92 protein-coding genes, 1 tRNA gene and 1 pseudogene (1 of these 94 only partly in view) are annotated in these 114,030 nt (G+C 71.8%); 37 read left to right on the top strand and 57 right to left on the bottom strand.

Annotated elements, in window-relative coordinates:
* Together ACFQZY_RS13980 and ACFQZY_RS13985 are read right to left on the bottom strand one after the other, a co-directional pair.
* Positions 1-498 (bottom strand): annotated as a pseudogene (locus ACFQZY_RS13980) (hypothetical protein); the annotation flags it as partial.
* Between the two features lie 132 nt (positions 499-630).
* Positions 631-1,872: a Zn-dependent hydrolase gene (locus tag ACFQZY_RS13985; RefSeq protein WP_377416790.1), complete on the bottom strand. Its 1,242-nt coding sequence runs from the start codon at positions 1,870-1,872 to the stop codon at positions 631-633.
* A gap of 65 nt (positions 1,873-1,937) precedes the next feature.
* On the opposite strand from ACFQZY_RS13985, the gene ACFQZY_RS13990 reads away from it, so the two are divergent.
* A complete protein-coding gene (locus tag ACFQZY_RS13990; RefSeq protein WP_377416792.1) occupies positions 1,938-2,426 on the top strand; it encodes an ureidoglycolate lyase in 489 nt (162 codons plus the stop codon).
* A 12-nt stretch (positions 2,427-2,438) separates the two neighbouring features.
* Here the strand turns inward: ACFQZY_RS13990 and ACFQZY_RS13995 are convergent, their stop codons facing one another.
* From ACFQZY_RS13995 to ACFQZY_RS14050, 12 genes are all read right to left on the bottom strand, one after another.
* Positions 2,439-3,635 (bottom strand): amidase, encoded by a 1,197-nt coding sequence (locus tag ACFQZY_RS13995; RefSeq protein ID WP_377416794.1) that lies wholly within the window; start codon positions 3,633-3,635, stop codon positions 2,439-2,441.
* A gap of 29 nt (positions 3,636-3,664) precedes the next feature.
* Positions 3,665-4,684: an ABC transporter ATP-binding protein gene (locus ACFQZY_RS14000; protein WP_377416796.1), complete on the bottom strand. Its 1,020-nt coding sequence runs from the start codon at positions 4,682-4,684 to the stop codon at positions 3,665-3,667.
* Entirely contained in the window at positions 4,681-5,730 is a 1,050-nt protein-coding gene (locus ACFQZY_RS14005; RefSeq protein WP_377416798.1) for an ABC transporter ATP-binding protein, read from the bottom strand. The genes ACFQZY_RS14000 and ACFQZY_RS14005 overlap by 4 nt, the downstream gene beginning before the upstream one ends.
* A gap of 7 nt (positions 5,731-5,737) precedes the next feature.
* A complete protein-coding gene (locus ACFQZY_RS14010; protein ID WP_377416800.1) occupies positions 5,738-6,613 on the bottom strand; it encodes an ABC transporter permease in 876 nt (291 codons plus the stop codon).
* Positions 6,614-6,623: 10 nt separating this feature from the next.
* A complete protein-coding gene (locus tag ACFQZY_RS14015; RefSeq protein ID WP_377416802.1) occupies positions 6,624-7,577 on the bottom strand; it encodes an ABC transporter permease in 954 nt (317 codons plus the stop codon).
* Positions 7,578-7,684: 107 nt separating this feature from the next.
* Complete coding sequence (locus ACFQZY_RS14020) at positions 7,685-9,358, bottom strand: ABC transporter substrate-binding protein (protein ID WP_377416804.1); 1,674 nt, start codon at positions 9,356-9,358, stop codon at positions 7,685-7,687.
* Between the two features lie 192 nt (positions 9,359-9,550).
* On the bottom strand, positions 9,551-9,793 hold the full coding sequence (locus tag ACFQZY_RS14025; RefSeq protein WP_377416806.1) for a DUF1653 domain-containing protein: 243 nt from the start codon (positions 9,791-9,793) through the stop codon (positions 9,551-9,553).
* A gap of 9 nt (positions 9,794-9,802) precedes the next feature.
* A complete protein-coding gene (locus ACFQZY_RS14030) occupies positions 9,803-10,168 on the bottom strand; it encodes a P-II family nitrogen regulator (RefSeq protein ID WP_377416808.1) in 366 nt (121 codons plus the stop codon).
* Positions 10,169-10,181: 13 nt separating this feature from the next.
* Complete coding sequence (locus ACFQZY_RS14035; protein WP_377416810.1) at positions 10,182-13,271, bottom strand: efflux RND transporter permease subunit; 3,090 nt, start codon at positions 13,269-13,271, stop codon at positions 10,182-10,184.
* 9 nt (positions 13,272-13,280) lie between these two features.
* A complete protein-coding gene (locus ACFQZY_RS14040; RefSeq protein WP_377416812.1) occupies positions 13,281-14,459 on the bottom strand; it encodes an efflux RND transporter periplasmic adaptor subunit in 1,179 nt (392 codons plus the stop codon).
* 13 nt (positions 14,460-14,472) lie between these two features.
* Complete coding sequence (locus ACFQZY_RS14045) at positions 14,473-15,807, bottom strand: TolC family protein (RefSeq protein WP_377416814.1); 1,335 nt, start codon at positions 15,805-15,807, stop codon at positions 14,473-14,475.
* 79 nt (positions 15,808-15,886) lie between these two features.
* A complete protein-coding gene (locus ACFQZY_RS14050) occupies positions 15,887-16,267 on the bottom strand; it encodes a hypothetical protein (protein ID WP_377416816.1) in 381 nt (126 codons plus the stop codon).
* 153 nt (positions 16,268-16,420) lie between these two features.
* Here ACFQZY_RS14050 and ACFQZY_RS14055 point away from each other — a divergent pair, with 153 nt between their 5' ends.
* Positions 16,421-17,467 carry a S1C family serine protease gene (locus ACFQZY_RS14055; protein WP_377416818.1) on the top strand — a complete coding sequence of 349 codons (1,047 nt, stop codon included), beginning with the start codon at positions 16,421-16,423 and terminating at the stop codon, positions 17,465-17,467.
* Between the two features lie 73 nt (positions 17,468-17,540).
* Here ACFQZY_RS14055 and ACFQZY_RS14060 read toward each other — a convergent pair whose 3' ends face one another.
* Together ACFQZY_RS14060 and ACFQZY_RS14065 are read right to left on the bottom strand one after the other, a co-directional pair.
* On the bottom strand, positions 17,541-18,623 hold the full coding sequence (locus ACFQZY_RS14060) for a porin (protein WP_377416820.1): 1,083 nt from the start codon (positions 18,621-18,623) through the stop codon (positions 17,541-17,543).
* A gap of 211 nt (positions 18,624-18,834) precedes the next feature.
* Positions 18,835-18,975: a hypothetical protein gene (locus tag ACFQZY_RS14065; RefSeq protein WP_377416822.1), complete on the bottom strand. Its 141-nt coding sequence runs from the start codon at positions 18,973-18,975 to the stop codon at positions 18,835-18,837.
* 114 nt (positions 18,976-19,089) lie between these two features.
* Here ACFQZY_RS14065 and ACFQZY_RS14070 point away from each other — a divergent pair, with 114 nt between their 5' ends.
* The 4 genes from ACFQZY_RS14070 to ACFQZY_RS14085 all read left to right on the top strand — a co-directional run bounded on the left by ACFQZY_RS14070 (position 19,090) and on the right by ACFQZY_RS14085 (position 25,918).
* The gene (locus tag ACFQZY_RS14070; protein ID WP_377416824.1) at positions 19,090-21,873 is read left to right on the top strand and encodes a PAS domain S-box protein; all 2,784 of its coding nucleotides are present in this window, start codon (positions 19,090-19,092) and stop codon (positions 21,871-21,873) included.
* Positions 21,874-21,978: 105 nt separating this feature from the next.
* On the top strand, positions 21,979-23,205 hold the full coding sequence (locus ACFQZY_RS14075; RefSeq protein WP_377416826.1) for a PQQ-dependent sugar dehydrogenase: 1,227 nt from the start codon (positions 21,979-21,981) through the stop codon (positions 23,203-23,205).
* A gap of 6 nt (positions 23,206-23,211) precedes the next feature.
* Positions 23,212-23,796, top strand: coding sequence for a c-type cytochrome (locus ACFQZY_RS14080; RefSeq protein ID WP_377416828.1), 585 nt, complete (start codon positions 23,212-23,214; stop codon positions 23,794-23,796).
* Between the two features lie 40 nt (positions 23,797-23,836).
* Positions 23,837-25,918, top strand: coding sequence for a TonB-dependent receptor family protein (locus tag ACFQZY_RS14085; protein WP_377417257.1), 2,082 nt, complete (start codon positions 23,837-23,839; stop codon positions 25,916-25,918).
* 46 nt (positions 25,919-25,964) lie between these two features.
* On the opposite strand, the gene ACFQZY_RS14090 is transcribed toward ACFQZY_RS14085, so the two are convergent.
* Both ACFQZY_RS14090 and ACFQZY_RS14095 read right to left on the bottom strand, forming a co-directional pair.
* Positions 25,965-27,158, bottom strand: a complete 1,194-nt coding sequence (locus tag ACFQZY_RS14090) for an MFS transporter (protein ID WP_377416830.1) — start codon at positions 27,156-27,158, stop codon at positions 25,965-25,967.
* A gap of 76 nt (positions 27,159-27,234) precedes the next feature.
* Positions 27,235-27,322 (bottom strand) — tRNA-Ser (locus ACFQZY_RS14095).
* Between the two features lie 111 nt (positions 27,323-27,433).
* On the opposite strand from ACFQZY_RS14095, the gene ACFQZY_RS14100 reads away from it, so the two are divergent.
* On the top strand, positions 27,434-28,294 hold the full coding sequence (locus tag ACFQZY_RS14100; RefSeq protein ID WP_377416832.1) for a phosphate/phosphite/phosphonate ABC transporter substrate-binding protein: 861 nt from the start codon (positions 27,434-27,436) through the stop codon (positions 28,292-28,294).
* Positions 28,295-28,302: 8 nt separating this feature from the next.
* Positions 28,303-31,191: an EAL domain-containing protein gene (locus ACFQZY_RS14105; protein ID WP_377416834.1), complete on the top strand. Its 2,889-nt coding sequence runs from the start codon at positions 28,303-28,305 to the stop codon at positions 31,189-31,191.
* Between the two features lie 7 nt (positions 31,192-31,198).
* On the opposite strand, the gene ureG is transcribed toward ACFQZY_RS14105, so the two are convergent.
* From ureG to ACFQZY_RS14140, 7 genes are all read right to left on the bottom strand, one after another.
* Entirely contained in the window at positions 31,199-31,843 is a 645-nt protein-coding gene (ureG, locus tag ACFQZY_RS14110; RefSeq protein ID WP_377416836.1) for an urease accessory protein UreG, read from the bottom strand.
* Entirely contained in the window at positions 31,840-32,571 is a 732-nt protein-coding gene (locus ACFQZY_RS14115) for an urease accessory protein UreF (RefSeq protein ID WP_377416838.1), read from the bottom strand. The genes ureG and ACFQZY_RS14115 overlap by 4 nt, the downstream gene beginning before the upstream one ends.
* Positions 32,531-33,181, bottom strand: a complete 651-nt coding sequence (gene ureE / locus ACFQZY_RS14120) for an urease accessory protein UreE (RefSeq protein ID WP_377417259.1) — start codon at positions 33,179-33,181, stop codon at positions 32,531-32,533. The genes ACFQZY_RS14115 and ureE overlap by 41 nt, the downstream gene beginning before the upstream one ends.
* A gap of 92 nt (positions 33,182-33,273) precedes the next feature.
* Positions 33,274-34,992, bottom strand: a complete 1,719-nt coding sequence (ureC, locus tag ACFQZY_RS14125) for an urease subunit alpha (RefSeq protein WP_377416840.1) — start codon at positions 34,990-34,992, stop codon at positions 33,274-33,276.
* A complete protein-coding gene (locus ACFQZY_RS14130) occupies positions 34,989-35,294 on the bottom strand; it encodes an urease subunit beta (RefSeq protein ID WP_377416842.1) in 306 nt (101 codons plus the stop codon). The genes ureC and ACFQZY_RS14130 overlap by 4 nt, the downstream gene beginning before the upstream one ends.
* Positions 35,294-35,470, bottom strand: coding sequence for a hypothetical protein (locus tag ACFQZY_RS14135; RefSeq protein ID WP_377416844.1), 177 nt, complete (start codon positions 35,468-35,470; stop codon positions 35,294-35,296). The genes ACFQZY_RS14130 and ACFQZY_RS14135 overlap by 1 nt, the downstream gene beginning before the upstream one ends.
* A gap of 16 nt (positions 35,471-35,486) precedes the next feature.
* Positions 35,487-35,789 (bottom strand): urease subunit gamma, encoded by a 303-nt coding sequence (locus ACFQZY_RS14140; protein WP_377416846.1) that lies wholly within the window; start codon positions 35,787-35,789, stop codon positions 35,487-35,489.
* Positions 35,790-35,988: 199 nt separating this feature from the next.
* On the opposite strand from ACFQZY_RS14140, the gene ACFQZY_RS14145 reads away from it, so the two are divergent.
* The 3 genes from ACFQZY_RS14145 (at position 35,989) to ACFQZY_RS14155 (ending at position 41,362) form a co-directional block, all read left to right on the top strand.
* On the top strand, positions 35,989-39,369 hold the full coding sequence (locus ACFQZY_RS14145; protein ID WP_377417260.1) for an ATP-binding protein: 3,381 nt from the start codon (positions 35,989-35,991) through the stop codon (positions 39,367-39,369).
* On the top strand, positions 39,366-40,361 hold the full coding sequence (locus tag ACFQZY_RS14150; protein WP_377416848.1) for a response regulator: 996 nt from the start codon (positions 39,366-39,368) through the stop codon (positions 40,359-40,361). The genes ACFQZY_RS14145 and ACFQZY_RS14150 overlap by 4 nt, the downstream gene beginning before the upstream one ends.
* Positions 40,362-40,444: 83 nt before the next feature.
* The gene (locus ACFQZY_RS14155) at positions 40,445-41,362 is read left to right on the top strand and encodes a hypothetical protein (RefSeq protein WP_377416850.1); all 918 of its coding nucleotides are present in this window, start codon (positions 40,445-40,447) and stop codon (positions 41,360-41,362) included.
* 7 nt (positions 41,363-41,369) lie between these two features.
* Here the strand turns inward: ACFQZY_RS14155 and ACFQZY_RS14160 are convergent, their stop codons facing one another.
* Positions 41,370-42,527, bottom strand: coding sequence for a glycosyltransferase (locus tag ACFQZY_RS14160; RefSeq protein WP_377416852.1), 1,158 nt, complete (start codon positions 42,525-42,527; stop codon positions 41,370-41,372).
* Positions 42,528-42,767: 240 nt separating this feature from the next.
* Between ACFQZY_RS14160 and urtA the strand changes: the two genes are divergently transcribed.
* The 5 genes from urtA (at position 42,768) to urtE (ending at position 48,432) form a co-directional block, all read left to right on the top strand.
* Entirely contained in the window at positions 42,768-44,045 is a 1,278-nt protein-coding gene (gene urtA, locus ACFQZY_RS14165) for an urea ABC transporter substrate-binding protein (RefSeq protein ID WP_377416854.1), read from the top strand.
* A gap of 106 nt (positions 44,046-44,151) precedes the next feature.
* Positions 44,152-45,720 carry an urea ABC transporter permease subunit UrtB gene (urtB, locus tag ACFQZY_RS14170; protein WP_377416856.1) on the top strand — a complete coding sequence of 523 codons (1,569 nt, stop codon included), beginning with the start codon at positions 44,152-44,154 and terminating at the stop codon, positions 45,718-45,720.
* A complete protein-coding gene (urtC, locus tag ACFQZY_RS14175; protein ID WP_377416858.1) occupies positions 45,720-46,847 on the top strand; it encodes an urea ABC transporter permease subunit UrtC in 1,128 nt (375 codons plus the stop codon). Before urtB ends, urtC begins: the two co-directional genes overlap by 1 nt.
* Positions 46,844-47,713, top strand: coding sequence for an urea ABC transporter ATP-binding protein UrtD (urtD, locus tag ACFQZY_RS14180; RefSeq protein WP_377416860.1), 870 nt, complete (start codon positions 46,844-46,846; stop codon positions 47,711-47,713). The genes urtC and urtD overlap by 4 nt, the downstream gene beginning before the upstream one ends.
* Before the next feature lie 14 nt (positions 47,714-47,727).
* Complete coding sequence (urtE, locus tag ACFQZY_RS14185) at positions 47,728-48,432, top strand: urea ABC transporter ATP-binding subunit UrtE (RefSeq protein WP_377416862.1); 705 nt, start codon at positions 47,728-47,730, stop codon at positions 48,430-48,432.
* A gap of 29 nt (positions 48,433-48,461) precedes the next feature.
* On the opposite strand, the gene ACFQZY_RS14190 is transcribed toward urtE, so the two are convergent.
* The 5 genes from ACFQZY_RS14190 to ACFQZY_RS14210 form a co-directional block, all read right to left on the bottom strand.
* On the bottom strand, positions 48,462-48,692 hold the full coding sequence (locus tag ACFQZY_RS14190) for a hypothetical protein (RefSeq protein ID WP_377416864.1): 231 nt from the start codon (positions 48,690-48,692) through the stop codon (positions 48,462-48,464).
* Positions 48,693-48,696: 4 nt separating this feature from the next.
* On the bottom strand, positions 48,697-49,311 hold the full coding sequence (locus tag ACFQZY_RS14195) for a hypothetical protein (RefSeq protein WP_377416866.1): 615 nt from the start codon (positions 49,309-49,311) through the stop codon (positions 48,697-48,699).
* Positions 49,312-49,477: 166 nt separating this feature from the next.
* Entirely contained in the window at positions 49,478-50,308 is an 831-nt protein-coding gene (locus ACFQZY_RS14200; protein WP_377416868.1) for an urease accessory protein UreD, read from the bottom strand.
* A 31-nt stretch (positions 50,309-50,339) separates the two neighbouring features.
* On the bottom strand, positions 50,340-50,828 hold the full coding sequence (locus ACFQZY_RS14205) for a nucleoside deaminase (RefSeq protein ID WP_377416870.1): 489 nt from the start codon (positions 50,826-50,828) through the stop codon (positions 50,340-50,342).
* A complete protein-coding gene (locus tag ACFQZY_RS14210; RefSeq protein ID WP_377416872.1) occupies positions 50,825-51,847 on the bottom strand; it encodes an ABC transporter substrate-binding protein in 1,023 nt (340 codons plus the stop codon). The genes ACFQZY_RS14205 and ACFQZY_RS14210 overlap by 4 nt, the downstream gene beginning before the upstream one ends.
* 275 nt (positions 51,848-52,122) lie before the next feature.
* Between ACFQZY_RS14210 and ACFQZY_RS14215 the strand changes: the two genes are divergently transcribed.
* Positions 52,123-53,181, top strand: coding sequence for a Rieske 2Fe-2S domain-containing protein (locus ACFQZY_RS14215; RefSeq protein ID WP_377416874.1), 1,059 nt, complete (start codon positions 52,123-52,125; stop codon positions 53,179-53,181).
* A 113-nt stretch (positions 53,182-53,294) separates the two neighbouring features.
* Here the strand turns inward: ACFQZY_RS14215 and ACFQZY_RS14220 are convergent, their stop codons facing one another.
* From ACFQZY_RS14220 to ACFQZY_RS14230, 3 genes are read right to left on the bottom strand one after another with little or no spacing between them, the layout of a single operon-like run.
* A complete protein-coding gene (locus ACFQZY_RS14220; protein ID WP_377416876.1) occupies positions 53,295-54,068 on the bottom strand; it encodes an ABC transporter permease in 774 nt (257 codons plus the stop codon).
* Complete coding sequence (locus tag ACFQZY_RS14225) at positions 54,065-54,883, bottom strand: ABC transporter ATP-binding protein (protein ID WP_377416878.1); 819 nt, start codon at positions 54,881-54,883, stop codon at positions 54,065-54,067. Before ACFQZY_RS14225 ends, ACFQZY_RS14220 begins: the two co-directional genes overlap by 4 nt.
* On the bottom strand, positions 54,883-55,947 hold the full coding sequence (locus ACFQZY_RS14230; RefSeq protein WP_377416880.1) for an ABC transporter substrate-binding protein: 1,065 nt from the start codon (positions 55,945-55,947) through the stop codon (positions 54,883-54,885). The genes ACFQZY_RS14225 and ACFQZY_RS14230 overlap by 1 nt, the downstream gene beginning before the upstream one ends.
* A gap of 245 nt (positions 55,948-56,192) precedes the next feature.
* Here ACFQZY_RS14230 and ACFQZY_RS14235 point away from each other — a divergent pair, with 245 nt between their 5' ends.
* On the top strand, positions 56,193-56,459 hold the full coding sequence (locus tag ACFQZY_RS14235) for a GlsB/YeaQ/YmgE family stress response membrane protein (RefSeq protein WP_377416882.1): 267 nt from the start codon (positions 56,193-56,195) through the stop codon (positions 56,457-56,459).
* A 2-nt stretch (positions 56,460-56,461) separates the two neighbouring features.
* Here the strand turns inward: ACFQZY_RS14235 and ACFQZY_RS14240 are convergent, their stop codons facing one another.
* Positions 56,462-57,196 carry a GntR family transcriptional regulator gene (locus ACFQZY_RS14240; protein WP_377416884.1) on the bottom strand — a complete coding sequence of 245 codons (735 nt, stop codon included), beginning with the start codon at positions 57,194-57,196 and terminating at the stop codon, positions 56,462-56,464.
* A gap of 172 nt (positions 57,197-57,368) precedes the next feature.
* On the opposite strand from ACFQZY_RS14240, the gene ACFQZY_RS14245 reads away from it, so the two are divergent.
* A complete protein-coding gene (locus ACFQZY_RS14245) occupies positions 57,369-58,865 on the top strand; it encodes a nucleobase:cation symporter-2 family protein (RefSeq protein WP_377416886.1) in 1,497 nt (498 codons plus the stop codon).
* A gap of 69 nt (positions 58,866-58,934) precedes the next feature.
* Here ACFQZY_RS14245 and ACFQZY_RS14250 read toward each other — a convergent pair whose 3' ends face one another.
* Genes ACFQZY_RS14250 through puuE form a run of 3 tightly spaced genes read right to left on the bottom strand, consistent with a single transcriptional unit; the run spans position 58,935 to position 62,913 of the window.
* On the bottom strand, positions 58,935-60,188 hold the full coding sequence (locus ACFQZY_RS14250) for a M20 family metallopeptidase (protein ID WP_377416888.1): 1,254 nt from the start codon (positions 60,186-60,188) through the stop codon (positions 58,935-58,937).
* Entirely contained in the window at positions 60,185-61,963 is a 1,779-nt protein-coding gene (gene uraD, locus ACFQZY_RS14255; RefSeq protein WP_377416890.1) for a 2-oxo-4-hydroxy-4-carboxy-5-ureidoimidazoline decarboxylase, read from the bottom strand. The genes ACFQZY_RS14250 and uraD overlap by 4 nt, the downstream gene beginning before the upstream one ends.
* A gap of 5 nt (positions 61,964-61,968) precedes the next feature.
* Entirely contained in the window at positions 61,969-62,913 is a 945-nt protein-coding gene (gene puuE, locus ACFQZY_RS14260; RefSeq protein ID WP_377416892.1) for an allantoinase PuuE, read from the bottom strand.
* A gap of 78 nt (positions 62,914-62,991) precedes the next feature.
* On the opposite strand from puuE, the gene uraH reads away from it, so the two are divergent.
* Entirely contained in the window at positions 62,992-63,345 is a 354-nt protein-coding gene (gene uraH, locus ACFQZY_RS14265; protein WP_377416894.1) for a hydroxyisourate hydrolase, read from the top strand.
* A gap of 31 nt (positions 63,346-63,376) precedes the next feature.
* Here the strand turns inward: uraH and ACFQZY_RS14270 are convergent, their stop codons facing one another.
* Positions 63,377-63,904, bottom strand: a complete 528-nt coding sequence (locus tag ACFQZY_RS14270) for a hypothetical protein (protein ID WP_377416896.1) — start codon at positions 63,902-63,904, stop codon at positions 63,377-63,379.
* Positions 63,905-63,957: 53 nt separating this feature from the next.
* On the opposite strand from ACFQZY_RS14270, the gene xdhC reads away from it, so the two are divergent.
* Positions 63,958-64,770, top strand: a complete 813-nt coding sequence (gene xdhC / locus ACFQZY_RS14275; RefSeq protein ID WP_377416898.1) for a xanthine dehydrogenase accessory protein XdhC — start codon at positions 63,958-63,960, stop codon at positions 64,768-64,770.
* 151 nt (positions 64,771-64,921) lie between these two features.
* Entirely contained in the window at positions 64,922-66,130 is a 1,209-nt protein-coding gene (locus ACFQZY_RS14280) for a urate hydroxylase PuuD (RefSeq protein ID WP_377416900.1), read from the top strand.
* 43 nt (positions 66,131-66,173) lie between these two features.
* Here the strand turns inward: ACFQZY_RS14280 and ACFQZY_RS14285 are convergent, their stop codons facing one another.
* Genes ACFQZY_RS14285 through ACFQZY_RS14300 form a run of 4 tightly spaced genes read right to left on the bottom strand, consistent with a single transcriptional unit; the run spans position 66,174 to position 71,397 of the window.
* The gene (locus ACFQZY_RS14285) at positions 66,174-66,587 is read right to left on the bottom strand and encodes an acyl-CoA thioesterase (RefSeq protein WP_377416902.1); all 414 of its coding nucleotides are present in this window, start codon (positions 66,585-66,587) and stop codon (positions 66,174-66,176) included.
* Positions 66,587-67,570 carry a Bug family tripartite tricarboxylate transporter substrate binding protein gene (locus tag ACFQZY_RS14290; protein WP_377416904.1) on the bottom strand — a complete coding sequence of 328 codons (984 nt, stop codon included), beginning with the start codon at positions 67,568-67,570 and terminating at the stop codon, positions 66,587-66,589. The genes ACFQZY_RS14285 and ACFQZY_RS14290 overlap by 1 nt, the downstream gene beginning before the upstream one ends.
* Positions 67,571-67,629: 59 nt before the next feature.
* Complete coding sequence (locus ACFQZY_RS14295; protein ID WP_377416906.1) at positions 67,630-69,225, bottom strand: indolepyruvate oxidoreductase subunit beta family protein; 1,596 nt, start codon at positions 69,223-69,225, stop codon at positions 67,630-67,632.
* Positions 69,226-69,243: 18 nt separating this feature from the next.
* Positions 69,244-71,397, bottom strand: a complete 2,154-nt coding sequence (locus ACFQZY_RS14300; RefSeq protein ID WP_377416908.1) for a thiamine pyrophosphate-dependent enzyme — start codon at positions 71,395-71,397, stop codon at positions 69,244-69,246.
* A 96-nt stretch (positions 71,398-71,493) separates the two neighbouring features.
* Between ACFQZY_RS14300 and ACFQZY_RS14305 the strand changes: the two genes are divergently transcribed.
* Together ACFQZY_RS14305 and ACFQZY_RS14310 are read left to right on the top strand one after the other, a co-directional pair.
* Positions 71,494-72,387, top strand: a complete 894-nt coding sequence (locus ACFQZY_RS14305; RefSeq protein ID WP_377416910.1) for a LysR family transcriptional regulator — start codon at positions 71,494-71,496, stop codon at positions 72,385-72,387.
* Between the two features lie 65 nt (positions 72,388-72,452).
* On the top strand, positions 72,453-73,130 hold the full coding sequence (locus ACFQZY_RS14310) for a hypothetical protein (RefSeq protein ID WP_377416912.1): 678 nt from the start codon (positions 72,453-72,455) through the stop codon (positions 73,128-73,130).
* Positions 73,131-73,145: 15 nt separating this feature from the next.
* Here ACFQZY_RS14310 and ACFQZY_RS14315 read toward each other — a convergent pair whose 3' ends face one another.
* On the bottom strand, positions 73,146-74,492 hold the full coding sequence (locus tag ACFQZY_RS14315; RefSeq protein ID WP_377416914.1) for a phosphatase PAP2 family protein: 1,347 nt from the start codon (positions 74,490-74,492) through the stop codon (positions 73,146-73,148).
* A gap of 121 nt (positions 74,493-74,613) precedes the next feature.
* On the opposite strand from ACFQZY_RS14315, the gene ACFQZY_RS14320 reads away from it, so the two are divergent.
* The 4 genes from ACFQZY_RS14320 (at position 74,614) to ACFQZY_RS14335 (ending at position 89,576) form a co-directional block, all read left to right on the top strand.
* On the top strand, positions 74,614-77,610 hold the full coding sequence (locus ACFQZY_RS14320) for a hypothetical protein (protein ID WP_377416916.1): 2,997 nt from the start codon (positions 74,614-74,616) through the stop codon (positions 77,608-77,610).
* 68 nt (positions 77,611-77,678) lie between these two features.
* Positions 77,679-79,244, top strand: coding sequence for a hypothetical protein (locus tag ACFQZY_RS14325; RefSeq protein ID WP_377416918.1), 1,566 nt, complete (start codon positions 77,679-77,681; stop codon positions 79,242-79,244).
* 61 nt (positions 79,245-79,305) lie between these two features.
* Entirely contained in the window at positions 79,306-86,832 is a 7,527-nt protein-coding gene (locus tag ACFQZY_RS14330) for an RHS repeat-associated core domain-containing protein (protein ID WP_377416920.1), read from the top strand.
* A 1,331-nt stretch (positions 86,833-88,163) separates the two neighbouring features.
* Positions 88,164-89,576: a tetratricopeptide repeat protein gene (locus tag ACFQZY_RS14335; protein WP_377416922.1), complete on the top strand. Its 1,413-nt coding sequence runs from the start codon at positions 88,164-88,166 to the stop codon at positions 89,574-89,576.
* A 339-nt stretch (positions 89,577-89,915) separates the two neighbouring features.
* Here the strand turns inward: ACFQZY_RS14335 and ACFQZY_RS14340 are convergent, their stop codons facing one another.
* From ACFQZY_RS14340 to xdhA, 12 genes are all read right to left on the bottom strand, one after another.
* Entirely contained in the window at positions 89,916-90,443 is a 528-nt protein-coding gene (locus ACFQZY_RS14340) for a type II secretion system protein (protein WP_377416924.1), read from the bottom strand.
* Positions 90,430-90,807 (bottom strand): type II secretion system protein, encoded by a 378-nt coding sequence (locus ACFQZY_RS14345; protein ID WP_377416926.1) that lies wholly within the window; start codon positions 90,805-90,807, stop codon positions 90,430-90,432. The genes ACFQZY_RS14340 and ACFQZY_RS14345 overlap by 14 nt, the downstream gene beginning before the upstream one ends.
* 11 nt (positions 90,808-90,818) lie before the next feature.
* Positions 90,819-91,286, bottom strand: a complete 468-nt coding sequence (locus ACFQZY_RS14350; protein WP_377416928.1) for a type II secretion system protein — start codon at positions 91,284-91,286, stop codon at positions 90,819-90,821.
* 10 nt (positions 91,287-91,296) lie between these two features.
* A complete protein-coding gene (locus ACFQZY_RS14355) occupies positions 91,297-93,435 on the bottom strand; it encodes a secretin N-terminal domain-containing protein (RefSeq protein WP_377416930.1) in 2,139 nt (712 codons plus the stop codon).
* On the bottom strand, positions 93,435-94,250 hold the full coding sequence (locus ACFQZY_RS14360; RefSeq protein ID WP_377416932.1) for a hypothetical protein: 816 nt from the start codon (positions 94,248-94,250) through the stop codon (positions 93,435-93,437). The genes ACFQZY_RS14355 and ACFQZY_RS14360 overlap by 1 nt, the downstream gene beginning before the upstream one ends.
* A gap of 131 nt (positions 94,251-94,381) precedes the next feature.
* Complete coding sequence (locus tag ACFQZY_RS14365) at positions 94,382-94,909, bottom strand: PilN domain-containing protein (RefSeq protein WP_377416934.1); 528 nt, start codon at positions 94,907-94,909, stop codon at positions 94,382-94,384.
* Between the two features lie 141 nt (positions 94,910-95,050).
* Positions 95,051-95,872, bottom strand: a complete 822-nt coding sequence (locus ACFQZY_RS14370) for a hypothetical protein (protein ID WP_377416936.1) — start codon at positions 95,870-95,872, stop codon at positions 95,051-95,053.
* The gene (locus tag ACFQZY_RS14375; protein WP_377416938.1) at positions 95,853-97,517 is read right to left on the bottom strand and encodes a GspE/PulE family protein; all 1,665 of its coding nucleotides are present in this window, start codon (positions 97,515-97,517) and stop codon (positions 95,853-95,855) included. The genes ACFQZY_RS14370 and ACFQZY_RS14375 overlap by 20 nt, the downstream gene beginning before the upstream one ends.
* Complete coding sequence (locus ACFQZY_RS14380) at positions 97,514-98,689, bottom strand: type II secretion system F family protein (RefSeq protein ID WP_377416940.1); 1,176 nt, start codon at positions 98,687-98,689, stop codon at positions 97,514-97,516. The genes ACFQZY_RS14375 and ACFQZY_RS14380 overlap by 4 nt, the downstream gene beginning before the upstream one ends.
* Before the next feature lie 9 nt (positions 98,690-98,698).
* Entirely contained in the window at positions 98,699-99,127 is a 429-nt protein-coding gene (gene gspG / locus ACFQZY_RS14385; protein WP_377416942.1) for a type II secretion system major pseudopilin GspG, read from the bottom strand.
* 93 nt (positions 99,128-99,220) lie between these two features.
* Entirely contained in the window at positions 99,221-101,539 is a 2,319-nt protein-coding gene (gene xdhB, locus ACFQZY_RS14390) for a xanthine dehydrogenase molybdopterin binding subunit (RefSeq protein WP_377416944.1), read from the bottom strand.
* The gene (gene xdhA, locus ACFQZY_RS14395) at positions 101,536-102,993 is read right to left on the bottom strand and encodes a xanthine dehydrogenase small subunit (protein WP_377416946.1); all 1,458 of its coding nucleotides are present in this window, start codon (positions 102,991-102,993) and stop codon (positions 101,536-101,538) included. The genes xdhB and xdhA overlap by 4 nt, the downstream gene beginning before the upstream one ends.
* 99 nt (positions 102,994-103,092) lie before the next feature.
* Here xdhA and ACFQZY_RS14400 point away from each other — a divergent pair, with 99 nt between their 5' ends.
* The 9 genes from ACFQZY_RS14400 (at position 103,093) to dcd (ending at position 113,094) form a co-directional block, all read left to right on the top strand.
* A complete protein-coding gene (locus tag ACFQZY_RS14400) occupies positions 103,093-104,022 on the top strand; it encodes a LysR family transcriptional regulator (protein WP_377416948.1) in 930 nt (309 codons plus the stop codon).
* A gap of 7 nt (positions 104,023-104,029) precedes the next feature.
* Positions 104,030-105,565, top strand: coding sequence for an ABC transporter ATP-binding protein (locus tag ACFQZY_RS14405; RefSeq protein ID WP_377416950.1), 1,536 nt, complete (start codon positions 104,030-104,032; stop codon positions 105,563-105,565).
* Entirely contained in the window at positions 105,558-106,637 is a 1,080-nt protein-coding gene (locus ACFQZY_RS14410) for an ABC transporter permease (RefSeq protein WP_377416952.1), read from the top strand. The genes ACFQZY_RS14405 and ACFQZY_RS14410 overlap by 8 nt, the downstream gene beginning before the upstream one ends.
* Position 106,638: 1 nt before the next feature.
* Positions 106,639-107,559, top strand: coding sequence for an ABC transporter permease (locus tag ACFQZY_RS14415; protein WP_377416954.1), 921 nt, complete (start codon positions 106,639-106,641; stop codon positions 107,557-107,559).
* 34 nt (positions 107,560-107,593) lie between these two features.
* The gene (locus ACFQZY_RS14420; RefSeq protein ID WP_377416956.1) at positions 107,594-108,751 is read left to right on the top strand and encodes a BMP family ABC transporter substrate-binding protein; all 1,158 of its coding nucleotides are present in this window, start codon (positions 107,594-107,596) and stop codon (positions 108,749-108,751) included.
* 67 nt (positions 108,752-108,818) lie between these two features.
* Positions 108,819-109,853, top strand: coding sequence for an adenosine deaminase (locus ACFQZY_RS14425; RefSeq protein WP_377416958.1), 1,035 nt, complete (start codon positions 108,819-108,821; stop codon positions 109,851-109,853).
* Positions 109,854-109,937: 84 nt separating this feature from the next.
* Positions 109,938-111,032 (top strand): BMP family ABC transporter substrate-binding protein, encoded by a 1,095-nt coding sequence (locus ACFQZY_RS14430; protein ID WP_377416960.1) that lies wholly within the window; start codon positions 109,938-109,940, stop codon positions 111,030-111,032.
* Positions 111,033-111,124: 92 nt separating this feature from the next.
* The gene (gene guaD, locus ACFQZY_RS14435; RefSeq protein ID WP_377416962.1) at positions 111,125-112,408 is read left to right on the top strand and encodes a guanine deaminase; all 1,284 of its coding nucleotides are present in this window, start codon (positions 111,125-111,127) and stop codon (positions 112,406-112,408) included.
* 119 nt (positions 112,409-112,527) lie between these two features.
* Positions 112,528-113,094 (top strand): dCTP deaminase, encoded by a 567-nt coding sequence (gene dcd / locus ACFQZY_RS14440; protein ID WP_377416964.1) that lies wholly within the window; start codon positions 112,528-112,530, stop codon positions 113,092-113,094.
* Positions 113,095-113,103: 9 nt separating this feature from the next.
* On the opposite strand, the gene ACFQZY_RS14445 is transcribed toward dcd, so the two are convergent.
* Positions 113,104-114,030, bottom strand: the 3' portion of a protein-coding gene (locus tag ACFQZY_RS14445) for a delta(1)-pyrroline-2-carboxylate reductase family protein (protein WP_377416966.1). 12 nt of this gene lie beyond the right edge of the window; the window shows 927 of its 939 coding nt (coding positions 13-939); the start codon falls outside the window, past its right edge; it ends in the stop codon at positions 113,104-113,106.

Below are 114,030 nucleotides of genomic sequence, written 5' to 3' on the forward strand. Positions count from 1 at the left end.
GCGGCAGGCCGCGGCCACCGGCTGGGGCGCGGCCGGCGCCAGGGGCGGCCAGCCGGCGCCCGTGGCGACGAACACGCCCGCGGCGGCAGCGGCCAGCCCCAGCAGGGCCAGCGCCATCGGCGACACGCGCCGCGAGCCGGCCGCCGGCTGGGGCAGGTGCACGGGCTGGGTGATGGGGGCCTGGCGCGGCACGGCCACCGGGGCCGCGGCCGGTGAGGTGGGCGGCGGCGCATCCACCGCCTCGATCCCGTCCGCCCTCAGGCCGGCCCGCGCCGCAGCCGCCGCTGCGGGCGCATGGCCCAGCTTGCGCAGGAGGGTGTGGCCGGTGTGGGCCTTGATGCGGTCGTTGTAGAAGCGGCCCTGGCCGGCGCCTTCCAGCTCCTCGAGCTGGGCGGGCGAGAGCGAGTTGCGGCGGGCGAAGTTGACGCGCTCGAGGCCGGATGCCTCGCGCAGCCGGCGCAGCAGCTGCGCGTCATCGTCGGTCCAGCGAAGGCTCATGCGGGTCGTGCGTGGTGGCGGGATTCGAGGCCCGCGGGGCGGGCGGCGGCATCCGCGGAGTCTAGCCGCTAACCCGGGCCCTGCGATACCTCCTGAATGGGATACCGGGAAACCCGGGGCCCGCCTGGTTCCTCAGCCCGCCCGACCGAGCATGGCCTGGAGCAGCACGTTGCAGCCGGCCTCGACGTCGGCGGGAGCGGCGTCCTCGATCTCGTTGTGGCTGATGCCGCCCTTGCAGGGGATGAAGACCATCCCCGCCGGCGCCAGCGTGGCGGCGTAGATCGCGTCATGGCCCGCGCCGGAGATCGCGGGCATGTGCGAGTACCCCAGGCGCGCCGCGGCATCGGCCACCGCCTGCACGCAGCCCGCGTCGAAGCGCAGGGCGGGGTAGCTGGAGACCTGCTCGATCACGATCTCCAGGCCGGCCTGCACCGACAGCCGCCGGGCGAAGGCCTTCACCTCCTCGGCCTGCCGCTCCACCGCCTCGTCCGAGGCGTTGCGCAGGTCGATGGAGAACTTCACCCGGCCCGGGATCACGTTGCGGCTGTTCGGGTGCACCTGCACCATGCCCACCGTGCCGCGGCCGTGCGGGCCGTGGCGATGGGCCGAGGCCACCACCTCCTGCATCAACTGCGCGGCGACCTGCAGCGCGTCGCGCCGCAGGTGCATGGGCGTGGGGCCGGCGTGGGCCTCCATGCCCGTGACGGTGCAGTCGAACCAGCGGATGCCCAGCACGCCCTCGACCACGCCGATGGTCACGCCCGCATCCTCCAGCACCGGGCCCTGCTCGATGTGGGCCTCGAAGTAGGCCCCGACCGGGTGCCGGCCCGGTTCCTCCTCGCCGATGTAGCCGATGCGCGCGAGCTCCTCGCGCACCGTACGGCCCTCGGCGTCGGTGGCGGCGTAGGCGTGCGCCAGGCTGAAGGCGCCGGCGAACACGCCCGACCCCATCATCACCGGCACGAAGCGCGAGCCCTCCTCGTTGGTCCACACCGCCACCTCGATCGGCGCCTCGGTCTCGATGCCGTGGTCGTTGAGCGTGCGCACCACCTCCAGGCCGGCGAGCACGCCGTAGTTGCCGTCGAACTTGCCGCCGGTGGGCTGGGTGTCGATGTGGCTGCCCGTCATCACCGGCGGCAGCGCGGGGTTGCGGCCAGGGCGGCGCATGAAGATGTTGCCGATGCGGTCCACCGTCACCGTCAGGCCGGCCTCGCGGGCCCAGCGGGTGACGAGGTCGCGGCCCTGCCGGTCGAGGTCGGTGAGGGCCAGGCGGCAGACGCCGCCCTTGGGCGTGGCGCCGATGCGCGCCAGCGCCATCAGGGACTGCCAGAGTCGCTCGCCGTTGACGCGCAGGCGGGAGGGGTCGGAGGTCATGGTCATGGAGTCGAGGTTTCGGACGGGGACGCCGGGCTGGCGTCGAACTTGCTGCAAGCGGGGCGATGAACGAGCTGAACCTGCAACCCCTCACCCCCGCGGCCTTCGCCCCTTACGGCGAGGTGCTGGACCTGGAGGCGCCCGCGGCGCGCACCATCAATGGCGGCACCAGCGGCCGCGCCGACCTGCCCGCCGGCCTGGACCTGGCGCGCGAGGGCGGCCGGCCGGTGCTGGCCGTCTTCCACGCCCGCGCCCAGGCCGCGCGCGGGCCCTGGCACCTGCTGGAGCGGCACCGCCTGGGCAGCCAGACCTTCGTGCCGCTGGACGGCACGCCCTGGGTGCTGCTGGTGGCCGCGGCCGGTGACACGCCCCGCCCCGGCACGCTGGCGGCCTTCGCGGCCGGCCCGCGCCAGGGCGTGACGCTGCGCGCCGGCACCTGGCACCACCCGCTGATCGCGCTGCGCGCCGGCCGCTTCCTGGTGCTGGAGCGCGGCGCCGCCGCGCAGGACTGCGAGGTCGTGAGGCTGGAGGTGCGGGTCCATGGCGCAGGCTGATCGCGCGGGCGCTCAGGCAGCGGCGATGCGCTCGGCCAGCGCCACCAGGCTGCGGTCGCTGCCGGCGGGGCCCAGCAGCGACAGGCCCAGCGGCGCGCCCGCGCGCGAGGCCAGGGGCAGGGACAGCTGCGGGAAGCCGGCCAGGCCGGCCACGCACAGCAGGCGGATCGCGCGGTTGCGGTAGTCCTCCAGCGCCGCCTCGGGCTCGCTCGCCAGCGGCGCGATGTCGGGCATGGTGGGCAGCACCAGCACGCCGTCCTCGCCGAGCAGGTCGGCGAGGTGGGCGCGGAAGCGGTCGCGGAAGGCGCGGGCGGTGGCGGCCTGCGCGTCGGTCACCTGCGCCGACCACTCGAAGCGCTGCGCCACGCCCGGGCCCAGCGGCGGCTGGAAGCGGGCGAGGAAGCCGCCATCCACCTTCCAGGCCTCGTGGCCCTGGAGGTAGCGGAAATTCCAGTACATGGCGTCGAAGCCCTCGAGCACGACCTGCGCCGGCGCGGCGGGGCCGAGCGCGGCCTCGACGCGGGCGCGGGCCGGCGCGAACGCGTCCAGGGCCGCAGCGGTGGGCTGGGCCCACAGGTCGGTGGGGGCCAGCAGGCGCACCCGCGCGGGCAGCGGCTTCGCGTCGGCGCCGAGCAGGACGTCGGCGACGCGGGCGAAGGTTGGGACGTCGCGGGCGAACCAGCCGCAGGTGTCGAGGCTGGGCGCGAGGTCCAGCGCGCCGGCCAGGCTCACCCGGCCGTGGGTGGGGCGCAGGCCCACCAGGCCGCAGTGGCTGGCGGGGGCGCGCACCGAGCCGCCGGTGTCGGTGCCCAGGGCGAAGTCGCACAGGCCATGGGAGACCGCGGCGGCGGAGCCCGAGGAGGAGCCGCCTGCGATGCGGTCCGGCGCGGCGCCATTGACCGGGCTGCCGAAGTGCGCGTTCTGGCCGTTCATGGAGAAGGCCAGTTCGTCGGTGATCGTCTTGCCGGCAAAGCGCGCGCCGGCGTCCAGCAGCGCCTGCACCGTGGGCGCGGTGCGCGCCTGCACCCCCAGCAGCGCCAGCATCAGGGGCTGGCCGCCGCTGGTGGGGTAGCCGGCGACATGGAACAGGTCCTTCACCCCGAAGGACAGGCCGGCCAGCGGGCCGGTGGCGGCATGGGGCACCGGCGCGGCCGGGTAGGGCATGAAGGCGCGGGCGGGGTCGTGCAGGATGTCGGTGTGCAGGTTCATCGGGAGTGGGTCCAGGGGGCGGGCGGCCGTCAGGCCGCCTGGGGGGAGGGAGCCGGGGCGGGAGCGGGCGCGGGCGCGGTGTCGGCCACCCGCAGGCAGCGCACGCTGTGGCCCGCGTCGAGCAGGGTCGGCCCGGGGCGGGTGGCCAGGCAGTCGGCCTGCGCCATCGCGCAGCGCTCGGCGAAGGCGCAGCCCGCGGGCAGGGCGGTGAGGTCGGGCGGCGAGCCGGCGATGGTCTGCAGGCGCTGGCCCTTGGCCAGGGCGCCATGCGCGCGGCTTCGCAGCAGGGCCTGGGTGTAGGGGTGGCGCGGCGCGCGCAGCAGGGTGCGCGCCGGGCCTTCCTCGACGATCCGCCCCGCATACATCACCGCGATGCGGTCCGCCACTTCCACCGCGGCGCCGATGTCGTGCGTGACGAAGACCACCGACAGCCCCAGCTCCCGCTGCAGCTCCCGCAGCAGCAGCAGGATCTGGATCTGCACCGTCGCATCGAGCGCGGTGGTGGGCTCGTCCGCGAGCAGCAGCTGCGGCCGGCAGGCCAGGGCGAGGGCGATCATGGCGCGCTGGCGCATGCCGCCGGACATCTCGTGCGGGTAGGCCGCCAGGCGCCGCTGCGGGCTGGGGATGCGCACGCGCTCGAACAGCGCCAGCGCCCGCTCCTGCGCCTCGGCGGGCGAGACCGCCTCGTGCCGGCGGATCGCCTCCGTGATCTGCCGGCCCACCGGGTACACCGGGTCCATCGCCAGCAGCGGCTCCTGGAACACCATGGCGGCCACCTTGCCGCGGTAGGCGGCCAGCTCGCCGCGCGCCATCGCCAGCACGTCCTGCCCGCCCACCCGCACCCGGCCCTCCAGGCGCGTGCGGTCCTCGGGGTGCAGGCGCAGCAGGCTGCGCAGGGTCACGCTCTTGCCGGAGCCGGACTCGCCGATCAGGGCGACCACCTCGCCGCGGCGCACCTGCAGGTCCACGCCGCTGACGGCCTCCACCGGCCGGGGGCCGCCGGTGAAGGTCACGTGCAGCTGGCGGATGTCGACGAAGGGTTCGGTCATGCGGCCTCCTGGAGGGGCAGGGCTTCGGGCGCCAGCGCGTGGCCGCTGCCGGCCACGTGCATCCAGCACGCGACCTGCTGGCCGCGGGGGCCGGCGGCCAGCACGGGCATGCGCTCGCTGCACACCGCCTGCGCGTGCGGGCAGCGGGTGTGGAAGCGGCAGCCCGGGGGCGGGTTGATCGGGTTGGGCGGATCGCCGGCCAGCGGCGGCTCCTCGGTGCGCGCGTCCGGGTCCATCGACGGCACGGACGACAGCAGCGCCCGGGTGTAAGGGTGGGCCGGCGACTCGAACAGCGTCTCGCTGTCGCCGATTTCCACCACCTGGCCCAGGTACATCACCATCACGCGGTCGCTCATGTAGCGAACCACGTTCAGGTCGTGGCTGATGAAGACGTAGGTCAGGTTGAACTCGTCCTTCAGGTCCAGCAGCAGGTTCAGCACCTGCGCCTCGACCGACTTGTCCAACGCCGATACCGCCTCGTCCAGGATGATCAGCCGCGACTGCAGTGCCAGTGCGCGGGCGATGTTCACCCGCTGGCGCTGGCCGCCGGAGAGCTCGTGCGGGTAGCGGCCGGCGAAGCGGCGCGGCTCGAGCCCGACGCGGGCCAGCAGGTCGCGCGCCCGCTCCACGGCCTGCTGCCGGGGCAGGCCGTGCACCGTCGGAGCGAAGGCGATGGAGTCCTCCATCGTCAGGCGGGGGTTGAGGGAGGCGTAGCTGTCCTGGAACACCATCTGCGCCTGGCGCCGGAACTTCTTCAGCGGCAGGGCCGCGCCGCCCACGGCCTCGCCGTCGAACACCAGCTCGCCGCGGTCCTGCGTGACCAGCTGCATCAGCAGGCGCGCGGTGGTGCTCTTGCCGCAGCCGGACTCGCCGACCACGCCCAGGGTCTCGCCCTTGCGGACGTCGAAGTCGATGCCGTCGACGGCGCGGACCACGCCGCCGCCGCGCCCGAGCAGGTCCTTCTTCAGGGGGAAGTGCTTGACCAGGCCGCGTACCGCCAGCAGCGGCTGGGCCGGGCCTCCGAGGTCAGGGGTCTTCAGGGGCATGTCGGCCTCACTGCTTGATGTCCATGGCCGAGCGCAAGCCGTCGGCCAGGAGGTTGAAGGTGATGGAGGTGATGAAGATCATCACGCCCGGCAGCGCGGCGACCCAGGGCTGCACGTACAGCGCGGTGCGCAGCGTGTTGAGCATGAGGCCCCACTCGGGCTCCGGCGGCTTCACGCCCAGGCCCAGGAAGGACAGGCCCGAGGCCAGGATCATCGACACCGCGACCAGGCTGGTGGCGTAGACGAACACCGGCCCGAGCACGTTGCCCAGCACATGCACCCGCACGATGGTCAGCGCGCCGGCGCCGGAGGCGCGGGCCGCGTCCACGAACTCGCGGCCGCGAAGCTGCGTGGTCACGCTCTCGGCCACGCGGGCGATGGGCGGGATGAAGACGATGGTCAACGAGAGCAGCGAGTTGCCGATGCCTGCACCCAGCGCGCCGGACAGCGCGATCGCCAGAAGCACCGAGGGGAAGGCGTAGAAGACGTCGATGGTCCGCATCAGCACGTTGTTCACCACGCCGCCGGCGTAGCCAGCGGTGATGCCGATGAGGCTGCCCAGGACGAAGGCGAGGACCACGGGCGTGATGCCCATGAACAGGGACAGGCGCGCGCCCACGATCAGGCGAGTGAGCATGTCGCGCCCGAGTTCGTCGGTGCCCAGGGGGTGCCCCTCGAAGCCGATCGGCTTGAGGCGCTTGAGCATGGACGAGGCGTAGGGGTCGGCCGGCGCGAGCTGCGGGCCGAAGGCGGCGAGTACCAGCAGGAGCAGCAGCACCAGGGCGGCGCCGATGGCGACCTTGTCGCGCGCCAGGCGGCGGCCCACGGTCTGCCAGTAGCCGGGCGAGCGCTCCGGCGCGGCGGGGAGGGTGAGGGTGGTCATGGGGCCTCCTTCAGGCGCGGGCGATGCGCGGGTCCAGCAGCGACTGGATCACGTCGACCACGAGGTTCAGCACGACGAAGAACACGGCCAGCACCAGGATGGTTCCCTGCAGCAGGGGCAGGTCTCGCTGGAAGATGGCGGAATTGAGCAGGAAGCCGGTGCCGGGCCAGGAGAACACGGTCTCGATCAGGATCGAGCCCCCCAGCAGGTAGCCCAGTTGCAGGCCCATCACCGCCAGTGCGGTGGGCGCGGCATTCTTCACCACGTGCAGGAAGACGCCGGTGTCCCTCAGGCCCTTGGCGCGCAGGCCCACGATGAACTCCTGCGCGAGGATCTCGGCCACCAGCGCGCGCACGGTGCGCGAGATGATGCCCATGGGAATCACGCTCATGGTCAGCGCCGGCAGCACCATGTGCTGCAGGTGCGCCCAGTCCCAGGCCCACGCGTCCGAGCCGCCGGGGCCCGCGCCGCCCGGGGGCAGCCAGCCGAGGGCGGAGGCGAAGACGATCACCATCACCATGCCGAGCCAGTAGTGCGGCACGCTCACGCCGAGCACGGCGGCGAGCGAGGCCGCCTTGTCCAGCCACGAGTTGCGGAAGTAGCCCGCGACGAACCCGAACAGGCTGCCCAGGACGAAGCCGATGACCGTGGCCAGCACCGCCAGGCGCAGGGTGTTGCCCACCGCGCGCATCACCTCGGTGGTCACCGGCCGGCTGGTGGCGATGGAGGTGCCCAGGTCGCCCTGCAGGGCGCGCCAGAGCCAGGAGGCGAACTGCTCGGGGTAGGAGCGGTTGAAGCCGTACAGCTCGGTCATCTTCGCCTGCAGGTCGGCCGAGGCGTCGGGCGGCAGGATGGACACGAGCGGGTCGCCCGGCGCGAGGTGCACCAGGGCGAAGCAGACAAGCGCCACGCCCAGCATGATGGGCAGGGTGTAGGCGAGGCGCCTCAGGAGGAATCCGATCATGGGAGCAAGGGTCCGGAAAAGGCGCGGGCGCCCGCCGCCACGCCGGTGGCGGGCGCCCGCTGGGGACTCGGGAGACCGGGCCCCCCGCACGGGGGGCCGGGGCCAGGTCAGTCCATCGTCATCGTGGCGATGTCGATGAACCAGCTGCGCGGCTGCACCACGTTCTTCACCTTGGCGCTCATCGCGCGCGGGCCGACGTCATGGGCGATCCAGACGAAGGGCGCCTCCTCGACGATGCGGGCATGCAGCTTGGCGAGGGCGGCGTCGCGGGCCTTGCCGTCGAACGCGTTGCGCGCGTCGGCGATCAGCTGGTCGATCTCGGCGTTGCCGAAGTAGCCCCAGTTGTTGGAGACCGGCGGGAAGGTCTTGGTGCTGGTGAAGCGCACCATGGCGAAGAACGGGTCCATCGCGGCGTAGCTCACGTTGATGGCGTGCGCGCCGTTGGCCGTCGGGTCCTTGGCGCCGCGGCGCCAGTTGGTGAACAGGGTGTTCCACTCGATCACGTCGAACTGCACGTCGAAGAAGCACTGCTTCAGCGACTGCTGCACGAACTCGTTCATCGGCAGCGGCTGCATCTGGCCCGAGCCGGAGGCGGAGATCTGCACCTTCACCTTGACCGGCTTGGCCGCGGAGTAGCCGGCCTGCTGCATCAGCGCCTGGGCGGCCTTCACGTCGTACTTGATGTCGAACTTGGGATTGCCCCACCAGGGGTGGCCCGGGGGCACGGTGCCCTTGGGCACGGCCATCATCCCGCCCAGCAGGGTCTTCAGGCCCTCGCGGTCCACGCACAGGTTGGCGGCCTGGCGAACGCGCTTGTCCAGCCAGGGCGAGCCCTCGGCGAAGGACAGCTGCCACGGCCAGACGTGGGGCTGGGCGTTGCTGTACATCTTGAAGCCGCGCTGCGTGATCTGCGGGATGGCGTCCGGCGCGGGCGCCTCGATCCAGTCCACCTGGCCGGACAGCAGGGCCGCGGTGCGGGCATTGGCTTCGGGCATGGGCAGCATCACCACGCGGTCGATCTTCGGGGTGCGCTTGGGGTCCCAGTAGGCCTTGTTGGCAACCACCTCCAGGCGCTCGCGCGGCACGAAGCGCGCCATCTTGAAGGGGCCGGTGCCCGAGGCGTCGGCGGCGAAGGCGGTCCAGGCCTGCTTGGCGCGCTCGCCGGCGTCGGCCACGCTGGCGGGCACGGCCTTGAGCTTGGCCTCCCAGTGCGCCGGCGAGGCCATGAACAGGTTGGTCAGGTTCAGCGGCAGGAAGGAGTCGGGCTCGCTGGTGGTGAGTTCGACGGTGAGGTCGTCGACCTTGCGCGCGCTGCGCAGCGTCGGCATGCGCGAGGCGGTCACGCCGACCTGGCTGGCGTCGAAATGGGGCGCGTCCTTGTCCAGGACCTTGCGCACGTTCCACACCACCGCGTCGGCGTTGAAGGCGGAGCCGTCATGGAACTTCACGCCGGGACGCAGCTTGAAGGTCCACTTGGTCTTGTCCTTGGCGTCCACCGTCCACGACAGGGCCAGGCCCGGCACCAGCACGCTGGGCGCGTCGGACTTGGACAGGTCCCAGTGCGTCAGCGCGTCGTACATCGGGATGCCGGTGAACCGGTTGCCCTCGAAGCCCTGGTCGGGCTGGCCGAGCGTGCGGGGGATGTCGGCGGCGGTCATGGCGACGCGCAGCAGTTTTTCCTGGGCGAGCACGGCGGGCGAGGCGAGGGCCGACAGCAGGCCGGCCGCGAGGGCGACGCCGGCCGCGCGGGTGGCGAGTCGGTGGGGACGGAAACGGTTCATCAGGACTCCAGCGGGTTGTTCGGGATTTGTCATGGCCAGGAGCGCCCTGGCAGACATTCCCTATGCAACCCGTGTGCCATCCATTGGCGCCGTCATGCCGGGCCCGCGATGCACCACGGCGGTTCGCCGCCCGCCCGCGCGCGTGCATCACCTTGAGGCGCACGCCCCGGGTGCATGCAGGCGCGCCGGGCCTCAGCCCGCGACGACGGTGAAGCGGCGCACCCGGCCGACGGGCGTGTCGACCTCGTCGGCGAACTGGGACAGCGGCCGCATCCAGGTGACGGCCTCGTCCCCCTGGAGCGGCTGGTAGAGGACACCCGTCTCCAGCGTCGCCTCGATGCGGCAGAAGCCGCTCACGCGGTACAGGCCCCCCTTGTAGTGGCGAAGCAGCGTGCCGGGCGGCAAGGCGAGGGCGGCGGGGTCCTGGGGCGTCATGGCGCCGGACTATAGCCCGGCGTCCGGCTGCGGCCCGGCGGACGGCGAGTCCATCGGGGTGCCGTTGCGGATGCGGTGCACCGAGCCGAGGTCCACCGTCCAGACGATGCCGTCACCGATCTGGCCGGTGGAGCAGCTCGCGATGATGGCGTCCCGGATGGTGGGGACCATGTCGTCATCGGCGAGCACGCACACCATCAGCTTGGGCGTGAAGTCCGTCAGCTCCTCGCGCACGGTGCGCTTGGCGACGGCCGCCGGTGCGGTGAAGCCCTCGGCGCGGAACACCGTCACGCCGGGGAAGTTCGGGATGGCGCGCAGCGCCTCCCGCAGGCGCTCGAGGCGGTGGGGGCGCACGATGGCGCGGATCTCCTTCATGGCAGGTCTCCTCTCAGGCTTCGCTGGCCGGGTCGTCGAACCACCGGTACAGGGTGGGCAGGACGACCAGGGTCAGCAGGGTGGACGAAATCAGCCCGCCGATCACTACCACGGCCAGGGGCTTCTGCACCTCCGAGCCGGGACCGCTGGCGAACAGGAAGGGCACCAGGCCCAGCAGGGCGACGGTGGCCGTCATCATCACGGGGCGGAAGCGCATCACGCAGCCCTCGCGCACCGCCTCGGCGACGCTGCGCCCGTCCTCGCGCAGGCGCCGGATGCAGGAGACCAGCACCACGCCATTGAGTACCGCGATGCCCCACAGCGCGATGAAGCCCACCGACGCCGGCACGCTCAGGTACTCCCCGGTGACCGCCAGCCCCACGACCCCGCCGATCGAGGCGAAGGGCAGGACCAGGATGATCAGGGACGCCAGCTTCACCGACCCGAACAGCATGAACAGCAGGAAGAAGATCGCGCCGATCGTGATGGGCACGATGACCTGCAGCGTGCCCATGGCCCGCTGCATGTTCTCGAACTGGCCGCCGTAGACGAAGTAGTAGCCCTCGGGCAGGCGTACCTGCGTGGCGAGGCGCTGCTGCACCTCGTCGACGAAGCCGGCCAGGTCGCGGCCCGTCACGTTGGCGCCCACCACCACGCGGCGCTTGGCGGTCTCGCGGCTGATCTGGGCCGGCCCGTCGACCAGCGACACCGAGGCCACCGAGCCCAGGGGCACCAGCGCCCCGTCGGGGGTGCGCAGCATGGTGCTGGCGATGGCCTCCACCGTGCCGCGCGCCGCCTCGGGAAAGCGCACCGCGATGCCGAAGCGGCGCTCGCCCTCGTACAGCACCGTCACCTCGCGCCCGCCGATGGCCGTCTCGATGATGGACTGCACGTCGGAGACGTTGATGCCGAAGCGGGCGATGGCCTTGCGGTCGATGTCGATGGTCAGCGACTGCTGGCCCGACAGCCGCTCCAGGCGGATGTCCTGCGCGCCGGGCACGCTGCGCAGGATGCGCGCCACGTCCTCCGAGATCCGCCGCAGTTCGGCGAGGTCGTCGCCGAACACCTTGACCGCGAGCTGCGAGCGCACGCCGGTGACCATCTCGTCCACCCGCTCGGCGATCGGCTGCGAGAGCACGATCTGCACGCCGGGGATGGTGGACAGGCGCTGGCGGATGTCCTCGTCGATCTCGTCCTGGGTGCGGTCGCTCCGGGGGTCGAGCAGCACGATGGGGTCGGACTCGTTCGGCCCGGCAGGGTCGGCCGGCGACTCGCCGCGCCCCAGCTTGGAGACCACCATGCGCACGCCCGGCACCTCGGCGATGGCCTTCATCGCGGCGGTCTCGATGCGGATCGACTCGTCCAGCGAGATGCTGGGCACGCGATTGATCTGCGGCGTCAGCGCGCCCTCCTTCATCGTGGGCATGAATGACTTGCCCAGGAACGGGAACAGCGCCACGGACGCGAGCAGCAGGCCCACCGCGACCGCCACGGTGCGCCGGTCGCGGGCCAGGGCGGCGTCGAGCAGGCGCAGGTAGCGGGTCTTCAGGAAGGCGACGACGCGGGTGTCATGGTCGGCGCCGCCCTTGAGGACGTAGGAGCACAGCACCGGCGACAGCAGGAGCGAGACCACCAGGGAGATGCCCAGGGCCATGGCGATGGTCAGCGCCAGCGGCCCGAACAGCTTGCCCTCGATGCCCTGCAGGGCCATCAGCGGCAGGAACACCAGGATGATGATGGCGATGCCGAAGATGGTGGGCGTGGCCACCTCGGTGGTGGCCTGCAGGATGGTGCGCACGCGCGAGCCGCCGGCGTGCGCCGCCTCCCCGAGCCGGTGGTAGACGTTCTCCACCACCACCACGGTGGCGTCCACCATCAGGCCGATGGCGATGGCCAGCCCGCCCAGGGACATCAGGTTCGCCGAGATGCCGTAGCGGTTCATCAGGATGAAGGTGGTCAGCGGCGTGATCACCAGGGTCGCCACCACGATCAGGCTGGAGCGCACGTCGCCCAGGAAGACGAACAGCACCACCACCACCAGGAAGATGCCCTCGATCAGGACCTTGCCCACCGTCCACAGCGCCGCGTCCACCAGCTCGGTGCGGTCGTAGTAGGGGACGATCTTCAGCCCGCCGGGCAGCATGCCCTTGGCGTTGATCTCGTCCACGCGATCCTTCACCCGGGTGACGATCTCCTTGGCGTTGCCGCCGCGCGCCATCAGCACGATGCCGGAGACGGCCTCGGTGTAGCCGCCCTTGATGATGGCGCCCTGGCGTACCTCGTGGCCCAGCTGCACCTGCGCCACGTCGCGCACGAACACCGGCACGCCGCCGGCCTCCTTGACGACGATGGTGGCGATGTCGTCCACCGTGCGGATCAGGCCGACGCCGCGGACGAGGAACTGCTCGCTGCCCTGGGGCAGGATGCCGCCGCCGGCGTTGGCGTTGTTGCTGGCGATGGCGTCCACCAGCTGCTGCACGGTCAGGCCGTGGTGCTTGAGGCGCTGGGGGTCGGCCAGCACCTGGTACTGGCGCACGTAGCCGCCCTGCGAGTTGATCTCGGCGACGCCGGGGATGGACCGCAGCAGCGGCCGCACCACCCAGTCCTGCACGATCCGGCGCTCGGCGAGCTCGGCGGGGGTGAGGGCGCGCTGGCCGTCGTCCGGATGCTCCAGGGTGTACTGGTACACCTCGCCCAGGCCGGTCGACACCGGCCCCAGCACCGGCGTGACGCCGGGCGGCATGCGCGAGCCCACCTCGATCAGCCGCTCGGTGACGAGCTGGCGCGCGAAGTAGACGTCGGTCTTGTCGGTGAAGACCAGGGTGATGATGGACAGGCCGCTCTTGTTCAGGGAGCGCATTTCCACCAGCCCGGGCAGGCCGGTCATGGCGATCTCCAGGGGCGCCGTGACGAAGCGCTCGATCTCCTCGGGCGAGCGGCCGGCGAACTCGGTGGCGACCTGCACCTGCACGTTGGTCACGTCCGGGAAGGCGTCCACCGACAGCCGCAGGGATTCCCGCAGGCCGAAGGCGCACACCACCAGCGCGATGACGACCACCAGCAGGCGCTGCGTGAGCGCCGCGCGTATCAGCGATTGCAGCATGGGCGGTCCTTATTCGAGTTCGGCGCGCTTGCGCTCGTTGTTCATGTGAAAGGCGCCCTCGACGACCACCGGGTTGCCGGCATCCAGGCCCTTGAGCACCGGGCGCAGGCCGTCGACGGCCGGTCCGAGGTCCACCGGGGTGAGGCGGAAGCGGTCCGGCGCCGACTGCACGAACACATGGTCCCGGTCGCCCTCGCGCACCACCGCTCCCGCCGGCACCGCCAGCTGCTGCCGGCGCGCGCCTTCGATGCGCAGCGTCGCCAGCATCTGCGGCTTGAGCTCCCGGGTGCGGTTGTCGACCTCGGTGCGGATCGCCACCGTGCGGGTCTCGGGTGAGACCGTGTCGCTGACGAACACCAGGCGCCCGCGCAGGCGGCGGTCGCCCAGGGCCGGCACCGTGACCTCCACCGGCTGGCCCGGCTGCACGCTGCGGGCGGCCTGCTCGGGCAGGGCGCCGACCACCCAGACGGTGGACAGGTCGGCGACGGTGAACATCGGGTCACCCGGCTGCGAGACCTGGCCCCGGCTGATGGTGCGCTCTGTGACCACGCCGGAGAGCGTCGCCGTCACGTTGGCCGCAGGCACCAGCTGGCCCTGCTGGCCGAGGCGGGAGATGGCGTCCTCCGGCAGGCCGAGGAGCCGCAGCTGGTCGGCCGCCGCGCGCGACTCGGCGCGTGCGATCGCCAGCTCCGACTCGCGCCGCTGGAGTTCGGCCGAGCCGATCACGTCGGCCTGGATCAACTGGCGGGCGCGTTCGACCGCGCGCTCGGCCAGGGCGGTGGCGGAGCTGGCTCGCAGGTAGGCCAGCTGCGCGCTGGTCAGCTCGGGGCTGGCGATGCGCGCCAGGGTCTGGCCGGCGCGCACGCTGTCGCCCACTTCGGCCAGCACCTCGGTGATGCGGCCGGTGACGGCGGCGCCGATGCGGGTGACGCGCTGCTCGTTCGCGTCGATGCGGCCAGTGACTTCCTGGACGGCGGCGATCTCGGCCACCGCGGCGGGCGCCACCTTGAAGTGGGCGGCCATGGCGGGCGTGATGCGCACCGACATCGGATCGGCCGCTTTGGCCGGTGCCGAGGCGGCGGCCTGCGCGGCGGAGGGATCGGCCCCGGGGCGGCTGCAGGCAGCAAGGGCCAGGGCCAGCGCGACGGCGAACGCGGCGGGAAGGGCGGGACGGGGAGTAACTCGCATGGGGTTGGGGCTCTCAGGGAAGGGGGCGGTCGGTGCGGGCGCCGGGGGCGTAGCCGCCGGCCAGGAACTCGAGTTCGACGCCGGCGGACTGCAGCTGGAAGCGCGCGTCGATCAGGTCTGCACGCACGGTGCGCAGGTGGCGCTGGGCGTCGAGCACGTCCAGGATGCCGCGCTCGCCGAAGCGGTAGGCCGCCTGGGCCACGCGCAGGGCGGCCTCGGCCTCGGGCAGCGCACCCGAGGCCAGCGCGTTCACCCGCACCCGGGCCAGCGCCAGGGCCTTCCAGGCCATGTCCAGCTGCTGCGTCAGCTCGGCGCTGCGGCCGTCGTACAGGGCGCGTGCCCGGGCGAGCTCGGCGACGGCCTCGCCGATCGCGCCGTCGCGGCGATCGAGCAGCGGCAGCTGCATGCTGGCCGTCACCGTCGTCTGCCGGATCTCGGGATCGCGCGCCTGGCCCACGCGCAGCTCGAGTCCGGGCCAGCGGCCCGCACGGGCCTCGGCCACGCGCGCCTCGCGCCGCGCCACCTCGGCCTGCAGCGCCTGCAGCTCCGGGTTGCCGGAGAGGGCCCGGGCCTTGAGGACCGCCAGCGGCTGCGGCTCCAGCGGGTCGCCGAGGCTGCCTGCCAGCCGCCAGCGCGCGGGCAGCGCGCCCGCGGCCAGCCGGTTGATCGCCAGCATGGACTGCTCCACCTGCAGCAGGGCCGAATCCAGCTTCTGGCGCGCGTTGATCACCTCGGCGTCGGCCTTGATCACCTCGTAGCGGGCGGCCTCGCCGGAGGCCACGCGCAGTCGCACCCGCTCGCGGATCTGCTCCAGCAGTTCCAGGGCGTCGGCGGCGGCGTCGGCCTCCTCGCGCCGCAGGAGCACCTCGTACGCCCGGGTGCGCACCTGGGCCTCGAGTTCGTTGGCGGCGGCGGCGACCTGGTGGTCGCTGCCGGCCCGCGCCGACTGGGCGCCGTCGAGGCGGGCGCGGCGCAGCGCGGGGTTCTCCACGAGCTGGGAGATGCCCCAGGTCTCGACCTGGCCCGCCGGGCCGCCGGCGAAGCGGGCCCGGTTCTGGCCGCTGCCGTATTCCAGCCGGGGGTTCGGCAGGGCCCGGGCGGCGCTGACGCCGGCGGCGGCCGCCTCGCGGGCGCGGCGGGCGGCCTGCAGCTGCGGGTTGTGCCGCAGCGCGGCGTCGACGAGGTCGGCCACGGTGAGCCGGGGCTCCGGCGCGTCGGGCGACGCGGCCGGGGAGACGAGGGCGGCCGGCGCGGGCTGGGCCGGCGCCAGGGCAGGGGCGAGCGTGCAGGTTCCCGCGATCGCGAGAGCCCGCAGCACGCCGCCCGTTCGGGGGAGTGCAGGGAACATGGTCAGTCAGGACATGGGGCCGCGCGCAGGCGCGCGGCGGACGCGACGGGTCCCGCCAGGGGCGGGGCGGTGGTCGGGGTCAGGCCCGCGCGCAGGGCGGGCGCAGGGGGGGAGCGGGCGCGTGCTGGGGCTGCGTGAGGCCCCGGGGCAGGAAGCGTGCGGCGGGCCGCTCGACGCGGATGCCGTGCGAGGGCCACACGCACTCCCGGTCGGCGGATTCCGCTTCGCCGGTGTCGGGCGAGTGCAGGCAACAGGCCCCGTACTGGGCCTCGGGGCCACTGGACGGCGCGGCGCTGGCGCCCGCCTGCAGGTCCTCGAGGAGGACGGCGGCCATCACCTCGCCCGGGTCGGCCGCCTCGACCGCGGCCGAGGCCGGCAGCAGGCCGGCAAACGCCCACGCCAGGGCCCACAGCACCAGGGCGCAGAGGATCCGGCGGAGGTTGGCGAGTCGGACGGGCATGTCGATCGGGCTAGAACTATCGGATGCTATCGGACTCGCAGAGCCATAGCCCGGTGCAGGGTAATCACCAAGGCCATCGGCCCGGCGTGGGCGCATCCGGGTGACAGCAGGAATCCGCGCGACGCACTAGCATGGGCTCCGGAGGTACCTGCCATGGCCCGCTTCTTCTCCCACGGCGCGTTCGCCGGCCTGAGCGCCCTTTGCCTGCTCCTCGTCCTCGCCGCGCCGGCACCCGCCGGGGCCCAGGCGCCCCCGCCCGCGGACGAGGCCCTGCGCCAGCGCTTCGAGGCGCTGCAGTCCGCCACCGTCGGCCTGGAGGTGCGGGCCGTCGAGGGCGCCGCCTCGGCCTCCACGCTGGGCCGCCAGCGCGAAGGCACGGGTGTCGTCATCGAGCCGCAGGGCCTGGTGCTGACCATCGGCTATCTGGTGCTGGAGGCCGAGCGGGTCGAGATCACCACGCGCGGCCAGGCCAAGGTGCCCGGCCAGGTGGTGGCTTATGACGCGGTCACCGGCCTGGGCCTGGTCAAGCCGCTGTTCCCGCTGGCGGGCGTGCAGCCGGCGCGCCTGGGCTCGGCGGCCTCACTGGCCAAGGGCACGCCGCTGCTGTTCATCACCGGCATGGCGCCGCGCCAGGCGGGCGCGGTGCGGCTGATGGACACGCGCGCCTTCACCGGCTACTGGGAGTACCACCTGGACTCGGCGCTCTACACCGCGCCGCCGGTGTTCAACCACTCCGGCGCAGGGTTGTTCAACGCCCAGGGCGAGCTGGTCGGCGTGGGCCACCTCGTCATGCGCGACGTGATGCCCGAGGACGTGCCCGAGGTCGCGCCGGGCAACCTGTTCGTTCCGGTGGACGTGCTCGGCCCGGTGATCGACGAGCTGCTTCGCACCGGCGCCAACCCGCAGGCGCGCCGTCCCTGGCTCGGGGTGAACGCGATGCAGATGGACGGGCATGTGCGCATCACCCGGGTCACCGAGGGCAGCGCCGCGCAGGCGGCGGGCCTGCGGCCGGGGCACTGGGTGCTGGCCGTCGACGGCGAGACGGTGAGCACGCTGGAGGCGTTCTACAAGAAGGTGTGGTCGCACCGCGCCGATGACGGCGCGATCCGCCTGCGCGTCCTCGAGGGACCGGTGACGCGGGTGATCGAGGTGCCGGTGCGCGAGCGCGGCGAGGCGATGGCCCGGCCCAAGGGCGTTTGAGCCCCCATGAAAAAAGGCCGCTCCCGCAGGAGCGGCCTTCGAAGAAGGAGAAACCTGGAGAAACCGGGCGATCTCAGAAGTTGTAGATCATGCCCACCGAGAAACCCCTGGCGGTCTTGCCGTTGGCGCCCGCGGCGTTGGCGGTGCGGCCTTCGGCCCAGGGGACGACCCTGGCGGACGCGTCGTTGTCGACGGTGCCGTAGTTGGCGTACAGGCGCAGCTCACGGCTGATGATGCTCTCGACGCCGACGGCGTACAGCGTGGAGTCGGCGTTGGCCTTGTCCGCCTTGCGGTCGAACATGTGGGCGCGCAGCACGTACTCGTTGGGCACCAGCTGGTACTCGGCGCCGAAGCCGGTCACCTTGCTGCCTTCGTTCACGCCGGAGACCACGGCCTTGGCGTCCTGGTAGAAGCCGACCAGGCGCAGCGAGGGGATGACGCGGTAGGACACGGCCAGGCGCGTGGCCTTGCGGTCGCCGGCGGAGGCGTTCTTCTCGTAGTCCTCGAAGGCGAGGGCAGCCACCAGGTCCGTGCCGGTGTAGGTCAGCGAGCCGCTGGTCATCGCGTTCTTGGTCTCGACACCGGTGGCGGCATCGGTCACCGCGGTCGTGCCCTCGTGCGGCGCGTACGCCAGCGCCAGGCGGAACCCGTTCATGGCGGGGGACTGGTACTGGATCAGGTTGTTCGGGCGCTCGTCGAACCGGGCGCCGGCGCGGGTGATGTTGCGCATGTCGCCCAGCTGGTCGCCGAACAGGTTGGCCGCTTCGCGTGCGGCCTTCATCGGCGTGTCGAACTTGCCGAAGCGCACATTGCCGAAGCGGCCTTCGATGCCGGCAAAGGTATCCCGAGTGGCCAGGCGGTTCTTGTCGTCCTGCGTGGCGGACGAATCGGAGGTCTTGCTGAACATCACCTCCGATTCGATCTGCCAGAACCCCCTCAGGCTGCCGAACTGCTTGTCGCCGCGGAAGCCGAGGCGGGACGAGTTGCTGGAGACGTTGGTACGGTCGTAAACAGCGCCGTTGTCCAGCTGGTCGACGGAGAGGTGGGCGCGTCCATAGAACTCCCAGTTCCCGGCCGTCTTGACCTGGCTGGTCTGGGCGACGGCGAAAGTGTGACAGCCGAGGCCGATCGCTGCGGCCATTGCAATGTGGTTCATTTTGAATTTCATGTTCATACCTCCTGTTGATCCCTGAAAAGCGACAGGCAAAGTCTCGATTCGGCGGATGACAGGACCGGGACGGGCGCGTGACGCGCGCGTGACATGTCGGCGGCGCGCAACGTCCGCTGCTGCCGCGGTGCGCGGGCTGCCGGGAGCGTGCCCGGGGTGAACGCGATGCCGATGGACAGGCTTGTGCGCATCAGCCGGGTCAGCGAGGCAGCGCCGCGCAGGCTGCGGGCCTGCGCGTGCTCGAGGAGCCGGTGACGCGGGTGATCGAGGCGCCGGCGCGCGAGCGCGGCGAGGCGATGGCCTGGCCCCAGGGTGCCGGATCGGGGGGCTGCAGGAGCATCGCAACTGGGCCGGCCGGTCCCTAGAATGACCCGGTCTCCTCTCGGATTCATCCATGGACCCGCCGGTGCCATCCGCGGGGGCCGCCGGCCCCCTCCCGCTGACCGATGCCGCCATGCGCGCCCGCCTTGCGGCGGCCTCGCGCCTGCTGGCCGGGGCTGTCGTCGTGATCGGCCTCGCCGGGCTGGCGGGCTGGTGGTTCGACCTGCCCCCGCTGCGCCAGCCTTTCCCCGGCCACCGCAGCATCGCACCGAACGGCGCACTCGCCCTGGCCCTGGGCGGCCTGGCCGTGCTGGCCCTGCACCGCCGGGGTGACCCGCGCTGGCGGCGCACCGCCGCGGGCCTGGGCTGGGCCGTGTGCGCCCTGGGGCTGGCCAGCCTCGCCCAGGTCCTCTCCGGCGTCGACCTGCGCCTCGATGGCCTGCTGCTGCCCGGTGGCAGGGTCGCCGGGGTCCCGGATGCCCGGATCGCACCGGTGACCGCGCTGGGCGTGGCCTTGTGCGGCGCCTGCATCGCCTGGCCGGCCACGCCGGCGGCGCGGCGCTGGCGGCCGGTCGTGCCGCTGGTGGTGCTGTTCCTCGGCGTCGGTGCGCTGACCGTCCATGTCTACGGGGCCGAGCGCGTCGCCAGCCTGCGGCCCTTCACCGGCGTGGCGCTCCACGCGGCATTCGGCCTGGTCATGCTGGCCTTCGCTGTCCTGTTCGCGCGCCCCGGCGAGGGCTGGACCGCGCGCCTCAGCGCGGTGGGGGCGGAGGGCGTGCTGTGGCGGACGCTGCCGGCCCTGGTCGTCCTGGTGCCGCTGGTGATGGCGCTGCTGCAGCGCCTGGGCGCCGCCTACGGGCTCTATGAACGCGCGATCGGCGATGCCCTGTTCACGCTGCTGATGCTGCTGGTGATGATCGTGCTGGTGCTGCGGGTGGCACGCCATGCCGCCGCGATCGACCGGCGCGTGCGCGAGGCCCTGGAGGGCGCGCCGGTGGGCATGCTGGTCGTCGACCGCCAGGGCGCGATCGAGCTGGTGAACGCCCGGGCCGAACGCCTGTTCGCCCGGGCCCGCGGCAAGCTGGTGGGCCGGCCGGTCGAGGCGCTGCTGCCGGGCGTGGCGCTCCGGGGGCCGGGCGCCGGCCCGGCCGGCGAGGGCCGCGAACTGGCGGCGCGGCGCGCCGACGGCACGGACGTTCCCGTCGAGGTCGGCGTGGCGCCCCTGACGGGCGCCGACGGCGACCGTTACCTCGTGTCCCTGGTCGACCTCACCGCGCGCCAGCGCACGCAGCGCGAGCTGCAGGCGCGCGAGCGCGAATTCAGCGCGACGTTCGAGCAGGCCGCGGTCGGCATCGCCCACCTGGCCCTGGACGGGCGCATCCTGCGCGTCAACCGCCGCTACTGCGACATCGTGGGCTACACCCCCGAGGAGCTGGTCGGTTCGGACTTCCGCGACCACACCCATCCCGAGGACCTGCAGGACGGGCAGGCGCTGCGCGCGCGCTTCGTGACCGGCGCCATCGCCACCTACCAGCGTGAGTCCCGCGTCGTCCGCAGGGATGGCCGCGTCGCCTGGGTCGAGGTGACGGCCTCGATGGTGTCCACGCCCGAGGGCGTCCCGGACCATGCGGTGGTCCTGATTGCCGACATCGACGCGCGCAAGGCGGCCGAGGCGCAGGTCCGCCAGGCCCAGGCCGAGATCCGGCGCATCAACACCGGGCTGGAGCACACGGTCGCCGAGCGCACCGCGCAGCTTCTCGCCGCCAAGGAGGAGGCCGAGCGCGCCAACCGCGCCAAGGACACGCTGCTGGCCAACGTGAGCCACGAGATCCGCACGCCGCTGAACGCCATCCTGGGCGCGGCGCAGGTGCTGGAGCGCGGCGCCCAGGGTGACCAGCTCCAGGTGCTGGTGAGGGGCATCCGCAGCGCCGGTCGGAGCCTGGTCAGCGTGATCAACGACCTGCTGGACCTGGCCAAGATCGAGGCCGGCCGCTTCGAGATCGTCCACCAGCCGGTGCGCCTGCAGGAGGTGCTGGCCTCGCTGGCCGAGGCGCTGCAGCCTTCGGCCCGGGAAAAGGGCCTGGAGTTCGAGGTCCACCCGGTACGCGGCGACCTGCCCGCCGTGATGGGCGACCCGCAGCGCCTCGGGCAGGTCCTCTACAACCTGGCGGGCAACGCGATCAAGTTCACCGAGCGTGGCCGGGTCGATGTGCGGCTCGAGGTGCTGCGCCGCGAGGAGGACCGGCTGCACCTGCGCCTCTCGGTGAGCGACACCGGGCCCGGCATCCCTCCGGCGCTGCGCCCGCACCTGTTCGCGCCCTTCGCGCAGGCCGAGGAGGTCACGCGCAACCAGCTCGGGGGCACCGGTCTGGGCCTGGCCATCTGCCGGCAGCTGGTGACGCTGATGGGGGGCGAGATCGACGTGCGCAGCGAGCCCGGGCAGGGCAGCGAGTTCTGGTTCACGCTGGGCCTGCCGGTCGCCGCGGTGGCGCCGCCGGAGGTGCCGGCGCAGGCGCCTGAGCCGGGGGCGCAGCGCCTGGCGGGGATGCGCCTGCTGGTGGTGGACGATGCCGACATCAACCGCGAGGTGGCGCGACTGCTGCTCGAAGGCGAGGGAGCCCGGGTCGAGATGGCGGGCGACGGCGCGCAGGCGCTGGAGCGCCTGCGCGAGCGCCCGGCCGACTTCGACGCGGTGCTGATGGATGTCCAGATGCCGGTCATGGACGGCCTCGAGGCCGTGCGCGCGATCCGTGCGGACCCGGCGCTGGCCGGCCTGCCCGTCATCGCGCTCACCGCGGGCGCCATGAGCAACCAGCGCGAGGAGGCGCTGAAGGCCGGCATGGACGACTACATCACCAAGCCGTTCGAGATGGAGCAGATGGTGGCGCGCCTGCGGGTGCTGGCCGCGGCGCCCTGAGGCGGCGGGTCGCGGCGGCGACAGGTTCTAGGGAACACCACTGATTTGCCCGCCGGTCGCCTTGTCTATGTTCATCGGTCTCTCGCCCTAAACAGGAGACGTCCCTTGAACCAGTTCCCCGTTTCGCGCCTGCGGGCGATCGGCCTCGGCCTGTCGCTCGCCGTGTCCGCCCTGGCCGCCTCGGCCCAGGCCCCCGCCGCGCCGCCCCCGGCCTGGAAGCAGGGGATGCCGGCGAGCATGGCCAACTCCACGCTCGCCCCGCTGGCTGGCAAGCTCACCGTGACTCCGGCCTCCGAGATCCCGATCGACAAGGTCAAGCTGCCCCCCGGCTTCAAGATCGAGGTCTGGGCCACCGGCCTGCCCGGCGGCCGCGCGATGGCTCAGGGCGACGACGGCAAGATCTACGTCGGCACCCGCGCCATCGGCCGCGTCTACGAGGTCACCGACAACGGCCGTGAGCGCACCGTGCGCACCGTGGTCGACAGGCTGAACCAGCCCGCCGGCGTCGCCTACCGCAACGGCTCGCTGTACGTGATGGCCATCGACAAGGTCCTGCGCTACGACGGCATCACGAAGAACCCGGGCGTCGCCCCGGTGGACATGACCGAGGCTTTCAAGCTGCCGAAGGAGCAGCACCACAACTGGAAGTACATCGCCTTCGGCCCGGACGGCAAGCTGTACGTGCCTTTCGGCGCCCCCTGCAACATCTGCGAGCTGCCCACCCAGGAGTACGCCCAGATCCGCCGCTACAACCCCGACGGGTCGGGCATGGAGGTGCTGGCCACCGGCGTGCGCAACACCGTCGGCTTCGACTGGCACCCCCAGACCAAGGAGCTCTGGTTCTCCAACCATGGCCGCGACTGGATGGGTGACGACACGCCCAACGACACGATGCACCGCCTGGCACGCACCGGCATGAACGCCGGCTTCCCGTATTGCCACGAGGGCAAGTTGCCCGACCCGGACGTGAAGAAGGCCAACGCCTGCGACGGCGTGGAGCCGCCGGTGGCCCTGATGGGGCCGCACGCCGCCTCCATGGGCGTGATGTTCTACACCGGCAGCATGTTCCCGCCCGAGTACCGCAACGTGCTGTTCAACGCGCGCAAGGGCTCATGGAACCGCACCCAGAAGATCGGCTACGACGTGGTGATGGTGAAGGCCTCCGCCGACGGCAAGAACGCGAAGGTCGAGCCGTTCATGACCGGCTTCATGGATGCCGCGACCCAGTCGTTCTGGGGCCGCCCGGCCTACATGATGCAGATGGCCGACGGCTCGGTCCTCGTCTCCGACGAGCAGCTCGGCGCGATCTACCGCATCACCTACGCACGCTGAGCGCCGATGCATCCAATGGCTTGGCTGCAGGCCGCCGTGCTGGGCGCGGCGGCCCTCGTCGCGGCGCCCGTCGCGCTCGCGCAGAACATCGCGCCGAGGCTGGCCCTGTGCGGGGCCTGCCACGGCGCGGATGGCAACTCGCAGATGAAGGACACGCCCTCGCTGGCCGGCCAGCCGCGCGTGTTCCTGGAGAACCAGCTGGTGATGATCCGCGAGGGCATGCGCGACATCGCCGCGATGAAGGGCACGCTCGACGGCGTCTCCGACGCGGAGATCGCCGCGCTGGCCCGCCACTACGCGGCGCTGCCGCTCAAGCCGCCGCCGGCGGACCGCGACACGGCCCTGTTCGAGCGCGGCCGGCAGCTGGCGTCCGAGATGCGCTGCGGCATCTGCCACCTCCCCAGCTACGCGGGCCGCGACCAGGTGCCGCGCATGACCGCGCAGCGCGAGGACTACCTGCTGCACACCATGCGCCAGTTCCGCGCCAACCAGGCGGTGGGGCGTGACACCATCATGGCCGCGTCCCTGTATGGCGTGAGCGACGACGACCTGCGGGCCATGGCCCACTTCCTCTCCCGGCTGGCGCCCTGAACCTTCCGCAATCCCGACCCGAGCGAGGCATCCCTTGGCCGTGAAGCACCACCTCCTGGCCGGCGCCGCCGCGACGGCGACCGCGCTGGCCGCCCAGGCGCAGACCGCGCCGGCGCCCACCCTGCCCGAGGTGGCGGTGCAGGCCGGCCGCCTCGAGCTGCGCGCCTTCGACACCCCGGGTTCGGTCCACGTGGTCGACGAGGCGGCGATCCGCGCCGCCGGCCCGCAGGTGAACCTCTCCGAGGCGCTGGCGGGCGTGCCGGGCGTGGTCTCGCTCAATCGCAACAACTACGCGCAGGACCTGCAGGTCTCCATCCGCGGCTTCGGCGCGCGCGCCGCCTTCGGCCTGCGCGGGCTGCGCCTGGTGGTCGACGGCATTCCCGCCAGCACGCCCGACGGCCAAGGGCAGGCCTCCACCGTGGCCCTGTCCTCGGCGGGCCGCATCGAGGTCCTCGCCGGGCCGCTGGCCCAGATCCACGGCAACGCCTCGGGCGGGGTGATCCAGGCGTTCACCCGCGAGGCGGGCGCGCAGCCCGAGGGGCAGGCGCAGGCCACCCAGGGGTCCTTCGGCCTGCGCCGCTCGGATTGGCAGGCCAGCGGGCGCGCGGGCCCCGGGGGCAGGGTCGGCATCGTGGCCGACTTCAGCGAGTTCGAGACCGACGGCTGGCGTGACAACAGCGCGGCACGCCGCCGCCACTTCAACGGCGTGGTCACCGTCGACGCGCAACCCGGCACGCGGGTGCGGCTGGTGGCCAATCTCTTCGACATGCCGCTGGCGCAGGACCCGCTGGGCCTGACCGCCTCGCAGCTGGCCACTCCCTCCGCCGCGGGCACGAACGCGGTGGCCCGGGCCACCCGCAAGGTGGTCTCGCAGGAGCAGCTCGGCGCGGTGGTCGAGCACCGCCTCTCGTCCTCGCTGCGGCTGCAGGGGCGGGTCTACGGCGGCGAGCGGGAGAACCTGCAGTTCCAGGCCGGCAACACCTGGGTGGGCCTGGCCCGCCGCTTCGACGGCGTCGGCCTGCAGCTCGATGGCAAGGCGCGCCTGGGCGGCGACACCGCGGTGGACTGGGTGGCCGGCTTCGACCGCGAGCGCGCCGGCGAGCAGCGCCAGGGCGGCCCGGCCGCGGCCGGCGAGAAGACCGGTGCCATCGACCGCAACGAATGGAACCAGTCCGGCAACCGCGACGTCTTCGTCCAGGCCCACTGGCGGCTCGGCGGGCACTGGACCCTCACCACCGGCGCGCGCCGCAGCGACGTCACGCTGCGCAGTCGCGACGACTACCTGGCCGACGGCCGTGACGGCTCGGGCTCGGTGCGCCATCGCGCCACGCAGCCGGTGCTGGGCCTGACCTGGCATGCCACCGACACGCTGAACCTCTATGTGAACCACGGCAAGGGCTTCGAGACGCCGACGCTGGCCGAGGCGGCCTACACCGTCGCCGGCACCGCGGTGGTGGGCAGCTTCAACACGCGCCTGGCCGCGGCGCGCAGCCGGCACCTGGAGGCCGGCGCGAAGTGGGCCGCCGCGCCGGCGACCCGCCTGGACCTGGCCGTCTTCCGCATCGACACCGAGGACGAGATCGTCTCCGCCCTGTCCGCCGGCGGCCGCACGGCCTTCGCCAATGCCACCAGCACCGTGCGCCAGGGCCTGGAGGCCTCGCTGCGCCAGGCCTGGTCGCCGCACTGGCGCGCCCTGGCCTCGGCCAGCCTGATCCGCGCGACCTACGACACCGCCTTCTCCGGCGTGCCGGCGGGCAACCGGCTGCCGGGCGTGCCGGCGCGGCAGGCCTTCGGTTCATTGCAGTGGTCGCAGCGCGGCCTGCCGGTGTCCGGCAAGCCGCCGGCGGGCCTGGAGGCGGCGCTGGACTGGACCGGCCGCTCCCGCCTGTGGGCCAACGACGCCAACACCGCGAGCGCACCCGGCCACGGCCTGCTGAACCTGCGGATGCGCCACCGCTGGCAGGTGGACGCGGCCAGCGTCGAGGCCTTCGGCGGCATCGACAACCTGGCCGACCGCCGCACCATCGGCTCGGTGATCGTGAACCAGGCCAGCGGCGGCTTCTATGAGCCGGGGCTGCCGCGTTCGTGGGTGCTGGGGGTGCAGGTCAAGGTGCCGCTCTGAGCCTGCGGGCGCCCGGGCCGGCGTGCCGGCCGGCGCCTCCGGTCCGCTAGCGGGCCTCGCCCGGCGCTGCGGCCGTCCCGGGCGGCACGGGCGTGCCCGGCAGGAGGCTCACCACCGCGAGGGTGATGCATGAAGTGCCCGCCATGACCCAGATCAGGGTGCTGAAGCCGGCCGCCTTGACGATGGGGCCGATCAGCCACACCGCCAGTGAGCTGGCGCCCAGGGCCACGGCGAGCCGCATGCCGGAGACGCGCGAGCGCATCGCATCGTCCACGTACCGCACGACCATCGCGTCGGTGAACGGGACCGCCCCGAAGATGGCCGCCATGAACAGCAGCTGCGCGAAGTAGAAGGCCCACCCGTGCGTGGCGTTGGCCAGCAGCAGGGCCACCAGCTGGACGACGATCACGCTGCGGTACAGCGTCTTCAGGGCCACCTTGTCCAGCAGGTGTCCCACCAGCAGCTGGGTCAGTGAGGCCAGCACGTATACCGCCGCGAGGAACAGCCCGATGCGCGCCGGGTCCTGCGAGACCTGGGCGAACTTGTCCGCCAGCAGCTCGTAGTTGCTGCTCGTGGAGAAGTTGAACAGCATGCTGCCGCTGGTGGCGGCGATCGTCATGACCATCAGCAGCCGGGCGATCGAGAGGCCCGGGTGCGCGCCTGCGGCGGCCTTCTTCCTGGCGGGGGCCATCGCCTCGCGGGGGGCGCAGGCGGCGAAGGCGAGGCCGCACAGGATGCTGGCCACGCCCGGGATCACGAAGGCCATCCGCCAGCCCCAGTACTTGATGAACAGCCCCGTCACCGCCGCTGCCAGGGCCAGGCCCAGGTTGCCGGCCAGGCCGTTCACGCCGATCGTCCAGCCGGGGCGGGCCGCGCCCTGCACCAGCATGGGAATGCCCACCGGGTGGTAGATGGAGGCCGCGCACCCCAGGACCGCCAGGGCCACGGCCAGCTGCAGCGGGGTCGTCGTCAACGCCACCAGGATCGACGCCAGCCCGATGCCCACGAAGAAGACGATCATCATCTGGCGGCGGCCCCACAGGTCCCCCAGGCGGCCCGCCGGCAGCGAGCCCAGCCCGAAGAAGAAGAACGCCGCCACGCTGTAGGGCATGAGGTCTTCCCAGCGCGCCACCCCGAAGTCCCTGGCGATGGAGGTGACGGCCGTGGCGAATATCAGCAGGAACATGTGGTCCAGGGCGTGACCGATGTTCAGCAGGAGCGTCGTGGGCTTGTTGTGCATGCCCGGATGGTGCCCTACCACCGGCTGGCTCCGCTGTCGCCTGAAGCCACCGGGGGATGGCGACCGAGGCGGCGCCTGGCGGAGGCGGTGAGATTCGAACTCACGAACGGTTGCCCGTTGCCGGTTTTCAAGACCGGTGCAATCGACCACTCTGCCACGCCTCCGTGGTGACCCTGATTCTAGATCGTTGGATAAGGGCCCCGAAGGCAGGCGATTTCCCTGGATCGTCTGCAGATAAGGAGGCATAAAATGCCCAAAATATCCTCGTGCGCCGCATGACTTTCATTCGCAAACTCGCTGCCGGCCTGGCCTGCCTGGCCGCCCTGTCCCTGGCTTCGCTGCCCGCCCGGGCGCAGGCGCCGGCCGCCACCTACCACTTCTCCCCGGTCAACCAGCACAGCCTGCAGTTGTCGGCGAGCTACTGGAACCCCATCCTCGAGTACGTCTCCCAGCGCAGCGGGGTGACGCTGCAGCTCAAGCTGGGGCGGACCTCGGCCGAGACCACCGCCCTGGTGCTGGCCGGCGAGTCCGATTTCGCCTTCACCAACCACCTGTTCAGCCCCGAGCGCGCCAAGCTCGGCTGGAAGGTGTTCGGCCGCCGCAACGCGCCGCCGGTGTCGGGCCAGATCATCGTGCCCGACGAGTCCCCCATCCGGACCCTGGCCGACCTCGGCGACAAGGACATCGCCTTCCCCGGCCCCGAAGCCCTGGTGGCCTACAAGGTCACCTACGCCCAGCTGCTGGAGCGCCGCATCCCGGCGCGCGCCGTGTTCGCCGGCAACCTCGACGCGGCGTTCACCCAGCTGGTCTCCGGCCGCACCGCGGCCATGGGGACCAACTCGCAGATGGTGGCCGAGTACGCCGCGCGGGAGAACCGCAAGTTCCGCGTGCTGTGGTCGTCCGCCCCCTTCAGCGACCTGGCGCTCATGGCGTCCCCGCGCGTGCCCGATGCGCAGGTGCAGGCCGTGGCCCGCGCCTTCCTGGGCATGCACCGCGACCCCGAGGGCCGCCAGGTGCTGGAAGCCTCGGCCCGCGTGATCCAGGCCAAGGACCCGGTCTCCTTCGTCGCGGCCACCGACGCCGACTACGCCTCGTACCGCGACTTCTACCGCACCGCCCCGGCGGCGCTGCGCTGACCCGACCGATGACCGCCCGCGCCTCGCCAGCGCCCCGGAACTTCCGGGCCTGGATGCCGCAGTCGCTGGCGTCACGGGTGTTCCTGCTTTACGGCCTGAGCATCCTCATCGCGGCCCTGGGCGCGCTGGGGCTGATCACCTACCAGCAGTTCACGCAGCACATCGAGGACAACCAGCAATCGGTCGTGAAGCTGGCCGAGGTCTCGATGCAGCCGATCACCGAGAGCGCGCTGATCGGCGACTTCGACACCATCCAGCGGCTGCTCGATCGCATCGTGACCAGTTCGCCCCTGCGCGAGGCGGTCTACTCGGACAAGGCCGGCGGCCGCATCCGGGCCGAAGACCGCGCGCTGCCGCGCGCGCCGGCCTGGCTGACCGGCCTGGTGGCCGAGCGCATGCCGGACCTGCGCCGCGAGGTCAGCGTGGGCGGACGCAACTACGGCGTGCTGGAGCTTCGCTTCAACGCCCGCCAGATCGCCGGAGACCTGTGGGCACTGTCCCTGCAGACGGCGGCCCTGATCTTCTTCGGCCTGGGCGCGGGCCTGCTGGTGATGCGCCTGGCCCTGCGCCGCTGGCTGCAGAACCTGGACCGGCTCCACGTGTACGAGGAGCAGGTGCTGGCCGGCGCGATCGACGCGCAGGCCGCGCTCTCCGATGACGCGCCGCTGGAGATCCGCCGCGCGGTCGACGTGATCAACCGCACCGCCGGCAGCCTGCGCGCCCAGTTCGGCCAGCGCATCGACTCGCTGATGCACGCGCTGATCCAGCACAAGAAGGCGATGGACGAGGCCACCATCGTCTGCGAGCTCGACCCCGAGGGGCGGCTGGTCTATGCCAACGACCGCTTCGTCGCCGCCGTCGGCCTGCCGCGCGCCGCGCTCCTGGGCCAGCGCCTGCAGGACGCTGAGGGCCGCGACTGGCAGCCCTCCGGCAGCACCTGGCACGGCGAGGTGGCGGTGGTCGACGCGATGAGCCGGCGCCGCTGGCACCGCCGCAGCATCGTGCCGATCTTCGGCGCCGACCACCTGCAGGTGGAGAAGTACATCTGCATCGACATCGACGTCACCGTGCAGAAGACCTCCGAGCGCGAGCTGATCGACCAGGTGCGCCGGCAGAACATGATCACCACCTTCGGCCAGAAGGCCCTGGGCGGCGACGATGTCTCGGGCCTGCAGCAGCTGGCGCTGGAGCTGGTGTGCAGCGGCCTGCACGTGGACCACGCGGCGCTGCTGGTGCAGGGGCCGAACGATCCCGCGCCCCGCGTCGAGGCCGGCATGGGCTGGGAGGAAGGCTGGGTCGGCGTGCCGGCCGCCCTCGAGGGCGACCCGCCGCGCCTGGCGCCGCCGCCGCGCCTGCTGGAGGCCCATGGCGTGCGCGGCCTGCTGGTGCAGCAGGGCGAGGCCGACGCCTCCTCGGGCCTGCGCTTCGCCCTGGTGGCGGCCACGCCGCAACCGCGCGCCTTCCGCAACGCCGACCGCGACTTCCTGCGCAGCCTGGTGCACGTGCTCTCGGCGGCCAGGGAGCGGCACCACACCCGCGAGCACCTCACCTACCTGGCGCAGTTCGACGCGCTCACCGGCCTGCCCAATCGACGCCTCCTGCTCGAGCGCCTCGACCTGGCGCTGGAGGCCGCCCCCGCACAGGACACGCGCCTGTGCCTGATGTACCTGGACCTGGACCACTTCAAGCTGGTCAACGACACCCTGGGCCACGAGGCCGGCGACCTGCTGCTGGTGCAGGCCGCCCACCGCATGGTCTCCTGCCTGCGCGCCGGCGACACGGTGGCGCGCCTGTCGGGGGACGAGTTCGCCGTCCTCCTCACCGGCCTGCAAAGCCCGGGCGACGCCGAGCGCGTCGCGCGCAAGCTGATCTCGCAGCTGGGCCAGCCCTTCGACCTCGACGGGCGCGAGGCCTTCATCTCCGCCAGCGTCGGCGCCGCCCTCTCGCCGGACCACGGCGTCGAGGCCGCCACGCTGGTGCGCCGCGCCGACCGCGCGATGTACGCCGCCAAGGCGGCGGGCCGCAACGCCTTCGAGTTCTTCACCGAGGAGATGAGCGCCCAGGCCTCCGACCGCCTGGCCGTGCAGACCCAGTTGCGCGCCGCGCTGGAGCGCGAGGAGTTCTTCCTGGAATACCAGCCGAAGGTGGACCTCTCCACCGGCGGCATCTGCGGCTTCGAGGCGCTGCTGCGGTGGCGGCACCCGGCGCGCGGGCTGGTCAGCCCCGCGGAGTTCATCCCCGTGCTCGAGGACACCGGCATGATCCTCGGCGTGGGCGAGTGGGTGATGCGCGCGGTGGCCCGCCAGATCCTGGACTGGCAGGCCCAGGGGCTGAAGGTGCCGCGGGTGGCGGTGAACCTGTCGGCCCGCCAGTTCTCCTCCGGCGAGCTCGATGGCCAGGTGCGCGCGGTGCTCGCGGACACCGGCATCGACCCCTCGCTGCTGGAGTTCGAGCTGACCGAGTCGATGCTGATGCGCGACCCGGCGCAATCGACCGAGCAGCTCCAGCGGTTCCGCGGCTACGGGCTGCGGCTGTCGGTGGACGACTTCGGCACGGGCTACTCCAGCCTCTCCTACCTGAGCCGCTTCCCGCTCGACGCGCTCAAGGTGGACCGGGCCTTCGTCAGCGACCTGGCCACCAACCCGGACGATGCCGCCATCGCCCGCGCGGTGATCGGCCTGGCGCACAGCCTGCAGCTCAAGGTGGTGGCCGAGGGCGTGGAGACGACCGAGCAGCTGGACATCCTCGCGCGCCGCGGCTGCGACGAGATCCAGGGCTTCTACTTCTCGCGGCCGGTGGCGCCCGAGGCGTGCGCGGCCATGATGCGCGAGGGCCGGCGCCTGCACCGGCAGGCCGACGGCAGCTGGCGCGTCGAGGCGGTCCGGGCCACGGCCTGACCTGGCCTCAGGCCGCGACGAGCAGGCCCTTGCGCTCGATGAAGGCGATCACCTGCGCCAGCCCGTCCTGCGTCTTGAGGTTCGTCATGACGTAGGGCTTGCCCTGGCGCATGCGCTGGGTGTCGGCCTCCATCACCGCCAGGTCGGCGCCCACGTGCGGGGCGAGGTCGGTCTTGTTGATCACGAACAGGTCGCTCTTGGTGATGCCGGGGCCGCCCTTGCGGGGGATCTTCTCGCCGGCCGCCACGTCGATCACGTAGACCGTGAGGTCGCTCAGCTCGGGGCTGAAGGTGGCCGCCAGGTTGTCGCCGCCGGACTCGACGAAGACGATGTCGGCATCCGGGAACTGCTCCAGCATCCGGTCGATGGCCTCGAGGTTGATCGAGGCGTCCTCGCGGATCGCGGTGTGCGGGCAGCCGCCGGTCTCCACGCCCATGATGCGCTCGGCCGGCAGCGCGCCGCTCACGGTGAGGAGGCGCTGGTCCTCCTTGGTGTAGATGTCGTTGGTGATGGCCACCAGGTCCCAGGTCTCGCGCATGGCCTTGCACAGCATCTCGAGCAGGGTGGTCTTGCCCGAGCCCACGGGCCCGCCGATGCCCACGCGCAGGGGCGGCAGTTTCTTGGTGCGGTTGGCGATGTGGTGCAGGCTCATGATCGGAAAAGGCGGGAGTACTGGTGTTCATGCCGGGCCGAGAGGATGGCCAGCATGGGGGAGAAGGCCTGCCGGTCCCCGTCGCCCAGGCAGAGGGCGAGGTCGACGGCGGGCGGGATTTCACGGGCGAGGCGCGCGAGGATGCGTTGCCCCGCGCTCTGGCCCAGGGGGACGGACTTGATCGCCGCCTGCATCATGTTCTCGGCCCAGCCGAAGGCGTAGGCCAGCACGATGGGGCGCACGCCGGCGCCGCTGGCGCTGGCGGCCAGCGCCCAGGCCACGGGGTAGGTCAGGCGGCCCGCGGCGGCCGCGCGCGCGGCGAGGTCGGGGCGCACGGACTTGAGCCACTCCACCAGGGAGCGGCCCATCTGCTCGGCCTGCAGGCGCAGCTCGGAGGTCTCGCGGGTGCGCAGGCACCAGTCGTCCAGCGCGCGCACGCGGTCCGTGTCGTCGGCCCGCCAGGCCGCCACGGCCTGGGCCACGACGGCGAAGTCGGCGCGCGCCAGGGCCAGGTGCAGCTGGTCGGCCAGCCAGTCGGCGGCGGTGGCCTCGCTGGCCACGCGGCCGGCATCGACCGCGGCCTCCAGGCCCTCGGAGTAGGAGAAGCCGCCCACCGGCAAGGCGGGCGAGGCGAGCCACATCAGCTGCAGCAGCGCGGCGTCGCCGGGCAGGGGCTCGGGCTTCGGCTCAATGCGGGTGCTGGTGTCCATGGCCGTGGGTGTGGTCATGGCCGTCGTCATGCTCATGGTCACAGGGGGCGTGGTCGCCATGGGTGTGCGAGGGCTCGTGGGCGTGCTTGTGACCGTGGTCATGGTCATGGTCATGGTCACTGGCATGTCCGTGGCCGTGCGAATGACCGTGGCCGTGCGAGTGCCCGCCATGGCCGCTGCCGTAGGCGCCGCCTTCGGGCTCGAAGGCCTCGCGGGCCTCGCGCACGATCAGGTGCATGGACCGCAGCATGTCGGCCAGCACGTGGTCGGGTTCGATCTTGAGGTGGTCCGGCCGCAGCTCGATCGGCACATGGCGGTTGCCCAGGTGGTAGGCCGCGCGGGTCAGGTCGAAGGGGCTGCCGTGCGCGGTGCAGTGGGTGATCACCAGCACCGGCTGCGGTGCGGCGACCACGCGCACCAGCGAGCCGTCTTCGGCCACCAGCACGTCGCCGCCGCGCACCGCGGTGCCGCGGGGCAGGAACACGCCGAGCTGGCGGCCCTGCGAGTCGGTGCAGTCGAAGCGGCTTTTCTGGCGCACGTCCCAGTCGAGTTCTACGGTGGCGGCGCGCTTGAGGAGGACGGAGGCCAGGCCGTGGCCGCCGGCCAGGACCTTGCCCACGGTGAGGATGTGGCTCATGGATCGGATTCGAAGGTGGAAGGGGCGGGGCCCCCACCACGTCGGATGCTGGGGGCGAGCCCGTATTCTGGGCCCGGCGCCCGTCAGAACAGGAAGTAGCGCTGCGCCATCGGCAGCACCTTGGCCGGCTCGCACGTGAGCAGCTCACCGTCGGCGCGCACCGCGTAGGTCTGGGCGTCGATCTCCATCTTCGGCAGCCAGGCGTTGTGCACCATGTGCTGCTTGCGCACGCGGCGGATGTCCTTCGCCGCGCTCACCACCTTGGACAGGCCGTACTGCTGCGGCAGGCCGGCGTCGAGCGCGGCCTGCGAGACGAAGGTGATGGACGACTTCGCCAGCGAGCCGCCGTAGCTGCCGAACATCGGCCGGAAATGCACCGGCTGCGGCGTCGGGATCGAGGCGTTCGGGTCGCCCATGGCGGCCATCGCGATGCTGCCGCCCTTGAGGATCACCGAGGGCTTGATGCCGAAGAAGGCCGGCTTCCAGATCACCAGGTCGGCCCACTTGCCGGGTTCGATGCTGCCCACCTCGTGGCTGATGCCGTGCGCGATGGCGGGGTTGATCGTGTACTTGGCCACGTAGCGCTTGGCGCGCGCGTTGTCGTGGCGGTCGGTGTCGCCGGGCAGCTTGCCGCGCTGGACCTTCATCTTGTGCGCGGTCTGCCAGCAGCGCAGGATCACCTCGCCCACGCGGCCCATGGCCTGCGAGTCGGAGGAGAACATGCTGATGGCGCCCAGGTCATGCAGGATGTCCTCGGCCGCGATGGTCTCCTTGCGGATGCGGCTCTCGGCGAAGGCCAGGTCCTCGGGGATGGCCGGGTCCAGGTGGTGGCACACCATCAGCATGTCGACATGCTCGTCGAGCGTGTTGACGGTGTAGGGCATCGTCGGGTTGGTCGAGGAGGGCAGGAAGTTCGCCTCGCCCACCACGCGCAGGATGTCCGGCGCGTGTCCGCCGCCCGCGCCCTCGGTGTGGAAGGCGCAGATGCCGCGGCCTTTCGTGGCGCCGATGGTGTCCTCCACGAAGCCCGACTCGTTCAGCGTGTCGGAGTGCAGGGCCACCTGGATGTCCATCTCGTCGGCCACGTCCAGGCAGTTGCTGATGGCGCTGGGCGTGCTGCCCCAGTCCTCGTGCAGCTTCAGGCCGATGGCGCCGGCGGCGATCTGCTCGCGCAGCGCCTGGGGCTGGCTGGCGTTGCCCTTGCCCATGAAGCCCAGGTTCATCGGGAACGCGTCGGCCGCCTGCAGCATGCGCTCCATGTGCCAGGGGCCGGGCGTGCAGGTGGTGGCGAAGGTGCCGGTGGCCGGGCCGGTGCCGCCGCCGAACATGGTGGTCACGCCCGAGGCCAGCGCCTCCTCGATCTGCTGCGGGCAGATGAAGTGGATGTGGCTGTCGATGCCGCCGGCGGTGACGATGCTGCCCTCGCACGAGATGATCTCCGTGCCCGGGCCGATGATGATGTCCACGCCCGGCTGGGTGTCGGGGTTTCCGGCCTTGCCGATGGCCACGATGCGCCCGCCCTTGAGGCCGATGTCGGCCTTGACGATGCCCCAGTGGTCCACGACCAGCGCGTTGGTCAGCACCGTGTCCATGGCGCCCTCGGCGCGGCTTCGCTGGCTCTGGGCCATGCCGTCGCGGATGGTCTTGCCGCCGCCGAACTTCACCTCCTCGCCGTAGCCGCCGGCGCGCAGGGTGTAGTCCTCCTCGACCTCCAGGACCAGGTCGGTATCCGCGAGGCGGACGCGGTCGCCCTTGGTGGGCCCGAACATTTCCGCGTAGGCGCGGCGCGAGATTCTGCTCATAGGGTTCCTTGCACCAGGCCGCGGAAGCCGACCACCACACGGTCGCCCGCGAACTCCACCAGTTCGACGGTGCGCTGCTGGCCCGGCTCGAAGCGCACGGCCGTGCCGGAGGCGATGTTCAGGCGCATGCCGCGGGCGGCGTCGCGGTCGAAGGCGAGCGCGGCGTTGGTTTCGGCGAAGTGGTAGTGGGAGCCGACCTGGATCGGCCGGTCGGCGGTGTTGCGCACCACGACCGTCGACGTGCGCCGGCCGGGGTTGAGGGCGTGGTCGCCGTCCTCGACGAGGAGTTCGCCCGGGGTCATCACTTGCCGCCGCGGGTGAACCACCAGGCCAGGCCGGCGAAGCCCACGGCCAGCAGCAGGCCGAGCGTGTCGGTGGCATGCCAGTGGCTGGCGCCGGCGATGCCGTGGCCCTCGTGGGCGAAGGCGGCGGTGGTCGCGGCCAGCGTGGCCGCGGCGAGGGTCAGTTGCTTGTTCATTCGGGGGCTCGGCTTCTCAAACGATCGGCTGGTGGACGGTGACCAGCTTGGTCCCGTCGGGGAAGGTGGCCTCGACCTGGATGTCGGGGATCATCTCGGCCACGCCCTCCATCACGTCGTCGCGCGTGAGGACGCTGCGGCCTTCGCTCATGAGCTGCGCCACGGTCTTGCCGTCGCGCGCGCCCTCCATGACGGCGGCGGTGATCAGCGCGATCGCCTCGGGCACATTGAGCTTGAGTCCCCGGGCCTTGCGCCGCTCGGCCAGCAGGGCGGCGGTGAAGATCAGGAGCTTGTCTTTTTCGCGGGGCGTGAGGTCCATGGCAGTTCCGGGATAACCGGCGGATGGTATTGCAAGGGGTGTGCCTGCGCGTCCGCCCTATGGCGTATGGCGGGCGCGGTTTTTGCACCTGCGCCCCGTGCGCGAATCCATCCCGATCCACCCCGTGCCCGCCGACGACGCGCCCCAGCGCGTCGTCAAGGTGCGCCGCGACTACAACGCCTGGGTGGCCCGCGAGACCATGGAGGACTACGCGCTGCGCTATGCCCCGCAGCGGTTCCGGCGCTGGTCCGCCTTCCGCGTGGCCAACACCGCCTTCGGCGCCGCCTCCTTCCTGGTGCTGGAGGCGGTGGGCGCCACGCTGCTGGTGCAGTACGGGTTCGTCAACGCCTTCTGGGCCATCCTGGCCACCGGGCTGATCATCTTCCTGGCGGGGCTGCCGATCAGCGTCCATGCCGCCCGCTACGGCGTCGACATGGACCTGCTGACGCGCGGCGCCGGCTTCGGCTACATCGGCTCGACGATCACCTCGCTGATCTACGCCTCCTTCACCTTCATCTTCTTCGCGCTGGAGGCCGCGGTCATGGCCTACGCGCTGGAGCTGGCCCTGGACATCCCGCCGGCCTGGGGCTACCTGGTGTGCGCGCTGGTGGTCATCCCCCTGGTCACCCACGGCGTGTCCGCCATCAGCCGCCTGCAGGCCTGGACGCAGCCCCTGTGGCTGGTGATGCTGGTGGTGCCCTTCGCGTATGTGGTGGTGCGCGATCCTGGTGCGTTTTCCGGCGTCGTGCACTACGGTGGTGAGAAGTCTCCGGTGCCGGGATTCGATCTGCACTCGTTCGGTGCATCCCTGACCGTGGGCATCGCGCTCATCACCCAAATGGGGGAGCAGGCCGACTACCTGCGCTTCATGCCGGCGCGCACGGCGGCCAACCGGCGCGCCTGGTGGGCGGGCGTGCTGGCCGGCGGCCCGGGCTGGGTGGTGCTGGGCGTGGTCAAGATGCTCGGCGGCGCCCTGCTGGCGTACCTGGCGATCTCGCACATGGTGCCGCCCGAGCGCGCGGTGGACCCGAACCAGATGTACCTGGCCGCCTATGAATACGTCTTCCCGCACTACGGGTGGGCGGTGGCGGCGACCGCGCTGTTCGTCGTGGTCTCGCAGCTGAAGATCAACGTGACCAACGCCTACGCCGGCTCGCTGGCCTGGTCCAACTTCTTCTCGCGGGTCACGCACAGCCACCCGGGCCGGGTGGTGTGGGTGGTGTTCAACACCCTCATCGCCTTCATGCTGATGGAGATGAACGTGTTCCAGGCCCTCGGCGACGTGCTGGGCCTGTACGCCAACATCGCCATCGCCTGGTTCATGGCGGTGGTGGCCGACCTGGTGGTGAACAAGCCGCTGGGCCTGTCGCCCCGGGGCATCGAGTTCAAGCGCGCGCACCTGTGGGACATCAACCCGGTGGGCGTGGGCGCGATGGCCCTGGCCTCGGTGCTGTCCATCAGCGCCCACCTGGGCCTGTTCGGGCCGATGGCGCAGGCCTTCTCGGCGCTGATCGCGCTGGGCGTGGCCTTCTGCGCGGCGCCGCTGATCGCCTGGGCCACGCGGGGCCGCTACTACCTGGCGCGCCCCGCGTCGCCGCCGGCCCCCGGGGGCGGCGCCGGCGAGGAGGCGGGCACGCCCCTGTCCGCGGCCTTGCGCCGCTGCGTGGTCTGCGAGCGTGACTACGAGGCGCCCGACATGGCGCACTGCCCGGCCTACCAGGGCGCGATCTGCTCCCTGTGCTGCACCCTGGACGCGCGCTGCGGCGACCTGTGCAAGCCGCACGCGAACCTGGCCTCGCAGTGGCGGGCCGCGCTGCGCTGGCTGCTGCCGCGCGCCGCCTGGCCCTACCTGGAGACCGGCCTCGGCCACTTCCTGCTGCTGGCGATGGTGATCGCGCCGGTGCTGGCGGCCATCTTCGGGCTGCTCTATCACCAGGAGCTGCAGGCGCTGCAGGACCAGGCCGGCGGCCTCGCCGCGCCGTTCGAGGCCACCCTGCGCAATGGCTTCCTCAAGGCCTACCTGGCGCTGCTGGTGCTGGCCGGCATCGTCGCCTGGTGGCTGGTGCTGGCGCACAAGAGCCGGCAGGTGGCGCAGGAGGAATCCAACCGCCAGACGCACCTGCTGGTGCGCGAGATCGAGTCGCACCGCCAGACCGACGCGGCGCTGCAGCAGGCCCGCCACGCCGCCGAGCAGGCCAACCAGGCCAAGAGCCGCTACATCAGCGCCATCAGCCACGAGTTGCGCACGCCGCTGAACTCCATCCTCGGCTACGCCCAGCTGATGGGGGAGGACCCGGGCATCCCGCCGCACCGCCGCCAGGCCGTCAACGTGATCCGGCGCGGGGGCGAGCACCTGCTCTCGCTGATCGAAGGCACGCTGGACATCGCCCGCATCGAGGCGGGCAAGCTGCGGCTGGAGGTGGGGCCGATGCGCTTCGCCGACTGCCTGCACGAGATGGCCGGCCTGTTCGAGCTGCAGGCCTCGGGCAAGGGCCTGGCCTTCCGCTTCGAGGCCGAGGGCACGCTGCCCGAGGTGGTGCGGGCCGACGAGCGCCGGCTGCGGCAGATCCTGATCAACCTCCTGGGCAACGCCATCAAGTTCACCGCGCAGGGCAGCGTCACCTTCCGGGTGCGGCACGGGCGCGAGATGGCGCAGATCGACATCGAGGACACCGGGCCCGGCATGACCGCGCAGGAGATCGAGCGGGTGTTCGAGCCCTTCACCCGTGGCGCCGGGGCCGTCGAGGCGGGCCCCGCGCCCGGCGCGGGCCTGGGCCTGACCATCGCCAAGATGCTCACCGACCTCATGGGCGGCGAGCTCACCGTGGCCAGCACGCCGGGGCAGGGCACCACCTTCCGGGTCCGGCTGTTCCTGCCCGCGGTGCAGGATGCGCCCGCGCCCCGGCCGGTGCCGCAGGCGCGCCACGGCTACGAGGGCCCCCGCCGCCGCCTGCTGGTGGTGGACAACGAGGAGGCCGACCGCGAGCTGCTGGTGCAGCTGCTCGAGCCCCTGGGCTTCGAGCTGCGCACCGCCGCCAGCGGCCACGACGCGCTGGACCTGCTGGCCGCCGGCCTCGTGCCCGACGCCATCTTCATGGACCTGGCCATGCCCGGCATCGATGGCTGGGAAACCATCCGCCGCCTGCGCCGCATGGGGCCCCTGGCGGCCACCCGGGTGGCGGTGGTCTCGGCCAATGCCTTCGACAAGGGCCTGGAGAACGGCCTGGGCATCCGGCCGGAGGACTTCATCGTCAAGCCGGTGCGGCATGGCGAATTGCTGGACTGGCTGCAGCGCGAGCTCGGCCTGCGCTGGCTGGCCGCGCCGCCGCCGGTGGCGGCGGCTCCCGCACCCGTGTCGCAGGCCGCCACCCGGCCCGACGCCGCCGCCCTCGCCAGCCTGCGCGAGCTCGTGCAACTGGGCTACCTGCGCGGCATCCTGAACCGGCTCGCCGAGATCGAGGCGGCGCAGCCCGCCAGCCAGGCGTTCTGCGAGCAGATGCGCGCGCTGGCCCGCGGCTTCGAATTCGAGACCATGGCGCGCCGCCTCGACGAGGCCGCCGCCCAGGAGAACCCCGCGTGAACCCCTTCGCCGGCCCCGCCGCGGGCGATCCCCTGGACCGCAGCCACGCCGACGTGGTGCTGGTCGTCGACGACGTCCCCGACAACCTCGCCGTGCTGCACGACGCGCTGGACGAGAGCGGCTACACCGTGCTGGTGGCCACCAGCGGCGAGGCGGCGCTGCAGCGCGCTGCGCAGGCCGTGCCCGACATCGTGCTGCTCGACGCGGTGATGCCCGGCATCGACGGCTTCGAGGTCGCGCGCCGCCTCAAGGCCTCGCCGGCGACCGCGCACATTCCCATCATCTTCATGACCGGCCTGACCGAGACCGAGCACCTGGTCGCGGCGCTGGCGGCCGGCGGCGTGGACTACGTGACCAAGCCGATCAAGCCCAAGGAGGTGCTGGCCCGCATGGGCGTGCACCTGCAGGGCGCGCGGCTGGCACGGCAGACGCGCAACGCGCTCGATGCCTTCGGCTACGCCAGCCTCACCGTCCGCGCCAGCGATGGCCGCCTGATGTGGCAGACCCCGCTGGCGCGCGACCTGCTCGCGGGCTGGTTCGGCGAGGAGATGGCCTTGCGCCCGTCCCACGTGCCGCAGGCCGTGGCGGACTGGCTGCGGCGCCATGCGCCGCAGGCGGCGCACCAGGTGGAGCCGCCGCGCCTGCCCTTCGAGGCCGGGGCGCGCCGCCTCACCTTCCGGCTGCACCGCCAGACCGGGGACGACGAGGCGGGTGGCGAGTGGCTGATCGTCATGCGCGAGGAGTCGGACGCCGCGGTCATCGAGGCCATGAGCCTGTCCTTCGGCCTGACCGCGCGGGAGGCCGAGGTGCTGTACTGGGTGGCCAAGGGCAAGATCAACCGCGACATCGCCGACATCGTGGGCGCGAGCCCCGCCACGGTGAAGAAGCACCTGGAGCGGGTGTTCGCCAAGCTGGGCGTGGAGACGCGCACGGCGGCGGCGGGGATGGCGATGAACCGGATCCGGCAGGTGAATCCGCAGTTCGAGGGGTGAGGGCGGGGCAGGAACCGCTCAGCAGGACCGGGTACTACGAACCGCGCGCCGGGCGGTCCGGCGCAAGCCTCCGGAGTTTGCCCATGTCCTCGTTCGTCGAAGCCCTCGTTTCCCAACCCACCTACCCCGCGATCCGTTCCCTGGAGACGCAAGTCAATCAGTGGGACCGTGGGAAGGTCACCGCCCTGCGAGACGGGCTCTACCTGTTCCAGGCCCCTTCGCGCTCCATGCGCCTGCAGGCCTGCCTGAGCGGCCTGCCCCTGGTCGGATGCCTGGTGCCTTCTTGGCAGCGCGCCAAGGCCACCTGCAATGAGTACGACCAGCGCCTGTGCCATGTGAATGCGCTCCTGGTCGGCCAGCGCCAATTCCTGATGGCCGAATACGGCGGCGCCGACGCGCTGCGCCAGGTGATGCGGGGTGAGGGCACGATGGATGCGGCAGTCCGCCTCACCGGCCGGACCGTGGACGACTTCCGCCAGATCGCGGGCGCGGAAATGGCAACGGACGAATTGCTCCAGGTCCTGCGAGCCGTGGCCCGCTATCGCGAGGGCGCAGCCATATTCTTCGAACTGGCCGGGAATGTCGCCGAGTACGACAAGCCGTTCGATGACCCTGCGACCTTGCGCCTGTACACCCATGGCCTGATGAATCTCGCCCTGGAAACCCATGTCGTTGCGCATCGCAATGAGACGGCCGATGTGGTCGGCCCCCAGGAGCGGCGCGAACTGCGACCCGAGGTGCGCCGCGAACTGCTCGCTGGCTTCCGGGCCAGGCTGGCGCACGCACAGTGGACGGCGGCGGACGGCGCCCTTCTGCGTCTCCACCAGCCACGCGCCCTGACCCCGCGCGAAGTCGATCGGCTCTGCGAGGCCTACTTGGCTGACAAGGGCATGCTGGCCCGGGGAACCCGCCTTCGCACGGATCCCGAGCCGGTGATCTGGCACGCCCCCCGCGTGCAACCCCTCGACGTCGCCGGCCGCGACCACAAGCACAACGGCTGACGCCGCCTCACCTTGCCACCGCGCGCCGCGGTGGCCCTCCCTCTCCCCGCTCCCTCCTCCCGCTTCCTTCCCCACGCATCCCGGCTCGCGCGACCAACCCGGCCATCGCCTGCGCCGTCCCCTCCCACGAGGTCCGGCCCACCACCTGCGCCATCGCCTCGGCATGGCAGGCCTGTTCCGCCTCACTGCGCCCCAGCACCGCCTCGCACGCCAGCAGGAAATCATCCGGCGCGTTCGCGATCGACACCAGGTGGCCGTACGGCTCCGCCACATCGCGGATCGGCGTGCTCACCGCCGGCTTGCCGCAGGCCATGTACTCCAGGGTCTTGGTGGGGCTGATGAAGCGCGTGGCCTCGTTCAGCGCGAAGGGCAGGAGGCACAGGTCCCAGCCCGAGATGAAGGCCGGCAGGTCGTCGTAGGCCTGCTGCCCCAGCCAGGCGATATTGGTACGCTGGGGCAGGGTGGCCGGGTCGATCTTGACCACCGGCCCCACCATCACCAGCTGCCAGTCCGGGCGCGCGTCGGCCAGGAAGGCGATGAGGTCCAGGTCCACGCGCTCGTCGATCACGCCGGCCCAGCCCAGTCGCGGTCGGGGCAGGCCGGCCTGCAAGGGGTGGTCGCCCGCCGCCCGCGCGAAGTGGTCCGCATCCACGCTGCTGGGAAAGCAGTGCACGCTCGGATGCCGGTCCTTCTTTGCGTGGAACAGGCTGGGCCCGCCGGTGAAGACCAGGTCCGCCGCCTTGAACAACGCGCTCTCCCGCTGCAGCAACTGCCTGGGCGCGTGGCGGAACGCGCTGAGTTCGTCCATGCAGTCGTAGACCACCGCGCGGGGTGACAGGTCGGCCGCCAGCGGGTAGGCCATGGGCGTGTAGAACCAGGTGCGGTAGTCCTCGATGCGTGCCTCCCGCAGGGCCTGGCCCAGCATCGGCTGCAGGGTGGCGAGGTGGTCGTCGTGGAAGCCCGGCGCCGCTCCGGTCACGTGCGGCCGCCAGACCTGCACGCCGGCGCAGGGCGTGATCCGCTCCAGCCAGGCCCGCTCCGCGCACGCCACCGGTTCCTCCACGAACACCACGGGCCATCGCCGCGCCAGCCGCGACAGCAGGTGCTGCGGCCGCTGCCAGACGAAGTTCCAGCGCAGGTGCGAGAAGGCGACGAGGTGTTCCATGGCAAGTCCTCCGGACCGGCCCACTCTAAGCCGCGGTCCCTCGGCCATGGGGCGATCGGCCGGCGCGTCCGACACCGGTCAGCCTGTGCGCCTACAGCCAGGCCTGCCGGCCGTGTACGCCACGTGGCGTATTGGCCGGGACGGACCGGCTTCCTACGATGAGTCCCATCGATGCGAAAGGCCGCAACCGCAGCCGCAGCGCCGATCCGAATGTCTTCCAACCATCCCCCTGGAGTCCGCATGCAACGTCGCTTCACCCTCAAGGCCCTCGCCGCCGCCACCGCGCTGGGCGCGCTGGCCAGCGCCCCCGCCTTCGCCCAGTCGGGCGGCACCATCAAGGTCGGCATCCTCCACAGCCTGTCCGGCACGATGGCGATCTCCGAGACCGTCCTGAAGGACACCGCCCTGATGGCGATCGAGGAGATCAACGCCAAGGGCGGCGTGCTGGGCAAGAAGCTCGAGCCCGTCGTCGTCGACCCGGCCTCCAACTGGCCCCTGTTCGCCGAGAAGACCAAGCAGCTGCTCACGCAGGACAAGGTCGCGGTGATGTTCGGCTGCTGGACCTCGGTGTCCCGCAAGTCGGTGCTGCCCGTCGTCGAGGAGCTGAACGGCCTGCTGTTCTACCCCGTGCAGTACGAGGGCGAGGAGCTGTCCAAGAACGTGTTCTACACCGGCGCCGCGCCGAACCAGCAGGCCATCCCCGCGGTGGAATACCTGATGTCCAAGGAAGGCGGCGGCGCCAAGCGCTTCGTGCTCCTGGGCACCGACTACGTGTACCCCCGCACCACCAACAAGATCCTGCGCGCCTTCCTGAAGTCCAAGGGCGTGAAGGATTCGGACATCGACGAGAAGTACACCCCCTTCGGCCACAGCGACTACCAGACCATCGTCGCCGATATCAAGAAGTTCTCCGCCGGCGGCAAGACGGCTGTGATCTCCACCATCAACGGCGACTCCAACGTGCCGTTCTACAAGGAGCTGGGCAACGCCGGCCTCAAGGCCAAGGACGTGCCGGTGGTGGCCTTCTCCGTGGGCGAGGAGGAACTGCGCGGCGTCGACACCAAGCCGCTGGTGGGCCACCTGGCCGCCTGGAACTACTTCATGTCCGTGAAGAACCCGGCCAACGACGAGTTCACCAAGAAGTGGGCCGCCTACGCCAAGGCCAAGAACATCGCCGGCCACAAGGACAAGCCGCTGACCAACGACCCGATGGAAGCCACCTACATCGGCGTCTACATGTGGAAGCAGGCCGTCGAGAAGGCCAAGTCCACCGACGTGGACAAGGTCATCGCCGCGATGGGCGGCCAGACCTTCAAGGCTCCCTCCGGCTTCACCGCCAAGATGGACGAGAAGAACCACCACCTGCACAAGCCGGTGTTCATCGGCGAGGTCAAGGCCGACGGCCAGTTCAACGTCGTGTGGAAGACGCCCGGCCCGGTGAAGGCCAAGCCCTGGTCGCCCTTCATCGAAGGCAACGACAAGAAGAAGGACGAGCCGGACGGCAAGTCGAAGGTCTAAGACCCCCCGAAGCGGCTTCGCCGCCTCCCCCCAGGGGGCGGCGCGGCCGCTTGGGGCGGCCCGGCGCGGCGCGCCCCCGCGCGCAGTTCCTCATTCCTGATTCCCCATGCTCCGAATACTTGCCCTGTTGTTGGCGCTTTCGTCCGCCTGTGCGCACGCCCTCACCGCGGACGAAGCCCGGTCCATCGCCCTCGGCGAGGCCGACGCCCGCATCGCCGCCCTGAACAAGGCCGTCGCCACGGCCGACGACAAGACCGCCGCCTTCCTGCAGGCCCTGGCCGACGACGCGGTGAAGACCGCCGGCGACAAGGTCTTCATCGTCAAGGACGGCAAGGGCACCGACCCCGTCACCGGCCAGCCCGCCGAGGTCCCCGCCGATGCCGAGGACGTGGTCTCCAACAACCGCATGCGCGGCGAGATCGACACCGCCCTGGGCGCGATCCGTCTGTTCTCGCCCGACGAGAAGCTGCGCGCCGCCGCGGTGAAGGCCCTGGCCGCCGAGCCCGACGCCTCGCGCCTGCCCCTGATCGAGAAGGCGCTGCAGTCGGAGACCGTGGCTTCCATCCGGTCGCAGCTGGCCCTGGCCCGCGCGGCCCTCCTGCTTTCGAGCGAGGACCCGGTCCGCCGCGCCGAGGCCGCGAAGGCCCTGGCCGACAGCCGCGACCCGGCCACACGGACCCTGCTGCTCGAGAAGATCAAGGACGAGACCGATTCCGCCGCGAAGTCCGCGATGCAGGTCGCCCTGCGCTCGGTGGAGTCCTCGCTGGCCTGGGCCGACCGCGCCGGCCAGGTGTTCTCCGGCCTGAGCCTGGGCTCCATCCTGCTGCTGGTCGCCCTGGGCCTGGCCATCACCTACGGCCTCATGGGCGTGATCAACATGGCCCACGGCGAGCTGATGATGATCGGCGCCTATGCCACCTGGCTGGTGCAGGTCGCCTTCCGCAAGTACCTGCCCGGCGCGTTCGACTGGTACCTGGTGGCCGCCGTGCCCGTGGCCTTCCTGGCCTCGGCGGTGATGGGTGCGATCCTCGAGCGCAGCGTGATCCGCTTCCTCTACGGCCGCCCGCTGGAGACCCTGCTGGCCACCTGGGGCATCAGCCTGGTGCTGATGCAGCTCGTTCGCAGCGTCTTCGGCGCGCAGAACGTGGGCGTGGAGAACCCGAGCTGGATGTCCGGTGGCGTGGCCGTGATGGGCAGCCTGCAGCTGCCGTGGAACCGCATCGTCATCATCGGCTTCGCGCTGGCGGTGCTGGGCGGCATGGCCTGGCTGATCGCCCGCACCCGGCTGGGCCTGTTCGTGCGCGGCGTCACGCAGAACCGCCCCATCGCCTCCTGCATGGGCGTGAACACCGCCCGCATCGACACCTACGCCTTCGCCCTCGGATCGGGCATCGCCGGGCTCGCCGGCTGCGCCCTGAGCCAGGTCGGCAACGTCGGCCCGGACCTCGGCCAGAACTACATCGTGGACTCGTTCATGGTGGTGGTGCTGGGCGGCGTGGGCCAGCTCGCCGGCACGGTGTACGCCGCGCTGGGCCTGGGCATCCTGAACAAGTTCCTCGAAGGCTGGGCCGGTGCGGTCCTGGCCAAGATCGCCGTCCTCGTGTTCATCATCGTGTTCATCCAGAAACGCCCCCAGGGCATCTTCGCGGTCAAGGGCCGCAGCGCGGAGGCCTGATGCGTTCGCCCGACCTCTCTCCTTCGGTGCTGCTGCCCGCCCGCGCGCCCCTGCTGTCGCAGCGGGGCTGGGCCGCGTTCCTCGTCGCCCTGGTCGCGGTGTGCGCCGTCGCGCCGGCCCTGAACCTGCTGGTGCCCGAGGGCAGCCTGTTCCACCTGAGCGACTACGCCGTCGCCCTCGTCGGCAAGATCATGTGCTACGCCATCTGCGCGCTGGCCATGGACCTGATCTGGGGCTACACCGGCATCCTCTCGCTGGGCCACGGCCTGTTCTTCGCCCTGGGCGGCTACGTCATGGGCATGTACCTGATGCGGCAGATCGGCCGCGACGGCAACTACAAGAGCGACCTGCCGGATTTCATGGTGTTCCTGGACTGGAAGACCCTGCCCTGGCACTGGACCTTCTCCGACAGCTTCATCGCCACGCTGCTGCTGGTGGTGCTGGTGCCGGGCCTGATCGCCTTCATCTTCGGCTTCTTCGCCTTCCGCTCGCGGATCAAGGGCGTGTACTTCTCGATCATCACGCAGGCGATGACCTTCGCCGCGATGCTGCTGTTCTTCCGCAACGAGACGGGCTTCGGCGGCAACAACGGCTTCACCGACTTCAAGCGCATCCTGGGGATGCCCCTGGCCACGCCGACGATGCGCATGGCGCTGTTCGTGATGACGGGCCTGGCGCTCCTGGGCTTCTTCCTGTTCGCCCGCTGGCTGGTGAACGCCAAGTTCGGCCGCGTGCTGCAGGCGGTGCGCGACGCCGAGTCGCGGGTGATGTTCTCGGGCTACAACCCGATCGGCTACAAGCTCGCGATCTGGGTGATCTCCGCCGTCATGTGCGGCGTGGCCGGCGCGCTCTATGTGCCGCAGGTGGGCATCATCAACCCCGGCGAGATGAGCCCGGCCAACTCGATCGAGATCGCGGTGTGGGCTGCGGTGGGCGGCCGCGCCACGCTGCTGGGCCCCATCGTCGGCGCCTTCCTGGTGAACGGCGCCAAGAGCTGGCTCACCGTCACGGCGCCCGAGTTCTGGCTGTACTTCCTCGGGGCGCTGTTCATCGCCGTGACGCTGTTCATGCCCGAGGGCGTGGTCGGCCTCGCCAGGAAGCTGGCACGCAAGGGAGACAAGGCATGACGCCCGACCTGATGGACCTGGGCGCGCAGCGCATCGAGACGCGCATCCAGAAGAACGCGCGGGCCACCGCCGCCGGCGGCGACGCCGGCTTCGGCCGGGTGGCCGTGCCGGGCGAGGTGGACACCACCCACGGCCGCATCCTGTACCTGGAAGACGTGAGCGTGAGCTTCGACGGCTTCAGGGCGATCAACAAGCTCTCGCTGGACATCGCCCCCGGCGAGCTGCGCTGCATCATCGGCCCCAACGGCGCGGGCAAGACCACGATGATGGACATCATCACCGGCAAGACCCGGCCCGACGAGGGCACGGTGTTCTTCGGCTCCACCATCGACCTGCTTCGCTACAAGGAGGCCGAGATCGCCCAGCTGGGAATCGGCCGGAAGTTCCAGAAGCCCACGGTGTTCGAACAGCTCACCGTGTTCGAGAACCTGGAGCTGGCGCTCAAGACCGACAAGGGCGTGAAGGCCTCGATGTTCTTCCGCCTGGACTCGGCCCAGGGCGACCGCCTCGCCGAGGTGCTGCGCACCATCCACCTCGAGGCCAGCGTCAACCGCCTGGCCGGCACCCTGAGCCACGGCCAGAAGCAGTGGCTGGAGATCGGCATGCTGCTGATGCAGGACCCCAAGCTGCTGCTTCTGGATGAACCCGTGGCCGGCATGACCGACGAGGAGACGGCCCGCACGGCGGAACTGTTCCTCTCCCTCAAGGGCAAGCATTCGCTGATGGTGGTGGAGCACGACATGAGCTTCATCCGCACCATCTCCGACATCGTGACCGTGCTGTGCGACGGCTCGGTGCTGGCGCAGGGCACGCTGGACCAGGTCCAGGCCGACGAGCGCGTGATCGAGGTCTACCTGGGACGCTGACTCCCCACACACACATGCTCGAAGTCAAGGACATCAACCAGTACTACGGCGGCTCGCACATCCTGCGCAACGTCGGCCTCGAGGTCCCCGGCGGCCAGATCACCGTGCTCCTGGGGCGCAACGGCGTGGGCAAGACCACGCTGATGAAGTCGCTCATGGGGCTGGTGCCGATCAAGACCGGCAGCATTACCCTGGACGGCGAGGCCGTCCACGGCCTCACGCCCTACCAGCGCGCGCGCGCCGGCATCGGCTTTGTGCCGCAGGGGCGCGAGATCTTCGCCCGCCTCACGGTCGAAGAGAACCTGCGCATGGGGCTGGCGTACAAGCCGGCGTCGACCCCGATCCCCGAGCAGCTGTTCGCGCTGTTCCCGGTGCTCAAGCAGATGCTGCACCGCCGCGGCGGCGACCTCTCCGGCGGGCAGCAGCAGCAGCTGGCGATCGCCCGCGCGCTGGCGGCGCGGCCCCGGCTGATCATCCTGGACGAGCCCACCGAGGGCATCCAGCCCTCGATCATCAAGGACATCGGCCCCGTGCTGCGCACGCTGGCGGACGAAGGCCTGGAAGGCCAGCGCATGTCGGTGCTGCTGGTGGAGCAGTACTACGACTTCGCCGAGGAACTGGCCGACCACTACCTGGTGATGGAGCGCGGCGAGGTCATCGCCCGCGGGCCGGGCAGCGAGATGCCGGCCAAGGGCATCCGGCAGCTCGTCGCCATCTGAGGCGCTGCGGACGAATCCGCCGCGCCCGCTCAGGGCCTGCCCTTCACGCGCCGGAACTGCTCCTGGTTCACCCCGGAGTGCGCGCCGCGGTCGCCCCCCTCGGCCTCCTCGAAGCCGCCCGGCGGGGCCTCGCGCTCCCCCTGGTTGCCATAGGGCTGGCGGCCCCGGCCCTCGTCCCAGCTCACCTCGTTGCGAAAGCCGTGTTCCGCCTTCCCGGGCGGGCGCTGCTTTTGCGCGTTGGGCGTATCCCGGCGGGGCATGGCGCTACTCCTGGGTCTGGGCCGGCGCGTCGGGCGACTCGGGCGCCGGCGCTTCCATCGCGGGGTCAGGCTCCTGCGGCATCGGGGCCTGTTCCACGGATTCCGGCGGCGCGGCGGGGGTGGCCGGCGCGGCGGGGCCGCCCAGGGTGGCCGCGGGTTCGGGCGGCAGGGTCACCACGTACTCACGCAGCAGCCCGCCGCCGGCCACGCTGCCACTCAGGCCGGTGGCGCCCAGCACGCGCTCGCGGCAGGCGTCCTGGTCCACCGCCTCGCGGTGGGCGTTGCAGCGCGCCAGCGCGTTGGCCTGCAGGTCCCCCTGCGTCGTCAGCGCGCCGCGGCGGCGGTCGGCCTGGGCATGGCGGGCCTCGCGCAGGCAGGTGGCCCGGTCCTCGCCGGTGCGGCCCTCGCGGCAGGCCTGCACCTCCTGGCGGTAATCGCCCGAGCTGTCGAGGGCGCTGGTGTCGCCGTGGACGGCGGTCGAGGGCATGGCGGGCGGCGCGGCCTGCGCGCGCCGCGCGGCGGCGTCATGCGCGGCGGCGGCGGCCGGCCAGGCGAGCGCCGCGGCCAGCAGCCAGGCCGGTCCGTGGCCGGCCGGGGAGAGCAGGAGGAATCGGTGCATCGGTCGCCTTCCAGGTCATTGCGGGCCGCGCAGTCTAGGAAGCCGGCCATGGCGTGCTGCGCCGGAAGGCGGGTCGCATCCGGGCAGGCCGCGGGCGGGGGCGGCTGTAGGACGGGCGCGGTGGCCCCGGCCCGTCCGCGCGGCCCGGGGGGCGACGGTCAGGGCGTCACAGCGCCCAGGTGCGCGGCGGGTTGGCCGGCAGGCCCCACAGCGCCGGCCGCCACGCATTGCGCACGGCCTTGAGCAGTTGCATGGCCGGCTCCACCACCGGCGCCAGCACGCGCACCGCGACCACCCTCGGCCCCGGGGCGGTGGCCCCCGCGAACGCGCGCAGCGGGTGCGCCTCGATGACCTCGCGCGCCACGGCCAGGGCCTGTTCGCGGCGCTCGCGCCCGAGGTCGCTGCCGGCGGCGAGGAATAGCGTGGCGAGGCAGCGGTGCCCCGCCAGGCCCAGCGGGCCATCGAGCAGCCGGGCATCGGCGGCGTCGATGCGACCGCGCTCCAGCCAGCCGCCGGCCAGCTCGAGGTGCTGCTGCAGGCTGCCCGCGACGAAGGGCTGCCCGGACTCGGGCAGGCCCAGCGCGGTGATGTCCCAGCCGATGCACTCGGCGCCGGGCGCCAGGTCCAGCTCGAGCCGGTTCTCGGCGCGGCAGCCGCTGTAGCACAGGGCCTCCATCGGCAGCCACTCCAGCCGGGCGCCGGTCGCGAGGCGCAGGCGCACCTGCTGCACGGCGGCCTCGCCCTCGGAGCGGTAGAAACGCCCGGCCCCGGGCGTGGTGACGAGGCCGTGCGTGCCCTCGGCCGCGGTCACGGTGATGTCCAGCCGGTCGCCGGCGACCAGGCCCGAGGGCGGGTGCACCAGCACGTTGTGGCAGATCGCGTCGCCCTCGGGGTAGAGGCTCTGCAGGATGCGCAGCGGACCCTCGTGGCGGAACATCGCGACGCTGCGGGCGTCGCGACGGGTGTAGTCGAGTTCCAGGCGGGCGTGCCAAGTCATGGCTGCGGAGTGTACGGGCCGCGCAACGCGCTCACCGCTTCCAGAAGCCCTCGTGCGGCACGCGGGCCTCCTCCAGCAGCGCCGGGCCGATGCACTCGATCGGGTGGGGCGAGGCCGCGAACACGTCGCGGCAGGACAGCTGCGCGTCGCGCTGCTCGGCGCGCTCGCCGCGGAACACCCGCAGCGACACGGCGTCGATGCCGAACACCACCCGGCCGATGTTGGCCCAGAAGATGGCCCCCGCGCACATGACGCAGGGCTCGCCCGAGGAGTAGATCGTGGCCCCTGCCAGGCGCTCTCGCGAGTGCCTCGGCGACGCCATCCGCACGGCGTTGGTCTCGGCATGGCCCGTGCAGTCGCCCGTCTCGGTGGTGTCGCACCAGGCGCTGGCCAGCACCTCGCCGTCATCGGCGACGATGACCGCACCGAACGGGCGGTTCCCCCGCTCGCGGCCCTGGCGCGAGAGCGCGATGGCCTGCCGCAGGTACAGCGCGTCGCGTTCGTCGAGCGTCGCGCTCATGCCCGCACCATCCGCTCGGCGCGTGCCGGCAGCATCGACCGGTTGAACACGCCGTCGGCCGAGGGCCGCACCTTCAGGCCGTAGACCTCGGCGACTTCCTCGACCTGCTGCTCCAGCGTGAACTTGTTGAAGTCCCCGAGCCCGTGCGAGGCCGTGTCGCGTGCGCCCACGTACTGCGCGGTGATGCGCCAGCGCTCCAATTCGACCTTCTCGTCGATGATGGGCTCGCGCTGCTTCACCGCGGCGATCGACGGGACGGGGTTGGCGAAAGTCTCCAGCAGCGCCCGGCTGGTGGCCCGCAGGAATCCGGCCACCGCCTGCGGCTGCTGGATGATCATCGCGTTGCTCGCGAGGATGGCGTTGCCGTAGAGGTTCAGGCCGGCGCTGGCATAGGGCAGGACCACCAGTTCCTCCGCCTTCATGCGCGTGAACAGAGAGAGCGCGGAATCGTGGAAGTAGGTCGCGGCGTCCACGTCGCCGCGCACCATCACGTTGTCGCGGGCGCTGAAGTCGGTCGTGACCCACTGGAGCATGTCCGGGCGCGCCCGCAGCTTGCGCGCCACCATGGGCCAGTTGCGACGCGTGGCCTCGACCGCCGCGGCGGCCACGCGCTTGCCCTCGAGGCTGCGCCAGTCGCTCGTGATGCCGCGGTCCCTGCGGCCGATGATCGTGAACGGTGCGCGGTTGTAGTACTGGAACACGGCCTGCACCGTCGGCGTGCCCCCGTTCTGGGCATGGAACTCGATCAGCGAGCTGATGTCGCCCAGCCCCATCTGGTAGGCGCCGCTGGCGATGCGGGTGATGGAGGCGACCGAGCCCGCGCCGGTATCCAGCGTCACGTCCAGGCCCTCGTCGCGGTAGTAGCCCTTGGCCTGTGCCAGGAAGAAGGGCGCAACCTGGCCGTTGACGCGGAAGTCGAGGGTGAAGCGGATGGGGGTCAGGCTGCCTTGGGCTCGGACTGCGGGGGCAGACAGGGTGGCGGCCGCGGCGGTTGCGGCGAGGAACAGGCGACGCTGCATGAGGGATCTCTCCGGAAAGGACAAGCGAGCTTGAAGGTCCCGCGGCGGCAGGCCACGGGGCGACAAGAGCAATTTCCGGGCTTCCCGAACCAGGACGGTGCGGGAGAGGCTGAACGCTTCTACTCTTGCGGCCCGACCAGCACCATCCGTGCCAGCGTCGGATGGTCTGGACATTGCTAAGGGGTTGGCAGAGTAGAAGCGTTCACCGACCCATGGGGGGCCGGCCGGAAATTGCTCTGGACCGCGGCCCGATGCCGCCCGGAGAACACGCACCCATGCTCGTCACACGCCAACCCGTCTTCCGCAAGTTCTGGCATGCCGTCATGCCCCTGTCGGACCTGCAGGACGGCCCCAGGTCCTTCACCCTCCTTGGCCAGGATCTCGTCCTCTTCATCGGGCCCGACGGCCAGCCCGCCGCGCTGCGTGATCGCTGCTGCCACCGCACCGCGCGCCTGTCCAAGGGCTGGTGCATCGACGCCGCCGGAGCGCCTTGCGGCACCGGCCACATCCGCTGCGGCTACCACGGCTGGACCTACGACGGCACCGGCCGGGTGGTCCAGATTCCGCAGTACGGTGCCGACCGAGCCATCCCGCCCGACTACCGCGCGCAGGCCTTCCACTGCACGGCCCGCTACGGCTACGCGTGGGTGGCGCTGGAGGATCCGGTGGCCGACATCCCCGAGGTGCCGGAGTTCGGCGCGGCGGGCTGGCGCACCATCTTCCAGTTCCATGAGCGCTGGCAGACGAGCCCGATGCGTGCGCTGGAGAACTCCTTCGACAACTCGCACTTCAGCTTCGTGCACCGTGCCACCTTCGGCGTGGCTGCGCGCCCCGCGCCGAGCCGCTACGAGCTGGTCGAGCGCGAGACCGGCTTTGCCGCGGAGACCGTGATCGAGGCGGCCAATCCGGAGCGCTTCCGGCGCATCAGCGGCGTCAGTGACCCCATCACGACGCGCCACATGCGCAATGCCTACTTCCTGCCGTTCTCGCGCCGGCTCGACATCGAATACCCCTCGGGCATCCGCCATGTGATCATCAACTGCTTCACGCCCATCGACGACGGCAGCATCCAGCTGTGCCAGTGGCTGTTCCGCAATGACACCGAGGAGGACTGCCCGGCGCAGATGCTGATCGACTTCGATGCCGAGATCACCCGGGAAGACAAGGACATCCTCGAGTCCACCGACCCCGACGCGGTGGTCGACCTGCGCCGCCGGGGCGTCGAGTACTCGATGGACTCGGACCGCCCCGGCATCCTGATCCGGCGCAAGCTGATGGAGGTGCTCGCGCGCGCCGGCGAGGAGGAGATCCACGCGGGCAACTGCGGCGGCTGACGCGGCGGCCGGACGCCGCGGTGACGCGGCATGGACCCGGCATGAAAAAGGGGCGCCCGAGGCGCCCCTTTCTCCAGGATGACCGCCATCCCGTGATGGCGAAGCGGCCGGCTTCAGTGGCCCTGCGAGCCGCGGTGGGCCCAGGCCGTGGTGTGCTTCTCCACGTACGAGAACAGCTCGTACATCGCCATCGCCATCGCGCCCACGACCACCAGGCCGGCGAAGGCCAGGCCCATCTGCATGGCCGAGCCGGCGGAGATCAGCAGGTAGCCGATGCCCTCGTTGGCGGCGGTCATCTCGGACACGGTGGTGCCCACGAAGGCCAGCGTGATCGCCACCTTGAGGGAGCCGTAGAAGTACGGCATGGAGCGGGGCAGGCCCACCTTCACCAGCACGTCCCAGCGCTTGGCGCCCAGCACCCGCAGCACGTCCTCCAGCTCGGGCTCGAGCGTGGCCAGGCCGGTGGCGATGTTCACCGTGATCGGGAAGAACGAGATCAGGAAGGCGGTGAGGATGGCGGGGCCGATGCCGATGCCGAACCACACCACCAGGATCGGCACGAAGGCCGCCTTGGGCAGGGCGTTGAACGCCGTCATCAGCGGGTAGACCGCGGCATAGGCGATGCGCGAGCTGCCGATCAGGAAGCCCAGGAGCACGCCCACCACGATGGCGATGCCGAAGCCCGCCATCGTCACCCAGAAGGTGCGCCAGGCATGGCCCGCGATCACCCCGCGGTACTCGATCAGCTGGTCCCAGATGCGGGCCGGGCTGGGGAAGACGAACTCGGAGACGTTGAACGCCGAGCACAGCACCTGCCAGATGATGATCGTGGCCACCAGCAGGATCCAGGGGGACCAGCGTTCGACCTGTTTGGATGTCTTGCTCATTGCGCCACCTCCGCGCCCTGCTTGCGCATCGCGCCGATGTGGCCGCGAAGCTCATGGACGATGTCGGTGAATTCCTTGGTGTAGGTGACCTCCAGCTCGCGCGGGCGCGGCAGGTCGATCTCCTTGCGGACCACGAAGCGGCCCGGGCTCTTGCTCATGACGTAGATCGTGTCGGCCAGGAAGACCGACTCGCGCAGGTCGTGCGTGACCAGGATCACGTTGAACTTCTGCTCGGTCCACAGGTCGCGCAGGATGCACCACAGCTCCTCGCGGGTGAAGGCATCGAGCGCGCCGAAGGGCTCGTCGAGCAGCAGCATGCGCGGCTCGTGGATCAGGGCGCGGCAGATGCTCGCGCGCTGCTGCATGCCGCCCGAGAGCTGCCACGGGAACTTGTCCTCGTAGCCGGCCAGGCCCACCTTGCGAAGCAGCGCGCGGGCGCGTTCCTCGTACTCGGCGCGCTTTTGCTTGAAGGTGGAGCGGTAGGGCTCCACGATCTCCAGCGGCAGCAGCACGTTGTCCACCGTCGTGCGCCAGGGCAGCAGCGACGGCGCCTGGAAGGCCATGCCTGAGATCTTCAGCGGCCCGGTCACCGGCTCGCCGCCGATGGTGATCTTGCCCATGGAGGGCATGCGCAGGCCGGTGGCCAGCTTCATGAAGGTGGACTTGCCGCAGCCCGAGGGCCCGACGATGGCGATGAACTCGCCCTCGCGCACCTTCAGGTCGATGGCCTCGACCGCGAAGTGGTTCTTCTTAAGAAGCTCGTCGTTGTAGGCGAGCCAGACGTCCTGGAAGTCGACGAAGTAATCCGCGCTCATCACTTCTTGGTCGAGGTGGGAGCGGCGGCCTTGGGCGCCGGCAGGATGTTCAGTTCGGCCTTGGCCGGCAGGAAGGAGCCGTTCCAGATCGTGTCGGCATTCACGCGGGTCTTGGTGTTGAAGGCATCGGAGACCTGCGACGCCATCAGCGAGAGGCGGCCGGGGTTGATCTGGCCGAAGCCCTCGGCGCGCGCGTCGGCGCTGTTGATCACGGTATCGACCGCGATCTTCAGGCGGCGCGTCTCGAGTTCGGCGTTGATGATGCCGTCACGCGCCTTCACGTACTCGATGCTGGCGGCGGGGTTGGCGATGACCTCCTTGGCGCCCTTGGTGAAGGCGGACAGGAAGGCCTTCACCGCGGCCGGGTTCTCCTTGAGGATCTTGGGCGAGGCGATGATGACGTTGCCGTACAGCTTGACGCCGAAATCGGCGTAGGGCAGGGTGACCACGTCCTCGAGCTTGACGCCGCGGGCCTCGAGGTTCAGCAGCGAGGTGAAGGTGAAGCCGGTGATGGCGTCCACGTCGCCGCGGGCCAGCATGGTCTCGCGCAGCGGCGGGTCCATCGCGGTCCAGGTCACGGCGCCGATGGCGTTGGCCTTCTGGAAGATCGGGAAGGCGCGGCGGCCGGCGTCGAACACCGGGGCGCCCATCTTCTTGCCATTGAGGTCGCCCGGGGCCTTGATGCCGGACTTCTTCAGCGCCATCACGGCGGCCGGCGTGTTGTTGTAGACGACCATGATCGCCACCGGCTTGTTCGGCGCGTCCGGGTTGTTCGCGTGGAACTCCATCAGGGCGGCGAGGTCGGCGAAGCCCAGGTCGTAGGTGCCCGAGGCCACGCGGGTCACCGCGCCGCCGGAGCCGTTGCCGGCGTCCACCGTCACGTCGAGCTTGGCGTCCTTGAAGTAGCCCTTGGCGGCCGGCAGGAGGAACAGGGCGGAGGGGCCCTCGAAGCGCCAGTCCAGCTGGAACTTGATGGGGGTCAGGGCCTGCGCGTGGGCGGCGCCGACGGTGGCGGCGAAGGCGAGCGAGGCAGCGGCCTTGAGAATGAAGCGTTTGGTATTCATGGCGACTCCAGGGAAGGTATTTGCAGTGATTGCAGACAGGACGAGGGAAGCAAGATCAATGCCGAGACGCCCCAAAACGGGGAGGCCGATGCCAGCGGTCAGGCGATTCCGACGGCCCGATGCGCCCTGCGCGCACGGCGGACCTGTATACGCGACTACCCGCGGCCGCGACGGCCGCAACCATATTGCCTTGGCCGGCTCCCGGTCCATCAACACAGCGCCCGCCGCGGCGAAGGAGTGTCACCATGAATTTCCTGATCTGGCTCATCGTGGGAGGCGTCGTCGGGTGGCTGGCGAGCCTCATCATGCGCACCGACGCGCAGCAGGGGATCCTGCTGAACGTGATCGTGGGGATCATCGGCGCCTTCATCGGCGGGTGGGTGGTCTCGCCCATGGTGGGCGTGGGCACCATCAACGAGGGCATCAGCATCGGCTCGGTCCTGGTGTCGCTGGTGGGCGCCGTGATCCTGCTGGCCATCGTCAACCTGTTCCGCCGGGGACGGGTGCGCTGAGCCTAGGAGGCCGGCCGCAGGATCGCGGCGAGGTCCGGACCCCGCGGGTCCAGGTGCAGGTTGCGTTCGACGCTCGCGAGGTGCTGCTCCATCAGGCGGGCGGCGGCGCGGGCGTCGCGGCGTTCCAGGGCCGCCACGATGTCCTCGTGCTCCGACTGCGAGTGGCCGGCCGAGTGGGAGGACTGGTACATCAGCGAGATCAGCTGCGAGCGTGACAGCAGGTCGGCCACCATGTCGGCCAGGACCTCGTTGCCCAGCATGCGGGCCAGCACCACATGGAAGTCCGCCAGCAGGCGGGTGCGGCCCGAGACGTCCGACTGGCTCACCGCCTGCCGCTCGTTGCGCAGGTGGGTCCGCAGCTGCGCCACCTGGGCGTCGGTGATGCGCGCGGCGAGCTGGCGCACCATGCTGCCCTCCACCATCCGCCGCACCTCGAACACCTGGCGCGCCTCCTCCACGCTGGGCGTGGAGACGAAGGCGCCGCGCGCGGGCTCCAGCGTGACCAGCCGGTCGCGACTGAGCTGGTTCAGCGCCTGGCGGACCACCGTGCGCGAGACCGAGAACAGGTCCGCGATCTGCTGCTCGGCGAGCTTGGTGCCGGGGGTCAGCCTGCGCTCGATGATGGCGCTGGTGATGGAATCCACGATGCGCTCGGTCGAGGTGGCCGCTGGCGCGGGGGAGCGGCCGCTGGCGCGGGCATCGACGAGGCGGACGGGGGTGGCAGGCGTGCGGGACATGGTGGGCGGTCCAATTTGGCAGTTTAGACGGCATACAGGCCCTCAGGGAATCCCCGTACAGCTCTGAACACAAAGCTGTATACGATCGCGCACCAATGGTGCATGCACTCGGTGCGTCGCCCCGGGCTGGTGCGTGGCATGCACCACGCAGGCACCGACCGAGGAGACCGCCATGACCCAACCCGCCGTCCACCCCGTGGACGAAAAACTCCCCACCGGCCGCCTGGCCGCGCTGGGCCTGCAGCACGTGCTGGTGATGTACGCCGGTGCGATCGCCGTACCCCTGATCGTGGGCCGCGCGCTCAAGCTCTCGCCCGAGCAGGTGGCGATGTTGATCAGTGCCGACCTGTTTTGCTGCGGCATCGTGACCCTGGTGCAGAGCCTGGGCGTGACGCGCTGGTTCGGCATCCGCCTGCCGGTGATGATGGGGGTGACCTTCGCCGCGGTCGGCCCGATGGTGGCCTTCGCCAACGCCATGCCCGGCGTGGACGGGGCGCGTGCGATCTTCGGCGCCATCATCGGCGCGGGGGTGATTTCCATGCTGATCGCGCCGGTGGTGAGCAAGCTGCTGCGGTTCTTCCCGCCGGTGGTGACCGGCACCATCATCGCCATCATCGGCATCAGCCTGATGCGCGTGGGCGTGGGCTGGGCCACGGGCGGGCCGGCGCCGATGGCGCAGAGCGTGGACGTGCCCAAGCTGGTGGCCATGGTCGACGCGGCCAAGGCGGCGGCCGCCGCCGCGCCGGTGGCGCCCGGCGCCAGCGCGCCGGCGCTCAAGCTGGCCGGCCCGATCCCGATGGTGAACAACCCGGCCTACGGCGCGCTGGACAACCTGGCCATCGCCGCGGCGGTGCTGGTGTTCATCCTGCTGCTGGTGAAGTACGCGCGCGGCTTCGTGGCCAACATCTCGGTGCTCCTGGGCATCATCGCCGGCTGCGTGGTGGCCGCGGGCCTGGGCAAGATGGGGTTCGAGAAGGTGGCCAAGGCCGGCTGGTTCGACGTGGTCACGCCGTTCGCCTTCGGCCTGCCCACCTTCGACCCGGTGATGATCCTGACCATGACGCTGGTGATGATCGTGGTGATGATCGAATCGACCGGCATGTTCCTGGCGCTGGCCGACATGACGGGCAAGAAGGTGGACCAGCCGGCGCTGGCCGCCGGCCTGCGCACCGACGGCCTGGGCACCCTCATCGGGGGCATCTTCAACACCTTCCCGTACACCAGCTTCTCGCAGAACGTGGGCCTGGTGGGGGTGACCGGCGTCAAGAGCCGCTGGGTCTGCGTGGCCGGCGGGGTGATCATGGTCGTGCTGGGGCTGCTGCCCAAGATGGCGGCGCTGGTGGAGTCGATCCCCACCTTCGTGCTGGGGGGCGCGGGCCTGGTGATGTTCGGGATGGTGGCGGCCACGGGCATCCGCATCCTGTCCACGGTGGATTTCAAGGGCAACCGCAACAACCTGTACATCGTGGCGCTGTCGATCGGCTTCGGGCTGGTGCCGCTGGTGGCGCCGCGCTGGTCGCAGCAGATGGCGCACGGCCTGCACCCGCTGCTGGAGTCGGGCATCCTGCTGACGGCGGTGGCCGCGGTGGTGCTGAACATCTTCTTCAACGGCGCGCGCGAGGACCGCGCGGGCGCGATCGCCGCCGCCAAGGTGGCCGAGGCGCACTGAGCGCAGGACGGCACGAATGAAAAGGCCCGCCCCGTGAGGGGCGGGCCTTTTTCGTGGGGCCGCCAGTGCTTACTGCAGCAGGTCCCGCAGCGTGCGGGCGATGACCTTGGTGGCGCGGCGCAGGTCCTCGAGCTCGAGGCGCTCGTCGGCGCGCTTGGCGTGGGACTCGAGCACGGTGCGCGGGCCGGCGCCGTAGATCACGCCGGGGATGCCGGCCTCGCCGTACAGGCGCACGTCGGTGTACAGCGGCGTGCCCATGGCCGGCGGCACCGCGCCGAAGACCTCGCCCGCGTTCTTCTGGATCGCCTCCACCAGCGGCTGGTTGCCCGGCAGCGGCTTGAGCGAGCGGGCCAGCAGGATGCGGCGCACGTCCACCGTGATGCCGGGGAACTCCGCGGCGGCCGTGGCGATCACGTCGCGGATCGAGGCTTCCACCGCCACCGGATCCTCCTCGGGGATCATGCGGCGATCGAGCTTGAAGGAGACCTTGCCCGGGATCACGTTGGTGTTGGTGCCGCCCTCGATGCGGCCGACGTTCACGTAGGGGTGCTTGATGCCCGCCACCTGCGAGGTGACCTTGCGGTACTCGGTGTTCTGGGCGTACAGCGCGTTGAGGATCTTCACCGCGCCCTGCAGCGCGTCGATGCCGGTGTCGGGGACGGCGGCATGGGCCATCTTGCCGTGCACTGTCACCTCCATCTGCAGGCAGCCGTTGTGCGCCGTCACCACCTCGTAGCTGAAGCCGGCGGCGATCATCAGGTCGGGCCGGGTCAGGCCCTGCTTCAGGAGCCAGCCCGGGCCCAGCTCGCCGCCGTATTCCTCGTCGTAGGTGAAGTGCAGCTCCACCCCGCCCTTGAGCGGCGCGCCCAGCGACTCCAGCGCGCGCACCGCGAAGGTGAAGCTGGCGAAGTCGCTCTTGCTCACCGCCGCGGCGCGGCCATAGAGCTTGCCGTCGACGATTTCGGCGCCGTACGGGTCGTGCGTCCAGCCTTCGCCGGGGGGCACCACGTCGCCGTGGGCATTGAGGGCCACGATCCGTCCCTGGGCGGGGCGTCCGTCAGGCGTGCGGCCCTCGCCGTAGTAGCGCCGCACGATCAGGTTGGTGATGGACTCCAGGCCGGCTTCCTTCACCACCGCGTCCGGCACGGCGTGCTTCTCGGCCTCGAAGCCGAAGTCGGCGAGCAGCTGCGCGGTCCGCTCGGCATGCGGCGCGTTGTTGCCGGGAGGCGTGTCGGTGGGCACGCGCACCAGCGCCTGCAGGAAGCGCACTTCCTCGTCGAAGTGCTGGTCGATCCAGGCGTCGAGCTTGTCGTGGTCGGTCATCGGGCGGTTTCCTGTGCGAGTTGGTCCAGCAACAGCTGGAAGGCCTCCACGGCCAGTTGCATGTCGTCGCTGGTGGTGCTTTCCAGCGGGTTGTGGCTGATGCCGGAGTTCTGGCCGCGCACGAACAGCATGGCCTGGGGCATGACCTCGTGCAGCTTCATGGCGTCGTGGCCGGCGCCCGAAGGCATGCGGTGCAGCGGCACGCCAAGGGCCGACACGGCGCGCTCCCAGCGGGCCTGCCAGGCCGGGGCGCTGGGCGCGGCGGCGGCGCGCATCGTCTCCTCGGTGCGGGCGGCCACGCCGCGGCGTGCGCAGATCGCTTCGAGCTCGGCGAGCACGTCGCGCACCAGCGCGTCGCGCTGGTTATCGGCCGGCGCGCGCAGGTCCAGGGTGAACTGGCAGCGCCCGGGGACCACGTTGGTCGAGCCATTGGGCACCTGCAGGATGCCCACCGTGCCCACGCTGTCGCCGTCCTGCGCGGCGCGGCGCTCCACGTACAGCACCAGTTCGGCCACCGCGGCGGCGGCGTCGCGGCGGCGATCCATCGGCGTCGTGCCGGCGTGGCTGGCCATGCCGGTGACCTCGCACAGGTAACGCACGCTGCCATTGATGGAGGTGACGATGCCCAGGGGCAGGTCCAGCTCGTTGAGCACCGGGCCCTGCTCGATGTGGACCTCGACGAAGCCGAGGTAGCCGGCCGGGTCGCGCTGCAGCCTGGGGATGTCGTCGATGCACAGGCCGGCGTGCTGCATGGCCTGGCGCATGGGGATGCCGTCGGCGTCCTTCTGGTCCAGCCAGGCCTCGTCGAACTGGCCGATCAGCGCGCCTGAGCCGAGGAAGGTGGCCTTGTACCGCTGGCCCTCCTCCTCCGCGAAAGCGACCAGCTCCAGGTCGAAGGGCAGGCGGCGGCCAGCCTTCGCCAGCTCGCGCACGCAGGCCATGGGCGTGAAGATGCCCAGGCGCCCGTCGTACTTGCCGCCATTGCGCACGGTGTCGTAGTGGCTGCCGGTCATGAGCGTCTTCGCCCCCGGGGTGGCGGCGCGGTAGCGGCCGACCACGTTGCCCACGGCGTCGATGTGGACCTCGTCGAAGCCGGCGTCGCGCATGTCGTTCGACAGTCGCTGGGCGCAGGCGCGGTGGGCGTCGGTGAGGTAGGTCACCGTCAGCTGGCCCTTCTCGGCATAGCCGGGGTCGCTGTGCCGCGCGAGCTTCTCGTGCAGGTCCCAGACCGCGTTGCCCAGGGTCGGCTCGACGCCGAACTTGTCGTTCAGGCGAATTTCGGCGATGCGGTGGATGTTGCGCAGGCACTCTCCGCGCTCGAAGTCGACCGGGTTGCCCAGGCGGCGCGCGAAGGTCTCGATGATCTGCGCCCGGTCCAGGCCGGTGCCGCGCGGGCCGCGCACCGCCAGGATGAAGGGGAAGCCGAACTTGGCGTTGTAGTCCGCGTTCAGCTTCTGCAGCGTCGCGAACTCCTCGGGGCTGCAGTCGGTCAGGCCGGCCTTGCCCTGCTCGTTGGTGGATTCGGCGGTGAGGGTCTTGCTCACCATCGCCTTGCCCGCCAGCTCGGGGTGGGCGCGGATCAGGGCCAGCTGGCGGTCCACCGGCGCCTCGGCGACGATGCGCGCGCAGGCATGCTTGAGGGCGGCCAGCGAGGCGAAGGGCCGCCGGGACAGCGCTGCCTCGACGATCCAGGGCGAGTGCTCGTAGAGGCCGTCCAGCCAGGCCAGGGCCTGGTCGGCGGGCGCGTCGTTGAATTGCTGCAGGGTCAGTGCCATGGCGGTCAGCCTCGCGTGTCTTGGTAGGGGTGGACCTGCTTCCAGTGCCGCGCGATGTCGAGGCGGCGGCACACCCACACCCGGTCGTGCGATGCGATGTGGTCCAGGAACTTCTGCAGCGCCACGATGCGGCCGGGGCGCCCGAGCAGGCGGCAGTGCATGCCGACGGACATCATCTTCGGCGCCTCGTCGCCCTCGGCGTAGAGCGCGTCGAAGGTGTCCTTCATGTACTGGAAGAACGGGTCGGCGTGCGAGTAGCCCTGGGGCAGGGCGAAGCGCATGTCGTTGACGTCCAGGGTGTAGGGCACGACCAGCTGCGGCACCACCGTGCCGTCGGTCTTCTGGACTTTCATCCAGAACGGCAGGTCATCGCCGTAGTAGTCGCTGTCGTACTCGAAGCCGCCGTAGTCGGCCACCAGGCGGTGGGTGTTCGGGCTGTCGCGGCCGGTGTACCAGCCCAGGGCGCGCTCACCGGTCATCGCGGTGAGGATGTCCATGGCCTGGCGCATGTGCTCGCGCTCCACCGCCTCGTCCACGTTCTGGTAGTGGATCCACTTCAGGCCGTGGCAGGCGATCTCGTGGCCCAGCTCCTTGAAGGCCGCAGTCAGCTCGGGGTGGCGCTGCAGGGCGGTGCTCACGCCGAAGACGGTCAGGGGCAGGCCGCGCTTCTCGAACTCGCGCAGGATGCGCCAGACGCCGGCGCGGGAGCCGTACTCGTAGATGCCGTCCATGCTCATATGGCGGGCCGGGAAGCTCGCCGGGTTGAACATCTCGGAGAGGAACTGCTCGCTGCCCGGGTCGCCGTGCAGGACATGGTTCTCGCCGCCTTCCTCGTAATTGAGGACGAACTGCACCGCCACCCGGGCATTGCCGGGCCAGCGAGCGTGGGGCGGGTTGCGGCCGTATCCGACCAGGTCGCGCGGGTAGGGGGCGGTGCTGTCGTAGGTCATGGGAGACTGTGGGTTCGTGGAATTGTGACGGATCGCCGGCAAAGTGTATACACTTCTGTTTACGAATTGGAGGTTTCCATGGGATTGAGCACGCATGTCCTCGACACGATGCACGGCACCCCCGCGGCCGGCATGGGTGTTTCTCTGTATCGCTACGAGGGGGAGGAGCCGGTGCTGGTCCGCCGCTTCGCCCTGAACGCCGACGGCCGCAACCCGGACGGCCCCCTGTATGACAACGCCAGCCTGCGCACCGGCCGCTACCGCCTGGTGTTCGACGTGGCGAGCTATTTCCGTGCCAAGGGCGTCGAGCTGCCCGACCCGCCCTTCCTGGAGCAGGTGCCGCTGGACTTCGGCGTGGCCGACGCGCAGGCGCACTACCACGTGCCGCTGCTTTGCAGCCCTTGGAGCTATTCGACCTACCGGGGCTCCTGAGCCCGCGGGCCGGCCGGCCCGCGAGGCGGGCTCAGTCCTGGCCTTCGGTCAGGGTGTCGAGCTGGAAGCGGCCGCTGCGGTCCCACAGCCAGGTGTCGGTGTAGGTGACCCGCCCCATGCGGGCCGGGGCCGGGTAGGGGGCGGCGGCCCGCACGGTGCGCTCGATCTCGGCGATGACCTCCGGCGCATGGCGCGGCGCGCGCATCCAGTTCAGGCCGCGCACGTGGCCCCCGCCATCGAGCTCCACCTGCAGCACCCCCACCGCATAGAGCAGGGGGGGCAGGCGGCCGGGGTAGATGCGCTCGCGGTTGAGGCCATACAGGTGGCTGGCCGCGTCGCGCCGGTAGTCGCGCGGCGAGGTGGCCTGCGAGGCGCGCAGGGCCGGCGCAACAGGGGTGGCGGGGGGGGCCGCGGGCACCGCGTCGATGGTGGGCGGGCGGCCGGCAGGCACCGACGTGGTGTCCCGCGAGACCGGTGTCGAGGTGCAGGCCGCCAGCAAGGCGGCGGCGGCGCCGGTGGCCATGCCGAGGGCCCGGCGCCAGGGGCTGGCATGCTTCATGATGTCTCCTGGCTTCTGCCCCAAGCATACTGGCCTCCCGGCCGCTTTCCAGCATGTTGCATCTGCTCACGCCCGACCTGACCGAACGCCTCGCTCGCGAACCCGCGGTGCTGGTGCGCGTGGCCGCCACCGAGGGCTCGGTGCCGCGCGAGGCGGGCACCTGGATGCTGGTGTTCGCGCAGGAGGTCGCCGGCACCATCGGCGGTGGGCAGCTGGAGTTCCAGGCGATCGCCGCCGCCCGCGAGCGCCTGGCCGGCCGGCCGGGTCCCGGCGCGCAGCGCTACCCCCTGGGCCCCAGCCTGGGACAGTGCTGCGGCGGGGTGGTGCACCTGGCCTATGAGGCGGTCACGCCGGACGCGGCGCCCGCGCTGATGCGGCGCCTCGCGCAGGCGCTGCAGCCGGTGGCGGTATTCGGCGGCGGCCATGTGGGCCAGGCCCTGGTGCGGGCCCTGGCGCCGCTGCCCTATGCCGTGACCTGGGTCGACAGCCGCGACGGCATCTTTCCCGCTGGCCTGCCGCCCCAGGTGCGCTGCGAGCACTCCGACCCGGTGCAGGCCGCGGTGGCCGACCTCGCCCCCGGCTCGCAGGTGCTGGTCATGAGCTTCAGCCATGCCGAGGACCTGGACATCGTGGCCGCCTGCCTGCGCCGCCTGCGCGAACGCGACGACCTGCCCTTCGTGGGTCTGATCGGCAGCCGCACCAAGTGGGCGACCTTCCGCCACCGGCTCGAGGCCCGCGGCTTCACCGCGGACGAACTCGCGCGGGTGACCTGCCCCATCGGCCTGCCGGGCCTGGCCGGCAAGGAGCCGGAGGTGATCGCGGCGAGCGTGGCGGCGCAACTGCTGCTGCGGCGCCAGCCTACGTGATGTCCCGGGGATGGCGCGGCGCGGGAGTTGCTTAAACTTCGTTCCCATTGGTCGCAGCGGTGCCGGGCTTCATGCGCAAGCCCTTGGTTCGCGGCCTTGTCCCTGCTCAGAGCGCCCGCGGTGGTGAGCAGTCCTGAAGGTGTCATTGCGCATGGAAAGCTACCTCCTCGACTGGGCCAACCTCCTGCTTCGCTGGCTGCACGTCATCACGGCCATCGCCTGGGTCGGTTCGTCCTTTTATTTCGTCTTCCTCGATTCCAGCCTCACGCCCCCCGTGGACGAGGACCTGAAGAAGCAGGGCGTCTCCGGTGAACTCTGGGCGCTGCACGGCGGCGGCTTCTACCACCCGGTGAAGTTCGCCGGCGCCCCGCCGAAGCTGCCCGGGCACCTGCACTGGTTCTACTGGGAGAGCTACACCACCTGGATGTCGGGCTTCGCACTGCTCACGGTGTCCTACCTGTGGAACGCGCGCACCTACCTGATCGACCCGTCGAAGATGGACTGGTCGCCCTCCGCCGCGGTGACCGTGGTGCTGGCGTTCCTGGTGGTGTTCTGGATCCTGTACGACCTGATCTGCCGCACCTTCGGCGAGAAGGAGAACGGCGACTCCATCGTGGGCGCGCTGGTCGCGGTGCTCGTCGTCATCGCCTCCTGGCTCGCCTGCCACTGGTTCGCCGGCCGCGCCGCCTTCCTGGTGGTGGGCGCGATGATCGCCACCACCATGAGCGCCAACGTGGCGATGTGGATCATCCCGGGCCAGCGCAAGATGGTCGCCGCCATCAAGGCCGGCCAGCCGGTGGACCCGGTCCACGGCAAGCGCGGCAAGCAGCGCAGCGTGCACAACACGTACTTCACGCTGCCGGTGCTGTTCTCGATGCTGTCCAACCACTACAGCTTCACCTGGAACCACCCGCAGAACTGGCTGGTGCTGGTGCTGATGATGTTTGCCGGCGCCGCGATCCGCCAGTTCTTCGTGCTGCGCCACGGCTGGAAGCTGGGCCGCAACAAGCACCCGCTGCCGTATGCGGTGGTGGGCGTGGCGGTGATCCTGGGCGCGCTGATGTGGATGATGCCGGCGGCCCAGCCCGCCAGGCCGGCGGCGGCCGCCGCGCCCGCGGCTGATTTCGCCGCGGTGCAGAAGGTGCTGGAGCAGCGCTGCTACCTGTGCCACGGCGCCCAGGTGCAGATGAAGAACGTGCGCCTCGATTCCCCCGAGGCGGTGAAGCAGAACGCCCAGGCCGTCTACCAGCAGGTGGTGGTCACCCGCCTGATGCCGATGAACAACAGCACGAACATCACCGAGGACGAGCGCGCCCTGGTGGGGGCTTGGTTCCAGGCGGGCGCGAAGACCGCGCCCTGAGCCCGGCGGGCCCCGTTGCCGGGGCCTGCGCCGGTGGCCCCGGCTACTCGCAGAGGCTGCGGATCGCGTCGGGCGCCGGCATCGCGAAGATGCTGCCGTCCTCGCGCCGACCGGCGAAGATGCGCACCTCGTCGCACTCCAGGATCACGGTGTCCCCGCGCAGCACCTGATAGCGCTGCACGAAGCTCTTGCCCCGCCACTCGGCCACGTGCGCGCGGATGTCCAGCGTGTCGCCGTAGCTGGCGGTGCGGATGAAGCGCGTGTGCGTGTCCACCAGGGGCGTGCCGATCACGCCCAGGGTCTTCTCGGTCTCGCGCCAGGGCGGCACGCCGCACTCGATGAAGAAGTGCCGCGAGGCCGCGTCGATCCAGCGGAAGAAATTGGGGAACCAGACGATGCCGGCCGGGTCGCAGTCGCCGAACTCGACGCGCTGGGTGTAGGTGACGGTGCGCGCCATCAGTCCCCCGCGATCTTGCGTTCGCGGATGATCCCGCCGAAGCGCTTCGAATCGTCCGTGGCGCGGGCGCCGAACTCGGCCGGCGTCAGCGGCAGGGCCTCGCCGCCCAGGGCGACGATGCGGTCCTGGATCGGCTTGGTGCCCAGGATGCGGTTGATCTCGCGGTTCAGGCGCGCCACCACGTCGGCCGGCGTGCCGGCCGGGGCATAGAAGCCGAACACGCTGTCGGCGTCGAAGTTCTTCAGGCCGGCCTCGTGCAGCGTGGGCACGTCCGGGAACAGCGGCGAGCGCTTCAGGCTGCCCACCGCCAGCAGCTTCAGGCGGCCGCTGCGGGCGTGCTGCAGGCCGATGCCCGGGTCGAAGTGGAAATCGATCTGGCCGGCCAGCAGGTCCTGCAGCGCCGGGGCCGCGCCGCGGTACGGCACATGCACCGCGAACACGCCGGCCTGGGACTTCATCATCTCCGCCGCCAGGTGCGGCGAGCTGCCGTTGCCCGGCGAGCCGAAGGTGAGCTTGCCGGGGTTGGCGCGCAGGTGCGCGAGGAACTCCTGCGCCGTGTTCACCGGCAGCTGCGGCTTGACCATGAGGTACACCGCGACGCGGGCGGCCGAGGCCACCGGGACCAGGTCCTTGGCCGGGTCGAAGGTCATCTTCGGGTACAGGTGCGGGTTGATCGACACCATGCCGCCGGAGCTCATGAGGAGGGTGTAGCCGTCCGGCGCCGAACGCGCCGCGGCCTCGCCGCCGATGTTGCCGTTGGCGCCGCCGCGGTTCTCGATCACCACCGGCTGGCCCAGCGCCTCGGACAGGGGCTGGCCGATGGCGCGCGCCAGCGTGTCGGCCGCGCCGCCGGCGGGGAAGTTCACGATCACGCGCACCGGCTTGGTGGGCCAGGCCGGGGCCTGCGCGTGGGCGGCGGTGCCGGCCAGGCCGGCGGCGGACAGGGCCAGGGCGAGGAGGGCCCGGCGGGGAAGGTTCTTCATGCGTGTCTCCAGGGGTCTTCTCGGTCTTCTCGCGGAGCTGTCTCGGGATCCGCTCGAGGTCAGCCCGCCTGCTGCCCGGCGGGCCGGGCGCGGCGGATGAATCGTATCGGCTGTTCCTTCAGCGGCCGCGGCGGCGCGCCGTGGGCACGCAGGGTGGCGTCCAGGGCGGTGCCGGCCTCGTCGGCCAGGGCCGCGGCGCGCGCGGCGGCGACGGCCTGCGCCGCGGCCTGCGGGTCGGCGCCCTGGGCCAGGTGCTGCATCACGTGCAGCAGGTTCTCCTTGCCGCGTTCGTTGGTGCTGCCGTAGCCCTTGACCAGGCGGCCGCACTGCGCGATCTCGTGGCCCAGCGACCAGGCGCGGGCGCAGCCTGCGACCACGGCCTCCAGCCAGCGTTCGATCATGGCCTGCTCTGTGGCCCAGCGGCTGCCGCGCGGGCGCAGCCACTTCAGCGAGGCCAGCGCGCGCAGCGCCAGCATGCCGCCCACCGAGTGCGTGCCCACCTTCAGCGGCATGGACCAGGCCGGCAGGCCGCGCGCGGTGCGGCGGCGGTTCCAGGCCAGGAGCCGGCCGGCGAGCGACGGCGGCAGCAGCGCGGCGAACTCGGGCACGCCGGGCTTGAAGTGGTCCCAGACCTGCAGCAGGTCGTCGTCCTTCGCCTTCACTTCCTCGCGCACGCGGCGCCAGCGGTTGGCGCGGCTCTTGAGGTCAGCCACGCGGACGATGTCGTCGAACGCCATCCACAGCGCCAGCCAGCGGGCCATCTCGGTGGTCACCGCGAAGCCCTGCGTGCCGCCCGGGTCGGCGGCGCGCTCGGCCTGCAGCACGCGCTCCAGGCGCTGCGCGTAGAGCGCGGCGTAGGCCGGTCCCTGGTAGTCGAGCACGCGGGCATGGCCCAGGCCCAGGAGGGCATGCACCGGCTGCGGGAAGCGGGCGGCGAGGTCGGCGGGCAGGGGGCGCGGCGCGGGGGCGTCGTCGTCGGCCTCGACGAGGCCGCGCACCAGGGCGGCCTGCGCCTGCGCGCCGGCCACGATGTCGAAGGCGCGGGCGAAGCCGCGCAGGCTGGCGGCGGCCGAGGCGCCGCCACCGGACTGGATCACCGCCTCGTAGTCCTCCCGGCGAATGAACGGCAGCAGGCCGCTGCCGGCGATGGCGCCCAGCATCACGGCGCTGACCACCGTGCCGCATTCGCGGGCCACCGCGCCCATGTCGAACACCTGGTGCTCGCGGCTGAAGCCGCGCACCGCGGCGAGCAGGCGGTCGGCGTCGACGCGGCCATCCCCCATCTGCATGCGCTCGTTCACGGTGAGCGCGCGGCTGGAGGAGGTGATGACGCGGGTGCGCTGCGGCGCGCTCATGCCGTTGCCGACCTGGCGCGCCGTCTCCAGCAGCTCGGAGGAAACGATGGCGTCCAGCGCGCCGGGTACCGGGTTGAGGCTGAACACCGGGCGGCGGCCGCCCAGGCTGGCGAGGGGCTGCGGGAACACCTCGACGTAGTAGGTGGTGGCGCCGGTGCGCTGCGCCACGCCGGGGATGGAGGTGGCCTGGACCGGGTAGCCGGCGTGGCGGGCCGTCTCCACCAGCCATTCGGTCAGCACGCCTCCGCCTTCGCCGCCGAGGGCGCACAGCAGGAGGGTGACGGGTTGCTTGTTGTCCATGGGAATGTCCTTCGCGGCTCAGGCGGGTTGCAGCGCGCGCACCAGGCCGCGGCGCAGGGCGGCCCGCAGGCGCTCGTGCCAGCGCGGGTTCTGCACCACCTCGGCGCGGTAGAAGCTGGGGCACAGCGTGGCCGCGTGCGCGTTGGCGCCGCACAGGCCGCAGCCCACGCAGCCGTCGATCACGGTGGCGACCGGGTCGACCTTGAGCGGGTCGGGGTTGTCCTTGAGCGTGAGGGTGGGGCAGCCGGAAAGGCGGATGCAGGCGTGGTCGCCGTTGCACACGTCCTCGTCCACGCCGTACTTCACCCGCACCACGCGCTCGCCCTTCTTCAGCAGGCTGGCGATCCAGGGCTTGAGCCGGCGCTGGCGTTCCAGCTGGCACTCGCCCTCGGCGACGATGACCTTGAGGCCGTTGAAGTCGCTGGTGAAGGCCTCCTTGAGCGTGTCGCGCATCTCGTCCACCTGGTAGGTGTTGACGGTGCGCATCCACTTCACGCCCAGGCCCTGCAGGGTGTTCTCGATGGTGCGGTTGGTGTGGGCCAGGCTCTGGCCCTTGTCCGCGGAGCCGGCCTTGGCGTCCTCGGGCGGCGTCGAGATCAGTTCCTGCGTGCCGGTGGCCGAGGAGTAGCCGTTCTTGAAGATCAGGAGGACCGCGTCGTCGCCGTTGAACAGCGCCGACTGCACCCCGGTGAGCAGGCCGTTGTGCCAGAAGCCGCCGTCGCCCATGATGGCCAGCGTGCGCCGCTGCATCATCGGGGAGACGCCGGCGCGGCTCGCCAGGCTCATGCCGTAGCCCAGGATGGAGTGACCGGTGTGGAACGGCTCGAAGGTGCCCAGCGCGTGGCAGCCGATGTCGGCCGCCACGTGGACCTTGCCGACCTCCTGCTGCGCCAGCTGGAGCGCGGAGAACACCGGCCGCTCGGGGCAGCCCACGCAGAAGCCCGGCGGGCGCGCGGGCAGGGGCCGGCCGACCTCGGCGGCGACCGCGGCGCGGCGCTCGCGGTTGCCCGCCAGCCACTGGCGCGCGGCGTCCAGCGGGCTGGCCGGCAGGTGGGCCGCCACGAAGGGCACCAGGCCGCCGCAGATCGCCTCCACGCTGTACTCGCCGCCCTGGGGCAGCAGGTCCTTGCCATGCAGCTTGGTGCCGATGTCGCGGCGGCGCAGGAGGGTGGCGATCTCCTGCTCGATGTACTCGGGCTGGCCTTCCTCCACCACCAGCACCGCGCGCTTGCCGGCGCAGAAGCCGGCGACCTGCTCGGGCACCAGCGGGTAGGTGACGTTCAGCACCAGCAGCGGGATCTCGCTCTCGCCGAAGGCGTTGGCCAGCCCCAGCTGCTGCAGGCTGCGCACCAGGGCGTTGTACAGGCCGCCCTGGACGATGATGCCCACCTCGTCGTGGCGCCCGGGCATCAGCTCGTTGAGGTGGTTGTCCAGGATGTACTGGCGGGCCGCGGGGATGCGCTTCTCGTGCTTCAGCTTCTCCTGCGGGAAGGTCACCGGCGGGTGGGCCAGGCGCATGTAGTCGAACTTCGCCGGGTCGGCCATGAGCTGGCGGGTGGAGACCTGGGGCGGCTGGTTGTCCCGCGCCTCGAAGCTGCCCCGCACGTGGCAGGCGCGGATGCGAAGCTCCAGGATCGCCGGCATGTTCGAGGCCTCGGAGAGGCGGAAGCCGTGTTCCACCATGTTCACCATGGTCGGCAGGTCGGGCCGCGGGTCGAGCAGGCACATCGTCGACTTGAGCGCGAAGGCGTGGGTGCGCTCCTGGATCACCGAGGCGCCCTCGCCGTAGTCCTCGCCCACCACGATCAGCGCGCCGCCCACCACGCCCGGCGAGGCGAGGTTGGACAGCGCGTCCGAGGCCACGTTGGTGCCGACGATGGACTTCCAGGTGACCGCGCCGCGCAACGGGTAGTGGATGGAGGCGCCCAGCATGGCGGCGGCCGAGGCCTCGTTGGCGCAGGCCTCCACGTGCACGCCGAGCTCGTCGAGGTAGGGGCGGGCCTGGACCATCACGTCCAGCAGGTGCGAGACCGGCGCGCCCTGGTAGCCGCCGACATAGGCCACGCCGGATTGCAGCAGCGCCTTGGTGATGGCGAGGATGCCCTCGCCGTGGAAGGTCTGGCCTTCCCCGAGGCGCAGGGATTCGATCTCCCTGCCGAATGAAACTTCCAAGGGGGTGTCTCCCGGTGTCGTCGTTGTGGGTTCGGCAGTGTCGCCAGCCTGAATTCATCAATCAATAAAATGAATCGACTATCCGGAATAAGCTGAATGCATATCAAGGACATCGACCTGAACCTGCTGCGGCTGTTCGACGCGGTGCACCGGTGCGGCAGCGTCAGCCGCGCCGCCGAGCAGCTGGACCTGACCCAGCCCGCCGCCAGCCAGGGCCTCACCCGCCTGCGCGGCCTGCTACAGGACCCGCTGTTCACGCGGGCGCCGGGCGGCGTCAAGCCCACGCCGCGCGCCGAGCGCCTGGCCGAGCCGGTGCGCCAGGCGCTGGCCACGCTGCAGGCGGCCCTGGGCGAGGCCGACGGCTTCGACCCGCTGCGGTCGCGGCGCACCTTCGAGCTGCATATGAGCGACATCGGCGAGAGCCGCTTCATGCCGCCGCTGGTGGCGGCCCTGCGCGAGCAGGCGCCGGGGGTGCGGGTGGAGGCGCGGCCCTGGCCGCGCCAGGCGCTGGCCGAGGCCCTGCACACCGGGCGGGTGGACTTCGCCTTCGGCTTCCTGCCGATGGTGCGGGACACGCGCAGCCAGCGCCTGCTGGAGGACCGCTACATCCTGCTGCTGCGGCGCGGCCATGCCTTCCTGCGGCGGCGGCGCACCGGCGCGGCGCTCCTCGCGGCCCTGGGCGAGCTGGAGTTCGCGGCGGTGCGCACCCATGCGGACACGCTGCGCATCCTGCAGCTGCTCAAGCTGGAGGACCGGCTGCGGCTGGTGACCGAGCACTTCCTGGCGCTGCCCTCGATCGTGCGGCAGACGGACCTGGCGGCGATCGTCCCGCGCAACATCGCGCGCGGCTTCGGCGAGGGCTTCGTGCTGGTGGAGCCCGAGTTTCCGCTGCGGGACTTCACCGTCTCCCTGCACTGGAGCCGGCGCTTCGAGGCCGACCCGGGGCACCGGTGGCTGCGCGGGCTGGTGGGCGGGCTGTTCCGCGGATGAAGGCCCGCGGGGCGCTGGACGAACGCGGTCGCCGGCGGGCGGGCGCGGTGCTAGCGTCCCGTGCCATGTACCCGCCCCGCCCGCGTCGCGGCCTGGCCGCCTCCGGGGCCTCCCTGGCCGCCCCTGCCACTTTCGCTGCCCTCGCGCTCCTGGCCGCGTCGGCGTCGGCCAGGGCCTGCACGCTCGTTCCGCTGTCCTGGCCGGCCGCTGGGCAGGTCCTGGACGAGCCGCGGCCCACGCTGCGCTGGGACGGCGAGGCCGGCGCCAGCCACCGGGTCCAGATCGCCCTCGTGCTGCCGGAGTCGCGCCTGCTCGCCTCGCACGACGTGCAGGTGGCGGGCACGCGGTGGACGCTGCCCGCCGACCTGCCGGCGGAACGGGCCGCGGTGAAGGTGGTCGTCAGCCGCGGCTGCCCGTCACTGCAGGCGCAGGACCTGCACGCCCGGGGACCGGCCTTCTTCATCGACCTGCGCGCCGCCTGCTCGCTGCCGGCCGGTGCCTTGCGCCAGGACGGCACGCGCGTCGCCTGGCCGGCGGTGCCCGGGGCGCAGGCGTACCAGGTGCGGCTGTTCGCGCCCGCAGGCCAGGCCGCGCAGGTGGAGGACACGATGGTCCTGGTCTCGCAGGCGCGGGTGACCGAGCCTGCGTTCACCGCGGACCGGCCGGCGGCGGGCACGGTGGCCACGGTGCAGCCGCTGTGCGGCGGCCGGCCGGGCGGCGTGGCCTCGCAGGTCCTGCGCTAGGCCGGACGCTCGGGGCTAGGCCGGACGCTCGGGGCTTGCGAAACCCGCAAGCGCCGCCTGGCCCGGCGCGCCCGGTGCGGCGGGCCCGCGCAGCGCGGCGAGCACGTCCTGCGCCACCGATTGCCCCAGCCGCAGGCCCTCGTCGTTGTCGCTGCGGAAGTGGATGCCGCCCCACAGGCGCGACATCGCCGCCTCCTGCGCCATGGCGGCGAAGGCTGCGCGCCGCTGCGGCAGGAAGTGGCCCAGGACCCCGGCTGCCGCCGCCGACACCGTGGCATGCCCCGACACGTAGGCTGGAAAGCCGGGCGTGACCAGCAGCGGCTCGAAGCCCGGGTCCAGGTCGCGCCGCACGGCGGTGATCGGGCGCTCGCTCCAGTCGCGGACCTTGACGCGCCAGCAGTCGATGAAGGCGTCGTGCATGGCCACCGCCACGGCGGTGACCCCGCGCAGCAGGAGGGCCGTGCCCTCGGCGGGTGTGGGCGCCTGCGCCGCGGCCTCGCCCAGGGCCTCGAGCGTGTGCTGCATCCAGACGCCCGCCGGGGTGACCGAGCCTGCCTCCAGGTGCCAGGCATGCGCGGCCCGGCGCTGGCCGTCGTCCAGCGCCCGGGCCGCGTCCAGCACCTCCTGCGCCTCCTGCCGGTGGCGCGCGCTGCCCGGCCGGGGCGGCGGCGGCGGGTCATGGCGGCCTGCCGATGGCTGGACCCAGGGGCGCCACTGGCCCGCCAGTCCCTCCGCCGGGTTGGCGGCATACAGCGGCCAGGTGGGCTGCCACGCGCCCAGGAAGTCTGCGGGCCGCTGCCGCGGCGGCCAGGACCGGCCGGCGCCGTCGCGCAGGCTGCGGGCGACCAGCGCCTCGCCCACCTCATTGCCCACGGCCGCTGCGGCCGCGCGGGCTTCGTCCGGCAGCGTGAGCGCGTCGGCCAGGTGCGCGCGGTGGGCCTCGAACACGCCGGCTGTCTCATTGGGATAGAGCTGCGCCATCACGCGGGCAGCCGCCTGGTGGGCCGCCAGCTCGCCGGCCGCACCGGCCCCGGGCCAGGTACGCGAGGCGTGGGCCCAGGCGTCGTGCAGCGCGACCTGCACGTGGGCGAGCGCGCGCGCGGCGCGCAGCGGGTTCTGCTGGTACTTGACCACCAGGCGCAGGACCAGGCGGGGCCAGTGCGCCAGGTGCGCCGGGGCGCCGGCTGCCAGGGCGGGCGTCGGGGGCGGTGCGGACGGCGCCTGGACCTCGCGTGCGAACCAGGGCGAGGCCGGTGCTGCGGGTGTCGCCGGCGCGGGGCCGGCGTGCGCCAGGCCGCGCCAGGCGACGCTGCTTCCCAGCAGCAACACGCTGCGGCGACTCAGCAGGAATACGTTCGTCATGAGGAGCGGTTCGGTGATGAAGAAGCGGTTGTTTTTAATACGAAAGCATTGATAGATTCCGCCCCCATCGGCAACGGCCAGCCAATCGGCACGGCGCGTTGCCCCACACCAGGGAGATGCCGTGCCGCGCACGACCAGGGGGAAATCGGGTTCGTTCCACGCGTGGGTCCGGCGGGCTGGCGCGGGCATCGCCGTCCTCCTGTTCCTCCTGGCGGGGCCGGGGCTGTCCGCGGCGCGCGCCGGCCAGGAGCGCTACGACTACGACCCGCTGGGCCGCCTGGTGCGCCACACCGATGCCGCCGGCCTCGTCACCGACTATGTGTATGACCCGGCGGGCAACATCCTTTCTGTGCGTCGCGCCGGCGCCGGGGCGCAGGCACCGGTGCTCGAGTCCGTCACGCCCTCGGTGGTGCGGCGCGGCGAGACACGGTCGCTGGTCCTGTCGGGCCAGCGGCTGCTGGTGGGCACGCTGCGCGCGGGCGACCCCGGGCTGGTGCTGTCGAACCTGCGGCAGTCCGCCACGCAGCTGCGGACCGACCTCGCCGTCAGTGCCGTCGTGCCGCTCGGTCCGCAGGCCCTGACCTTCTCCAGCGCGCAGGGCACCTCGTCGATCCCGCTGACCGTCGGCCCGTCCCTGCCCGTGCTCTCGGTGGAGCCCAGCCCGCTGGCCCTGCCGCCGGACAACGCGCCGCATTCCGTGGCCCTGCGGCTGACGGCGCCGGACGTGGTCGACCACGAGATCACCGTCGCCAGTTCGGACGCCTCCCGGGTCTCGGTGCCTGCGGCGCGCGTCACCCTCCCCGCCGGGCAGACCACCGCGCTCATGCAGGTGGTGCCGCGCGCCAACGGCTTCGCCACCCTCACGCTCACCTCGGCGCTGCTCGCGCCGGCCTCGCTGCCGGTGTTCGTCACGGCGGATTTCCGTGGCGTGAACACCAGCCACGCCCGGGCCGTGCAGGTGCAGGTCGGGCCAGCCGGCCAAGCCGCGCAGGTCGCCGCGGCAGGCACCTTCACCGCGCCGCGCGTGGGCCTCGTGCGCGGGCCGGTGCTGACGCGCATGGCGCCGCAGGCCATGGCGGTCGGTAGCGTGGCCACGCTCACGCTCGAGGGGCAGTCCCTGCCGCCGGACCTGAGGGTATCCGTCATGCCGGCAGCCGGTCTCTCCGTGTCGGCCGCACCGCCGGCATCGAACCGTTGGGAGCTCGCCGTCACCTCCCGGGCGGATGCGGCGACCGGGCCGCGGCGCCTGGTCGTGACGACGGCCGCAGGACAGCCCGTGCCCTTCGCCGATCCGAACCAGGCGATCCTCCTTCTGACCACGGGCCAACCCCGGATCGACTCCATCGAGCCGCTGTTCGCGGTCCCGGGCCAGCGCGTGCAGCTTCTGGTGCGCGGAGCGCATCTGCAAGAGGGACAGCTCCTGCTGCAACCTGGCGTGGATCTCGCGGTGGATGCACAGCCCGTCCGCAACGCCGACGGACGTGAGCTCATTGCCCAGGTACAGGTCGATCCTCTGGCGCAGCCGGGGGCGCGCACCGTGCAGGTCGCCACCCCCTCGGGTACGAGCGACCCGGCCGCGGCCAGCGCCAACCAGTTCACCATCGTGCGCGAGGTCAGGCAGGGCATCTCGCCCATTGCCTCGCCAGTCGTGGGCGTGCGGTTCGGAAGCGGTGACGCCGGTGCGGGGCCTACGGTTGCATCGACCTGGCTCGCGTCCCCGGTGGGTGTGAGCCTTGGGGCGGGCGCTGGGCGGGTCTTGCCGGCCACGGGCGTCCTGGGGACTTCGCTGGTGCTCGAGGTGTCGGGTGCCGGGCTGCAGGCCGTGACACGGGCCGAGCTGCGGCCGGGGGCCGGCCTGGCGCTGGGAACACCCCAGGCCAGTGCCGATGGCACGCGCCTGTCGCTGCCGCTTTCGGTAGCGGCCGATGCCCCTCGCACGCCAAGCCGCCTGGTTCTGTCCACCGCTTCCGGCAACCTCAAGTTCGCTGTTCCCGGGGGGGACCAGTTCCTCGTCGTCGCACCCGCCCCCGCGCTGGTCGCCGTGAAGCCGCAGGTGGTGGTGGCTGGCCAGTCGGCGTCGGTGCACCTGCGGGGCGTGAACTTCTCCGACGTGCAGGGGGTTCGCATCGAGCCCCCGGGGGGCTTGGTGCCCGCGCCTCCCTTCGTGGCGAGCGCGGACGGCACCGAGTTGACGTTCCAGTTGCAGGTCGCGGCCGGGGCGGCACCAGGCGAGCGCGTCGTCATCGTGCAGGCGGCTGGCGGCGAGTCCCCCGCGGCGCCGCAGCCCGCGAACACGTTCCAGGTGGCGACCAAGGCCGGGCCCTTGCGTGACGCGATCTCGGCCCCCCCGGTGGGCGTGCGGCGGGGAATGGTCAGCGCGCCGGCCTCCGAGCCTCGCGCCGCACATGCGCCCCACGTGGGGGTGTCCTTCAACCTGCCCGTCGCGTCGGTCGAAGAGCCGAGGGCCGCCAGAGCTGCGGCCGTGGGCGTCCTCGTCGGTACCGCGTTGACCGGGATGCAGCCGCGCAGCCCGGCTGGCTTCGAGACGGGGAGCTCGGGCGTCCTCACGCTCACGGGCGTCGGACTCGACCGCGTGACCGCGGCCCGCGTCGCCGGTCCTGACGGGATGACCCTCGGGACGCCCGTCGCCAGTGCTGACGGCACCTCGCTGTCGCTGCCCGTCCGTGTCGCGGGGTCCGCGCCGTCGGGGCTGTACGGCATCCGTGTGCTCTCGGGCACCGGTACCGCGGCGCAAGGTGTGACCGCGGTCGGGCGCAACGACATGCTGGTCAGCGTGGGTGCGCCGCCCACTGCCATCCACTCGGTTGAGCCCATCGTGCTGGAGCCGGGCAAGACCTACACCTTCACCGTACGTGGCCAGGGCCTGAAGGACGTCTACGAAGTCCTCGCCGAGCCTGCGCAGGGGCTGCGCTTCGGCATCGCGTTCACCGCACCGGCCTGGAGCGCCACGGAGCTGGGCGAGTTGCTCCGTGTGCAGCTCACCGTGGCGGCCGATGCGCCTATCGGTCAACGCGTCATCCGCCTGCGGACCCCGGGGGCACTCACCAGTCATGAGCCGACGCCTGCGGTCAGCGTCGAGGTGGTCTCTCCCCAATAGCCATAAGCGACGAGACGCTGAACGCCCCGATCACCCTGTCCAACATCCATTGCCCCAAGGAGGAACCCATGACACTGCCCGCTGCCCTGTCCATTGCGAGCCGCCGCGTCTGGCCGCTGGCGCTGGTTGCCGCGTCCCTTTCTGCCCCGTCGCATGCGTTCGACAGTGGGAGCACGGGCGCTGACGGCGCGCTCGCGCCAACCGTCAACACCGAGATCCAGCTGCCGCCCTCGGGTGTCCTGAACTACACCTCGATCAACATCCCCCAAGGCGTGACCGTGAAGTTCAAGAGGAATACCCTGAACACACCCGTCTACCTGCTGGTGTCGGGGAACGCGACGGTCGCTGGGTTCCTGGACCTTCGGGGCGAGGATGCCAAGGACTCGGGCACTTATGGTTCGGGCGTCCTGGGGGATGACGGCCTGCCAGGGGCCGGCGGCCCCGGGGGGTATGACGGAGGTCGGGGTGGACGCGATGACGCGTCCATGCGCCCCGAGATCATCCGCGGCGGCGCAGGCCTGGGACCCGGGGGCGGTCTCGGAGGGCTGGAGGGTGAGGCGGAGTGCGGCAAGAGCGATCGGGGCTACCAACGGTGGGTGGGGCAGGGGGCCTCGCACGCGACCCACGGCGGTTCGAACAACAATACCGCCTGCAGTACGTACTACTACGGCTATCCCCCCTTTGCGTTCCAGCCGAAGCCGTACGGGTCCGCCCTCCTGCAGCCGCTGCTCGGAGGCTCCGGCGGGGGAGGCGGACGCGGTGGCTCCAATTACCCGGGCGCCGGGGGCGGTGGTGGCGGCGGAGCCCTGCTGCTGGCCGCCTCCGGAACGATCACGATCGCGGCCAGCGGGGTGATCGATGTGACGGGGGGCGATGGCGGGGCTGCCAGTGGCGTCGGAGCCGGCGGGCTGGGTGGAGGAGGCTCGGCGGGGGCGATCCGCCTTGTTGCCACCACGATCACGGGCGGCGGCACGCTGCTGGCCAATGGGGGGTGCATCCATGACAGCAACCGCCGGCGTCAGTACTGCATGGACACCGGCAGCTTCAACAACTATGGCGGTGCCCCCGGGCGGATTCGCCTGGAGGCTGAAGCGGTGACCTTCAACGGGTTATCGGGCCCCGCTTACAGCGCCGACCAGCCCGGTCCCGTCTTCCTCTCGAGCATTCCCTCGCTGCGCATCGAGACCGTCGCCGGTGTGGCCGTGCCACCAGTCCCCAACGGCACGACCGACGTCGCGCTCGCCGCCGACACCCCCAACCCCGTCACGGTCACCTTCAAGACCACCAACGTCCCGACCGGCAACACGGTGCTCCTGCGAGTGGTCCCCGCCTACGGCAACCCCATCGAGGCCCTCAGCCCCGCCATCTCCGGCACGGCCAGCGAGGGCCAGGCCAGCGTCTCGGTCAACCTGCCGCAGGGCCCCAGCGTGCTGCAGGCCACCACCACCTACACCGTCGTGGTCGCCATGGGCGAGGCGCTCTCGCGCTTTGCCGGCAACGAGCGTGTCGAGAAGGTGGAACTGATCGCCAGCCTCGGCGCGACGGGCGAGCCCCAGGCGCGCCTGATCACCGTCAGCGGCAAGGTGCACACCGTGCCGGCCTCGGTGCTGGCCCAGGTCGGCGTGGCCGGCTGACCCGCCGCACCACGGCGGCCCCGCAACCCACACGGACAGGCGCGACATGATCGGTGCAGCCTTGGATCTCCTTCGCCGGTGCGCGGGCGCCTGGCGCGCGCGGGTGCCCGTCATGCGCCGGCTGCACCTCGCGGGCCTGCTCCTGGTGGCCGCCGGCCTGCCCGCGCAGGCCGTGCCCCACGGGCCCCAGGCGCCCGAGCTGTTCGACCTGCAGCCGGGGACGCTGGTCGTGCGCGAGGGGCAGTCGGGCCTGCTCCAGGTCACCCTGGCGGCCTGGTCGGGGCGGCCGGGTGTCCTGCATGTGGACAGCAGCCCGCCGCAGGTCGTCGAGGTGCCGGCCCAGGTCCGCTTCACCAAGGCCGATCGCCGCATCAGCATCCCGGTGAAGGCCTTGCGCACGGGGACGGCCTCCCTCACGGTCAGGCTGGCCCACCAGTCGCTGGTGTCGCGCGTGAGCGTGCTGCCGATGCCGCCGCGGGTCATCGGGATCGAGCCCGCCCGCGCCACGCTGCGCGAAGGCGCCGGCAGCGAGTTCCGCGTGCGCATCGCGCCGCGCCCGCCGGCCGAGACGCTGGTGGTGGAGTTGAGAAGCTCCGACCCGGCCCGCCTGGCCGTGCCCGCCGCCGTCGAGGTGCTGCCCGGGCAGGACACCGCCACCTTCACGGCCCAGGCCCTGCGCGCCGGCCCGGTGCAGGTCGTCGCGCAGATGCGCACCGCAGCGGCCTCGTCGCAGGCGACCGCGCAGGTGCAGGTGGTGCCCCTGCCGCCGGTGGTGGCGGGCCTGCTGCCCGGCACCCTGACCCTGCAACCGGAGGCGGGCGCCCGGCTCACGGTGCGGCTGTCGGCCGCACAGGCCGCGGACACGGTGGTCACCTTGTCGTCCGAGCCGTCCGGGGTGATCGAAGGCCCCGCCTCCGTGGTGGTGCCGGCCGGCCAGTCCGAGGCCGCCTTCGAGGTCCGGGGCCGCGCCACCGGCAACGTGGCCGTGCAGGCCGCCCTCGGCGAGTCCCGTGTCCTGGCGCGTGTGCAGGTCATGCCGGTGCCGGTCACCGTGGCCAGCCTCGAGCCTGCGGCGAGCAGCCTCGCCGTGGGTACCGAGGCGGCCCTGCGGGTAGGCCTGTCGGCGGCGCCCGCGCAGGAGACCCGCCTGCACCTGTCCGCCACGCCGGCGGGCATCGTCCAGGTCCCGGCGCAGGTCGTGTTCGCGCCGGGGCAGTCCACGGCCATCGTGCCCGTCACCGCGCTGTCGGCCGGCGAAGCCGAGGTGACGGCCGAACGCCCCGGCCCGGACGGGCCCAGCCAGCGCCGCACCCACCTCACGGTGGGCCCGCCGCGGCCCGTGTCCCTCGCCTCGCTCACGCCCGCCCTGGGGCAGGTGCAGCAGGGGGCGGCGGCCTTCCTGCTTCTGCGGCTGTCGGCCGCGCAGCCGCAACCGGTGGCCGTGGCCCTGTCGGTGCAGGACCCGGCGGTCGTTCGCGTGCCGGCCTCGGTCACCGTCCCCGCGGGCCAGCTCGAGCTGCGCGTGCCGGTCCTGGCCCTCGCCCCCGAGGCCAGCCGCGTCATGGCCAGCGTGCCCGGCTCCGACCTGTCTGCCACGGTCCGCGTCGTGCCGTCGCCGCCCCAGGTCGCGGCCCTGCAGCCTTCGGTGCAGGAGCTGCCCCGGGGCCGGCTCGGCCGCTTGCGGCTGCAACTCGACCGCGCCCCCCGCGCCGACACCGTGGTGGCGATCGGCAATGCCCAGCCCTCGGTCCTCGAGGCGCCCGCGCAGGTCACGGTGCCGGCCGGCGAGTCCGAGGTCGAGGTGCCGGTCCTGGCGCGGCAGGAGGGCCGTGCCGAGCTCTCGGCCTCGCTGGAGGGAGCCCTGGTGCGCGCAAGCGTCCAGGTCGTTCCCCCGGAGCTCGTCTCGCTGGCTGTCCGGCCGCAGGAGCCGTCCCTCGCGCCCGGCCAGCGCCTGCCGCTGCAGGCCATCGGCACCTACTCCGATGCCGGCACGCGTGACGTGACGGGCGAGGCCGCCACCACCTGGCGCGCCGCGCCGGCCAGCGTGGCGCAGGTCGATCCCGGCGGGCAGGTCACCGGCCTGCAGGCCGGGCAGGCCACGGTCAGCGCGAGCCAGGCGGTGTCACCGACCTGGAGCCAGCCCCAGCCGGACCCGGTGGTGGGGCAGGCCCGGGCGACCGTGGGGCCGGCCGCGCCCCTGGCGATGGCCACCGGCCGCACCCGGCTCACCGTCGGCGAAACGGCCACCGTGAGCATCACCACGCCGTACCCGGCCGGCGCCGCCGCCTACCCGATCCAGCTCGATGCAAGCGGCAGCGGCACGCTGCAGTTCTCCGCAGCGGCGAGCGTGGGGCCCGGCCTCACCAGCGTCAGCATCCCGGTGCGCGCGATGGCCGCCGGCACGGTGACGCTGCAGGCGCGCGGCGCGCCATTCGCGCCCGCCCAGTTGGCCTTCACCATCGAGCCGGCCGCGCCGACCGGCCCCGCCATCCGCAGCGTGGTCCCCGATCGCGCGGCGCCCGGCGCCCGGGTCACGCTGGAGGGCAACGCCTTCGCCAGCCCGGCGAGCGCCAATGCCGTCGCCTTCGCCGGCAACGTGCCCGCCACGGTCCTCTCCGGCTCGGGGGAGCAGCTGGTCGTCGAGGTGCCCGGCGCCGCGCAGTCGGGCCCCATCACCGTCACCCACGCGCTTGGCACGGCGAGCAGCCCGGTGTTCACCGTCCTGCGCGAGCAGGACTTCGAGCTGCAGGCCAGCCCCTCGCAGCTGCAGCTGGTGCAGGGCGCCAATGCGCAGGTGGCGCTGGCCCTGGCGAGCCAGGGCACCCGGGCCTACGAAGGCCTGGCCCGTCTGAGCGTGACGGGCCTGCCGGCGGGGGTGACGGCCCGATTCGAGCCGCCGATGCTCAGTGCCTTCCAGTCCGGCCGCCTGGTGCTGGAGGCCGGGCGCGGTGCGGCGGTGGGCGCGGCCACCGTCACCGTGCGAGCCGAGGCCACGCTGGATGGCGTGCCCTGGAGCCGGGAAGGCCGGGTCCAGGTGCAGACCGTGGCGGGCGCGGGGCTCACCGGGGTCAAGGGGCGCTTCGTCACGCCCGAGGGCGTGGGCGTGGCCGGCGTGATCGTGCGCCAGGACACGACCACGCAGCAGGTCGTGAGCGACGCGGCGGGCAACTTCCTCATCACCGGGCTTCCCGCGGGGGTCACCACCCTGCGCTTCGACGCCACGCCGGCCCACGCCCTGTACCCCATCTGGCCCTACAACGTCACGCTCGCCGCCGGCGAGCTGCTCACGGTGTCCGACTGGGTCCTCCACCCGCCGCCGCCGAACGAGCGCTTCAAGCCCATCGACAACGCCACGCGCGACCAGGCCATCACCGACGAGCGCTACCCCGGCTTTGCCGTGGTACTCCCGGCGGGCGTGAGCATCACCGGCTGGGATGGCGTGAAGAAGACCCGCATCGCCGTCGAGCGGCTCACGCCGGACCGGCTGCCAGTGGGCGCGCCTCCTTTCCCGATGAAGGAGGCCTACCAGCTGTACTTCGGCACGCCCATGGGCGGCATCCCCAGCGCGCCGATCCCGGTGCAGCTGCCCAACGTGGCCGAGCGCGAGCCCGGCGAGAAGGTCGACATCTGGTGGTTCGACGGCAGCCCCATGGGCGGCACCGGCGAGTGGAAGAAGGCCGGCACCGGCACGGTGAGCGAGGACGGGCGCACCGTGCGCAGCGACCCGGGGGTGGGCCTGCCGCGGTTTTGCGGGGTGTGCGGTCTTGTGTCCCTCAGCTGCCCGCCGCCGCCGCAACCGCCGCAGCCGCCCCCGACCTGCCCGACGCCGAGCGCCGGCAACCCGGTGGACCTCTTCACCGGGCAGGAGCTGGCGTCCGTGGGCGGCCTGTCCTGTGGCGGCGTCTCCCCGGTCGAGACCTCGCTGGCCTTCAACCCGGTGGATGCGTTCAACAACCGCGCCGGAACCGTGGCCAGCTTCGGCCTCGGCTGGACCTTCGGCCATGACGTGAGCTTCCTTCCCTTCGACGGACCGCAGAAGCGCCTGGTCCTGCCGGGCGGCCGCCTCGTCAACCTGGTCGACGACGGGTCCGGCACCTACCGCCCGGCGGACAACCCGCTGCTGACCGGTACCTTCGCGCGCAGCCTGGGGTCGGGGACGTGGGAGGTGGTCAGGCCCGATGGCACGCGCTGGCAGTTCGAGCCGTTCCCAGGCATCAGCGGCTTGATCCGCGGCGGGCCGCCTCTGTTCCTGACGAAGCAGACCGATGCCAACGGCAACATCACGCAGGTGGCGCGGCAGAACAATGGCCGCATCCAGTCGATCACCGCGCCCGAGAAGCGGGGCATCACCTTCACCTACGGCAGCAACGGCTTCGTCCGCGAGATGGCGGACCACACGGGTCGGCGCCAGCGGTTCGACTACACGGCCAGCCACCGGATCCAGCGCGTCACGGACGCGCTGGGCCGGGAGACGGTGTTCAGCTACTGGCAGCCCCCGGTCTACCGGAACACCTATGCGGGGTGCAGCGCCGTGGATGCCAGCGGCAACTGCACGCGTTGGTTCTCGCAGACGATCACCGCCTGCGAGGGGGAGCTTCCCCAGGGCTTCGAGGGCATCGCATCGATCCGGTACCCCACCTCGTCGACGCCCACGGTCAACACCTACGGCACGGACCGGATCGTCCGGCAGGTGACGTCCCAGGGCCAGGACTGGCGGTTCAGTTACCGCCGCGTCGGTGCCTGCGTGGCCCGGATCATCGAGCCCCCCCGGTCCAGTGGCGGCACCACCGAATCCTTCCTCTCCACCTGCCGCGCCGGGCAGCCGCTGCCGGGCGGTGGGACCTGCCCGGAGGTAGAGAGCGCGCAGACCCTGGAGGCCGGCTGGCGCTTCTTCGGCGGCGTCAATGTCGAGACCCGCGTGACCACGCCCGATGGCCAGCAACGCGTCTACCGGTTCAATGCCCGCGGCATGCCGACGGAGGTCACCGATGAAAGCGGGCAGACCACGCGTCACTTCTATGACGCAAGGCAGCAGCGGGTCAAGTCCATCGACCCGCTGGGCCGCGAGACGCAGACCGACCATGACGACCTGGGCCGCGCGGTCCGGATCGTCGATCCGCTCGGGCGGTCATTGCAGCGAAGCTACGACGCCTCGTCGACACGGCTCGCCGGCTCGACACGGTTCCTGCTGGGCGTTCCCAGCGTGCAGGCGGGCCAGCAGGTCAGCTACACGCCGGTGAGAGACAGCCTGGCGTACGACGCCAAGGGCAACCTGGCGTCGTGGACCGACGCGACCGGCCTGGTCACGCGCTGGGCTTTTGACAGCCGCGGCCTGCTCCAGCGACTGACATTGCCCGTGCGTGCCGATGCCGCTCAAGTGCCCGTGATGGTTGCGGGTGCGCCGTCCACGATGCCGGCCACGGCGCGCCTGCTCACCTCCACCTACACCCCGGAGGGCGACCTGGCCACGCTCACGGATGCCCTCGGCCACGAGACGCGGATCGTGAGCGATGCGCTCGGCCGCGTGGCGACCGTCACCGACCCGCTGGGTTACACGAGCCGCCAGCAGTACGACGCGGCAGACCATCCGACCCTGTCGTCCGATGCCCTGGGCCAGGACACGCGCCTTGTCTACGACGCGGCGGGCCGCCTGACCGGTGTCGTCAACCAGGCCGGGGTCACGATCGAAGCCTATGCCTACGATGCGAACGGTCGCCTCGAGCGCAGCACGGACGCCTTGGGTCTGGTCACGCGCTTCGAGTACGACGCCGCCGGCCGCACCGTGGCTGTCACGGACCCCAAGGGCCAGGTGACTCGCCTCGCCTATGACGCGCGCGGCGCGCTCGCGCAGGTCGAGAAGGCCGACCGCACCATGGTGTTCCAGCACGATGCGGCAGGGCGGCTGGCGCAGGTGCGTGACGGCGGCACCGTCACGAGCTGGCGGTACGACGCGGCCGACCGCGTGGTCCAGGTGGACACCACCACGGCCGCTGGCTCGCACCGACTGGGGTATGCCTACGACAGCCTCGACCGCGTGACGCGCCGCACCCTCAGCGGCACGGGCATCGCACAGCCCGAGACCACCGACTACGCCTGGGACCTGGCCGGGCGGCTGCTCTCGCACACCACGACCCTGGGAGGCCAGTCGCACACCACCCGCTACAAGTACGACGTCGCCGGACGCCTCGCCGCGCGCAAGGTGCAGGCCGGCGAGCAACTGGATGCCGTCACCCAGCGCTATGGGTGGGACGCCACGGACCGCCTGGCGCAGATCCGCTACCTGCGCAACGAAGGCACGGCGGGCGAGCAGCTGATCGAGCAGATCGACTACGGCTACGACGCCAACGGCCGGCGCACGGTACGCGCCTCGGTCAAAAACTACGGCGTGGGGTTGAGCGACACGCCGATGGAGGCCACGTACGACGCGGGCAACCGCATGACGGCAGTGACGCTGGAGATCGGCGGGGCGAAGAAGTCCTACAGCCTGGGCCATGACGCGAACGGCAACCTGGTCGCCAAGCAGAACACCGCGGACGCGGCCGACAAGACGACCTACCGCTGGGATGCCGACAACCGCTTGGTGGGCCTGAGCCAGCCGGGCGTGGAGTCCAGCTTCAGCTACGACGCCTTCGGACGCCGCATCCAGGCCAGCATCACCCGAGCGGGCCAGCCGACGTCGACGGTGCAGTACCTGTACGAGGGCCAGCAGTCACTGGGCGAGATCCGAGACGGCCGCCTGAGCCATCGGCTGCTCACGGGCTTGCGCCTCGATGAGGGTATCGCGCGGCTGGCGCTGGATTCGAATGGAAAGCCCAGCGCTGAAGGCGGGCGCGTGCTTCTCACCGATGCACTGAACAGCGTGATCGCGGAGTTGAGGGCGGAGGCGGGGGCGGGGCTTGGCAATACGTACGCCTACAGCCCGTACGGAGAGACTGCCGTACGGGGGAACCACGATGCAGGCAATCCGGTCCAGTACACGGGGCGGGAGAATGATGGGACGGGGGTGTATTACTACCGAGCGAGGTATTACGACCCGGTGATTGGCAGGTTTGTCCAAAGTGATCCGATTGGACTCGCCGGTGGCATCAACACGTATGAATATGTCGGAGGCAGCCCGACGAGCCGAACTGATCCGATGGGGCTGCGGTGCAACGGGAGCGGCTGTTGGACTACTCCGGCGGAATCAGCGCTAGCCATGACCGGAAATTACGCTGCCTACTACCAAGCTGCTTGCGCGGGGGGCGATTCATACGCCTGTTTTGCCGGGCACGTTGCTGCGAATGACAACTTTGCAGGCGCTCTGGCGAATGGCCGCCTTGAGGGCGCACTTGATAAGTTGGAAATGCAAAAGAGTGTGTGCCTCAGCAGGGAAAAGGTCATGAATGACATACGGCAGCAGCTCGCGAAGGCCTACGCCAACATGCTTCCCCAGAGTCAAAGCGCTGCAGCCTTCCCTACAGCAGATGGAGTTGCCGCCTTTCATTGGCAAGTGTTTGGAGAGTATGGCCTGCCGCCTTCAACGTTTGGCGGGACTCCATTTGGAACAACGCCCGTGCTGCCTGGCTATTGGTGCCCCAACTGCAAGTAATGAGACGACGATGCTTCAGTGGAGGCGGGCGATCACATGAAGCAAGTAATGAGGTGCGTTCTTGGTATGGGGGCAGGAGTCGGCGTGTGTGCCCTCGTCGGCTTCTTGTCGGCCATCCCCTACATGGCCGCCATCAGCTTTCCGTACGTCCCATCCATGGCTGAAGCTGGCAGCGCGCTTGCGTTTGTCGGCACTGTCGTGGCGGCCGTGGCGGCAATGGCGGGGCTGGCTCTGTTCATCGCAGTTGGCATACCGCTCCATTTGATCCTTGTTCGACTCGGGAGGGCGAAGGTAGGGTCGTATGCGTTTGGCGGGTTCGGTACGTCTTTGCTATTTTGCGTGGCGTTGATATACGCGGTACACGCGAACTGGTTGAGCCTTGGGAGGTCAGATTTGACGCTGGCCGTTGCTGTTGCCCTGCTGTGCGGCCCACTTGCGGAGGTGTCATTCTGGAAGGTCGTTCGACCAGACCGGCATGTTCCGCGCCTGCCCTGAACCCCATCCCTTTAGTGGAATCAGGTCTTGCATCAACGCGAAAGACGACCTACCGCTGGGATGCCGACAACCGCTTGGTGGGCGTGAGCCAGCCCGGGCTGGAGGCGAGCTTCAGCTATGACGCCTCAGGTCATTCGTGGCTGTCGGTGCAGAGGTCAGTGTTCCGACTGTCGCCGTTGGAGTGGGGACAAAGATTCGAAGCGGTAACGCGTTGACTACGAAACTGGGGGGCGATTACTTTGAAACGAGTCTTCGCCAATTCGGTCTCGGATCGATGCGTGCGAAAGTGGGTCTCATGATAGCCATGGACGTCGAATTTGGCGGTTACATGAGCCTCGGCTCACTTTGTCTTTGCAAGTGAAAAAAGTGACCTCCAAGTGGCCCTTCAAAGGGCTCGTCGTCGCGACGGTACTCCTCCTGATTTGGGCCGGGATCCGATATTTCGATCGAACGCAAGAAAGCGCCCGACGCTTCCTTGTGAGTGAACCCCGGATCACGGACCAGCTCGGCTCGGTTCAGGATGTCATCCTTTACAAGCTACGGTACGTCCAGCCTGAGGGAGCCAGGCACGGTTGTTTCGCCGAATACTATTTTTTTGTGATCGGTGAAGCACGGGCGATCTTGAATCTTCGGGTCCTTGCGTGCGGCCCTCGAGAGGCGCCGCAATTTCGCATCGAAGAGCGCTAGCGAATGCAGAGAGCGAGATTCGGGGGCACGCATCCCCGCGCCGCCCGTTCGCGTGAAGCTTCAAGCCGCTTGCGCTTCTTTCGATCGCCGCCCGGATCTCCCTTCCTAGACTGCGGCGTCGGCCGAAGCGGCAACTCAAAGGGAGAACCATGGTGGAGAGACTGATTCGCAAGGCGATTGCCATCGGGTGGCTCGCCTGCAGCGGCCTGGCCATGGCGGGAGGCGGCGCCACCATGAGCCTGCACAGCCTTCTGGCCGAGGGGCGATATGCCGAGATCGAAGCGCTTCTCGCTCCCCTGGTCCAGCGGTCGGCCACGGACCCCACCGTCCACCCGGCCCTCGACGACATGACGCGCCAGCTCACGCGCGCCCGCCCGGTGAGTGCCGCGCCCCTGAATCGGTGGGTGTCCGCCTCGGACACCGGCCTGTCGCGCCTGGTGCGGGGCCGGTTCTTCGTCTGGAGGGCGTGGAAGGCGCGGGGCACCCAAGTCGCTGCCGAGACTTCGCAAGCATCCTTCGATCGCTTCCACCAGCTATTGGACGACGCCCGCAGGGACTTCGAGATCGCCCAACGCAAGCTGGGTCCCCAGTGCGACCCGTGCCATGCGGGCGTTCTCACGGCCTGGCTGGCCGGCGGTGAGAGAGCCCTCGCGGCCCGTCACATCGATGCCGCGCTGATGGACATGGGCGGAGGCATCTTGACCCCGCAGGTCTACCTGGGCTTCCTGTTTCCGCGCTGGAGTGGGCCGCTCGGCGACCCGGACCGGTTCGTCGCCCAGTTCACCCGCGACTTCCCTCGCAGCCCCGCGATTCCACTCCTCCAGGCCGCCTTGCTGGTCGAACGTGGCGAGGCGCTGGGACGGGCCGGGAGCCCGCAGCAGGCTCGCCCGCTGCTCGAAGAGGCGGTGCGCCTGAACCCTCACGACGCGCGGGGGTGGAGCGAGCTGGTCGGCGTTGCCGTTGCATTGAACGACCCCGCGCTGCTCCTGCAGGCTTCCGATCGTGCCATGGTCTTGAGTCCGGATGAGGTGCGCCCGCTCGATGCACGTGCCTACGCACTCTTGCAAGGGCCTCGCCCTTTGGAGGCCGTCCCGTTCCTGGAGCGCGCGGTGGAGCTGGGCAGCAGTTGGGCGCTTGAACGCCTGATGCCGATCGTCACGTCGGGCGCCCTCGGGTTCAAGCCGGACCGTGCTCGCGCTGAGGCCATCTGCCGAAGCGCAATCGACGCTGGCCTTCCCGCGGGCTTCGCTTGCATGGGAGGGCTGCACTTCTTCGGCATCGGCCAGCCCGCGGACAAGGCCCAGGCGTTCCAGTGGTTCGTCGAGGCGGCGCAGCGGGGTGTCGTCTCTTCGATGACTGACGTGGGGATCATGCTGGCTCGCGGCGAAGGCGTGCGGGTCGACCGCGAAGAGGCGATCCGCTGGTGGTTGCGCGCCTACCGCGGAGGCGATCGACGCGCCGAGGGGCACCTGCGGGGGAACCTGTCGGCGCCCGCCTATGCCTGGAAAGTCACGGTGCCCGACTTCTTCGAGCGCGTCTGGCGCCGCATCGGGATGTCTTGACGGGGGAGGGGCGAGGGTCAGGTCGTGCATCAGCGCAGCCGATGCTGAAACGTCGCCGGGCGAAGTCGTATTCAACGCTCTTGTCGCGTCGATGCAAGACCCCTGCGTCCCCAGATCCGCTCGCGCAGCCGGGCGCCGTCATACCGCCGATGGACCTCGATCGGATTCCCGCCGTTGCGCTCCCGCGCAGCCGGCCCACAGTGCCCAGATGATCCACAGGTTCCGGCGCTTCGCCATGGCGTCCCCTCTGTTCGGAAGTCGTTTGCGTGCGAGGTCGTGTCGCGTCGAAGCGCGATTGGACGGCCGACCCCGGGGAATCGCGCAGGCCGTTGGGGCATTTCATTTTTCCGCCCGTCCCATTTCGGGCGCGCGTGATCCCGGCGCCCTCGCGAGGCGCAGCCCGAACCGCCATTCCCGGTAGCTCTGGGCCTCTTCGCCATCCGGCGCCTCGCTGCAGATCGGCCGTCCCGGCGCGAGGCTGTAGACCGCCACGATGAAGCCCTGCGCGTCGCGCTCCAGGCCCCAGTCAGGACGCCCGGTCAGCGGGTCCGCGTAGACCTGCCGCAGGTGCCGCCGGATCCCCGGTGCGCGCGGGTCCCGCAGCAGCTCCCCGAGGCTGCGGGGACCTCGCGCGCCCGCGGGGGCCGGCCCCGCCGCGGCAACGCCTGCATAGCTGCGCAGGGCCCGCTCGAACTCCGCGCCGACCGTGAGGAGCTGCTGCTCCGCGTCCCGTCGCATCGCGGTCGCGCCCAGTTGCAGACCCGCACTCGCGGCGACCGAGAGCACGGCAATGGCCAGGAGCAGGAACAGGTAGGCCAGGCCATGGGGCCGCCGGCGCGGCCTGTCACCCGGCCTACCACTCGGCATAGGGTCTCCCGTCGCGGCCCGCGCCGGGCGCGCTGCTGCGCAGGTCGTACACCTCGCCGTCGAGGCCGTCCGGGGGCGGCACCAGGGTCCAGCCCGTGGCGCTGCCGGTGACAGGGTCCACCGGCAGGCTGCGCAGGTAGCGCCGGTCCACCAGCTCCTGCAGCGAGTCGGGGTAGCGGCCGGTGTCGCCGTAAAACCGGTCGATCACCTCGCGCGTGCCGCGCAGGTTGTCGCGCAGCACGGCCTCCCGGGCCGCATCGACCTGCCCCCAGTAGCGGGGCGCCACCAGGGCCGCCAGCGTGCCGATGATGGCCAGCACCACCAGCAGCTCGATGAGGGTGAGTCCGCGGCGTCGGCTCGCCATCCTGCGCCCCCTCACCACTGCGCCAGCGGCACGCCGTTGAGGCCGGTCAGGCGCGAGCGGGTGCGCACGTCGTAGACGTCGTCGCCCGGCTGCGGGTCGTCCGGATCGCTGGCGTAGGCGCGCAGCGCCCAGGTGGCGGCGGCGTCCACCGACGGGTCGTCGTGGAACGGGTCGCGGGGAACGCGGCGCAGGAAGTGGAGCGTGCGCCGCTTCGGGTCGCGCTGGTCCTCGACGCCGTCGGCCAGCGCCTGCAGGCTCGGCGGGTAGCCGCTGCTGCCGATGTCGCGGCGGATGCGGCCCTCGTCGCTGGCGCGCTTGTAGGCGTCGAGGGCGGCCCGGAGCTCGCGCAGCGCGAGGCGCAGCTCCTGCTCGCGGGTGCGCTGCACCTGCACCTGCGCGAGCGGCACGACCTGCAGTGCCAGCACCGCCAGGATGGCCAGCGTGACCAGCAGTTCGACGAGGGTGAATCCGCGCGCCATGGGCTGGTCTTCAAGGCGCCGGCGCGTCCAGGCGCAGCATGTGGGGCGGCGGCAGGCCCGGGAGCAGGGGGGCCGCCTGCGCGCCGAGGGGGGCGGCATTGAGCACCTGGACCCGCGTGGTCCCGCCAGCGGCGCTGAGCACCCGCCACTGCACGCTGGCCAGCACGCCGGGTGCGGGCGCATCCGGACCCGGCGGCACGGTGCTGGCTCCGCCCAGGTGGACCTGCCCCGCCGGGTCGACCCGGCTGGTGAACCCCGAGGCGGTACCGCCCTGGCGCAGGAAGTCGCCCGCGGTGACGGCCACCACTTGCAGCACCCGCGGGTCGAACCCCAGCGTGACCGGCAGGCTGGCGACCGGGGCCTCGGCGCGGGCCAGCAGCTTCAGCGTGACCAGGTCGCCCGCCCGGGCGTTCGGCGGGCCCTCCCAGGCCAGGGTGGCGCCGGCGGCGGCCGGGGCCCGGCCTGCGGGGTCGGCGGGCTCGTCGCGCGAGCCGGCGGGCGTCGGCGTGGCCGTGGCCGTGGCCGCAGCTGCCTGCGCGGCGGCCGGGGCGGGCAGCCGCGGGGCTGCCGCCGCGGCGAGCGGCGTGGCGGCCAGGCTCGTCTCCGTGCCGGTGTCGAACTCGAGCAGCCCCGGCCCCGGCTGCCGCACGTTGCGCACCACGCGCGGCGTGATGGACAGCACGATCTCGGTCTTGCTGCGGTCGTCGGACTGGCTGCCGAAGAGGCGCCCGAGCAGGGGGATGTCGCCCAGGCCCGGCACCTTGCTGGCGCTGCGGCGGTCCTCGTCGTTGATCAGGCCGGCGAGCACCTGGTTCTCGCCGTCCCTCAGGCGCAGCACGGTCTGCGCGGTGCGCGTGCCGATCTGGTAGGCGAGCGAGCCGGACTTGGTCAGGAGCTGGCCGATGATGCTGCTCACCTCCAGGGCCACCTTGATCGCCACCTCGCCGTCGGGGTAGACGGTGGGCTCGACGTCGAGCTTGAGGCCCACGTCCACGTAGGTGACCGACTCCGAGATGAAGCCGGTGGCGGTGGACGTGGTGGTGATGTTCGGCACCCGCTCGCCGATCAGGACCTTGGCCTTCTCGCGGTTGCGGGCGCGGATGCGCGGGTTCGCGAGGAGGTTCGCGTCGGCCTCGGTGCCGCGCGCCACGATCGTGGTGGCACCCACCGTCGCGCCGATGCGCCCGCCCTGGAGGTGGCGCAGGTCGTCGAGCGTGAGCGGGGCGCCGGGCGTGCCGGCCAGGGGAGCGAGGCCCAGCTGGTCGGGCCAGCGCACGCCGAGGTCCACCAGGCGCGAACGCTTGACCTCCAGGATCTCGACTTCGAGCATCACCTCCGGCTCGGGCACGTCGTGCAGCGCCACGAGCTTTTCCGCCAGCCTGATGGCCGGCGCGCTGTCTCGCACGATCAGCAGGTTCAGCTTGTCGTCGACGACCACGTCGCGCGACTTCAGCAGCGACTTGAGCGTGTTGCCCACGGTCTTGGCCTCGGCATGCGCGAGGTAGAAGCTGCGCACCACCAGGGGCTGGTAGTCCTTCTGCTTGGCCGGCGTGTTCGGGTAGACCAGGACGGTGTTGGCGTCGAGCACGCGCTGCTCCAGCTGGTGGGTCAGGAGCAGCAGGGAGACGGCCTGCTCGATGGTCGAATTGCGCAGGAAGAGGGAGGCCTTCTGGTCGGTGCGGACGTCGCGGTCGAACAGGAAGTTCAGGCCCGAGGTGCGGGCGATGAGGTCGAACACGCTGCGCAGGGGTGCCTCCCGGAACTCGAGGGTGATCGGCTTGCGGTAGGCCTCGGCCAGGGCCGCGGGCGGGCCCGCGGGCGCCGCGGCGGCGTCGGCCCGGGCGAGCCAGGCGTCGGCCTCGCGCTGGCGGGCCTGGGCGCGGGTGCGCTCGGCGGCCAGCCGCTCCTCCTGGGCGATGCGCTCGCGGGCCTGCAGCAGCGTGGCGCGGTAGGGGACGGACCGCGGCTCCAGCCGCGCCGCCTGCTCGAGGTGGGGCAGGGCCTCGCGCGGGCGGCCCTGGCGCACCAGGTCGCGGCCCTCGCGGAAGGCCTGGTCGGCGGCGCATCCCGCGAGCAGGGCGGCAGCGGCGAGGGCCGCGGCGCGGCACGCCAGGGCTGCGCGCGCCCGAGGCAGGGGCGGAAGGTGCATCAGCGGTCGTCTCCGATGGTCAGTGACTGGGCCTGCCCCAGCGGCAGGTAGGTGAGGGCGAGCTGCGGCGGCGCGATGCGATCGACGCGCCACTGGCCGTCCACCACTTCGCCCTCGCGCAGCACCAGGGTGCGCTCGTCGCGCAGCACGAAGACCTCCCAGCGGCCGTCCTCCAGCTTCTTGCCCAGGAAGGCGAAGGGCAGGGGCGGGGCGGCGGGCGCGGCGGGCGCCGCCACCGGCAGGGGCGTGGGCGGCGGGGCCCAGCTGCGGGCGGCGAAGAGGTCGCGCGGCGCGGGGGCATCCGCCGCGGGCAGCAGCACCTGCCGCGGCACGAGGGCGGCGACCGGGCCGGGCAGCCAGAGGGACCAGCGCAGGCGGGCCTCGAGTTCGTCGGCGCCGACCGACTCGCGGCGCATCGAGACCTGGTCCAGGCTGGCGGTGGGCAGCGCGCGCAGCACCGCCTCGATGTACTCGCGCAGCTGCGGGTAACGGGCACGCACCGGCTGGGAGACCTGCCACTGCACCAGCGGCACGCCCGGCACGGCGCGGCGCTGGTAGTCGGCGCGCGCCAGCTGCACCTGGGCCGCCTCGGCCCGGGCGGCGAGGGTCCGCAACTGGGCCTGCGGCTCGGGCGCGGCGGCGAGCAGCGCCTGCAGGTCCTGCGGACCGCTGGCCTCCTGGGGTGGCAGGTGCCCGGCGGCGGGCCTCCGGGCGAGGCGGATCGCGTGGTCCCGGCGGGCCTGGGCCTCGGCCTCGGCCAGGGCCGCCTGCCCCGGGGGCAGGACCTGCCACTGCAGCAGCAACGCGGCAGCCACCAGGAGCGCCGCGAGTGGCCAGGCTGGCCCGTACCGCCAGAGTGCGACCTGGGCCCGGGTGCGCCACGCCTGCAGCAACGGGCGCGGGGCGCGCCAAGGGCGCAGCGGACGCGATGGCCGCACGAGCCGCGTCATCGGGCGGCCCCGGGGCGCAGGGCCACGTCCAGCGTCAGGCGCACCGGCCGCTGCGGCTCCTGCTCGCGGGTCTCGTGGCGTACCAGCGTGACCTCGCCGAAGCCGGGCGCCGCGCGCAGGGCGCCGGCGTAGGCCAGCAGGGCGTCGAGGGAGCGGGCCTCGGCCTGCAGGCGCACGAGGGCCTGCGCGCCATCGGGCTCGATGCCCACCAGGGCGACGTTGGCCGGCGCCAGCCGCTGCAGCGCGTCGAGCAGGGTGGGCCAGGGCGTGTTCAGCGGGCGCAGGGCGCGGCTCCAGGCCTCGGCGGCCTGCCGGCCCAGGGGTGCGGCGGCGGGGCTTCGGCCGGGCGCCGCCGCTGGCCGGGGCGCGGCCTCGGCGAGGGCCTCGCGGGCCGCCCGCAGGCGGTCCCGCAGCATCCAGGCCTCGCCGGCGGACCACGTGAAGAGGGCTGCAGCCAGCGCCACGGCCAGCGCCTCGCGCCGGCGCGGCGGGCGCTCCCCGAAGCGCAGGTCCACCGGGCGCATGCGAGCGCCCGGGGCGCCCGGGGCGCCGTGGGTGCCGGGTGCGGTGGGTGCGGTGGGTGCGGTGGGTGCGGTGGGTGCGCCGGGTGCGCCGGGTGTAGCGGAGGGTGGGTGTTTCAGCGGCAGGCGCGGCATTGTGTCACCTCACCGGCGTGAGCCCTGCAGGCGGCGGGCCAGGGCCAGCGCCGCGCCGGCTTCGTCCACCACCCCCGCCGCCGCCGTGCCGGGAACGGCCGCCTGGACGATGCCCTCGGCCTGCGGTGCCTGCCCGGTGCACAGGTCCAGCCAGTGCAGCGGCCCCGGGCCGGCCTCGCCCGGCGGGACCCGTGCCGATTCCAGGCGGACATGGCCCCAGGCCTGCGCCGCCAGCGCCTCGGGCGAGGCCCCGGGCGCGGCGGGCAGGCCAGTGAGCGTGTGGGGCCGGCCGGCGCGGCACTGCCACACCAGCAGCCGGCTCGGGCTGCGCAGGACGCTCCAGCCGTCCGCGGGGAAGGCGTGGGCGGCGTGGCGCGCGAGCAGGCCCCAGGCGGTCTGCCAGTGCACCGGGACCCGCAGGGGGGCGAGCGACCGCTCCACGGCGGCGGCCCGGGTGGCGTCGAGGCCGGCGCAGGCGAACGGGTGCTGCGCGCTCCAGTCCCCGGTCACGCGCCAGGATGCGGCGCTGCCGCCGAAGAGGCCGGCGCAGCGGGCCTGCGCGACCTGGCGCAGCTCGGCGAGGTGGGCGACCGCGGGCGGCGCGAGCACCCAGTGCACGGCGATGTCCGCGCCGGCCACCAGTTGCACCGACGCCACCGTCGCCCCCGGCATGGCCGACAGGGCCGCCAGCGCCGCGCCGAGGCCGGCGTGGTCGCCGGTGCGCACCTGCGCCTCGCCCGGCGCCTGCCAGGCGGCGCCCCGGGCATCGAGGCCGACGACGAGGCGGTGCCCGCGCGGCTTCGGCCGCCAGTCATGCAGCGACGGTGGCACGGCGTGCTTCCTCCAGGGTGGTTCGGCCCGCTCGGGCCACGGCCAGCGCCGCCTGCGTGAGGCTGCGCTGGCCCTTGCGCTGCGCGGCGTCGCGCAGCCGGCGCGTCGGCGCTCGGGCCACGATCAGCTCGCGCAGCTCGTCGTCCAGGCGCAGGAGTTCGGCCACGGCCTGCCGCCCCTTGTAGCCGGTGCCGCGGCAGTCGCCGCAGCCCGCGCCGTGGCGCAGGTCGAAGCCGTCCATGTCCGCCGGGGCGAGGCCCAGGCGCTCCAGCTCCCGGGGCGCCGGCCGCGCGGGCTGGCTGCAGCGCGGGCACACCAGGCGCACCAGGCGCTGCGCCCACACGCCGTTGAGGGCGGAGGCCAGGGCATGAGCGTCCAGCCCCATGTGCGTGAAGCGGCTGAAGACGTCGAACGCGTTGTTGGCATGCACCGTGGTGAGCACCAGGTGGCCGGTGAGGGCCGACTGCACCGCGATCTCGGCGGTCTCGCGGTCGCGGATCTCGCCGACCATGATCTTGTCCGGGTCGTGCCGCAGGATGGCGCGCAGGCCGCGCGCGAAGCTCAGGCCCTTCTTCTCGTTCACGCGGATCTGCAGCACGCCGGGCAGCTGGTACTCGACCGGGTCCTCGATGGTGATGACCTTGTCGCGGCCGGTGTGGGCCTCGGCCAGCGCGGCGTAGAGCGTGGTGGTCTTGCCCGAGCCGGTAGGACCGGTCACCAGGACCATGCCCCAGGCCGCCTCCATCAGCTCGCGCAGGCTGGCGACCAGGGGCGCGTCGAACCCCAGCGCGTCGAGCGTGAGCCGGCCGTGGGCCTCGACCATGGCCTGCTTGTCCAGGATGCGGATCACCGCGTCCTCGCCGTGCACGCCCGGGATGATGGAGACGCGCAGGTCGACCTCGCGGCCCTGGGCGCTGACGCGGAAGCTGCCGTCCTGCGGCACGCGGCGCTCGGCGATGTCCAGCTCGGCGAGCACCTTCAGGCGGGACAGCGCCTGTTCGGCCAGCGCCACGCCGGGCACCTGGGCGGCGGTGTCGAGGACGCCGTCGATGCGGTACTTCACGGCGAGGCCGGCGGGCGTGGCCTCCAGGTGGACGTCGCTGGCGCCGGCGCGCAGCGCGTCGTAGAGGGTGGAGTTGACCAGGCGCACCGCGGGACTCGCCGCGTCGGCGACGCGGGCGATCGACAGCTGCTCGATGCCGGGGCTGGCGCCGGCACCCTCGGCCGCGCCGGGATCCGCCGCGTCCACCGCGTCCAGTGCGCGCTGGCGGGCCTCCTGCTGGCCGAGGAAGGCGTGGATGTCCTCCGGCGTGGCCAGCACCCAGCGCACCGGCCGGCCCGCCGCGTGGGCCAGCAGGGTGCGCAGGTCGGGATCGAGCGGGTCGTGCAGCACGCCGATGCCCTCGCCCGCCTCGCCCTCGAGCAGCACCGCGCGCAGCGCCTGGGCGCGGGGCAGGGACAGCCCGCCCGGCAGCGGGGCGTGGCGGGCCATGCGCGCGGTGTCCCAGCATTCCAGGCCGAGGTCCTGCGCCAGGGCCTGCGCCGCCTCGCGCGGCGTACACCGGAGCAGGCCGGCCAGCGCCGCGACGGGCTCCTGGCCCTGCCCGCAGGCCGCGCGCAGCGCCGTCCACTGGCCCGCGTTCACTGCAGGCTCCCGGCCAGCTCGAACACCGGCATGTACAGCAGCACGACGATGAGGCCGATCACCAGGCCGATGGCGGCCATGAGCGCCGGCTCGAAGGCCCGGGCGAAGCGCTCGATCCAGCGCGTGGCCTCGCCGTCGTGGAAGGCCGCCGCGCGCGAGAGCATGTCGCCCAGGCGTCCCGAGCGCTCGCCGACGCGCAGCAGCCGCAGGGCCACCGGCGAGCCCAGGCCCTGGTGCGCCAGGGCCTGCGACAGCGGCTGCCCGGCCAGCACCTCGCCCTGCACCGCGCGCAGGCGCTCGCGGGTGGCGGGGCCGACCGCGTCGGCGCCGAGCTGCAGCGCGCTCACGACCGGGATGCCGCCCTCGACCAGCAGGCCCAGGGTGAGGCACAGGCGCGCGAGCTCCAGTGTCGCCAGCCGCCCGCGCGCGCCGGGCAGGGCCGCCAGCAGCCGCCACCAGCCGCCGTGGCGTCGCAGCCGCAGGAGGGCCAGGGCGGCGGCGGCCAGCGCCAGCGCGAGGCCGCCGCCCAGGGCCAGCGCGTGCCGGCCGGCGAAGCGGCCCCAGTCCATCAGCAGCTGCGAGGCCCAGGGCAGCTCACGGCCCGCGCCGGCGTAGACCGCGGCGAAACGCGGAACCACGTAGGCCAGCAGGAACAGCCCCACGCAGGCGCCGACTGCCAGCAGGATGGCGGGGTAGACCGCGGCGCTCACCACCTTGTCACGCAGGGTGGTGAGGCGGGACTCGTAGGCCACGTAGCGCGCCAGCGCCTGGGGCAGGTCGCTGGTGCCCTCGGCCGAGGCCACCAGCCCGCAGAACAGGGACGGGAAGACCGCGCCTTGCCGGCGCAGCGCCTGCGACAGGCCCCAGCCTTCGCGCAGGTGGCCGCCCAGGCGCTCGAGGATGGCGCGGCGGTGGCCGGCCGGCTCCTTCTCGACGAGGGCGTCGATGGCCTCCACCACGGCGAGGCCGGCCTCCAGCAGCGCCAGCAGTTCCTGCGCGAACAGCAGCAGGGCGAAGCGCGGGCCGCGGCCGGACAGGCGCCGCGCCCGCACCGACAGCGGCGTGAGGCCGCGCGCCCGGGCCTGGGCGCAGGCGTCCGCCGCGTCGAGGGCCTCCAGGCGCAGCTCGCCCACCTGCTGCGAGGCGTCGAGGGCGCGGACGACGAACTGCATCGCGCGGCCTCATTCGCGCCCGATGTCGGCCGCCTCGCCGGTGCCGCCGGGCTGGCCGTCCCTGCCCTGGGAGAACAGCTCGTACTCGCCCAGCGTGCCCGGGGACCGGTAGACGTAGGGGTGGCCCCAGGGGTCGGGTGGCACGGCCTTGCTCAGGTAGGGGCCGCGCCAGGTGGCGGCGCCGGCCGGGGCGGTGACCAGGGCGGCCAGGCCTTCCTCGGTGGTGGGGAAGGCGCCCGTGTCCAGCCGGTAGGCGGCCAGGGCCCGGTGGAAGCCCTCGACCTGGGCCCGCGCGGCGGCCTGCTCGGACTTGGCGATCTGGCCGAAGAAGCGCGGGCCGGCATAGGCCGCCAGCAGCCCGATGATGGCCACGACCACCAGCAGTTCCAGCAGCGTGAAGCCGCCGGCGCGCGGGCCGGCGGTGACGGATGGCGACATGGCTCCTCCCCCTGGGCGCCGGTCCCTCCGGCGCGAAGCGGGCGGATTCTAGGAAGCGGCCTGGCCAGGCCGGCAGGCCAGGGGCCTCGCCGGTCAGCCCAGGCGGCCGAGCGCGCGCAGCACGTTCTCCGGCGTCGCCGGCGCCGCCAGCTTCGCCGCGCCCGACGGGCCCGCGACCGAGGCGATCGCCTCGCGGATCGCCTCCCAGGCGCTGATGCCGAGCATGAAGGGCGGCTCGCCCACCGCCTTGCTGCCGCCCACGTTGTCCTCGCGGTTCGGCTCGGGCCAGAAGTCGACCCGCAGGCGCGCCGGCAGGTCGCCGGTGGCGGGAATCTTGTAGGTGCTGGGCGCGTGCGTCGCCAGCCGTCCGCGGTCGTTCCAGACCAGTTCCTCGCTGGTGAGCCAGCCCACGCCCTGGATGAAGCCGCCCTCCACCTGGCCGAGGTCGATCGCCGGGTTGATGGAGGTGCCGACGTCATGGAGGATGTCCACCGCCAGCAGCCGCGTCTCGCCGGTCAGGGTGTCGATGGCCACCTCGCTGCAGGCCGCGCCGTAGCTGAAGTAGTAGAACGGCCGGCCGGTGAGGGTGGCCTTGTCGTAGTGGATCTTGGGCGTGCGGTAGAAGCCGTCGGACCACAGCTGGATGCGGTTGGCGTAGGCCAGCTTCACCACCTCGTCGAAGGCGCGCGTGCCGGACGGGGTGATGACCTGCCCGCCGCGGAAGCTCACCGCGCCCGCGCCGCAGCCGTCCAGGCCGGCGACGAAGGCCGCCAGGTTGTCGCGGATGTTGCGCGCGGCGAACTGCGCGGCCCGCCCGTTCAGGTCGGTGCCGCTGGAGGCCGCGGTGGCCGAGGCGTTGGGCACCTTGCCGGTCTCGGTGGCGGTGCACAGCACCCGCTCGAACGGCACGCCCAGTTCGTCGGCCACCACCTGCATGATCTTGGTGTGCAGGCCCTGGCCCATCTCGGTGCCGCCGTGATTGAGCTGCACGCTGCCGTCGGTGAACACGTTGACCAGCGCGCCGGCCTGGTTGAACAGGGTGGCGGTGAAGCTGATGCCGAACTTCACCGGCGTGATCGCGATGCCGCGCCGTATCACCGGGCTGGCCGCGTTCCAGGCGGCGATGGCTTCACGGCGCTGCGCGTAGCGCGAGGTGCGCGCCAGCGTCTCCACCAGCGGGTGCAGGATGTTGTCCTCCACCTTCATCTGGTAGTGCGTGGTGTGGCGGTCCTCGACGCCGTAGAAATTGCGCTGGCGCACCCCCAGCGGGTCCAGCCCGAGGTGGCGCGCGATCTCGCCGACGATGGCCTCGATCGCGATCACGCCCTGCGGGCCGCCGAAGCCGCGGAAGGCGGTGAAGCTCTGGAGGTGGGTCTTGCAGCGGTAGGAGGCGATCTCCACGTCCGACAGGTAGTAGGCGTTGTCGGTGTGGAAGATGGCGCGGTCGGCCACCGGGCCGGAGAGGTCGGCCGAGAAGCCGCAGTTGGCCAGCTGGGTGACCTTCAGCGCGGTGATCCGGCCGGTGTCGTCGAAGCCCGCCTCCCAGTCGATGGCGAAGGGGTGGCGCTTGCCGGTGACCAGGAAGTCGTCGTCGCGGTCCAGCCGCAGCTTGACCGGGCGGCGCAGCTTGTGCGCGGCCACCGCCGCCCACACCGCGAGGTGCCCGGCCTGGGTCTCCTTGCCGCCGAAGCCGCCGCCCATGCGGCGGCATTCCACCGTGACCGCGTTGCTGTCCAGGCCCAGGGCATGGGCCACCCAGTGCTGCACCTCGCCCGGGTGCTGGGTCGAGGAATGCACCAGCCACTGGCCCTGCTCGCGGGGCAGGACGTAGGCCACCTGGCCCTCCAGGTAGAAATGCTCCTGGCCGCCCACGTCGAGCGAGCCGGCGAGGCGGTGCCGCGAGGCGGCCATGGCCTGCTCGGGCTCGCCGCGGCGCACCACCACCGGCGGCAGCACGTAGCTGCGTGCCGCGTGGGCCGCGCGTACGTCGAGGACGGCGGGCAGGGGCTCGATGTCGGGCGTCACCGCGCGCGCGGCGCGGCGCGCGGCCATCACGCTGTCGGCCACGACCAGGCCGATCACCTGGCCCACGTGCTGCACGGTGTCACGGGCGAAGACCGGCTCGTCGTGCGCGAAGGCGGCCAGCACCGGGTCGCCCGGGATGTCGGCGGCCAGCACCACGCCGCGCACGCCGGGCAGGGCCAGCGCCGCGGCCGTGTCGACCCCGCGCAGGCGGCCGTGGGCCACGGGCGAGAGGATGGGGGCGGCATGCAGGGTGCCCCGCACCTCGGGAAGGTCGTCGATGTAGGCGGCGGCGCCGGCCACCTGGGCGCGGGCGCTCTCGTGGATGCGCGGGCTGCCCGTGGCGGGCGCGGCGACCGCCAGGGACAGGTCTTTCTCGGGGGCGTTCACGGCTGCACCTCCTCGAGGCTGAAGCGCTCCAGGCTGACCCCGGCGACGCCCTGGCTCTCCAGCCAGAAGCGACGCAGCAGGTTGCCCAGGACCTCGCGCCGGTAGGCGGACGAGGCGCGCATGTCGGAAATGGGCTGGAACTCGGCGCGCAGGGCGTCGGCCGCGGCCTGCGCGGCGGCCTCGGTCCAGGGCCGCCCCGCCAGGGCGGCCTCGGCGCTGCGGGCGCGCGCGGGCGTGGCGGCCACGCCGCCGGCGCCGATGCGCGCGGCCGTCACCGCGCCGCCCTCGAGCGTGAGGTTCACGGTCAGGCACACCGCGGAGATGTCGTCGTCCCAGCGCTTGGAGACCTTGTAGGCGCGCAGGAACTCGCCCGGCGCCGGCGCCGGCACCTCGATGCGCGCGACGACCTCGTCGGCCGCCAGCTGCGTCTGGCGGTAGCCGGTGTAGAAGTCCTCCAGCGGCATCGCGCGCTCGCCGCGCGCGCTGGCCAGCACGAGGCGCGCGCCCAGCGCGATCAGCAGGGGCATGGAGTCGCCGATGGGGGAGCCGTTGGCGACGTTGCCGCCCAGCGTGCCCGAGTTGCGCACCGGCAGGCCGGCGAAGCGCTCGGCGAAGGCCTGCAGCTGCGGGCGCTGCGCGGCGAGGGCGGCATAGGCGTCCTGCAGCGTCACCGCGGCGCCGATGGACAGGCCCTGCGGCGTGGCCTGCACGCGCCGCAGCTCGGCGACGCGGGTGACGTCGAGCACCTGGCCGAAGCGGCGGTGCATCTTGGTGATCCACAGGCCGGCGTCGGTGCAGCCGGCCACCAGCTGGGCCTGCGGGTGCGCCGCGCGCGCGGCCAGCAGGGCGGGCAGGGTGGTGGGGGCCAGGTAGGCCGTGCCCTCGCCGGCCTGCGGCGCGAGGGACTGCAGCTGCGCGAGGAGCGCCGCCTCGTCCACCTTCACCGCCGGCAGGTCGGCCATGCGCTGCGCGGCTTCGAGCAGGGGACGGTAGCCGGTGCAGCGGCACAGGTTGCCCGAGAGGTCGGCCTGGGCCTGCTCGCGGGTGATGGCCCGGCCCTGGCAGACCTGGTTCTGGTACATGCCGAACAGGCTCATCACGAAGCCTGGGGTGCAGAAGCCGCATTGCGAGCCGTGGCACTGCACCACCGCCTCCTGGGCCGGGTGCAGGGTGCCGTCGTCGGCGGCCAGGTCCTCCACGGTCCACAGCGCCAGGCCGTCGACCGAGTGGGCCAGGCGGATGCAGCTGTTGATGGCGCGCCAGCGCAGCGCGCCGTCCTGGGCCTCGGCCAGGACCACGGTGCAGGCGCCGCAGTCGCCCTCCCCGCAGCCCTCCTTGGTGCCGGTGTCGCCGAGGTCCTCGCGCAGCACCTCGAGCAGGGTGCGGTCGGGTGGTACATTGGCCAGCGTCACCAGCTCGCCGCGGCGGAAGAATCGGATGGTCTTGGATTCCATGTGGGTCAGTATGGCGTCATTCGCGCCGCTTATCAGGTTAGGCCGGCCGGCGCCCCGGTCCGATAAGGCCCGCCATATGGCGGCCATGCGCGGGCGGCCATGAGGGGCCACGACCTCCTCGACCGGATCGACCTGCACCTGATCCGGGTGCTCCACACCGTGCTCACCGAACGCAGCGTCTCGCGCGCCGCGGTGCGCCTGGGGATGCACCAGCCGCAGGTGTCCGCCGCGCTGCGGCGGCTGCGCGAGGTGGCGGGTGACCCCCTCCTGGTGCGTTCGGGCGCCGGGATGGTGCCCACGGATGCCGGTCTTCGCATGGTCGAGCCCTGTGCAAGCATCCTGCGTGCCGCGCAGTCCCTCTTCGCCGACTCGCGCGGCTTCGACCCGCGCACCACCGACATCACCTTCCGCGTCGCCGCCAGCGATTACCTCGACCCGCACTTCCTGCCGGCGCTGGTGGCCGCCATCAAGTCGCAGGCGCCGCGCGCGGCCATCGAGATCCATGCGCTGTCGCCGCAGGCCGACTGCCATGCCCGCCTGGCCGCGGGCGAGGTCGACGTGGTCGTGAGCAACTGGCTGGAGCCGCCGGACAACCTGCACCGCAGCGTGCTGTTCGAGGACGAGGTCGCCTGCCTGGTCTCGGCCGACCACCCGGCCGTGCGCCGGGGCTGGCGTACGCAGGACTGGCTGGACGCCGAGCACGTGGCCCCCACGCCCACCCACCCCGGCGCCCGCGGCGCGATCGACGAGCACCTGGACCGGCTCGGCCTGGCGCGCAACATCACTGCCCGCTGCCCCCATTTCAGCCTGATCCCGGCGATGGTGGCGCAGAGCTTGCTGGTGCTGACCACCGGCCGGAAGTACTGCGAACGTTTCGCAGGGCTGATGCCGGTGACAATCCTGCCCTGCCCCGTCGAGTTCCCCCGCCTGGTCTACTACCAGTTGTGGCACGAACGTTCGCATGCCTCGGCCTCGGCCCGCTGGCTCCGCGATCGCATCCGGCAGGCGGCGGCAGGCTTAGGAAATTGACCAGACGATGAATACACCACGGCTGCAACTGGCCGGCATCACCAAGCGCTATCCGGCGGTGGTCGCCAACGACCAGGTGTCCCTGCGCGTGATGCCCGGGCAGGCCCATGCGGTGCTGGGCGAGAACGGCGCGGGCAAGTCCACGCTGATGAAGATCATCTACGGCTCCGTCAAGCCCGATGAGGGCCAGGTGCTGTGGAATGGCAAGCCCGTCAGCATCCGTAACCCGCAGGAGGCGCGCGCGCTGGGCATCAGCATGGTGTTCCAGCACTTCAGCCTGTTCGACACGCTGACCGTGGCCGAGAACGTGTGGCTGGGGCTGGACAAGTCCCTCACGCTGCCCGAGGTCACCCGCCGCATCACCGCCAAGGCCGCCGAGTACGGCCTGGACATCGACCCCTCCCGCCCGGTGCACACGCTCTCGGTGGGCCAGATGCAGCGGGTGGAGATCATCCGGGCGCTGCTCACCGACCCGCAACTCCTGATCCTCGACGAGCCCACCTCGGTGCTCACGCCGCAGGCCGTGGAGAAGCTGTTCGTGGTGCTGAAGAAGCTGGTGGCCGAGGGCTGCAGCATCCTGTACATCAGCCACAAGCTGCACGAGATCCGCGAGCTGTGCACCGCCTGCACCGTGCTGCGCGGGGGCAAGGTGACCGGCGAGTGCGACCCGCGCGAGGAGAGCAACGCCTCCCTGAGCCGCCTCATGATCGGCGCCGAGCCGCCGCAGCTGCAGCACCGCGAGGCCCGCGTCGGCGAGGCCGTGCTGCGGGTGGAGAACCTGAGCCTGGCGCGCGAGTCCGCCTTCGGCACCGACCTCGAAGGCATCAGCCTCGAGGTGCGCGCCGGCGAGGTGGTGGGCATCGCCGGCGTGTCCGGCAATGGCCAGCGCGAGCTGATGTACGCGCTCTCGGGCGAGGACACCCGGGCCGAGCCGCGGATGGTGCAGGTCGCCGGCCAGCCCGCCGGCCGCCTCGGCCCCGGCCGCCGGCGCGCCCTGGGCCTGCACTTCGTGCCCGAGGAGCGCCTGGGCCGCGGCGCCGTGCCCACGCTGGGCCTGGCGCACAACCTGCTGCTCTCGCGCCGCGAGGCGCTGGGCCGTGGCGGCTGGATCCACCTGGGGCGGCTGCGCGAGCAGGCCCGCGGGATCATCGAGCGCTTCAACGTGCGCGCCGGCGGGCCCGATGCGCCGGCCCGCTCGCTGTCCGGCGGCAACCTGCAGAAATTCATCGTGGGCCGCGAGATCGACGCGAAGCCGAGGCTGCTGCTCGTCTCCCAGCCCACCTGGGGCGTGGACGTGGGCGCCGCGGCGCAGATCCGCGGCGCGATCCTGGCCCTGCGCGACGCCGGCTGCGCCGTGCTCGTGGTGAGCGAGGAACTGGATGAACTGTTCGAAGTGAGTGACCGTTTGCACGTGATAGCCAAGGGGCGCCTGTCGCCCTCCATTTCCCGGGCCGAGGCCACGGTGGAACAGATCGGCGAATGGATGTCGGGCCTGTGGGGCCACGGCCATGCCGAAGCCGCGCGGGAGGCTGCCAATGTTTAAGCTCGAGCCGCGTCCGCAGGCGTCCGCGTTCTGGAGCCTGGCCTCGCCGCTGCTGGCCCTGGCCATCACCGTGGTCCTGGGCGTGGCCCTTTTCGCCGCGCTGGGCAAGGACCCGGTGCGCGGGCTGCAGATGTTCTTCTGGGAGCCGGTGAAGTCGCTCTATGCCTTCGGCGAGCTGATGGTCAAGGCCACGCCGCTGCTGCTGATCGCGCTGGGCCTGGCGGTGTGCTTCCGCTCCAACGTCTGGAACATAGGCGCCGAGGGCCAGTTCGTCATCGGCGCCATCTGCGCTGGCGGGGTGGCCCTGCTGGCGGACAAGCAGACCGGCCGCTGGATCGTTCTCGCCGTGCTGCTCGCCGGCATCGCCGGCGGCATGGCCTGGGCGGCGCTCACCGCGTTCCTGCGCGACCGCTTCAACGCCAACGAGATCCTGGTCAGCCTGATGCTGGTCTACGTGGCAGTGCAACTGCTGGTGTGGCTGGTCTTCGGCCCCTGGAAGGACCCGGGCGGCTACAACTTCCCGCAGACCAAGACCTTCGAGTCGGTGACCCAGGTGCCCCGGCTGATGGCGGGCTCGCGCATGTCCATCGGCCTGCTGCTGGCGCTGGCCGGGGCGGGGGCGCTGTGGGTGTTCCTGTTCCGCACCCGCGCGGGCTTCGCGCAGCAGGTCGGCGGCCTGGCCCCGGAGGCGGCGCGCTATGCCGGCTTCTCCGCGCGCAAGGCCCTGTGGATCGCGCTGCTCACCTCGGGCGCCGCCGCCGGCCTGGCCGGCGCGCTGGAAGTGGCCGGCCCCATCGGCCAGCTCACGCCCTATGTCCCGGCGGGCTACGGCTTCGCCGCCATCATCGTCGCCTATGTCGGCCGGCTGCACCCGGTGGGCATGGTGTTCTCGGCCATCCTCATGAGCATGTTCTACATCGGCGGCGAGTACGCCCAGTCGCGACTGGGCATGCCCAAGTCCATCACCGGCGTGTTCCAGGGCCTGCTGCTGTTCGCGCTGCTGGCCTGCGACACGCTGCTCGTGTACCGCGTGCGCTGGCAGGGCCAGGGCGCCCGGAAGGCGGTGGCCTGACATGGAAAGCTACGCACTCCTCCTGGCCGCCACGCTCAACGCGGGCACGGTGCTGGCCATCGCCGCACTGGGCCTGCTGATCAACGAGCGGGCCGGCATCGTCAACCTCGGCGCCGAGGGCCTGATGCTGTGCGCCGCCATCGCCGGCTTCGCCGTGGTGGTCCACACCGGCAGCGACCTGCTCGGGTTCCTGGCCGGCGCGGCTGCCGGCGCGGCGCTGTCCGCCGTATTCGGCGGGCTGGTGATCTGGCTGGGGACCAACCAGTACGCCACCGGCCTGGCCCTGAGCCTGTTCGGCGCGGGCTTCTCGGCCTTCGCCGGCATCCGCTACGTGCAGGAGAAGCTGCCTGAGCGGATGCAGTTCTCCATCCCGGTGCTCGGCGACCTGCCGCTGGTGGGGCCGGCGCTGTTCCGCCAGCACCCGATGGTCTACCTGGTCATCGCCTTCACCCTGGCACTGATCTGGTTCCTGTACCGCTCGCGCGCCGGCCTGGTGCTGCGCTCGGTGGGCGAGTCGCCCGAGTCGGCCCATGCGCTGGGCTACCCGGTGCGCCGCATCCGCCTGGCCGCGGTGGTGTCGGGCGGCGCGCTGTGTGGCCTGGCAGGCGCCTACCTCTCGGTGGTCTACACCCCCCTGTGGGTCGAGGGCATGGTGGCCGGCAAGGGTTGGATCGCGCTGGCCCTGACCACCTTCGCCACCTGGCGCCCGGCCCGGGTCTTGCTTGGGGCCTACCTGTTCGGGGGCGTGACGATGCTGCAATTCCACCTCCAGGGATCCGGGGTGGAGGTGGCGAGTGAATTCCTCACGATGCTGCCCTATATTGCAACCATCGTCGTGCTGGCCCTGATGTCGCGCAATCCGGCATGGATCCGCGCGAATATGCCGGCGTCCCTCGGGAAGCCGTTTTTCCCGGGTTCATAATTCCTGTTTTCGTCGTCCTAAATCAGAGGAAACCATGACCGACCTGAAGAAACGCTCGATGCTCCAAGTCGCGGCCGTGACCGCGCTGGCAGCCACCGCCCTGGTGGGCTGCGGCAAGAAGGAAGAGGCTGCGCCCGCGCCGGCAGCCTCGGCCGCCGCCGCACCGGCCAAGCCCGAGCCCCTGAAGATCGCCTTCGCCTACGTCGGCCCGGTGGGTGACGGCGGCTGGACCTTCGCCCACGACAACGGCCGCAAGGCGGTGGAGAAGGAATTCGGCGACAAGGTCGTCACCAGCTTCGTCGAGAAGGTGCCCGAGTCCGCCGACGCCGAGCGCGTGATGCGTGACCTGGTCGGCCAGGGCAACAAGCTGATCTTCGGCACCACCTTCGGCTACATGGAGCCGATGCTCAAGGTCGCCGCCGATGCCAAGGACGTCAAGTTCGAGCACGCCACCGGCTACAAGCAGGCCGACAACCTGCGCACCTACGACAGCCGTACCTACGAAGGCGCCTACATGGCCGGCGTGATCGCGGGCAAGATGACCAAGACCAACACGCTGGGCGTGGTGGGCTCGGTGCCGATCCCCGAGGTGATCCGCAACATCAACAGCTTCACCCTGGGCGCCCAGTCGGTGAACCCGAAGATCAAGACCAAGGTGGTCTGGGTCGGCGACTGGTTCAATCCGCCGAAGGAAACCGAGGCCGCGACCTCCCTGATCAACGGCGGCGCCGACGTGCTGATGCAGAACACCGACTCGTCGGCCGTGCTGCAGACCGCCGAGAAGATGGGCAAGCGCGCCTTCGGCTGGGACAGCGACATGACCGCCTACGGCCCCAAGGCCCACCTGGGTTCCGCCATCATCAACTGGGGCCCGTACTACGTGAAGGCCGTGCGTGACGCCCTGGAAGGCAAGTGGACCGGCAACTCCGCCAGCTGGTGGGGCGTGAAGGAAGGCGCGATCGACATGGTCTCCATCGCCGCCGACGTGCCGGAAGACACCAAGAAGAAGGTCGAAGAGATCAAGGCCGGCCTGAAGGACGGCTCCTTCGTGATCTGGAAGGGCCCGATCAAGGACCAGGCCGGCAAGGACGTCCTGGCCAAGGACGCCGTCGCCGACGACAAGTTCCTGGGTGGCATCAACTTCTACGTCAAGGGCGTGGAAGGCAAGATCCCCGGCGGCGACAAGAAGTAAGCTTCGCGCCACTGCCTGTGAAGGGTCGCCCTCGGGCGGCCCTTTTTCTTTTGGAAGGACCCCTCGCGTGAAAGACATCGCCCCCGAACGCCTGCCCGAGCTGCTGCGCCGCATGCCCAAGGCGGAACTGCATATCCACATCGAGGGCTCGCTCGAGCCCGAGCTGATCTTCGAGATGGCGCGCCGCAACGGCGTGGCCATCCCCTACGCCAGCGTCGAGGAGCTGCGCCAGGCCTACGCCTTCACCAACCTGCAAAGCTTCCTGGACATCTACTACGCCGGCGCCAGCGTGCTGCTCAAGGAGCAGGACTTCTACGACATGGCCTGGGCCTACCTCGAGAAGGCCAGGGCGGACCACGTGGTGCACGCGGAGATCTTCTTCGACCCGCAGACCCACACCGCGCGCGGCGTGCCGATGCAGGTGGTGGTGGACGGCCTGCACCGCGCCTGCGTGGACGCGAAGGCGAAGCTGGGCGTGAGCGCCAGCCTGATCCTGTGCTTCCTGCGGCACCTGTCCGAGGCCGAGGCCTTCGACACGCTGGAGGCGGCGCTGCCGTTTCGCGACAGGTTCATCGGCGTGGGGCTGGACTCCAGCGAGGTCGGCCACCCGCCGGAGAAGTTCGCGCGGGTGTTCGCGAAGTGCCGCGAGCTGGGGCTGCGCCTGGTGGCCCACGCGGGCGAGGAGGGGCCGCCGGCCTACGTCTGGTCGGCGCTGGACGTGCTGAAGGTCGAGCGCATCGACCACGGTGTGCAGTCGCCCAAGGACCCGGCGCTGGTGCAGCGGCTGGCGCAGGACCGCATCCCGCTGACGGTCTGCCCGCTGTCCAACCTCAAGCTGTGCGTCTTCCCGAAGCTGGCCGACCACAACCTGGGCGCGCTGCTGGACGCCGGCCTGGTGGCAACCGTCAACTCCGACGACCCGGCCTATTTCGGCGGCTACATGAACGACAACTTCGTGCAGACCTTCGCCGCCACCGGCCTGACCGCCCGCCATGCCTACCAGCTGGCCCGCAACAGCTTCGAGGCGAGCTTCGTGCCCCAGGCCGACAAGGACCGCTGGGTCGCGCAGCTGGACGCCGTCTTCGCGGAATTCGCGGCGTAAGGCCAGGCGTTTAGAATCACCCACGCGCCGCTGCGCCCCGCAGCGGCGTTTTCGTTTGTCCCCGGGGCCATGTAGAGGAACACCATGTACAAAAACCTCGCTGCCACGCTGCTCGTGGCCGCCAGTTTTTTCTCCCCCCTTTCCACCCGCGCGCAGCCCGCCAAGGAGCCGCTGAAGATCGGCTTCGTCTATGTCGCGCCGCTGACCGACGCCGGCTGGGTGCGCCAGCACGAGGAAGGCCGCAAGGCCGTCCAGTCCGCCCTGGGCGCACAGGCCGAGACCCGCTACGTCGAGAACGTGGCCGAGGGCGCTGACGCCGAGCGCGTGATCCGCGACCTCGCGCAGCAGGGCCACAAGCTGATCTTCACGCCCAGCTTCGGCTACATGGAGCCCACGCTCAAGGTGGCCAAGGACTTCCCGGACGTGAAGTTCGAGTCGGTCACCGGCTACAAGACCGCGCCCAACGTCTCGGCCGCCAACGCCCGCTACTACGAGGGCCGCTACCTCGCCGGCATCGCCGCGGGGCGCATGACGAAGTCGAACGTGGCCGGCTACGTGGCGGGCTTTCCCATCCCCGAGGTGCTCCAGGGCATCAATGCCTTCACCCTGGGCCTGCGCTCGGTCAACCCGAAGGCGCAGGTGCGCGTCGTGTGGCTGAACGACTGGTTCAACCCGCCGCGTGAGCGCGACGCCGCCATGGCGCTGATGGACCAGGGCGCCGACGTGCTCGCCTTCCACACCGGCTCCAACGCGGTGATGGTCGCCGCGCAGGAGCGCGGCAAGCTGGCCGTGGCCTACCACTCGGACATGCGCAAGGTCGCGCCGGATGCCCAGGTCGTCGCGGTCACGCACCAGTGGGGCGGCTACTACACGGCCCGCGCCCGCGAGGTGCTGGCTGGCACCTGGAAGCCGGGCACGGTCTGGGGCGGCGTCAAGGAAGGCATGATCCGTGTCGGCGACTTCGGCGCGCGCGTGCCCAAGGCGGTGCAGGACGAGGTGCTGGCGCGCCAGAAGGACATCGCGGCCGGCCGCCTGCGGCCCTTCGCCGCCGGCAAGTCCGACGCCGTGCGCGACAACGAGGGCCGCGAACGCATCGCCGCCGGCAAGTCGCTGGACGACGGCGCCATCCTCGGCATGGACTGGCTGGCCGAAGGCGTGGTGGGCAAGGCCGGCAAGTGACCGGCAAGTGACCGGCCGGGGGCCGGGGCGGGCCGCCGCGCAGCGCCGCGAGCGCGCACAATAGGCGCGCCTCCTGCTTGTCCGACTGCACGATGAAAGCCTTCCGCGCCGCCCTGCTTCGCTTCAACGACGACGGCGCCGCCGTCCATGACGAGGACGGCCTGCTGGTCGTCGGCCCCGATGCCACCGGCACGCAGGTGGTGCGGGCCGCGGGCGCGTACCCCGCGCTGGCGGCCAATTTCCCCGGCGTGGCCATCGAGCACCTGCCCGGCAAGCTCATCGCGCCGGGCTTCGTGGACCTGCATGTCCATTACCCGCAGACCGACGTGATCGGCTCGCCGGCCGAAGGCCTGCTGCCCTGGCTGGAGAACTACACCTTTCCCCATGAGTCGCGTTTCCACGACCCGGCCTACGCGGGCGAGGTGGCGGATTTCTTCCTCGACGAGCTGCTTCGCCACGGCGTCACCACCGCGCTGACCTTCTGCACCTCGCACCCGGCCTCGGTCGACGCCCTGATGCAGCGGGCGCAGGCCCGGCGCCTGCGGCTGATCGCCGGCAAGGTCATGCAGGACCGCCATTCCCCCGACGGCGTGCGCGACGAGACCGAGCAGTCCCTGCTGGACTGCGAGGCCCTGATCCGCCGCTGGCACGGCCAGGGCCGCCTGGGCTACGCCATCACCCCCCGCTTCGCGCCCACCTGCAGCGACGCGCAGATGCGCGGCATGGGCGAGCTGGCCGCGAAGTACCCGCAGGTGTGGATCCAGTCGCACGTGGCGGAGAACAAGGACGAGATCGCCTGGGTGCGTTCGCTGTACCCGCAGGCGCGCAGCTACCTGTCGGTCTACGAGGGCTTCGGCCTGCTGCGCGAGCGCGCCGTCTACGCCCACTGCATCCACTTCGACGACGCCGACCGTGCCCTCATGCGCGAGAGCGGCGCCGCCGCCGCGGTCAGCCCCACCAGCAACCTGTTCCTGGGCAGCGGCTTCTTCGATTACGCGGGCGCGGACCGCGCCGGCTTCCGCTACGGCCTGGCCAGCGACGTTGGCGGCGGCACCAGCTTCTCGCCGTTCCACACCATGCTGGCGGCCTACTACGTGGCCCGCGAGGGACAGACCAAGCCGGGGCTGTCGCTCTCGCCGCAGGCGCTGTGGTGGCAGCACACCGCCGGCGCGGCGCGCGCACTGGGGCTGGAGGGCGTGGTCGGCAACCTCGCGCGCGGCTGCGAGGCCGACTTCGTGGTGATCGACCCGCAGGCCACGCCGCTGCTGGCGCGCCGCACGCAGGCCGCGCGCACGCTGGACGAGTTCCTGTTCGCGCTGATCGTGCTGGGCGACGACCGCGCCATCGAGCGCGTGCACGTTGCAAACGGGGCCTGAGCGTCGCGCCGGCCGACCCGAGCAAGCTGGCGCTCCCGCGGGGGCCGCGAGGCACACGCAGCGGGGCGCCCGGCGGCTCGAAGACCCGCCCCGCCTACAATCCGCCGCAGGAGAGTCCCATGACCATCAAGAGCGACAAGTGGATCCGCCGCATGGCCGAGCAGCACGGCATGATCGAGCCCTATGAGCCCGGCCAGGTGCGCGAGGTGCAGGGCCAGCGCATCATCAGCTACGGCACTTCGAGCTACGGCTACGACATCCGCTGCGCGCCGGAATTCAAGGTCTTCACCAACATCCACAGCACGGTGGTGGACCCGAAGAACTTCGACGAGAAGAGCTTCGTCGACTTCCACGGCGACCACTGCATCATCCCCCCCAACAGCTTCGCCCTGGCGCGCACGGTCGAATACTTCCGCATCCCGCGCAACGTGCTGACGGTCTGCCTGGGCAAGAGCACCTATGCCCGCTGCGGGATCATCGTCAACGTGACGCCCTTCGAGCCCGAGTGGGAAGGCTACGTGACCCTGGAGTTCTCCAACACCACGCCGCTGCCCGCCAAGATCTATGCCGGCGAGGGCTGCGCCCAGGTGCTGTTCTTCGAGAGCGACGAGACCTGCGAGGTCAGCTACAAGGACCGCGGCGGCAAGTACCAGGGCCAGCGCGGCGTGACGCTGCCCAAGGCCTGACCGGCCGGCTCAGGCCGCATCCTCCGCGGCCCTTCCGGCGATCGCGTCCATCGCGGCGCGCGCCGCCGCCAGGTCCCAGCCGGCCCACCCGCAACTCTTGAAAAGCACCGGCCCCGCGCCGCGGGGCGCGGCGCGCCCGCGCACCAGGTCGGCGAGCGTGGGGAAGGCCTGGACGTCCAGCCCGGCCTGCAGCAGGTCGCCCGCCTCGTGGCGCGCGTCCGCCGTGTCCAGCCAGACCCCGCCGCCCTCGGCGTCCGCGCACTGGCGGCACAGGGCCGGGGCCAGTTCCACCATCGCCGGGGTGAAGGCGCCGACCGCGGCGATGAAGGCGTCGGGCCGGGCCTGCGCCGACAGCACGATGCCGCTGGCCGGGGTGCAGGTCACCACCAGCGGGCAGTCGGCCAGGGCGGCGTCGGGGTCATCCACCACCACAGCGCGCAGTCCCAGTGAGCGCGCATGATCGGCCAGTGCCTGCGCGCCTGCCGCACCGCGCGAGGCGATGCGTACCTCCCGCAGCGGCAGGCCGTGGGCGAAGGCTTCGACATGGGCATGTCCCTGCGCCCCCGCGCCCACCACCAGCAGGGGGCCATCGGGTTGCCGCGCCAGCGCCTGCGCCGCGAGCAGCGACACGGCGGCCGTGCGGCGCGCGGTGACCACCGGGCCGTCCAGCAGCAGGCGGCGCTCGCCGGTGGCGATGTCGAACACTGCCACGTCGCCCTGGATCGCCGGCCGGCCGGTGCCGGCATTGGCCGGGGTGAAGGTGATCAGCTTGGCGATCGCCAGGCGCGCGTCATGCGCCGGCATGACGAAGAGGCTGGCGCCGCCCGGCAGGGGCTGCACCAGGCGCTGCGGCACGTGCACGGCATCGTCGGCCAGCACCTCGCGCACGGCGCGCACCAGGGCCGGCCAGGGCAGGCGTTTCACGGTGGGATCGGT

The organism is Ramlibacter sp. GCM10027632 (genome assembly GCF_042675325.1).
GTDB lineage: Bacteria > Pseudomonadota > Gammaproteobacteria > Burkholderiales > Burkholderiaceae_C > Ramlibacter.

What these genes read in the sequence shown, in the direction of transcription:
- ACFQZY_RS13985 (WP_377416790.1), bottom strand. Translation starts at nt 1,872, where the DNA reads ATGACCTCCGACCCCTCCCGCCTGCGCGTCAACGGCGAGCGACTCTGG.
- ACFQZY_RS13990 (WP_377416792.1), top strand. Translation starts at nt 1,938, where the DNA reads ATGAACGAGCTGAACCTGCAACCCCTCACCCCCGCGGCCTTCGCCCCT.
- ACFQZY_RS13995 (WP_377416794.1), bottom strand. Translation starts at nt 3,635, where the DNA reads ATGAACCTGCACACCGACATCCTGCACGACCCCGCCCGCGCCTTCATG.
- ACFQZY_RS14000 (WP_377416796.1), bottom strand. Translation starts at nt 4,684, where the DNA reads ATGACCGAACCCTTCGTCGACATCCGCCAGCTGCACGTGACCTTCACC.
- ACFQZY_RS14005 (WP_377416798.1), bottom strand. Translation starts at nt 5,730, where the DNA reads ATGCCCCTGAAGACCCCTGACCTCGGAGGCCCGGCCCAGCCGCTGCTG.
- ACFQZY_RS14010 (WP_377416800.1), bottom strand. Translation starts at nt 6,613, where the DNA reads ATGACCACCCTCACCCTCCCCGCCGCGCCGGAGCGCTCGCCCGGCTAC.
- ACFQZY_RS14015 (WP_377416802.1), bottom strand. Translation starts at nt 7,577, where the DNA reads ATGATCGGATTCCTCCTGAGGCGCCTCGCCTACACCCTGCCCATCATG.
- ACFQZY_RS14020 (WP_377416804.1), bottom strand. Translation starts at nt 9,358, where the DNA reads ATGAACCGTTTCCGTCCCCACCGACTCGCCACCCGCGCGGCCGGCGTC.
- ACFQZY_RS14025 (WP_377416806.1), bottom strand. Translation starts at nt 9,793, where the DNA reads ATGACGCCCCAGGACCCCGCCGCCCTCGCCTTGCCGCCCGGCACGCTG.
- ACFQZY_RS14030 (WP_377416808.1), bottom strand. Translation starts at nt 10,168, where the DNA reads ATGAAGGAGATCCGCGCCATCGTGCGCCCCCACCGCCTCGAGCGCCTG.
- ACFQZY_RS14035 (WP_377416810.1), bottom strand. Translation starts at nt 13,271, where the DNA reads ATGCTGCAATCGCTGATACGCGCGGCGCTCACGCAGCGCCTGCTGGTG.
- ACFQZY_RS14040 (WP_377416812.1), bottom strand. Translation starts at nt 14,459, where the DNA reads ATGCGAGTTACTCCCCGTCCCGCCCTTCCCGCCGCGTTCGCCGTCGCG.
- ACFQZY_RS14045 (WP_377416814.1), bottom strand. Translation starts at nt 15,807, where the DNA reads ATGTTCCCTGCACTCCCCCGAACGGGCGGCGTGCTGCGGGCTCTCGCG.
- ACFQZY_RS14050 (WP_377416816.1), bottom strand. Translation starts at nt 16,267, where the DNA reads ATGCCCGTCCGACTCGCCAACCTCCGCCGGATCCTCTGCGCCCTGGTG.
- ACFQZY_RS14055 (WP_377416818.1), top strand. Translation starts at nt 16,421, where the DNA reads ATGGCCCGCTTCTTCTCCCACGGCGCGTTCGCCGGCCTGAGCGCCCTT.
- ACFQZY_RS14060 (WP_377416820.1), bottom strand. Translation starts at nt 18,623, where the DNA reads ATGAACCACATTGCAATGGCCGCAGCGATCGGCCTCGGCTGTCACACT.
- ACFQZY_RS14065 (WP_377416822.1), bottom strand. Translation starts at nt 18,975, where the DNA reads ATGCTCCTGCAGCCCCCCGATCCGGCACCCTGGGGCCAGGCCATCGCC.
- ACFQZY_RS14070 (WP_377416824.1), top strand. Translation starts at nt 19,090, where the DNA reads ATGCGCGCCCGCCTTGCGGCGGCCTCGCGCCTGCTGGCCGGGGCTGTC.
- ACFQZY_RS14080 (WP_377416828.1), top strand. Translation starts at nt 23,212, where the DNA reads ATGCATCCAATGGCTTGGCTGCAGGCCGCCGTGCTGGGCGCGGCGGCC.
- ACFQZY_RS14090 (WP_377416830.1), bottom strand. Translation starts at nt 27,158, where the DNA reads ATGCACAACAAGCCCACGACGCTCCTGCTGAACATCGGTCACGCCCTG.
- ACFQZY_RS14100 (WP_377416832.1), top strand. Translation starts at nt 27,434, where the DNA reads ATGACTTTCATTCGCAAACTCGCTGCCGGCCTGGCCTGCCTGGCCGCC.
- ACFQZY_RS14105 (WP_377416834.1), top strand. Translation starts at nt 28,303, where the DNA reads ATGACCGCCCGCGCCTCGCCAGCGCCCCGGAACTTCCGGGCCTGGATG.
- ureG (WP_377416836.1), bottom strand. Translation starts at nt 31,843, where the DNA reads ATGAGCCTGCACCACATCGCCAACCGCACCAAGAAACTGCCGCCCCTG.
- ACFQZY_RS14115 (WP_377416838.1), bottom strand. Translation starts at nt 32,571, where the DNA reads ATGACCACACCCACGGCCATGGACACCAGCACCCGCATTGAGCCGAAG.
- ureC (WP_377416840.1), bottom strand. Translation starts at nt 34,992, where the DNA reads ATGAGCAGAATCTCGCGCCGCGCCTACGCGGAAATGTTCGGGCCCACC.
- ACFQZY_RS14130 (WP_377416842.1), bottom strand. Translation starts at nt 35,294, where the DNA reads ATGACCCCGGGCGAACTCCTCGTCGAGGACGGCGACCACGCCCTCAAC.
- ACFQZY_RS14135 (WP_377416844.1), bottom strand. Translation starts at nt 35,470, where the DNA reads ATGAACAAGCAACTGACCCTCGCCGCGGCCACGCTGGCCGCGACCACC.
- ACFQZY_RS14140 (WP_377416846.1), bottom strand. Translation starts at nt 35,789, where the DNA reads ATGGACCTCACGCCCCGCGAAAAAGACAAGCTCCTGATCTTCACCGCC.
- ACFQZY_RS14145 (WP_377417260.1), top strand. Translation starts at nt 35,989, where the DNA reads ATGGAGGACTACGCGCTGCGCTATGCCCCGCAGCGGTTCCGGCGCTGG.
- ACFQZY_RS14155 (WP_377416850.1), top strand. Translation starts at nt 40,445, where the DNA reads ATGTCCTCGTTCGTCGAAGCCCTCGTTTCCCAACCCACCTACCCCGCG.
- ACFQZY_RS14160 (WP_377416852.1), bottom strand. Translation starts at nt 42,527, where the DNA reads ATGGAACACCTCGTCGCCTTCTCGCACCTGCGCTGGAACTTCGTCTGG.
- urtA (WP_377416854.1), top strand. Translation starts at nt 42,768, where the DNA reads ATGCAACGTCGCTTCACCCTCAAGGCCCTCGCCGCCGCCACCGCGCTG.
- urtB (WP_377416856.1), top strand. Translation starts at nt 44,152, where the DNA reads ATGCTCCGAATACTTGCCCTGTTGTTGGCGCTTTCGTCCGCCTGTGCG.
- urtC (WP_377416858.1), top strand. Translation starts at nt 45,720, where the DNA reads ATGCGTTCGCCCGACCTCTCTCCTTCGGTGCTGCTGCCCGCCCGCGCG.
- urtD (WP_377416860.1), top strand. Translation starts at nt 46,844, where the DNA reads ATGACGCCCGACCTGATGGACCTGGGCGCGCAGCGCATCGAGACGCGC.
- urtE (WP_377416862.1), top strand. Translation starts at nt 47,728, where the DNA reads ATGCTCGAAGTCAAGGACATCAACCAGTACTACGGCGGCTCGCACATC.
- ACFQZY_RS14190 (WP_377416864.1), bottom strand. Translation starts at nt 48,692, where the DNA reads ATGCCCCGCCGGGATACGCCCAACGCGCAAAAGCAGCGCCCGCCCGGG.
- ACFQZY_RS14195 (WP_377416866.1), bottom strand. Translation starts at nt 49,311, where the DNA reads ATGCACCGATTCCTCCTGCTCTCCCCGGCCGGCCACGGACCGGCCTGG.
- ACFQZY_RS14200 (WP_377416868.1), bottom strand. Translation starts at nt 50,308, where the DNA reads ATGACTTGGCACGCCCGCCTGGAACTCGACTACACCCGTCGCGACGCC.
- ACFQZY_RS14205 (WP_377416870.1), bottom strand. Translation starts at nt 50,828, where the DNA reads ATGAGCGCGACGCTCGACGAACGCGACGCGCTGTACCTGCGGCAGGCC.
- ACFQZY_RS14210 (WP_377416872.1), bottom strand. Translation starts at nt 51,847, where the DNA reads ATGCAGCGTCGCCTGTTCCTCGCCGCAACCGCCGCGGCCGCCACCCTG.
- ACFQZY_RS14215 (WP_377416874.1), top strand. Translation starts at nt 52,123, where the DNA reads ATGCTCGTCACACGCCAACCCGTCTTCCGCAAGTTCTGGCATGCCGTC.
- ACFQZY_RS14220 (WP_377416876.1), bottom strand. Translation starts at nt 54,068, where the DNA reads ATGAGCAAGACATCCAAACAGGTCGAACGCTGGTCCCCCTGGATCCTG.
- ACFQZY_RS14225 (WP_377416878.1), bottom strand. Translation starts at nt 54,883, where the DNA reads ATGAGCGCGGATTACTTCGTCGACTTCCAGGACGTCTGGCTCGCCTAC.
- ACFQZY_RS14230 (WP_377416880.1), bottom strand. Translation starts at nt 55,947, where the DNA reads ATGAATACCAAACGCTTCATTCTCAAGGCCGCTGCCTCGCTCGCCTTC.
- ACFQZY_RS14235 (WP_377416882.1), top strand. Translation starts at nt 56,193, where the DNA reads ATGAATTTCCTGATCTGGCTCATCGTGGGAGGCGTCGTCGGGTGGCTG.
- ACFQZY_RS14240 (WP_377416884.1), bottom strand. Translation starts at nt 57,196, where the DNA reads ATGTCCCGCACGCCTGCCACCCCCGTCCGCCTCGTCGATGCCCGCGCC.
- ACFQZY_RS14245 (WP_377416886.1), top strand. Translation starts at nt 57,369, where the DNA reads ATGACCCAACCCGCCGTCCACCCCGTGGACGAAAAACTCCCCACCGGC.
- ACFQZY_RS14250 (WP_377416888.1), bottom strand. Translation starts at nt 60,188, where the DNA reads ATGACCGACCACGACAAGCTCGACGCCTGGATCGACCAGCACTTCGAC.
- uraD (WP_377416890.1), bottom strand. Translation starts at nt 61,963, where the DNA reads ATGGCACTGACCCTGCAGCAATTCAACGACGCGCCCGCCGACCAGGCC.
- puuE (WP_377416892.1), bottom strand. Translation starts at nt 62,913, where the DNA reads ATGACCTACGACAGCACCGCCCCCTACCCGCGCGACCTGGTCGGATAC.
- uraH (WP_377416894.1), top strand. Translation starts at nt 62,992, where the DNA reads ATGGGATTGAGCACGCATGTCCTCGACACGATGCACGGCACCCCCGCG.
- ACFQZY_RS14270 (WP_377416896.1), bottom strand. Translation starts at nt 63,904, where the DNA reads ATGAAGCATGCCAGCCCCTGGCGCCGGGCCCTCGGCATGGCCACCGGC.
- xdhC (WP_377416898.1), top strand. Translation starts at nt 63,958, where the DNA reads ATGTTGCATCTGCTCACGCCCGACCTGACCGAACGCCTCGCTCGCGAA.
- ACFQZY_RS14280 (WP_377416900.1), top strand. Translation starts at nt 64,922, where the DNA reads ATGGAAAGCTACCTCCTCGACTGGGCCAACCTCCTGCTTCGCTGGCTG.
- ACFQZY_RS14285 (WP_377416902.1), bottom strand. Translation starts at nt 66,587, where the DNA reads ATGGCGCGCACCGTCACCTACACCCAGCGCGTCGAGTTCGGCGACTGC.
- ACFQZY_RS14290 (WP_377416904.1), bottom strand. Translation starts at nt 67,570, where the DNA reads ATGAAGAACCTTCCCCGCCGGGCCCTCCTCGCCCTGGCCCTGTCCGCC.
- ACFQZY_RS14295 (WP_377416906.1), bottom strand. Translation starts at nt 69,225, where the DNA reads ATGGACAACAAGCAACCCGTCACCCTCCTGCTGTGCGCCCTCGGCGGC.
- ACFQZY_RS14305 (WP_377416910.1), top strand. Translation starts at nt 71,494, where the DNA reads ATGCATATCAAGGACATCGACCTGAACCTGCTGCGGCTGTTCGACGCG.
- ACFQZY_RS14310 (WP_377416912.1), top strand. Translation starts at nt 72,453, where the DNA reads ATGTACCCGCCCCGCCCGCGTCGCGGCCTGGCCGCCTCCGGGGCCTCC.
- ACFQZY_RS14315 (WP_377416914.1), bottom strand. Translation starts at nt 74,492, where the DNA reads ATGACGAACGTATTCCTGCTGAGTCGCCGCAGCGTGTTGCTGCTGGGA.
- ACFQZY_RS14325 (WP_377416918.1), top strand. Translation starts at nt 77,679, where the DNA reads ATGACACTGCCCGCTGCCCTGTCCATTGCGAGCCGCCGCGTCTGGCCG.
- ACFQZY_RS14335 (WP_377416922.1), top strand. Translation starts at nt 88,164, where the DNA reads ATGGTGGAGAGACTGATTCGCAAGGCGATTGCCATCGGGTGGCTCGCC.
- ACFQZY_RS14340 (WP_377416924.1), bottom strand. Translation starts at nt 90,443, where the DNA reads ATGCCGAGTGGTAGGCCGGGTGACAGGCCGCGCCGGCGGCCCCATGGC.
- ACFQZY_RS14345 (WP_377416926.1), bottom strand. Translation starts at nt 90,807, where the DNA reads ATGGCGAGCCGACGCCGCGGACTCACCCTCATCGAGCTGCTGGTGGTG.
- ACFQZY_RS14350 (WP_377416928.1), bottom strand. Translation starts at nt 91,286, where the DNA reads ATGGCGCGCGGATTCACCCTCGTCGAACTGCTGGTCACGCTGGCCATC.
- ACFQZY_RS14355 (WP_377416930.1), bottom strand. Translation starts at nt 93,435, where the DNA reads ATGCACCTTCCGCCCCTGCCTCGGGCGCGCGCAGCCCTGGCGTGCCGC.
- ACFQZY_RS14365 (WP_377416934.1), bottom strand. Translation starts at nt 94,909, where the DNA reads ATGCGCCCGGTGGACCTGCGCTTCGGGGAGCGCCCGCCGCGCCGGCGC.
- ACFQZY_RS14380 (WP_377416940.1), bottom strand. Translation starts at nt 98,689, where the DNA reads ATGCAGTTCGTCGTCCGCGCCCTCGACGCCTCGCAGCAGGTGGGCGAG.
- gspG (WP_377416942.1), bottom strand. Translation starts at nt 99,127, where the DNA reads ATGTCGCCATCCGTCACCGCCGGCCCGCGCGCCGGCGGCTTCACGCTG.
- xdhA (WP_377416946.1), bottom strand. Translation starts at nt 102,993, where the DNA reads ATGGAATCCAAGACCATCCGATTCTTCCGCCGCGGCGAGCTGGTGACG.
- ACFQZY_RS14400 (WP_377416948.1), top strand. Translation starts at nt 103,093, where the DNA reads ATGAGGGGCCACGACCTCCTCGACCGGATCGACCTGCACCTGATCCGG.
- ACFQZY_RS14405 (WP_377416950.1), top strand. Translation starts at nt 104,030, where the DNA reads ATGAATACACCACGGCTGCAACTGGCCGGCATCACCAAGCGCTATCCG.
- ACFQZY_RS14410 (WP_377416952.1), top strand. Translation starts at nt 105,558, where the DNA reads ATGTTTAAGCTCGAGCCGCGTCCGCAGGCGTCCGCGTTCTGGAGCCTG.
- ACFQZY_RS14415 (WP_377416954.1), top strand. Translation starts at nt 106,639, where the DNA reads ATGGAAAGCTACGCACTCCTCCTGGCCGCCACGCTCAACGCGGGCACG.
- ACFQZY_RS14420 (WP_377416956.1), top strand. Translation starts at nt 107,594, where the DNA reads ATGACCGACCTGAAGAAACGCTCGATGCTCCAAGTCGCGGCCGTGACC.
- ACFQZY_RS14430 (WP_377416960.1), top strand. Translation starts at nt 109,938, where the DNA reads ATGTACAAAAACCTCGCTGCCACGCTGCTCGTGGCCGCCAGTTTTTTC.
- guaD (WP_377416962.1), top strand. Translation starts at nt 111,125, where the DNA reads ATGAAAGCCTTCCGCGCCGCCCTGCTTCGCTTCAACGACGACGGCGCC.
- dcd (WP_377416964.1), top strand. Translation starts at nt 112,528, where the DNA reads ATGACCATCAAGAGCGACAAGTGGATCCGCCGCATGGCCGAGCAGCAC.